Here is a 112,034-nt window from a genome sequence, read left to right as displayed (position 1 = left end):
CGACGAGCTCAGGCACGCGATCGATGAAGCGGCCGAGCATCTGTCGCTCTATCAATTGACGATCGAGGAAGGCACGCCGTTCTTCGGCCTGCACCAGGCCGGCAAGCTGAAGACGCCGGACGAAGCGGTCGCACGCGCGCTCTACGACGTCACGCAGGAGACCTGCGACAAGCTCGGCCTGCCCGCCTACGAGATCTCCAATCACGCCCGGCGCGGCGCCGAGTGCCGGCACAATCTGGTGTATTGGCGCGGCGAGGAATATGCCGGCATCGGCCCCGGCGCACATGGCCGCCTCGACATTGACGGGATCAGGCACGCCACCGCCACCGAGAAGCGTCCGGAGGCCTGGCTGATGCGGGTCGAGACCAACGGCGACGGCGTCGTCAGCGACGAGCTCCTCAACAGCGAGGAGCGCGCCGACGAATTCCTGCTGATGGGACTGCGTCTCGCCGAAGGCATCGATCCCGAGCGCTACAGGGCCCTCGCCGGCCGCCCGCTCGACCCCCGCCGCATCGCGCTCTTGCGCGAGGAAGGCGCGATCACCGTGGATGGCACGGGACGCCTGCGCGTGACCAGCAGCGGATTTCCGGTGCTGGATGCGGTGGTCGCGGATCTGGCGGCGTAAGGAGCTCTCGGTAGTGTAGGGTGGGTTAGCGAAGCGTAACCCACCATGCTCCCATTCGCCGGACGAAGTTGGTGGGTTACGCTTCGCTAACCCACCCTACCCGTCGTCCTACTACGCCCCAAAGCTCTTCGGCGATCCTGCCACCGCAGCACCGCCGCCTTGCGTCACCTTCATCACGGCAAGGCCCCGTTCATTCGTGCCATCCGCGCGGAAGCGGAACAGGCCGTCGATGCCGGCAAAGCCGGAGGGGTTGGTGAGCACGTCGGAGGAGAAGCGCTGGCCGCCTTGCGTGCGCGCCAGCGCGGCGACGAGTGCGACCGCATCATAGGCGAGCGTTGCGGTGCGGATCGGCTCCGCGCCGTATTTGGTGCGGTAGCGACCGGAGAAGGCGCGGAAGCCGGCCGGGTCGGGCGCGGCGTAAAGGCCGCCCTGCAGCGCGGCGCTGGCATAGACGCGCGGATTGTCCCACAGGCCGGTACCGAGCAGCTGGATGTTGCGCAGGTTCGCGCCCGCGGCGGTCATCGCATCCGCCACTGACACGACCGCATCGCCGTCATCGGCAATGAACAGCGCGTCCGCGCTGCCGAGCTGCTGCGCCACCGTGCGCGCGGGCGTGGCGCGATCGGCGCCATATTTCTCGAACGTGACGATGCGCCCGCCCCGCCGCGGCACCGCCGCCTTCACCGCGGCCTCGACGACATTGCCATAGGCGTTGTCGGGTACCAGCACGGCGAAGGAGCGCTTTCCGATGCCGGCGGAATATTCGACGATGCGGTTGACGTCGGACTCCGGCAGGAACGACAACAGATAGACGCCGCGGCCGGCGATGCTGGAATCCGTCGAGAACGCGATCACCGGGATGCCGCGCGTGCGCGCGACCTGCGCCACCGCCGGCACCGATTGCGCAAACAGCGGCCCGAGGATGATCTCGGCGCCCTCGTCGACCGCCTGCTGCGCGCCGGCTTGCGCGCCTTGCGGGCTGCCATTGTCGTCCTTGATCAGGAGCTGGATGTTCGGGTTCTGGAACTCGGCCAGCGCCATCTCGGAGGCATTGCGCATCGATTGCGCGGCGAGCCCGGCGTTACCGGCAGCGGAGAGCGGCAGGATCAGACCGACCTTCACGCCGCCGGTGCCGGCGGTCGTCGCCTGCTGCTGGGGACCTGCCGGCTGGGCCGGCGGTGCGGAGCTCGAGAACGGGTTGGAGAATTGGCTGAGACTTTGCTGCACGCCGGCGCAGGCCGACAGCACGGGCGCGCCGAGCAACAGGCCGAGCGCAGTCCGCCGGGTCGCCCCTGGCGATCGGGACCCCGGAACGGGAGACTTTGGATGACGCGGGCCCAGCATGGCAGCTTCTCTTCTGACCGGCCGTGCGCCAGCCGATCACGACATTGCTTTCCGCGACACAGGCCGCGGATTCAGGCAGTGTGTCGGCAAATAGTTAACCAAAACAAAAGGATAACAACCGCTTAACGCGGCCGCCGTCCCGTCCCGGCAGCTCTTTACCGTCACTCATTCACTCATCAAGGCGGCGTTTCCGTCGCGAATATGGCGCGAGGGCCTTCACTCCCTCCCGACGTGATCTTCGACCGATCACATTCCCGTCCGTTCCTCGCCCCTCGCCTCGGCACGATCTTTTTCGGCGAGCCGGTTCCCAGCCCTGCAGATCGTGCCTAAGTTGACTTCATTATGCGCGCAAAGCCGGCCCCGATAAATACGCCTGAAGCTCAAGACGCCGCCTCGCGCGGTTTCTCCATCGATGCCCATCGGCTCGCGGCGCCGAAGGCGGCGCCAGGCCTCCATCTGGTCGCGACCCCGATCGGCAATCTCGGCGACATCACCGTGCGGGCGCTGCAAACGCTCGCCGGCGTCGACGTCATCGCCTGCGAGGACACCCGCATCACGCGCCGCCTGACCGAGCGCTATGCGATCACGGCACAGCTCAAGCCCTATCACGAGCACAATGCGGAGGCCGCGCGTCCAAAAATCCTCGAAGCCCTCGGACAGGGCAGCTCGGTCGCGCTGGTGTCGGACGCCGGCACGCCGCTGATCTCCGACCCCGGCTTCAAGCTGGTGCGCGAGGTCTGCGCCGCCGGCCATGCGGTGTATGCGCTGCCCGGCCCGTCCTCGGTACTAGCGGCGTTGTCGGTCGCAGCCCTGCCGACCGATCGGTTCTTCTTCGAAGGCTTTTTGCCGGCGAAATCCGCGGCGCGAAAGTCGCGCCTCGCCGAGCTCGCCCGCATCGACGCGACGCTGGTGATGTTCGAATCCGGCAACCGCGTGCAGGACACGCTCGCCGATCTCGCCGAGATCATGGGGGCGCGCGAGGCCGCGATCTGCCGCGAGCTGACCAAGCTGCACGAGGAGATTTCGCGCGCACCATTGAGCGAACTGGCGCGCGAGGCCGATACGCTGGAGACGCGCGGCGAATTCGTGCTGGTGATCGCGCCGCCCGCGGCCGACGCCGAGGTTCTGACATTGGACGCACTCGACGGTCTGTTGCGCGAGCAGCTTGCCGCGCACAGCGTTAAAGATGCCGTGGCGCATGCGGTCGCGCTCTCGGGCCGGCCGCGCCGCGAGGTCTATGCCCGCGCGCTCGAGCTCGCAAAGGATTCGCGGGGCGGCGATGGCGAAGACTGAGACTCCTGCGGAGCCAAAGGTCGCCTCGCCGGAGCGCGTGGCGGCGTTCCAGACCGGGATTTCCGCGGAGAGCCGCGCCGCGGCCTATCTGATGGCCAAGGGCTACCGCATTCTCGCCAAACGTTACCGCACGCCGCATGGCGAGATCGACATCGTGGCGCGGCGCCGCAACCTGATCGCCTTCGTCGAGGTCAAGGCACGCGCCACGCTGGACGATGCCGCTTTCGCCGTGACGCCGCGCCAGCAGCAGCGCATCATCGACGCCGCCCAAGGCTGGCTCGCAGCGCATCCCGAGCATGCCGAATTCGAATTGCGATTCGACGCCATGCTGATTGCGCCGCGCTCGCTTCCGCGCCATGTGTTGGCGGCATTCGACGCCTCGACCTGAAAGGCAGCCCATGAAACTGAACGTCGCCGTCCAGATGGACCCCATCGCCCGCATCAACATCAAGGGCGATTCCACCTTCGCGCTGCTCTTGGAGGCGCAGAAGCGCGGCCATGGCCTGTCCTATTACACGCCCGACAAGCTCTCGATGGTCGGCGAGGAGCTGGTCGCACCGGTTCAGCTCCTGACCGTGCGCGACGAGCCCGGCGACCATTTCACCCTCGGCGAGCCAAAGCGCGAGGCTCTGAACGGCTTCGACGTGGTGCTGCTCCGCCAGGACCCGCCGTTCGACCTCGCCTACATCACCTCGACGCATTTCCTCGAGCGCATCCATCCGAAGACGCTGGTGGTCAACGATCCCGCCTCGGTGCGCAACGCGCCGGAAAAGCTGTTCGTGATGAATTTTCCGCAGCTGATGCCGCCGACGTTGATCTCGCGCGACCTCGATGAGATCAACGCGTTCCGCGACAAGCACGGCGCCGTCGTCATGAAGCCGCTGCACGGCCATGGCGGCGCGGCGGTGTTCCGCGTGATGCCGCAGGACATGAATTTCGGCTCGCTGTTCGACATGTTCTCGGTGACGTTCAGGGAGCCCTGGGTGATCCAGCAATTCATCCCCGAGGTGAAGCACGGCGACAAGCGCATCATCCTGGTCGACGGCGAGTTCGCCGGCGCGGTGAACCGTGTGCCGGCGGCCGACGACCTCCGCTCCAACATGGTGCGCGGCGGCGCGGCGCAGGAGACCGAGCTCACGCCGCGCGAGCGCGAGATCTGCGCCACCGTCGGCCCGGCGCTGCGCGAGCGCGGCCTGTTGTTCGTCGGCATCGACGTCATCAACGGCAATCTCACCGAGATCAACGTGACCTCGCCGACCGGCATCCGCGCCATCGCTCGGCTCGGCGGCCCCGATGTCGCGGCGAAGATCTGGGACGTGATCGAAGCGAAGCGGAAGAAGTAGAGCTCTGCGCGTAGCCCGGATAGAGCGTTAGCGAAACCCGGGAGGCCCACCACTCGCACCGGCCCCGGATTACGCTTGCGCTCCATCCAGGCTACGGACGATGCTCGCGGCCACCTCGCGCGCTAACGACGTATTCACCATGACGCCCCCGCGCCTCGCGCAAACGCGTGCTCCGACATGCGTGAAACTACGGGGCCGTTGGCCGGCTCAATAACGCCGCGTTCACCATCTGCCGAAAACCAGCATCGCGGCCAGCGATCACGTTCGGCCTCGCAACACCCCTTATACTTTTGCTGCCTACTCATCGACGCGGGGGAACACGCCAGGTGCGGTTCGAGTGCCCCGCGTAAGAGTAGAAGCGTATGAATACCGCACGCATTGTCGTTCTCGTCATCGCTCTCGGCGCCGGCGGCGTCGCTGCATATCTGGCGAGCGGCTATCAGAATCCGCCCGCGGCCACCCTGCCCGTCGCCGAGAAGCTGCCGACGGTCGAGGTCCTCATCGCCAAGAACGACATCCAGCTCGGCCAGGCCGTGAAGCCCGAGGACCTGCAATGGCAGGCCTGGCCCGCGGCGACCGCCAGCAGCGCCTTCATCCGCCGCGACAGCAGGCCGGAGGCCCGGACCCAGATCGCAGGCTCGATCGCGCGCGTGCCGCTGATGCAGGGCGAGCCGATCCGCGAGCAGAAGCTGGTCAAGGCCGAAGGCTCCGGCTTCATGGCCGCGATCCTGCCGTCCGGGATGCGCGCCGTCTCCACCGAGATTTCAGCCGAAACCGGCGCCGGCGGCTTCATCCTGCCGAATGACCGCGTCGACATCGTCTTGACCCGCCGGCTGAAGAATCCGGACGGCGGCAACAGCAACGGCCCGACCGGCGGCAACGACCTCATCCTGTCGGAGGTCATTCTCACCAACATCCGCGTGCTCGCGATCGACCAGGCTCCGAAGGAAAAGGAGGGCCAGAACGCGGTCGTCGGCAAGACGGTCACGCTCGAGCTCCGGCCCGACCAGATCGCCACGCTTTCAGCCGCACGGCAGGGCGGCACTCTGACACTCGCACTGCGCAGCATCGTCGATGCCAACGCAGTCGACGGCACGCCCGAGGACCAGGCGATCAAGCGCCCGGGCGGCGTGAACGTGATCCGTTACGGCGTCCAGGCACGGCAACTGACGTCGCAGAAGTGATGGGGACAGCATGAACTACGGGGGTGATCGGACGGGCCTGCGCATTCGGGGAAAGCGCGCGCGCTCGGTCCTGGCGGGGACGATCTTGATGCTGGGGCTGCTCGCGGCTCACGGCGTCGTCAGTGCCGCGGAGGCGCCAATCGGCGACCAGGCGCCGATGCAGGCGTCGGATCTCAGCGTATCGTCGGTCGGGACGGTCGCACCGGCGCGGTCGCGCTTTCTGTCGCTCGGCATCGGCAAGTCCGTCGTCATCGACCTGCCGCGCGAGGTCAAGGACGTGCTGGTGGCCGATCCCAAGATCGCCAATGCGGTGATCCGCTCGGCCCAGCGCGCCTATATCATCGGCGGCCAGGTCGGCCAGACCAACGTCGTGTTCTTCGCCGCCGACGGCCAGCAGGTCGCCTCCTATGACATCGCGGTGAAGCGCGACCTCAACGGCATGCGCGCAGCGCTGCGGCAGTCCCTGCCCGGCGTCCAGATCGAAGGCGTCGGCGACAGCGTGATGCTGACCGGCTCGGTGTCGAGCCCGGTCGAGGCCCAGCAGGCCGGCGACGTCGCCGCAAAGCTCGTCGGCGGTTCGGACAAGGTCGTCAACAACATCGTCGTCCGCGGCCGCGATCAGGTCATGCTCAAGGTCGTGGTCGGCGAAGTCCGCCGCGACATCGTCAAGCAGCTCGGTGTCGATCTCAGCGCCAGCCTGAACGCCGGCACCGCCGTGGTGAATTTCAACAATTCCAACCCGTTCTCGGTCTCCGGCGGGCCGATCGTCGGCAGCAATGGGCTCGGCGTCACCGGGCTCGCCAAGGGCGTCGCCACCGTCAACGCGACGATGCGGGCGATGGAGAGCGCCGGTGTCATGCGCACGCTGGCCGAGCCGAGCCTGACCGCGATCTCGGGCGAATCCGCCACTTTCGTCGCCGGCGGTGAATTTCCGATTCCCGGAGGCTATGCCTGCGATCCGGTCACACACGTCTGCACCACCCAGGTCACCTACAAGAAGTTCGGCATCTCCCTGAACTTCACCCCGGTCGTGCTCAGCGAAGGCCGCATCAGCCTGCGCGTGATGACCGAGGTCTCGGAGCTGTCGAACACCAACTCGATCACGTTGACGCAGGCCGTGTCCGGGAACTCGACCAACTCGATCACCATTCCTTCGGTGCAAACCCGCCGCGCCGAAACGACGCTGGAAATTCCGTCGGGCGGCTCGATGGCGATGGCCGGCCTGATCCAGCAGCAGACCAAGCAGGCGATCAACGGGCTGCCTGGTGTCGACCAGGTACCGATCATCGGCGCGCTGTTCCGCAGCCAGGACTTCGTCAACAACGAGACCGAGCTGATGGTGATCGTGACGCCCTATGTGGTGCGCGCGGTCGCTCAGAAGGAATTGTCGCGGCCCGACGACGGCTTCGCGCCGGCCTCGGACGCACAGAGGGCGCTGCTCGGCCGGGTCAACCGCCTCTACGGCGTCGCGAGCCGCGTCGATCCGGTCGCCGGCACGCCCGGTGATTTCGGCTTCATCATCGACTGAGACGAACGGTTTGGGGACCGGGCAAGACACGGGGCAAGAGGGGATCAGGCGATGACGAAGACGAGAGCCGATCGACGTCGCAGCGTAAGCATCGCGCTGGCACTGACGGGGTTGTCCGTCATGCTGGGCGCCTGCAACACCACCGAGATCGTCACCCAGACGGTGCCGACCGATTATCGCCAGCGCCACCCGATTGCGGTGCAGGAAGGCAAGAAGTCGATCGTGATCTTCGTCGGCAAGAGCAGAGGCGGCCTCTCGGCTGCGCAGCATGCGGACGTCGCGGGCATCGCGCGGGACTGGGTGCGCGAAGGCAGCAGCTCCGTCGTCGTCGACGTCCCGGTCGACACCGCCAATTCGCGCGCGGCTGCCGCGAGCTATCAGGAGATCCGCTCGGTGCTCACGTCCGGCGGCGTGCCGTCGCGCGCCATCGTCCAGCGTCCCTATCGTCCTGATGATCCCGGGCTGCTGCCCACCATCCGCCTCAGCTATTCGAAGATCACCGCGGTCGCCGGCCCCTGCGGGCTGTGGCCGGAAGACGTCGGGCCCAACATCCTCGATCCCGGCTACAACGAGAATCGGCCCTATTTCAATCTGGGCTGCGCCAGCCAGCGCAATCTCGCGGCGATGATCGACAACCCGGCCGACCTCGAGCAACCGCGCGCCGAGACGCCTGCATACACCGCACGGCGCGACATCGCGTTCGAGCGCTATCGCAAGGGCACGACGACGACAACCACCTATCCCGAATCCGACAAGGCCAAACTCAGCGACACCGGCAGATGACAGCCATCCACGACGAAGACGCGGACGATCCGCAGCATCCCGAGGAACATATCGCGCCGGTTCCTCGCATTTCGGTGCAAGCCTTTTGCGAGACCGAGCAGACGCTCAACGCGGTGACGGCGGCTGGCCAGGATCGCCGGCTCGCCAAGGCCCACCTCAGCGCCAAGGACGGCGGCCTTGCCGCGGCGATCGAAGCCTATGAATCGATGCCGACGCCGAACGTGATCGTCATCGAGTCCGACGGCACGCGCGACATCCTCGAGGGACTGGACGATCTCGCCGGCGTCTGCGATCCCGGCACCCGCGTCGTCGTGATCGGCAGCCCCAGCGACACCGCGCCCTATCGCGAGCTGGTGCGCCGCGGCGTCAACGACTACGTGGTCGGACCGGTCGAGACGCTCGACGTGGTCCGCTCGATCTGCAGCCTGTTCTCGGCCTCCGAGGCCATCATCACCGGCCGCGTCATCGCGGTGGTCGGCGCCAAGGGCGGCGTCGGCGCGTCCACGGTCGCGCATAATCTGGCCTGGACCATCGCCCGCGACCTCTCGCTCGATTCCGTCGTGATCGATCTCGACCTCGCCTTCGGCACCGCGGGCCTCGACTACAACCAGGATCCGGTGCAAGGCATCGCCAATGCGGTGCTGTCGCAGGACCGGCCGGACACGGCGCTGATGGAGCGCCTGCTCGCCAAATGCACCGATCGCCTCAGCCTGTTGGCGGCGCCCGCCACGCTCGACCGCGTCTACGATTTCGGTGCCGAAGCTTTTGACGCGGTGTTCGACACGCTGCGCATGACGACGCCCTGCATCGTGCTCGACGTTCCCCATCAATGGTCCGGCTGGACCCGCCGCGCGCTGGTGAACGCCGACGACATCGTGATCGTGGCCGAGCCCGATCTCGCCAACCTGCGCAACACCAAGAACATGCTGAGCGTCCTGAAGGCGGCGCGACCGAACGACCGGCCGCCGCTGTATTGCATCAATCAGGTCGGCATGCCCAAGCGCGCGGAGATCGAGGTCAAGGCCTTCGCCAAGACCATGGAGAGCCAGCCGATCGCGGTGATCCCATTCGATTCGAAACTGTTCTCGACCGCGGCCAATAATGGCCAGATGATCGCGGAGGTCTCCAGGAGCCACCGCACCACCGTTCTGTTCCAGAACATGGCGAACCGCCTCGCCGGCCGCGGCGAGGTGAAGAAGCCGAAGCGCTCGCTGCTCGAACCGCTGCTGAAGAAGCTGAAGGGCAAGTCGGGACGGAGCTCGGCCCCGCATCGCAAGGTCTCGTAGGCGCCACGGCAGAAGGGGCGGATTACCTGTCCGCCCGCTGCTGCTTCTTCGCCAGCAGCTGCTTCAGCGCCGCGACCTTGGCCGCGGCCTGGTCCGGCGGCAAATCTGCCTTCACGAGGATTTCGGCCTCGGCCTCGCGACCCTGCAATCCCAGCACGAGCGCCAGATTGGCGCGGACCCGCGCATCGTTCTGATTGCGCTGATAGGCGCGGCCGAGCACCTGTTCGGCCTTCGACAGGTTGTTTTGCAACATATAGGACAGGCCGAGATTGGACAGCACGGTCGGCTCGTTCGGCACGATCTTCAACGCCGCGGCGTAATATTGCTGCGCTTCCTCGTTGCGGCCGAGCTGATCGAGCACAGCGCCCTGCGCCGACAGGATGCGCCAATCGGGATCCTCAGGGCTATGCGCCCGGCCGAGGACGTCGAAGGCCTGCTGGAAATTGCCGTTGTCGGCGAGTGCGCGGCCATAGCCGGCGAGCAGCGCCTTGTTGCCGGGATGGGCAAGCACGGCCTGCTCGAGCACCGCGACCGCCTGCGCACGCTGGCCGCTGTCGCGCAGCGCCTTGCCGTATTCGATGGCCATTGCGGGATCGCCGGGCTTGGCGCGATAGCGCTCGCGAAGTGCGTCCATCTCCGGCCTGGCGTCGGCCCTGGTGTCAGACTTGGCGCCGTCCTTGGCGGCGGACTCCTTCTTGCCGCCGAGCGCGCCGGTGACGTCCTCGATGCCGGTGGTCTGACAGCCGCCGAGGGCAAGGATCAGGACGGCAGAACACAGATATCTCGCCGGGGGAAAAGCGAGGGACGAACGCTTGGACATACTCTGATCACTCGGCAACTGATCAGAGATGCTTACCGATTAACGCTAAAGTCCCGTTAAGGAGGCAGGCCTGTCGAGGTTCAGTCGACGAATTCGGCACCGAATTCGCAACCGATGCGCCAGCGCAGGCGGCATTGGCGGGAATAATCGGGCGCGAAGATGATGGTGAATTGCGGCGGCACTTCCAAAAATTCCGCCACCACTTTCACGCCGCCATCCGAAATGTCCGTGATCGTGCAATCCCGCGGCAGCGAGCCCGCGCCAAAATGGATTTTGGCGAGGCGGCTGCACACCCGACGTTCGCTTCTCCGGCGATTTGCAAGCATTTGAACTGTTCACCCGTTAGACCACGGCCCATCCCGCAGGCCTAGGAGTAGCGGACATTCGTTGGGATGTGCTGAGGACAGCGACTCGCATTCGAGACGTAGTTTCCGCGGCGCGTTTACGCCCGGTTAGGATTTGACCGGGCGCCAGCGGATTGTTCTCGTATTGTTCTTGCGGAGACGGCCGTGCTCTGCTACCCCTAATTGCAGGACAGGGCAGGCTGGTTCGACATGGTTCAGCGGGTTTCCACCGTCGCCTTTGAGGGGATCGAGGCCCGCGCGGTCGACGTGCAGGTGCAGGTCGCGCCCGGCCTGCCGGCCTTCGCCATCGTCGGCCTGCCGGACAAGGCGGTGTCGGAGGCGCGCGAGCGGGTGCGCTCGGCGCTGATCGCCTCGGGGCTGGCGCTGCCGGCACGGCGGATCATCGTCAATCTGGCCCCGGCCGACCTGCCCAAGGAGGGCAGCCATTACGACCTCCCGATCGCGCTCGGGCTGATGGCGGCGATCGGTGCGATCCCGCCGGACGCGCTGACCGGATTCACCGTGCTCGGCGAGCTCGGCCTCGACGGCTCGATCGCGCCCGTGGCCGGCGTCCTCCCCGCCGCGTTCGGCGCCAATATGCGCGAGGAGGGGCTGATCTGCCCGGCGTCCTGCGGCTCCGAAGCGGCGTGGGCGAGCCCGGACATCCAGATCGTTGCGGCGAGCTCGCTGATCCAGATCGCCAACCATTTCAAGGGCACGCAGGTGCTGTCGCGGCCGACGCCGAAAGTGCACGAGGCCGCCGCCTCGACGCTCGACCTGCGCGACATCAAGGGCCAGGAAAGCGCCAAGCGCGCGCTGGAGATCGCGGCCGCCGGCGGACATCATCTGCTCATGATCGGCGCGCCGGGCGCGGGCAAATCGATGCTGGCGGCGCGCCTGCCCTCGATCCTGCCGCCGCTGTCGCCAGGCGAGCTGCTCGAGGTCTCGATGATCGCCTCCGTTGCCGGCGAGATCGAAGGCGGCGCGCTGACGGCACGGCGCCCGTTCCGCTCGCCGCATCATTCCGCCAGCATGGCCGCCCTCACCGGCGGCGGCGCGCGCGCCAAGCCCGGCGAGATCTCGCTGGCGCATCAAGGCGTGCTGTTCCTCGACGAATTGCCGGAGTTCGATCCGCGCGTGCTGGATTCGCTGCGCCAGCCGCTGGAGAACGGCGAGGTCGCGGTGTCGCGGGCCAATCACCGCGTCACCTACCCTGCCCGCTTCATGCTGGTCGCGGCGATGAATCCCTGCCGCTGCGGCAATGCGTTCGAGCCCGGCTATGCCTGCAAGCGCGGCCGCATCGACCGCTGCTCCGCCGATTACCAGGCGCGCATCTCCGGTCCCCTGATGGACCGCATCGATCTGCGCATCGAAGTGCCGGCGGTGACCGCCGCCGACCTGATCCTGCCGCCGCCGGCGGAAGGATCGGCCGAGGTCGCCGCCCGCGTGGCGGCGGCGCGCGACATCCAGCTGGCGCGCTATGCGAACGCAGGCCTGCCCCATGTCCGCACCAATGCCGAGGCCCCCGCCTCCGTGCTGGAGGAGATCGCAAAGCCCGATGCACAGGGTCAGAAGCTGCTGCGCGACGCCGCCGAGACGATGCGCCTGTCGGCGCGCGGCTATCACCGCGTGCTGCGCGTGGCGCGCACGCTGGCCGACCTCGATCATGCCGACAAGATCGGCCGGCTGCACCTTGCCGAGGCGCTGTCCTACCGCGCACTCGCGGAGGATGTGCGCCAATTGGCGTAAGCGCCTCGCGCGTCAACCCGGCGGTAACGACTTTCCTTTACGCTCTGCAAACCATAAGGCCCGACGCGTTTCGACTGTGAGTTCCCTGGGCCCGGCGAGTAGAGCGTCATGTTGCGTTTCAAGTTCCTGGCCTCGGCTGTTCCCCTGTTGGCGGCTGCGGTCTTCGCCCGCGCCGAAATCGGTTCGGTGTCGCATCCCTGCATCGCGCTGGGCGACACATCGGTCGAGCTCACCTCGCTGTTCTGGACCGCCGGCGTGCATGTCGCCTTCACCGACGATCCCGCGCGGGCCACGGTGCGGGTCCAGATCACCGACGATGCCGACGCGGCGGATTTTGCCGTGGTCGACGACGGCCTCGGCTCCGAGCCGGACTCCTGCCAGGCTAGTCCCTCGACGCGCCTCGTCTCGATCGCAGCGCAGCCGGTCGACGGCGGCCAGGTGGTCTATCTCTCCAGCGAAGGACCGGCGGATTACCGCATCTTTGTGCGCTCGAAGACGTTCTCGCCGCGCGAGGCGGCAGCGCTGATCGTCGGCGCGCGCGGCGGCCATGGCCGCTTCCAGGCGGCTTCGCTTTAAACCGTTAACACCTCGTCAACCCTGTTCGGAGGCATCGCCACAGCCGCAAGCTGTTCGCAAGGTCGGCGGGCCATCGTCGCACGCGGCGGCGGGGTTTCAGGCAAGGGTCGGTTGCCAAGGGTCGGTTGTGATGGGTCGGACGTTCCGGATCAAGGTGCGCATGCGTCGCTTCAGGCGGCAGCATCCGAGGCTCTCCTTCGCGATCCGCTCCTTCATGATCTTCTCGGCGACGTTCGGCGGCGCCTATGGCTTCGTGTCCGGCAGCCGGTCCGAGAATTCCGGCTACGATCCCCACACCTTTGCGATCGGCGCCAGCTTCCTGTTCGCGCTCGCCTGTCTCGGCCTTGCAACGCTGAGCATGCGCCTGCGCTTCGTCAATAAGCGGCTGCGGACGCTCGCCGCCCACAACGAAGCGTTGATCGACCGCAATTGGGAGCTGAAGGAGGCGGAAGAACGCGCCCGCAGCCTGTTCGAGCAGCAGGGCGACCTCATCGTGCTGCGCGACACGAGCGGCCGCATCACCTTTGCCAACGAGGCCTATTGCACGCTCGCAGGACAGGCGCGCAGCGCGCTGGTCGGCACGCGGTTCGATTTCGACGTGCTGGAGCAGGGCGACAGCGCCCGCGAGAGCAACGGCACGCGCATCCACGACCAGAAGATCGCAACGCCCCTCGGTGCGCGCTGGATCGCCTGGCGCGAGGGCTATGTCCGCCTCGATGCCGGCCAGCCCGCCGAATTGCAGAGCGTGGGACGTGACGTCACCGACCGCACCGAGACCGAGCGTGCATTGTCCGATGCGCGCGACCAGGCCGACGCCGCCAACCGCGCCAAGTCGCGCTTCCTGGCGATGGCCTCGCACGAAATCCGCACGCCCCTGAACGGCATCATCGGCATGGGCGGCCTGTTGCTCGACACAAATCTGACGCCGGAGCAGGTGACTTATGCCAGGGCGGTGAAGACCTCGGGCGAAGCCTTGATGGCGCTGATCGAGGAGCTGCTCGACTATTCCAAGATCGAGGCCGGCAAGCTCGACCTCGATCAACGTCCCTTCGCGCTCTCGACCCTGGTCGAGGAGATCACCGAGCTGCTCGCGCCGCGCGCGCAGGCCAAGTCGCTCGAGATCGCCGCCTATGTCGACGAGCGCCTGCCGCTGGAAGTGGTCGGCGACGCCGCGCGGCTGCGCCAGGTGCTGCTGAACCTCGCCGGCAACGCCATCAAGTTCACGAGCAGCGGCGGTGTGGCGCTGATCGTCGAGCCCGGCATCTGGCCGAACGAGATCAGCTTCCTGGTCCGCGACACCGGCATCGGCATCGCAGCCGAAGCCCAGCAGCGCATCTTCCGCGAATTCGAGCAGGCCGACGAGCGCGTCGCCCGTACCTATGGCGGCACCGGGCTCGGCCTTGCCATCAGCGAGCGCATCGTCAAGCGCATGGGCGGCCGGATCACGCTCACGAGCGAGCCGGGCAAAGGCTCGACCTTCGAGGTCGCAGCGCCGCTTCCGCCCTCGCAAGGCGGCGCGGGACAGACCGCATTTCCGAGCCCCGACCTCACCGGCAAGTCGATGCTGCTCGTCGCCGACGGCATCGAAGCTTCGCTCATCGCGCGGCGCCTCGAGCGCTGGGGCGGCCAGACCTGCCTGGTTGCGGATGCGGCGGTCGCCGAAGCGCTGCTGCCGGAACGTTTCTGGCACGCGGTGCTGATCGATCGTGCGCTCGGTCCTGCCGTGGCCGACCACCTCGGTGAAGCCGCCCGCGCGCATGCCTTGCAGCGCCTCGTGCTGCTGACGTCCAGCTCGCGGCACGAGAAGCTGTCGCCGGCCTTCACCGGCTTTCTGGTGAAGCCGCTGCGCGCAGCCTCGCTCGCCGCGCGTCTAGCTCTGACCCCGGAGGTCGCCTCGCCGGATCTCGCGCCGGAGCCGCCGGCGGCAACCGCCGGCCCCGCGCCGGCGAAAGGCCTGTCGATCCTCGTCGCCGAGGACAACGAGATCAACGCCTTGCTGATGCGCTCGCTGCTGGCCAAGCTCGGCCACCGCGTCGTCATCGCCGTCCATGGCGAGGCCGCGCTGGAATCCTGGCTCGCGGCCTCATCCGCCGGCACTCCCTACGATCTCGTGCTGATGGACATCCAGATGCCGCAGCTCGACGGCATCGAGGCGACAAAGCGCATCCGCGCGCATGAGGCCGCTCTTGGCGCTCAGCACACGCCGATCCTGGCGCTCACCGCCAACACGCTGGTGGAGGATCGTTATGCCTGCTTCGAGGCGGGCATGAACGGATTTCTGATCAAGCCGCTCGACCGCGAGAAGCTCGAGGAGGCGCTCGCGGGCCTCGCCGCGGCCCGGCACCTGACAGTTCCGGATCTCACGGGAACCTGATCTCGTCCGGCGATCGTAATTGAAATCGCGCGCGTTGCGCGTCACGATCCTCAAGGGGGCATTTTGCAACTGAGGATTTTGCGCATGAACGTGCTTTGCCGCCTCGCCCTCATTGTCCTCCTCGCCGGAAGCGTTCAGCACGCTGCCGCCGATACACCTGATGTCATCTCGTCGCTCAAGCAGGGCGGTTACGTCCTGATCTTCCGGCACACCGCGACCGACGACAGCCAGAAGGACGTCTATCCCTTCAAGTTCGACGACATGAGTGCCCAACGTCAGCTCAGCGAGAAGGGCAGGGAGGCGGCGCGCCAGATCGGGATGGCGATCAGGGACCTCGCGATCCCGATCGGCGATATCTACACCAGCCGGCTGAACCGCGCGGTCGAGGCCGGCAAGCTGATCTCGGGCCTCGAGGTCAAGCCGGTCGATGCCCTGACCGACAGCAGCAACGCCAGCGCATCGGGAATGGCAAACCCGACCGGCGCCAATGCCAAGGCCGGGCAGGCCGTGCGTCAGCTCGTCGATGCGCCGCCGAAGGCGGGCACCAACACGGTCCTAATCACCCACAAGACCAACATCGCCGACGCCTTCGGCAAGGAGGCCGGCGACGTCCAGGAAGGCGAGGCCTTCGTCTACAAGGCCGGCAGCTCGGGCCCCGCCACCTTAGCCGGGCGCATCAAGCTTGCGGATTGGATCGCGAAAGCGGGCAGGTGAGGGACCGGGAAGCGGCCTGGACTGCCGCTCCACCACGATGTCGTGCTACGGACGTCGTGTGGCGAACGAGTGAAGAGCTGGCGAACACGTGAGAACATCGGAAGACCGTTCATTCCTCATCCTGCTCGGCGCGATCTCCGTTGCGTTCGCCTGGGTGCTCTGGCCGTTCTCCGGTGCCGTGTTGTGGGCCACGCTGCTGGCCATCATCTTCGCCCCGTTCTATCGACGGGTCCTGAAGTCCTTGCCCGGGAAGCACAGCCTTGCCGCACTCATCACCGTCGTCGTGGTGGTCGTCATGGTCCTCATCCCCGTAGCGATCGTCATCGCTTCGCTCATCGACCAGGGCGGAGAGCTGTATCAGCGCATTCAGAGCGGGGAGATCAGCCTCGCTCATCCCCTGCAGCAGCTGAAATCCGCGCTTCCCAACTGGGCTGCGTCCCTGTTGGATCGCCTGGCCGGCATCGATTTTTCATCCCTGAGGGAACGCCTGTCGGGTCTGGTCGTCCCTGCCGGGCAACAACTGGCCGGACATGCGATCAACATCGGTCAGGTGACGCTGGAGTTCGTCGCAAGCCTGCTCGTGATGCTGTATTTGCTGTTCTTCCTGCTGCGCGACGGTGACGAGCTCAATGCCCGCATTCGCGACGCGCTGCCGCTACGCCCGAGCCACACCGCCGAAATCCTCGATGCCTTCACCCTGGCGGTTCGTGGAACCATCAAAGGAATCGTTCTCGTCGCTCTGATCCAGGGAGCACTTGGCGGGCTCATCTTCTGGCTGCTCGGCCTGACGGCGCCGCTGCTCGCCGGCGCGCTCATGGCGCTGGTCTCGCTGCTGCCCGTGCTCGGCTCCGCCCTGGTCTGGGTTCCGGCTGCACTCTACCTACTCGTGGCAGGCGCAGTCACGAAGGGGCTCATCCTGCTCGCTTTCGGCACCTTCGTGATCGGGCTTGCGGACAATTTTCTTCGCCCGATCCTGGTCGGCCAGTCGATCCAGATGCCAAGCTATGTCGTGCTGCTTGCCACCCTGGGCGGGCTCGCCTCGTTCGGTGCGAACGGCTTCGTCATCGGCCCGCTCGTCGCTGCGATGTTTCTGACGACGTGGCACATCTTCGTCGTCGCGAAGGTGCAACAGGGAGCCCGGAAATGACCGTCATATCGGGCCTGGCGCGGGCGATCCGGCCGACGCGGAATGTCAAGCAGCCGAGGCAGTGAAGCGCGGCGCCGAGAGCTTGTCGGGTGTCGTCTGGCCTCCGCGGAAGACGGTATTTGCCTGCGCCGCGCGCTTGCAGTGCGGGCATACGAAGAGATGCGCGATAACCGGGGTCGGCTCGTCCGCGAGCAGTTCCGAGCGGAACCACTTCATCTCCACATGGCAATCCGGGCAGATCGGAGCTTCCAGCTGCTCCGCAGCGCTCCTGAGACGATCAACCATGGTGTGCCCCCGCCGTTTTCCAAGGAATAGCGGAATACCCATTATTGGTCTGCAACAAAAGACACCATGCTCGAACGGGCATGGCAGCGCACCGGGGGCGATTACAGACGCCTGAGCGCCACGCTCTCCACCGTGTGGTCGGCGCCCTTCTTGAGGATCAGCGTCGCACGCGGCCGGGTCGGCAGGATGTTGTCCTCGAGATTGGCGAGGTTGGTGCGCTCCCAGATCGCGATCGCGGTGGCAGTGGCTTCCTCGTCCGACAATAGCGCGTAGCGGTTGAAATAGGACTTGGGATTGGTGAATGCGGTATCGCGCAGCGCCAGGAAGCGCTTGATGTACCATTGCCGCAGGGCCGCTTCGTCGGCGTCGATATAGACCGAGAAATCGAAGAAGTCGGAGACGACAGGCACGGCCTTGCCGTCGCGCGGCAGCTTGCCGGTCTGCAGCACGTTGACGCCTTCGACGATCAGGATGTCGGGCTGGTCGATCTCGGCCCATTGGTTCGGCACGATGTCGTAGGTCAGATGCGAATAGACCGGCGCGCGCACGTGGCCGCGGCCGGACTTGATGTCGGAGAGGAAGCTGAGCAGCAGCGGCAGGTCGTAGCTCTCCGGGAAACCCTTCTTCTGCATGATGCCCTGACGCTCGAGCACCGCGTTGGGGTAGAGAAATCCGTCCGTGGTGATCAGCTCGACCTTCGGCCGCGGCGACCAGCGTGCCAAGAGCGCCTGGAGCACGCGTGCCGTGGTGGATTTACCGACCGCCACCGAGCCGGCGACGCCGATGATGTAGGGCACCTTGCGATCCCGGATGTTGAGGAACTGGCGCTCGGCGTAATACAGGCGCTGCATCGCGTCGACGTAGATCGACAACAGGCGCGACAGCGGCAGATAAATGTCCTCGACCTCCTGCAGGTCGAGGCGGTCGTGCAGCGAGCGCAGCCGGTCGAACTCGCCCGGCTCCAGCGTCATCGGCGTATCGTCGCGCAGCCGCGCCCATTGCTCGCGCGTATAGACGCGGTAGGGATTGTACTGCTGTTCGGGTGCGCGGATATCCATGACGCCGCCTTTCCGTTGCGATCTCTTCGCCTTGCCTAGCCGCCCTTGCGCGACGCCTTTTCTTCTAGCCCCGACATCGAGGTCCGCTTGTCCAGCGCCGCCTCGACCTCTTCCAGCTTTATGCCGCGTGCCTTCAGCAGCACAAGGAAATGATAGAGCAGGTCGGCACTTTCAGCGATCAGATGCGCGCGATCGTTTTCGACTGCAGCGATTACGGTTTCGACTGCTTCCTCGCCGAACTTCTTGGCGCAATGCTCGGGACCTTTGTCGAGCAGCTTGCGGGTATAGGACGCTTCGCCGCCGGACGCCGCGCGGGCGTCGATGGTTTCGGCCAGATCATGGATCGTGAAACGCGGCATCGGACTCACTCAAAAACACGCTTGGCAACAGATCTGGCCACGGCGGCCATCGCCATCCGCCAATGTAGCATCGTTACGAACCGGAGTCGTCAGGCATCCAGGCGCATCGGCAGCCCACGCCGCGCCATGTGCTCCTTGGCTTCGCGAATGGTGAATTCCCCGAAATGGAAGATCGAGGCGGCCAGCACGGCCGTGGCGTGCCCGTCGCGGATACCGTCGACGAGATGGTCGAGATTGCCGACGCCGCCCGAGGCGATCACGGGAACGGGAACGCTGTCGGCGATCGCGCGGGTCAGCGGAATGTCGAATCCCTGCCGGGTGCCGTCGCGGTCCATCGAGGTGAGAAGGATTTCACCGGCGCCGAGCGAAACCACTTCCTGGGCATATTCGATAGCGTCGATGCCGGTCGAGTTGCGTCCGCCATGGGTGAAGATCTCCCAGCGGTCGCCGCCCGGACGCTTGACGCGCTTGGCGTCGATCGCGACAACCACGCACTGCTCGCCGAATTTCTCGGCAGCTTCCTTGACGAATTCGCGCCGCGACACCGCGGCGCTATTGATCGAGACCTTGTCGGCGCCGGCGCGCAGCAGCGTCTTGATGTCGTTGACCTCGCGCACGCCCCCGCCGACGGTGACAGGCATGAAGCAGGCCTCCGCCGTGCGCCGGACCACGTCCAGCATGATGCCGCGGTTCTCGTGGGTCGCGGTGATGTCGAGGAAAGTGAGCTCGTCGGCGCCGGCGGCGTCATAGGCGATCGCGGCTTCGACGGGATCGCCGGCATCGCGCAGATCGACGAAGTTGACGCCCTTGACGACGCGGCCGTCCTTGACGTCGAGGCAGGGGATCACGCGCACCTTGAACATGGGTCAGCTCCTGCGCGCGTCGCGGATCAAGGTGAGGGCCGCAGCCGGATCGAGCCGGCCGTCGTAGAGCGCACGGCCCGCGATCGCGCCCGCGAGCTTTTTCGCGCGCGGCGTCAGCATCGCCTTCACGTCCTCGATCGAGGCGAGGCCGCCGGAGGCGATTACGGGAATCGAGATGGCATCGGCGAGCGCAATCGTCGCCTCTAAATTCAAGCCCTTGAGCAGGCCGTCGCGCGCGATGTCGGTGAAGATGATGGCGGCAACGCCGGCATCCTCGAAACGCTTGGCGATCTCGAGCACGGTGACCTGTGACGTCTCGGCCCAGCCCTCGACCGCGACCTTGCCGTCGCGCGCATCGAGCCCGACCGCGACGCGGCCGGGGAATGTCTTCGCAGCGGATTTCACCAGCTCCGGATCGCGCACCGCGGCGGTGCCGATGATGACGCGGGCGATGCCCTTGTCGAGCCAGGCTTCGACGGTCTTGAGATCGCGAATGCCGCCGCCGAGCTGCACCGGAATCTTGATCGTCTTCAGCATCGCCTCGACGGCGTCAGCATTCACCGGCTTGCCGGCGAAGGCGCCGTCGAGGTCGACGACGTGGAGATATTCAAAGCCCTGCGCGGCAAAGCTCTGCGCCTGCGCGGCGGGATTGAGGTTGAACACGGTCGCGCGCGCCATGTCGCCTTGCTCGAGGCGCACGCACTGGCCGTTCTTGAGGTCGATCGCGGGAAAGAGAATCATGTCGCACCTGCTCTCGTCCCCATCATGGGAACGGATCTGCCAGCTAACCACTCCGTCATTGCGAGCGCAGCGAAGCAATCCAGACTGCCGCCGCGGAAAGACGCTGGATTGCTTCGCTGCGCTCGCAATGACGAGGTGAAAGCCGTGCAATCCATCACGGTTTCCATCGCAAAAAGTTCGAGATCAGAGCCAGGCCAAAACGCTGGCTCTTCTCGGGGTGAAACTGCGTGCCGATGGCGGTGTCCTTCGCGACGATCGCGGTGACGGGCCCGCCGTAATCGGCGCGCGCGAGCACGTCCGCCTCGCTGGCCGGGTTGAGGTGGTAGGAGTGCACGAAATAAGCGTGCTGGCCCTTCGGGCCGAGCGGCAGCTTGTCCAGCACCGGATGCTCCCTGAGCACCTCGAGCGTATTCCAGCCCATGTGCGGGATCTTCAGGTTTTCATCGCGCGGCGTGATCTTCTCGACGTCGCCGCCGATCCAGTTCAGGCCTTCGGTGACGACGTGTTCCTTGCCGCGGCTCGCCATCAGCTGCATGCCGACGCAGATGCCGAAGAACGGCCTCGCCTTGACGCGCACCGCTTCGGTGATCGCCTCGACCATGCCGTTGACGGCGTCGAGCCCACGCCGGCAATCGGCGAAGGCGCCGACGCCGGGCAGCACCAGGCGGTCAGCTTCGTAAGCCTGGTCGGGATCGCTGGTGACGAAGACCTTTTGCGGGCTCTCCAGGCTGCGCGCGGCGCGCTCGAAGGCTTTCGCGGCGGAATGCAGATTGCCGGAACCGTAATCGATGATGGCGACGCTCATCTTGACCCTCCCGGTTCTGGAAACAACCCAATGATGCCGCCGGCCGGAATCGGCGGCGGGTTCGAGAATGGCTGACCCGGCACATTCCGGGTCGGCGGCGGGCCGCCGCGATCGATGGTCCATTGATCGCCAGCGATGCCGTTCTTCTCGCTCCAGCGCTCGAAGAAGCGGCGCTCCGCGGTATCGCCGTCGTCGCCGACCACGATGTCGAGCTGCCGCCACTTGCCGCGCGACAAGGTCCAGCGGCGCAGGCTCGAGGCCTCAAAGCCCATCAGTACCGCGACGATGAGATCGGCGAAGAAGATCGAAGAGCGCCCGACGCCGAGGCTCGACAGCCCCGCGTTGAACGCGGCCACGAAGATCAGATAGCCGATCAGCGCCAACCACAGCCGATTCCACAACAGCCAGAACGGACCGAAGATCATCGCCCAGAAATGGAAGCCGTCGCGCACGAACACGAACCTGTCGGTCGCGCGCAGATCGGCTCCGGCGGGTGAGGGAGCGTGAACTGTGTAGACAGGCATGGTGATGCCCCGTTCTCGAAATTCAGTGATGCCGCCAGCAGCGTTCGCCGCAAGACGGAGATGTCAGCCGCCGAGCGAGCCCTTGGTGGAGGGGATTTCGCCCGCCGCCTTCGGATCGATCGCCACGGCGGTGCGCAGCGCCCGCGCCAGACCCTTGAAGCAGGACTCGGCGATATGATGGCTGTTATCGCCATATAGGGTTTCGACGTGGAGAGTCACGCCGGCGTTGATGGCAAAAGCCTGGAACCACTCGCGCACCAGCTCGGTGTCGAACTCGCCGATCTTGGCGCGGGGGAAGTCGGCCTTGAACACCAGGAACGGGCGGCCCGAGATGTCGATGACCACGCGCGTCAGCGTCTCGTCCATGGGCATGTGCACGCCGGCATAGCGGGTGATGCCCGCCATGTTGCCGAGCGCCTGCTTGACCGCCTGGCCAAGCGCGATGCCGGTGTCTTCGGTGGTATGGTGATAATCAATGTGCAGATCGCCCACCGCCTTGACCGTGAGGTCGATGCGGGAATGGCGGGCGAGGAGATCGAGCATATGGTCGAAAAAGCCGATGCCGGTCGCGATATTGGCCACGCCGGTGCCATCGAGGTTCACGGAGACCTCGATGTCGGTTTCCTTGGTCTTGCGCTTGATCGTCGCGGTGCGCATTGAAGTGCGGTTTCCATTCTAGCTTGGGAGCCGAAAACGCCAGTCTATTAACAGCCAAACGACGCCTTCGCTACTGCGGGAACGCTCAAGCATGGCACCACTTCCGCCTATGGTGAGCAGAATCTAGGGCCGGAACGGCCCGTTGTGCCCCAGCCCCTGACCGCCTAAATCAGGCCGGACAACGAGGTATTTCATGCAGGACTCCCAGAACAGCTCGCCGGGCTGGCACGGCACCACGATTCTAACGGTCCGCAAGGGCGGCAAGGTGGTGGTCGGCGGCGACGGCCAGGTCTCGATCGGCCAGACCGTGATCAAGTCCAACGCCAAGAAGGTCCGCAAGCTCGGCAAGGGCGACGTGATCGGCGGCTTTGCCGGCGCCACGGCCGACGCCTTCACCCTGTTCGAGCGGCTCGAATCCAAGCTCGAGCAATATCCGGGGCAGCTGACCCGGGCGGCCGTGGAGCTCGCCAAGGACTGGCGCACCGACCGCTATTTGCGGCGGCTGGAAGCCATGATGATCGTGGCCGACAAGGACGTCTCCCTGGTGCTGACAGGCACCGGCGACGTGCTCGAACCCGAGGCCGGCGTGATGGCGATCGGCTCCGGCGGCAATTACGCGCTGGCGGCCGCCCGAGCCCTGCTCGACACCGACAAGGACGCCGAGACCATCGTCCGCCGCTCGCTCGACATCGCCGCGGACATCTGTGTCTACACCAACCGGAATCTGACCATTGAGAGCCTGGCGAGCGGCTAGGCGATGGCGTCCACCTACGCCTTCCGCCCGATGACCGTGGCCGACCTGCCCCTGATCCGGCGATGGCTGGGCGAGGCGCATGTGAGGGAGTGGTGGGGCGATCCGGACGAGCAGTTTTCGCTGGTCAGCGGCGATCTCGACGAGCCGGCGATGGACCAGTTCATCGTGTTGGCCGGCGACAGGCCCTTCGGCTATCTTCAGTGCTACCGCCTGACCGCCTGGAATACGGGCTTCGGGCCGCAACCGGAGGGCACGCGTGGCATCGACCAGTTCATCGGCGAAACCGACATGATCGCCCGCGGCCATGGTTCGGCGTTGACGCGCCAATTCGTCGACGAACGGTTTCGGCAGGGCCTGCCGCGCATGGTCACCGATCCGGACCCGCTCAACGCGCGCGCGATACGCGCTTACGAGAAAGCGGGATTCGTCCGCGATCGCATGGTCGAGACGCCGGACGGTCCGTCATTGCTGATGGTGCGCGAACCGTGACGCTGGTGCAGGCCCGCGAGAGCAAGGTCGCTGTCCCGCCGCTCGCCTGGGTCGGCATCGCGCTGTTGCTGCTCGCGCTGCAGGCCGCGATCCTGCTTGCGATGGGGCGGGTGCCGATCTGCACCTGCGGCACCATCAAGCTGTGGCACGGCGTGGTGAGCAGCTCGGAGAATTCCCAGCAGATCGCGGACTGGTACACGTTCTCACACGTCCTGCACGGCTTCCTGTTCTACGGCCTGACCTGGCTGCTGTTCGCACGATTGCCGTTTCTGCGTCTCTCCTGGCCGGCACGGCTGATCATCGCGATACTGATCGAAGGCGCCTGGGAGATCGTCGAGAACTCGCCCTTCATCATCGAGCGATACCGTGCCGGCACCATCTCGCTGGATTATTACGGCGACAGCATCCTCAATTCGGTCTCGGACAATCTGGCCATGATCCTCGGGTTCCTGGCCGCGCGCGCGCTGCCTGTCACCGCGACCGTGCTGCTGGGGCTGGCCTTCGAGATCGTGCTGGCGCTCCACATTCGCGACAATCTGACGCTCAATATCCTGATGCTGATCCATCCGATCGAGGCCGTGAAGCAATGGCAATCCGGCCCGCCGATCATCTGACCCAAAATGCGGCTTGTCCTTGGCCGCCTCCCGCCCTAGCTAATCAGACATGACAGACTTCTCCCCCCGCGAAATCGTTTCCGAACTCGACCGTTTCATCGTCGGCCAGGGCGACGCCAAGCGCGCCGTCTCGATCGCGCTGCGCAATCGCTGGCGCCGGCAACAGCTGACCGGCTCCCTGCGCGAGGAGGTGCTGCCGAAGAACATCTTGATGATCGGCCCCACCGGCGTCGGCAAGACGGAAATCGCGCGGCGCCTCGCCAAGCTCGCGAATGCGCCGTTCCTGAAGGTGGAAGCGACCAAGTTCACCGAGGTCGGCTATGTCGGCCGCGACGTCGAGCAGATCATCCGCGATCTCGTCGAGGTCGCCATCGCGCAGGTGCGCGAGAGGAAGCGCAAGGACGTGCAGGCGCGGGCCCAGCTCGCCGCCGAGGAGCGTGTGCTCGACGCGCTGGTCGGCGCCAATTCGAGCTCGGCGACGCGGGAATCCTTCCGCAAGAAGCTGCGCGCCGGCGAATTGAACGACAAGGAAATCGAGATCGAGACGCAATCGTCCGGCAGCGGCATGCCGATGTTCGAGATCCCGGGCATGCCGGGCGCCCAGATGGGCGCGATCTCGATCGGCGACATCTTCGGCAAGCTGGGCGGCCGCAGCAAGACGCGGCGGCTCACGGTGGAAGGCTCGCACGAAATTCTCGTCAACGAGGAATCCGACAAGCTCCTGGACACCGAGCAGCTGACGCTGGAGGCGATCAGCGCGGTCGAGAACAACGGCATCGTGTTCCTCGACGAGATCGACAAGATCTGCGCCCGCGATGGCCGCGTCGGCGGCGACGTCTCCCGCGAGGGCGTGCAGCGCGACTTGCTGCCGCTGATCGAAGGCACCACGGTCTCGACCAAGCACGGCGCGGTCAAGACCGACCACATCCTGTTCATCGCCTCCGGCGCCTTCCACGTCGCCAAGCCGTCCGACCTGCTGCCGGAATTGCAGGGCCGCCTGCCGATCCGCGTCGAATTGCAGGCGCTGACCCGCGACGACATGCGCCGCATCCTGACCGAGCCCGAGGCCTCGCTGATCAAGCAATATGTCGCCCTGATGCAGACCGAGGGCGTGACGCTCGACATCGCCGACAGCGCCATCGATGCGCTGGCCGACATTGCGGTTGCGGTCAATTCAACGGTCGAGAACATCGGCGCCCGGCGGCTGCAGACCGTGATGGAGCGGGTGCTGGACGAGATCTCCTTCACCGCCCCCGACCGCAACGGCGAGACCGTCCGGCTCGATGCGGATTACGTGCAAAAGCACATCGGCGACCTCGCCAAGAACGCGGATCTGAGCCGGTTCATTTTGTAATTTGGAGCGGTCACGCTATTGATGCGGCGTGACCGTACGCATCCTGCAAAATCCCTGGCGGCTCCTGCTCGCGATCAACGCGGCGGTCATCGTCGGCGTGCTCATTCACAAGATCCAGCTGCCGCCTTATGTCCCCTACATCCATCTCCTGGTCGATTATCATTTCGGCTTCATCAAGCGCGCGCTGATCGGGGCGATCGTCGCGCTGTTCACGGCGAAAGTGCCGGTTTGGCTGGTGTTCGCGCTCGGCGGGACGACGTGGCTTGCAACGCTGGGCCTCTATGCCAGGCTGTTCCAGAACACGTTTGGCTTCTCCGCGAGAACGCTGCCGCTGTTCGTCTTCACCGCGGGCTCGCCGTTCTTCCTGAAGAATTTCATGCACACGCTCGGCCATTTCGACATCTATGGCTGCGCGCTGGCGATCATCCTGCTGCTGATGCCGGCGGGCTCGCTGCTCTTCGTGGCGACGGCTGCTTTGTTCTCGATTATTCTCGTGCTGATCCATCACATTCATCTCTTGATGTATGTGCCGACGATCATCACCATCGTCGTGATCCGGCACTACCTCGCTTGCGGCTGTGATCGCAGCAATGTCGTCTTCGGTGTGATCGCCCTTGCCGCCGTCTCGGCGCTGTTCTTCGCCGCGCAGTTTATGGGAACGATGCCGATCCCCGAGGCGGACTTCGTCGCCTATCTGAAGAGCCGGATGGCCGATCCGGCGCGCACCGACCTCTTGCAATTCGCCTACATTTGGTACCAGCCGCTGGCGAAAGAGGTTGCCGACACCTGGAGCCGTCTGCCGCACAACATCCTCGGCGTGCCCGTGTTCGCGCTTCTGATCTGGCTGCACACGCCGCTATGGCGTTTCTTCGCGAGCCTGATCGGCACGCTTGCGAACGAGCGGCACAAGGGGCTCGTCATCGCAGCACTGGTCGGCGTCAGCGTCGCCTATCTCGTGATGTTCGCGATGGTGTTCGACTATTCGCGCTGGATCTCGAACTGGGCGGTCTGCATGTTCCTGATCCTGCATGCCGTGACGATGCTGCCGGCCAAGCAGGAAGCGCCGCTGATTCCGGCCGAGGATCAGAAGACCAACATCTTCGGTTTGATACTCACGCTGATCCCGCGCGTCGGAATCGTCCGGCCGTTTTAGGGCTTTGCAATGTGGCCGCACGGGCGGTGCGCTCCCTCCCCCGCTTGCGGGGGAGGGTTGGGGAGAGGGTGTCTCCGCAGAGGGATTCCCCAAGAGGAAAGAGCCCCCACCCGCCGCGCTTGCGCGCGCCGACCTCTCCCGCAAGCGGGAGAGGTTGCACCGAACTCGCCGCTGCCAGAACTCTCTACCCTCGCGCCCGCCTGATCCGCACATACAGCGCGCCCTCGCCGCCATGGCCGATCGCGGCTTCCTCGAAGCCGACGACGAAGGCGCGGAATTCGGGCAGGCTGAGCCATTCCGGTACCTGGCGGCGGAGCACACCGCTTTCGCCGCCGCTGCGTCCCTTGCCGGTGATGACGAGCACGAAAGTGAGGCCGTCCTGATGCGCGCGGTGCAGGAAGCCGGCCAGCGCGCGATGGGCACGCATCTGGGTCATGCCGTGCAGGTCGAGCCGCGCGTCGATCTCGCTGCGGCCGCGCGACAGCTTTATCCGCTCGCGCTTGCCGAGCGGCGCAAGCGGCGGAATCGACGGCTTTGCGGCGCGCGGCGCCGGTGCAGCGGCAACCGGCCTTGCCGGTAGCGAAGTCCTGGTCACCTGGGTCCCGGGCGAAGGCTCGGCGCGCGGGGCATGCGCCTTGGCGGCGCGATGCTTCCGCAGCGGCTTGACATGCTTTGCAACGAGATCCCACAGCTCGCGCTCTTCCTCGCTCAGCGCGCGACGGCGCGGCGAGGGGCGAGGCTCCAGCACGGGCGGACGGGACGGTCGTTTCATTGCGGGCGATGAGGACGATTCTTCGCCGGACGACGCGGCTCAGGGGCAGGCTCGATCGCGGGACGCGGCACCGGCAGCGGAACGGGGCCGGCGACGGCGACCGTTTCGCTCTTGCCTTGCGCCGCCGCGGCGACAGGCGTGCCGGTCTTTGCCGGATCGGTCTGCGGAAACAGCTTTGCGATCTTCTCCGAGGGCCTGGGGTCCGGGATCGGCAGCTTCGCGGCTCGCGGGGCGGGATCGAGGCTCTTCGGCACCAGCATCACGAAATGCATGGGGTGGCGCAGCCGGCCGGAGACGCGGCCAGCATCTGCGCCGGCGCCGAAAAACAGATCGGCGCGCGCGGGACCGATGATGGCCGAGCCGGTGTCCTGCGCGATCATCAGCCGGTGGAACGGCGTCTTGGCGCGCTCGGACTCGATCGGCAGCTCACCCTCGATGAAGAACGGCGTGCCGTATACATGAAGCGATTTGTCGACCGCGATCGAGCGCCCCGCCGTCAAGGGAATGCCTTGCGCGCCGACGGCCTCCTCCTTGTCGGAGAGGTTGACCTCGCGGAAGAAGATGTAGGCGCGGTTCGCGCGGCGCAGCTCCTTGGCGCCTTCAGGATTCTGCGTCATCCATTCCCTGATCTTCTGCATCGACATCTCTTCCCTCGGAATGATGCCGCGCTCGATCAGGATGCGACCGACCGCCGTGTAGGGATAGCCGTTATAGGCGTCGTAATTGAGCCGAACCGAGCTGCCGTCCTCGAACTTGATCCGCGCCGAGCCTTGGATCTGGGCGAACAACAGATCGGTCGGATCCTTCAGCCAGGCGATCTCGAGCCCGCGGCCGGCGATCTTGCCATCCTCGATCTCGCCGCGGTCGTAATAGGGCACCAGCTTGCGGCGGCCGATCTTGCGATAGACCGGGCCCTTGTTGGGCAGGCTGACCGAGTCCTGCTTGTAGCCGCGCACGAACAGGTTCGAGGGGCGGCGATAGACCGGCACGTTGTAGACATCGGTCTGTGTCCGCGATCCCTCCAGCACCGGCTCGTAATAGCCGGTCACGAAGCCGTCGGGCTCGCCGAGCCGCGAGATCCGCAGCGGCGCAAAATTCTCCTCGAAGAAGGTCTTCGCTTTGCCGTCGTCGGTGAGATCGAGCGTCTTGGCGGCTCGGCAGGGCTCACCCAGCGAAGCACCCAAAGCCTTCGGTTCAGCCTTGGGCTCGGCCGCGCCGTTCTGCGCATTGATCGGTTTGCAGCTGGCGCGGAAGGTCTTGTACGCCGCGAGATGATTGTCGTCGCCCCAACCCTTCACGTCTGCCCAGGCCAGCGGCAGATATTGCGCGCCGGGAATTTCGAACGGCAGGGAGAGCTGTGGATAGGGCAAGGCCCGCGGCGGAGCGGCAGGCGTTCGCGGCAGATGATGGTAGTGACTGCGGTGATGACGCCGCGCCGCCTCGGCACCGAGCGAAAACGACGACAGCACGACGGCGCCTGCGCAAAGCGCCGTCGCGCTGTTCTTCAGGAAAGTCTTAATTCGCGCTTCCGGTGCCAACCAGCTTCCAGTTCGGATCGCGAGAGGAGGTGTCGCGGGCGAAGGTCCAGATATCGGTGATGTCGGCGACCGTCTCGGCGCTGCCATCGACGATGTTGCCGGTCTTGTCGCGGGTGACCGAGATCATCTGCGAGACGAAGCGCACGGTCAGCTGCGCGTTGCGGTCGCGCAGCTCGGCGCCGACGAGCTCGGCCTTGTCGATTGAGACGAAGCGCGTCTCGGTCTTCTGCTCGTTCCTCTCGCGTTCCTTGATCGCGGCGTCGAAGCTGTCATAGACGTCCGACGACAACAGATCGCGCAGCGCGCGGCGGTCGCCATTGGCGAAAGCCAGCACGATCATCTCGTAGGCGCCGCGCGCGCCCGAGAGGAAATGGCGCGGGTCGAAGCTGGAGTCTTTCTCGACGATGGAATCGAGACCCTGCGCCAGCGCAGTGCCCGGCTCGGCCAGCCCCTTCCAGCGATCGGCCGGTGCGGTCGGCTCGGCCGTCGGCGCCAGCGGCGCCTGGTCGATCACCTTGCCCGGCACGGTCACGACGTTGTTGTCCTGGGCACCTCCCAGCGCATTGCGGGCGGCGGTGCGATCGAACGGCGGCCGCTCATTGCCCGTGCGCTGCCCCAGCACGCTACGCAGCCGCAAGAAGATGAAGACGGCCAGCGCCAGGAATATGATGGTGTAGATGTCCACGTCGTATCCGCTTTCTGGTCTTTTCAGGGCTCGTTGCCGGGAAAATCAATCCGGCCAGTAGACCGTTCCTTTCGGAAACGGCAAGTCTACATCACCATATTAGGTCCGCGTCAGGTCCGTGGGATGTAGGCACGAAATCTTGCCCGGCCAATGGCGCCTTTTGGCACAGCGCCAAGTGTAGCGCGTTTTATGCTTAAGGGGAAACCCGATCCTGGCCGGAAATCGCGCATCTTCAATCGTTTAAGGCGAAATTTCGCGGAAAAGGCAGGATGAGCGCCCAAGGCGCGAGCGCGGGCCGAATTCCCGGTCCGGGACCGTTCGTCCTTGTGGAACGAGCCGGCCCTATGTTAGCCAACCGCCGCGAAATTCAGCCCCAATCGGGTAAGGAGACACTTTCATGACCAACGGTAACGGCACCCCTCCCGAGGCGGCCCAGGCTCCCCAGCTCAACGTGCTGGCGCAATATACCAAGGACCTCTCGTTCGAAAATCCCAACGCGCCCGGCTCGCTCCAGCAGCAGAGCCAGCCGCCGCAGATCAACATCCAGATCAACGTCAGCGCCAACAATCTCAGCGAACAGGAATTCGAGGTGACGTTGTCGGTCGAGGGCAAGGCCGAGACCGCAGGTAAAGTGATGTTCTCGTTCGAGCTCGCCTATGCCGGCGTGTTCCGGATCGTCAACGTGCCCAAGGAGAACCTGCATCCGCTGGTCATGATCGAGTGCCCGCGCCTCTTGTTCCCGTTCGCACGCGAGATCATCGCCACCGCGGTGCGCGACGGCGGGTTCCCACCGCTGATGCTGGATCCGGTCGACTTCGTCGGTCTGTACCGCCAGAACATGGAGCGACAAATGGCCGCTCAGGGTCAAGCCGGTCAGGCCTGAGCGGCGACCGCCACGGCTGGAGCGGGCAGGTACTCGTTCCAGATCGCCTTGTCGCCCATGGTCGCGATAAAGGCCCGATGGGCCTCGCGCTCGGCTTCAGAAATCCGCGGCGCGAGCGGCACCAGACGTTGCCGCCGCGGCACATCGCCGGCGCTGTTGACCCTGATCTCCTCGGTGTCCGAGGCCAGCAGCAGCTGCGACTGCCGCGCTCCAACCAGGTCGACATAGACCTCGGCGAGCAGCTCGGCGTCCAGCAGCGCGCCGTGCTTGGTGCGGTGTGAATTGTCGATCGAATAGCGCGAGCAGAGATCGTCGAGCCGGTTGGACACGCCGGGATGCTTGCGACGCGCCAGCAGCAGCGTATCGACCAGGCGCTCGCGCGGGATCGCAGCGCGCTCGATGCGGTCGAGCTCGGCATTGATGAAGCCGATATCGAACGAGGCGTTGTGGATCACCAGCGGGGCGTCGCCAATGAACGCGAGAAAGTCGTCGACGACCTCGTGGAACAACGGCTTCGTCGCCAGGAATTCGGACGACAATCCGTGCACCGCAAACGCTTCCGCCGGCATGTCCCGCTCAGGGTTGATATAGACGTGGTACGTCTGTCCGGTCGGCATGCGGTTGAAGATCTCGACGCAGCCGATCTCGACCAGTCGATCGCCGCGCAGCGGATCGAGGCCGGTGGTTTCAGTGTCGAGGACGATTTCGCGCATGTCTTTAAGAAGCCGTGTGAGGTGGCGAATCAGATCCGCCGCTGCGGCATCTTAACGACCTCGGCCAGGATGTGCGCGATTTGGGCGCGCACCGGGTCAAGGCCGTGTGAGGTATCCACCACGAAATCGGCCCGCTTGCGCTTCTCGGCATCCGGCATCTGCTTGGCGATGATGGCATCGAGCTTGGGCTCGTCCATCGTGCCGCGCGCCAGCACCCGCTGGCGCTGAAGTTCCGGCGAGGTCGAGACCACGACCACGGCATCGACCCGCTTCTCGCCGCCGGTCTCGAACAGCAGCGGGATGTCCAGCACGACGACCGGCACCTTGGCTGCCTCGGCATCGGCAAAGAATTTCTGCCGGGAAGCGCCGAGCATGGGATGAACGATCTGCTCGAGCTGCTTGATGGCGGCGGGATCGTGCACGACGCGCGCCGACAGCTTTTGCCGGTCGACCTTGCCATTCGCGGTGGTGCCGGGGAAGGCGGCCTCGATTGCGGGGGCAGCCTCACCCTCATAGAGCTGATGCACGGCGGCATCGGGCGTCGTAGACGGGAACGCCGGCCTCCGCGAACAATTTCGCGGTGGTGGATTTGCCCATCCCGATCGAGCCAGTCAGTCCGAGAATCCGCATCAGCACCCAGCCTTCTGTCGCATCTACACCGCAATTAGCTTCTCGCTCCGCAGATACGCAAGCAGCGGCAGCAGCGGTAGGCCGAGAATGGTGAAATGGTCGCCCTCGATGCGCTCGAACAGATGGATGCCGAGGCCCTCGAGCTGATAGGCACCGACGCTTCTGGTCACCGCCTCGCCGGCGGCGTCGAGATAGGCCGAAAGCTCGGCTTCGCTCATGGGCCGCATGGTCATGCGCGCCACGGAAACGTCCTCGAACACGATCCTGCCATCCTGCGCCACGGCGACGGCTGAATTCAGCTCGTGCGTCTGACCGGCGAGATCGCGCAATTGCGCCAGCGCCTGGGCGCGGCCGGCCGGTTTGTTGAAGAGACGGTTCCCGAGGGCCAGCGTCTGGTCGGCGCCGATCACAAAGTGTCCGGGATGACCGGCAGAGACCGCCTTGGCCTTCTCGCGCGCCAGCAACAGGCCGATCTCGCGCGGATCCGAAAGTTTTGACGCGGCCTGAATGCCGCGCTCGTCGATATCAGCGGTGACAGCTACGAAATCGAGCCCGGCATTGGCCAGCAGCATTTTGCGCGCGCTGCTTTGCGAGGCCAGGATCAACGGACTTTTGCCGCGCCACAAACTCATCGGCGACACTTACTCGGACGGCCGGTTGCGCTGGCGGTCGCTATACAGCTTCATGATCGCCGCCGCGGTTTCCTCGATGGAGCGGCGCGTGACGTCCAGCAGCGGCCAGTCGTGCTTGGCGCTCAGCTTGCGCGCGAACGCGACCTCCTCGGTGACCGACTGCTTGTCGGTGTAGGTATCGCTGCCGGACTCGGCGCCCATGGAAAGCAGGCGATTCTGACGGATCTGAATCAGGCGTTCCGGCGTCGCGTGCAGGCTGACGACCAGCGGCCGCGTCAGCGTCTCCAATTGCGAGGGCACGGGGATGCCCGGCACCAGCGGCACGTTGGCGGTGCGGATACCGCGATTGGCGAGATAGATCGAAGTCGGTGTCTTCGAGGTCCGGGACACGCCGACCAGGACCACATCGGCCTCGTCGAGACCTTCGACATGCTGACCGTCGTCATGGATCATCGTGTAGTTCAGTGCGTCGATGCGCTTGAAATATTCCGCGTTGAGCACGTGCTGGGCGCCGACACGGCCGGTGGTCGCAGCGCCCAGATAGGCTTCGAACAGCTGCATCACCGGCCCGATGATCGAGAGGCTCGGAACATTGATCTGCTTGCACTTGTCCTCGAGTCTGGCGACCAGATCCTTCTCGAGCAGCGTGAACAGCACGATCCCCGGTGCTTCCTCGATCTCGTCGAGCACGCGGTCGAGCTGCTTCTGGCTGCGCACCAGCGGATAGACGTGCTCGACCGGCGTCACGTTGGCGTATTGGGCCGCGACCGCGCGCGCCACGGTGATGAGCGTTTCACCCGTGGAGTCCGAGACCAGGTGGAGATGGAAATAATTGTTCGAGGTCGGCACAAAAACCCTTTGAATTTCGTTGGGGTGGTTTGTGGATTTCTGTGGAGCTTAACCTCTCGGAAAGGGATGCGCGACACCAGGGGCGGGACAAGCGGCGATTTTCTTCACACTGCTGCCGGTCAGGACAAGTCCGGCGCCCCACCGAGAGGGAAACGGGATTGCGCGGACAAGTCCCTTGATAAGCTGCCGATACAAACGCGCAAGCCTTTGAAGCCGACTGACTTATCGGAAGTCGACAAAGGCTGTCCGGAATATGTGGATGGATGTGAACAAGCGCGCGCGAACGCGCGGACGGAATTGCGTGAGTCCAATCCACGGTCACATAGACTCAAACCTTAAGAATCTAAGATTCTAGATTTGAGGAAGGCGCTACGGACGGATATGTGTGCGGGGTAAGACCTTAACGAGTTCTTACTATCCCCAGCGCTCCCGAGCTGGACAGCAACCCGGACCGTCGAAATGTTCGAAGACGTCTATCTCTGGATCAAGGCGCTGCACGTGATCGCCGTCATCTCCTGGATGGCCGGCATGCTCTATTTGCCGCGGCTGTTCGTCTATCACTGCGAGGCCGAAATCGGCTCGAAGCAGTCCGAGACGTTCAAGGTCATGGAACGCCGGCTGCTCAAGGCGATCATCAACCCCGCGATGATGGTCACCTGGCTCGCCGGGCTCTATCTCGCCTGGTCCGGACATTGGTTCTCGTTCGGCTGGCTGCACGTAAAACTGGCACTGGTCCTGGTGCTATCGGCGGTCCACGGCTTTTTTTCCCGCTGGGTCAAGGATTTTGCCGCTGATAAGCGTCCACGAAGCCAGAAATTCTATCGGATTATCAATGAGGTGCCGACCGTCCTGATGATTTTCATCGTCGTCATGGTGATCGTGAAGCCGTTCTAGGCAAACCGCGCGGCGATTAGCTCAGCGCTTCGGCTTGCGGAGCGTTGAGCGATTTTCTATATTAGCGATATCCCACCCAACGCAGGCGGATGTGGTTGTGTCCGAGCCTTCCAGAGGCCGGACACCGCATCAGGTTTGAAGCCTCACCGGCGCTTAACCTTGCCAGACCTGCGGACCTTACCTGCACCTGCTCGCGTCCGCATTTCAGAGCCACCTCGCACCCCCCTCTTTTTCAGGTTACCCCACAGGACCACCCCAATGCGGGAAATCAAACTCCAGGACCTCAAGTCGAAAACCCCGGCCGAGCTCGTCTCGTTCGCGGAAGAGAACGGGGTCGAAAACGCCAGCACCATGCGCAAGCAGGAGCTGCTGTTCGCCATCCTCAAGCAGCTCTCGCTGGCCGAGACCGATATCGTCGGCGAGGGCGTCGTCGAGGTGCTCTCCGACGGCTTCGGCTTCCTCCGCTCGCCCGATGCGAATTATCTGCCGGGTCCGGACGATATCTACGTTTCGCCCTCGCAGATCCGCCGTTTCGGCCTGCGCACCGGCGACACCATCGAAGGTCATATCCGCAGCCCGAAAGAGGGCGAGCGCTACTTCGCGCTGCTGAAGGTCAACACGCTCAATTTCGAGGACCCGGAAAAGGCCAAGCACAAGGTCAATTTCGATAACCTCACGCCGCTGTTTCCGAATCAGCGTTTCCGCATGGAGATCGACGATCCGACGCGGAAAGACCTGTCTGCACGCGTGATCGACATCGTTGCGCCCATCGGCAAGGGTCAGCGCGCATTGATCGTGGCGCCGCCGCGGACCGGTAAGACCGTGCTGATGCAGAACATCGCGCACTCGATCACCCACAATCATCCCGAATGCTATCTGATCGTGCTCTTGATCGACGAGCGTCCGGAAGAAGTCACGGACATGCAACGCTCGGTGAAGGGCGAAGTGGTGTCCTCGACCTTCGACGAGCCGGCGGTGCGCCACGTTCAGGTCGCCGAGATGGTGATCGAGAAGGCAAAACGCCTGGTCGAGCACGGCCGCGACGTCGTGATCCTGCTCGATTCGATCACGCGCCTCGGCCGCGCCTACAACACCGTGGTGCCGTCATCCGGCAAGGTGCTGACCGGCGGTGTCGACGCCAACGCGCTGCAGCGCCCGAAGCGCTTCTTCGGCGCGGCCCGCAACATCGAGGAGGGCGGCTCGCTGACCATCATCGCGACGGCGCTGGTCGATACCGGCAGCCGCATGGACGAAGTCATCTTCGAAGAGTTCAAGGGTACCGGTAACTCCGAGCTGATCCTGGACCGCAAGGTCTCGGACAAGCGCACCTTCCCGGCGATCGATATCTCGCGCTCCGGCACCCGCAAGGAGGAGCTCATCACCGATCCGCAGGTGCTCAAGAAGATGTACGTGCTCCGCCGCATCCTCAATCCGATGGGTACGATGGACGCGATCGACTTCCTGCTCGACAAGCTGCGCTCGACCAAGAGCAATTCGGAGTTCTTCGACTCCATGAACACCTGAGTTGCACTGCAGCAAGATCAGAGGGCGCCTTCGGGCGCCCTTTTTGTTGCGGCTTTGCTGCAGCATAGTGCAGCATGAATGGTATCAGCCACCGGAGCTCGGGCATCTTTTAATCTATTGATATCTTACAATAATACTTGAATTTCCGCCGGCCTGTCTCCTGCGCGGGGGCGCATTCTTGCAGCAAAAATGCTGCGAGACTATTGCAATGCAGCATAAGTTGTTGCGAGATCTGGTGCGGCAAAATCCAGCCGCTGGCCAGGCTAAAAACGGATGTTTGCCTTTTCACCGGCAGCCGCACAAATAGGCCATGCATCCGCGAGACCAGACCATCTTTGCGCTGTCATCCGGCCGGGCGCCCAGCGCGATCGCGGTGGTGCGCGTCTCCGGCTCGCAAGCAGGCCTGGTGCTGACGACGCTTGCGGGCCGGTTGCCGGCGCCGCGACAGGCGAGCCGGCGGCTGCTCCGGGACGGCGCAGGCCAGCCGATCGACGATGCGGTCGTGCTCTGGTTTCCGGGACCGGCCAGCGCGACGGGCGAGGACATTGCCGAATTTCACGTCCATGGCGGCCGGGCGGTGCTGGCGGCGCTCTTCGCCGCTTTTTCAGATATTCCGAATACGCGCGCGGCGGAGCCCGGCGAGTTCACCCGGCGCGCCTTCGAGAATGGCAAGCTCGACCTGACCGAGGCCGAGGGGCTCGACGACCTCATTCACGCCGACACCGACCGCCAGCGCCGCCAGGCGCTGCGCCAGCTGCAGGGCCTGCTCGGCGACCGCGCGCGCGACTGGCGCGAGCGCATCATCCAGGCCTCCGCGCTGATCGAGGCCGGCATCGATTTTTCCGATGAAGGCGACGTGCCCGCGGAGCTGAGGGCGCCGGCAGTGAAAGCGATCAAGGCGCTTCACGACGAAATCGCAAAAGTGCTTGCGGCACAGGGACATTCCGAACGGCTGCGCGATGGCCTGGTGGTTGCGATCGCGGGCGAGCCGAATGTCGGCAAGTCGACGCTGATCAACCAGCTGGCGCGCCGCGAGGTCGCGATCGTCTCGCCGCATGCCGGCACCACGCGCGACGTGATCGAGGTGCAGCTCGATCTCGATGGCTATCCTGTTACGGTCATCGACACCGCCGGCATCCGCGAGACCGATGATCCCGTGGAGCAGGAAGGCGTGCGCCGGGCCCGCGCGCGAGCCGAGGACGCCGATCTGGTGTTGTGGTTGGTGGAGGGCGGGCAAGCCCTCGATCTCGACACAATGCGCTCGCGCTGGACATCCGCGGACGGTGGTGCTTCGTCCAGCGGCTCGGTCTGGATCGTGCGCAACAAGATCGATCTCGGCGGGGGCGGTGGAGCGGGGCCAAGCGGCGAGTTCGGGATCTCGGCAAGCCGGGGCGACGGCATCCCCGAGCTGGTCGACGCGCTGGTGAGATTCGCTTCCGAGTTCTTCGGGACCACCGAGGGCGCCATGGTGACCCGGGCCCGCCAGCGAGACTTGTTGAGCCGGGCCTCAGACAGCTTGCGCCGAAGTCTGGACCTTGTAGAAGACGGCGAGGAGCTCGCGGCCGAAGAGCTGCGAGCAGCGGCCTATGCCTTGGGCCGGCTCTTGGGCCGCGTGGACGTTGAGGACGTCCTTGGCGCCATCTTTCAGAAATTCTGCATCGGAAAGTAGCGCTAGTACTTGATTCTAGAACTAGCCCTTGTTCCATTTCTTCTGTTTCACGTGAAACATGGGCGCTCCTCGCTTTGTTTACGTGAAACGCCGCTCTCTCCCCGTCATTGCGAGGAGCCCTTGCGACGAAGCAATCCAGACTGCCTCCCTCCACGAGATCCTGGATTGCTTCGCCGCGCTCGCCATGACGGAGTATGACGCGGTACGTGGCGCCCCCCGACCAGCAGCTACGGAGGCGCGGTGAGGGCACGAGACAAGGATGTCTGGTCGAGCATCGTTCGGCCCAGGAGCCCGTATTTGTTTCACGTGAAACACCAGATGGATCAATGCACCTCCTACTGTGCATGGGGTTGTTTTCGCGAAAATGGTTCCGACTTGGGGCTTGCGCCTGTTTCACGTGAAACGCCGCTCCCGAGTTTCCACTTCCGGCTTTCCCAGCTCTGAGCTAGAAGTCCGTCCATGCGAACAGAGCGAGAGAGTTTCGACGTCATCGTCATTGGCGGCGGCCACGCCGGCTGTGAAGCCGCGGCTGCCGCTGCCCGGATGGGTGCGGTGACCGCTCTGGTGACGCACCGTTTCTCCACGGTTGGCGCAATGTCCTGCAATCCCGCCATCGGTGGGCTCGGCAAGGGCCATCTGGTCCGCGAGGTCGATGCGCTCGACGGTTTGATGGGCCGTGTCGGCGATGCCGGCGGCATCCAGTTTCGCGTTCTCAATCGCCGTAAGGGCCCCGCCGTGCGTGGCCCCCGGGCTCAGGCAGACCGAAAGCTCTACGCGGCGGCGATGCAGGCGGCGATCCGGGAGACCGAAGGCCTCTTCGTCATCGAGGACGAAGCCGACGAGCTGATCGTGGTCGATAACCGGGTGAGCGGCCTGCGCCTAGCGGACGGCCAGGAGCTTCGGGCAGGGGCCGTTGTCGTCACCACCGGCACCTTTCTCCGTGGGCTGATTCATCTCGGTGAGAAGAACTGGCCTGCCGGCCGGGCAGGCGAGGCACCTGCGATGGGCCTTTCCAGCTCTTTCGAGCGCGCCGGCTTTACCCTCGGACGTCTCAAGACCGGCACTCCGCCGCGTCTCGACGGCACCACGATCGACTGGTCGGCGGTCGAGATGCAGCCCGGCGACGAGCCGCCGGAGCCGTTTTCGGTGATGACCGAGCGGATCACGACGCCGCAGATCCAGTGCGGGATCACCCGGACCACGCCGGCGACCCATGAGGTGATCCGGGCCAATGTCCATCGCTCCCCGATGTACTCCGGCCAGATCAAGAGCTCCGGGCCGCGTTATTGCCCCTCGATCGAGGACAAGATCGTCCGCTTCGGCGATCGCGACGGCCACCAGATCTTCCTGGAGCCGGAAGGGCTCGATGATAGCACCGTCTATCCCAACGGCATCTCGACCTCGCTGCCCGAAGAGGTCCAGCTCGCGATCCTTGCCAGCATTCCCGGCCTGGAGCGGGTGAAGATGGTCCGCCCCGGCTATGCCATCGAGTACGATCACATCGATGCCCGCGAGCTCGATCCGACCCTGCAGACCAAGCGTGTGCGCGGGCTGTTTCTGGCCGGGCAGATCAACGGCACCACCGGATATGAGGAAGCCGCCGGGCAGGGCATTGTTGCCGGCCTGAACGCGGCGCTTTCCGCCAGCGGGGCCGCGCTCACCGTGTTCGATCGTGCCGACGGCTATCTCGGTGTGATGATCGACGACCTCGTCACCCGCGGGATCAGCGAGCCCTATCGGATGTTCACCTCGCGCGCCGAGTACCGGCTGACCCTACGGGCCGACAATGCCGATCAGCGCCTGACGGAGAAGGGCATCGCGCTGGGATGCGTCGGCAGCGCCAGAACCCGGCATCATCGCGCCAAGATGGATGCGTTGAACGCCGCCAGGACGCTCTCGAAGTCCCTGACCATCACCCCGAACGAGGCGATCAAGCACGGGCTGTCGCTGAACCGGGATGGCCAGCGCCGTTCGGCTTTCGAGCTGATGGCCTATCCGGAGATCGGCTGGAGCCAGGTCCGCGCGATCTGGCCGGAGCTGTCGGCCGTCGATCCCGTCATCGCGACCCATCTCGAGATCGACGCCAAGTATGACGTCTATCTGGAGCGCCAGAGCGCCGACGTCGAAGCCTTCCGCCGCGACGAGGGCATGGTGCTGGCGGACGTCGATTACCAGCTCGTTCCCGGTCTCTCCAATGAAGTGCGTGCCAAGCTGGAGAAGGCACGACCCTTCACCGTCGGCCAGGCCGGCCGCATCGACGGTATGACGCCGGCGGCGCTCGGCATTCTCGCGGCCTATCTGCGCCGCGAGGCACGAAAGACTTCCAAAGCAATCGCATAAAGCCAATCGCATAGGCGTTTCACGTGAAACAGCGCGGATCGGGCGGGGATCGACCGCCAACGCGACGACCCGGAGCGGGCGAGGGCGCTGGGCGCCGAATGGAGGCGGGATCGGTCAGCCCAACGGCCAGCAAGGCCGTTGCCAACGACAAGGCGCTCGATTCCATCATCGCCGCCGACAAGACCGCGGCCCTCAAGCTCGCGCCCGTTTCACGTGAAGCCGAGGAGCGACTTGATCGCTACATCGCGCTGCTGCGGGAGTGGCAGGCCAAGACCAATCTCGTCGCGCCCTCGACCTTGCCGCAGCTCTGGACCCGGCACATCGCCGACTCGCTTCAGCTGGTCGATCTTGCGCCGGCCGCAAAACGCTGGGCCGATCTGGGCAGCGGTGGCGGATTTCCCGGGGTCGTGCTCGCCTGTGCCATGGCTGGCGCACCTGGCGCGAGCGTCCATCTCGTCGAGCGAATCGCCAAGAAGGCCGCCTTTTTACGCGAAGCGATCCGCGTCACCACATCTCCGGGAGTCGTACATCTCGCCGAGATCGGGGATAATGTGGATAGAATCACCGGCCCCGTCGATTGCGTCACCGCGCGTGCACTGGCTCCGCTACATCAACTCATCGGCTTTGCGGAGCCGCTGATGCGCCAAGGCGCAAAGGCGCTATTTCTCAAGGGTCAAGATGTAGAGGCTGAATTGACCGAAGCCGCTAAATATTGGAATATTCGGCCGCAGCTCCACCAAAGCCGCACGGGCGACGGGTGGATCGTGGAGCTCAATGCCGCCGAACGGCGCGGCTGAGGGGTGAGTGGGGAATCGCGATGAGCGTGATTGACGAACCGCAGCAAGAACAGACGGCCCAAAAGACCGATGAGGTCCCCCATGGCCATCCGCGCATTCTCGCGCTGGCGAATCAAAAAGGCGGTGTGGGAAAAACAACCACAGCGATCAACCTCGGCACGGCGCTCGCTGCGATTGGCGAGCGCGTCCTGATCGTCGATCTCGATCCGCAGGGCAACGCCTCGACCGGCCTCGGCATCGATCGCCGCAACCGCTCCTGCTCGACCTATGACGTGCTGATCGGTGAAGCGCCTCTGCGTGAAGCCGTGGTCTCGACCGCGGTGCCTCGGCTGCACATCGCACCCTCGACCATGGACCTCTCCGGCCTCGAGCTCGAGCTCGGCACCACGCCCGGCCGCGCCTTCAAGCTGCGCGACGCGATCGGCGCGCTCAACAACAACGTCTCGCCAGACGCCGACTATACCTATGTGCTGATCGACTGCCCGCCTTCGCTCAACCTGCTCACGGTCAACGCGATGGCCGCCTCCGATGCGATCCTGGTGCCGCTGCAATGCGAGTTCTTCGCGCTCGAAGGTCTGTCGCAACTCTTGCAGACCGTCGAGCAGGTGCGCTCGACGCTCAATCCGAACCTGTCGATCCACGGCATCGTGCTGACCATGTTCGACTCGCGCAACAACCTGTCGAACCAGGTCGTCGCCGACGTCCGCCAGTTCATGGGCGAGAAGGTCTACAAGACCATGATCCCGCGCAACGTGCGCATCTCGGAAGCGCCGTCCTACGGCAAGCCGGTGCTGGTCTATGATCTCAAATGCGTCGGCAGCGAAGCCTATTTGCGGCTTGCCACCGAAGTGATCCAGCGCGAGCGCGAGCTGCGCACGACGCATTGACGCCGCCGTAGGGTGGGCAAAGGCGTCTTCGCCGTGCCCACCGTCTTCCGCACACAATCGGTGGGCACGCTTCGCTTTGCCCACCCTACGATAATTCAGTTCTGGAGTGCTGCACCGTGAATCCAAGGGAGCTGGCGATGGCCGACGAAGCGCGTTCGCGACTGGGCCGGGGTCTTGCAAGTCTGATCGGTGACGTCGGCGGCGAGGCCCAGCATGTCGATCGTCCGCGCGCACAGCGCAAGGTGCCGATCGAATTCATCAAGGCCAATCCGCGCAACCCGCGCCGCACGTTTTCGGACACCGAGCTGAAGGAGCTCTCCGACTCCATCAAGCAGCATGGCGTGATCCAGCCGATCGTGGTGCGGCCCGTGAAGGGCGCGCAGGATCGCTACGAGATCATCGCCGGCGAACGACGCTGGCGCGCCTCGCAGATGGCCGGCCTGCACGAAGTGCCGATCGTGCCGGTCGACATCAGCGACAGCGACGCGCTGGAATTCGCGATCGTCGAGAACGTCCAGCGCGAGGACCTCAACCCGATGGAGGAGGCGCAGGGCTATCACGCGCTCGCCAACGAGTTCAAACGCAGCCAGGACGACATTGCCAAGGTCGTCGGCAAGAGCCGCAGCCACGTCGCCAACATGATGCGGCTGACCAAGCTGCCGGCGGAGGTGCAGGCCTTCATCGCGACCGGCGAGCTGACGGCCGGCCACGCCCGCGCGTTGATCGGCGTGCCCGATCCGCTCGCCGCCGCCAAGCGCATCGTCGAGGAAGGTCTCAACGTCCGCCAGGCCGAGGCGCTCGCGCACGAAGAGGGCGTGCCAGAGCGCAAGCCGCAGAAGGCGCGCGCCAGCGGGGGCAAGGAAAAGGACCCCGACACGATCGATCTGGAGAAGCGCGTCAGCGACGCGCTCGGCCTCAAGGTCACCGTCAACCACCGCGATCCCGGCGGCTCCGTGCAGATCAACTACCGCAACCTCGATCAGCTCGACGAGGTGATGAAGCGGCTGGCCAAGGGCGCGCTGTAGACCGAATCCTCGGGCGTCGTTCCCACGCTCGAGGACGTCAGGGCGTGCGTGGGCGCGCAACTATTTCCACATCGTCATTGCGAGCGCAGCGAAGCAATCCAGAATCTTTCCGCCGAGGGACTCTGGATTGCTTCGCTCCGCTCGCAATGACGGGTGGAGACAGCTGCGCTCGCAATGACGTGGCGAGAGAGCTGGGGCCTATCCCCGCCGTTTCGCGTTCGCGGCGATCGCCATCAGCGCGCGCTGGGCGATGGCGGCGGCGAGGGCGGACTGCTTGCGGGTGTCGAGCGCGGCGGTCGCGAGCTGCTCGATCACAGCGGCGAGCCGCGCCGGGCTGAAATTGCGCAGCGCGGTTTCGACTGCAGGCTTTCGAGAAAAATGCAGGCGCGGATAGCCGCCCTCGAGCACCGCGGAGGCAGGCTGGCCGTCGGCGATGGCGAGCGCGGATTTGTGCAGCCACGCGGCCTGGCGCTGGGCGGCCGAGATGATCACGCCGGGGTAGGTCCCGGCGATCATCGCCTTGGCAAACTCGGTCTCGACGATGTCGGGCCGCCCGGCGAAGGCGCCGTCGACGATCGGATCGAGCTTCAGCTCGGAGGCATCGGCGACCACGGCCATGACGTCATCCAGCGTGACCTCACCCTTGCCGTGGGCGTAGAGCGTCAGCTTGCGCAGCTCGTTGCGCGAGGCCTGGCGGTCGCCGCCGAGGAACGACATCAGCGCCGCGCGGGCGTCCTGCGCGATGCGCAAATTCGCGATGCGCAGCTCGTCGTCCATCAGCTTGGCAAGATCGCGCTCGGTGTCGGGATAACAGCCGATCGCGACCGCCGTCTTGGCTTTCTCGCAGGTCTTGCGCAGCGGCGATTCCGGGCGGAGCTCGCCGGCCTCGATCACGATGCGGCAATCCTTCACGTTCATCTCGGCCAGCGTCTCGATGCCGCTGGCAAAGCTGCGCGAGCCGGCGCGAACGCGGATGGCGCGGCGGCCGCCGAACAGCGGCACCGTCATCGCCTCGTCGACGAGGCGCGACGGCTCGGCGGAGAGCTCGTCGCCGTCGAGCTTGACCAGCGAGAACGGGTCGTTGGGATCGTCGACGCTGGACGCGATCAGCGCATCGGCGCGCTCGCGCACCAGACCGGCATCAGGACCGTAGAGCAGGATGATCGGACGGCCCGCATCAGGGCGGGCGAGGAAGGCGTCGATCTCTTTTCCACGCAGTGCGACCATTGGGGCTAACCGTCGTTCCGGGCGCGCGTGGCGCGAACTACGGTGCGCAATTGCGCACCAGAGAATCCAGAGGTTTGGGATCGAGATTCCGGGCTCACGCTTCGCGTGCCCCGGAACGACGGGAGCGAACTACGTGCCCGCAGTGAAGAACGAGGCGAGCCGGGTCGTGATGTTCTCGGCGATCTCGTTGGCGGCGCGATCCTCGGCATCGCGTACGGCGCGGGTGCGCGAGAAGCGCTGATAGGAGCCGGGCATGTCGTAGGACACGCGCGAGAACGTCGAGCCGTTCATCACCGACCGGCCGGTCGCGACGTCGATCAGATTGTACTGGGCGTCGATGCCGAGATTTTCGCTGGTCGGCAGTCCGGTCATGGAGCTGACGATCAGCGAGGAGCGGCTGGTGGTGAAGCGGATGTCGAGCCGGTGGGTCGGCGGCATGCCCGTCGCGGTGCCGTAAAGCTTGAAGGCCAGCGCGTTGCGGATCTCGACGCCGACGCGGGCCTCGCGGGAGGCATTGGACTTGTTGATCGGGGGCAGCTCGACCCCCATCAGCTTCTCGCGCAGGCCTGGGGTGCCGTCGCTGCGCTCGGCATACATCGGCTGGAAGCAGCCGGCCGTCAGCGCCGCCAGCGCGGCGACTGCCAGCAAGCGGGCTGCGATACGGATCCTAGCCGACAACATTCACGATCCTCTTGGGGACGATGATCACCTTGCGGACGGGCTTGCCGTCCAGGGCCAGCTTTACCGCATCGAGGGCCAAAACGGCAGCCTCGATTTCCGGATTTTGGGCCGCTGTTGCAACTGTGACCTCACCCCGCTTCTTGCCGTTGACCTGGACCACCAGGGTCACGCTGTCTTCAACCAGCAAATCGCGTTCGATTTGGGGCCAATCGGCCTCCGAAACCAGCCCCTTTCGGCCAAGACCATTCTTGAAAAGCACCTGCCAGCACTCCTCGGCCAGATGCGGCATCATCGGCGAGAACAGCTGGACCAGGATCTGGCTGGCCTCCTGGATCGCCCAGGCGAGATCAGGGGCGGGCTGGCCGGGGCGCTGGAGCACCTCCGAGAATGCATTGGTGAATTCGCGGATATGGGCCAGGCAAACGTTGAAATGCAACCGCTCGATGCCGGTGGTGACCTTGTCCAGCGCGCCGTGGGCGGCCTTGCGCAAAGCGGTGGCGTCCGGGCCGAAGCTGGCCGGCCGGGCCGCGGGCGCAGCCTTGCCGAGTTCGACGGCATCGTTCACCAGCCGCCACAGCCGCTGCACGAAGCGCGAGGCGCCCTGGACGCGCTCGTCGCTCCAGATCACGTCGCGGTCGGGCGGGGAGTCCGACAGCATGAACCAGCGGGCGACGTCGGCGCCATAGGTCTCGATGATGTCGTCGGGGTCGACCGTGTTCTTCTTCGACTTGGACATCTTCTCGATCGGGCCGATCGCGATGTCTTCGCCCGTCGTCAGCAGCGTGGCGCGCCGTCCGTTGCCGCCGATCTCGACCTTCACCTCGGCCGGCTGCACATAGGTGCCGTCGGCCTTCTGGTAGGTCTCGTGCACCACCATGCCTTGCGTGAACATGCCGGCGAACGGTTCGTCCAGCGCGATGTGCCCCGTCGCCTTCATCGCGCGGGTGAAGAAGCGGCTGTAGAGCAGATGCAGGATCGCGTGCTCGACGCCGCCGATATATTGGTCGACCGGCAGCATCCGGTTGGCGACATCAGGCGTCGTCGGCGAAGCCTCGTTCCAGGGATCGGTGAAGCGCGCGAAGTACCAGGACGAATCCACGAAGGTGTCCATGGTGTCGGTTTCGCGTTGGGCCTTGCCTCCGCATTGCGGGCAGGTGACGTGCTTCCAGGTCGGATGATGATCGAGCGCGTTGCCCGGTTTGTCGAAGGTCGCATCGTCGGGCAGCTTCACGGGCAGGTCGGCATCCGGCACCGGCACCACGTCGCACTTCGGACAGTGAATGATCGGAATCGGGCAGCCCCAATAGCGCTGGCGTGAAATGCCCCAGTCGCGCAGGCGGAAATTGACCTGACGCTCGCCGACCGGCGCGTTGCCGCGCAGCTCGGTCTCGAGCCGTTTCGCCACCTCTTCCTTGGCCTCGTCGATGGTCATGCCGTCGAGGAAGCGCGAATTGATCATGCGGCCGTCACCGTCATAGGCGGTGTCGGTGATGACGAAGCTCTTCGGGTCCTGACCTTCCGGGCATACGACGGGCGTGTTGCCGAGATTGTACTTGTTGACGAAGTCGAGGTCGCGCTGGTCGTGTGCGGGGCAGCCGAAGATGGCGCCGGTGCCGTATTCCATCAGCACGAAGTTGGCGACATAGACCGGCAGCTTCCAGGAGGGATCGAACGGGTGCACCGCGCGGATGCCGGTATCAAAACCCTGCTTTTCCGCGGTGTCGATGATCTCCTGCGCGGTGCCGATCTTCTTGATCTCGGCAATGAACTCGGCAAGCTTCGGGTTCTTGGCCGCTGCTGCCTGCGCCAGCGGATGATCCGCCGAGATCGCCATGAACTTGGCGCCGAACAACGTGTCCGGGCGCGTGGTGAAGATCTTCAGCTCGCTCTCGCCCGCTGGCGTCGTCGCCGCATCCAGCGCGAAGCGGATCAACAGGCCCTCGGAGCGGCCGATCCAGTTGCGCTGCATCAGCCGCACCTTGTCGGGCCAGCGGTCCAGCCCATCCAGCGCCGACAGCAGCTCCTGCGAGTACTTCGTGATCTTGAAGACCCACTGGTTCATCTCGCGCTGCTCGACCACGGCGCCGGAACGCCAGCCGCGGCCGTCGATCACCTGCTCGTTGGCGAGCACGGTCATGTCGACGGGATCCCAGTTCACCTTGCGCTTTTCGCGCTCGGCAAGCCCGGCGCGCAGGAAGTCCAGAAACATCTTCTGCTGGTGCTTGTAATAGGAGGGATCGCAGGTCGCGATCTCCCTGGACCAGTCCAGCGACAGCCCGATCGAGCGGAGCTGCTTCTTCATCGCGGCGATGTTGTCGTAGGTCCAGGCCTTCGGCGCCACCTTGCGCTCGATCGCGGCGTTCTCGGCCGGCAGGCCGAAAGCGTCCCAGCCCATCGGATGCAGCACGTTGAACCCCTTGGCGCGCATGAAGCGGGCCAGCACGTCGCCGAGCGTGTAATTCCGGACATGGCCGATATGGATGCGCCCGGACGGGTAGGGGAACATCTCGAGGACGTAGTATTTCGGCCGCGGATCGTCGTTCTTGGAGACGAAGATCGCCTGCTCGTCCCAGAGGCGTTGCCAGCGCGGTTCGGCATCGCGGGCGTTATAGCGTTCGGAGGTCATGGAATCGTTGGGTTTTCGTGGGTTCGGCCGTCAAGACGGCGGACTAGGCCATAGAAGACCTCGGGGGGTCAATGGGTTGCCGCGTTTTGGAACTTTGGCGACGCCTCCGCATAACTACGAGGGCCCGCGTTGGGGTGTGATTAAGGGGTCAATGCCAATTTGCGGCTCGACAAGGCCGCGTACCGCAAATGGATTCCAGCTTCGACGATCCCGATTACGACTATGCCGCGTCCATTGCTGGGCGGGCGATGCGGAGCATGGCCGAACAGCGGGTTGCGCCGACCCCGGCCAATTTTGCGGTCTGGTACCAATATTTCGCAGGTGGCCACGACGATCTGCGCAACGCAATCGATCTCCTGATCGATCACAATCGTCCGTTCGACGCCCAAACCAATCAGGATCTGTTCGAGACCTACGTCGCGCCCCAGGTGAGTGCCGTCGTGGTCGACACGTCCGAGCGGCTGCAGGCGCTGATGGGGACGGCGAAGGAGTTTCTGGCGACGGCGATCGCTGACAATCATTCGCAGATGCAGGTCATCAGCCAGGTGGCCGACCAGGGCAAGGCCGGCGTCGATCCAAAGCTGCTGGTCGCCCAGCTCATGAACGAGCTGGCGCGGGCCGCCACGCGGGCGACGCGGCTGGAGGCAGGCTTTGCGGAAAAGACCCGCGAGCTCGACGTGATCCGCGATTCGCTGTCGCGATCCGAGCAGCGCGCCCGGACCGACACGCTGACGGGGCTGGCGAACCGGCGGGCGCTCGATGAATTCCTGCGCAAGGCGCAGACGACGGCGGAATGGGGCGAGCCGCTCAGCGTGCTGCTGCTCGACATCGACCACTTCAAGTCCTTCAACGACAATTTCGGCCACGGTGTCGGCGACCAGGTGCTGCGCCTGATGGCCAAGGTGCTGCGCGAGAAGGTTCGCGCGCAGGATCTGCCGGCCCGCTATGGCGGCGAGGAGCTGATCGCGGTGCTGCCGGACGCCGATCTGGCCGCCTGCGCCGAGATCGCCGAACGCATCAGGCGCGCAATCGCCGAAGCCACCATCACGCGTCGTTCGACCGGCGAGACCCTGCCCGGCATCAGCGTGTCGATCGGCGTGGCGCAATACCGGGTCGGCGAGACGATCGCGGATCTGATCGAGCGTTGCGACCGCGCGCTCTATCTCGCCAAGGGCGGCGGTCGTAATCGTGTGGTGACGGAGATCGAGCTCGAGCGGGCCGGGGCTGCGGGCTAAAGCATGATCCGGAAAAGTGCGAAGCGGTTTTCCGGAAGGATCATGCCCAGACAACAACCCAAGGCGCGATGAATCCCGTCGTGCTTTTTAGGCGCTCGCCACCATCATCATGCCGGCCGCGCTGGTCTCGATGGCCTGCACGCCGTGCTCGACGACGTTGTTGCGGCCGCGGTGCTTGGCGGCGTAGAGCGCGGCGTCGGCGGCTTCGATCAGGTCGCCTGGGCGCAGGGTCTCGTTCGGCTTGGTCGCAGCGACGCCGATCGAGACGGTGACGATCATGTGGTGCGAGGTGATGTGCGGCAGACAGAGCCTCAGCACGGCCGAACGCACCTGCTCGCCGATCTCGACGGCGCGCGTCACGTCGGTGTTCGGCAGCAGCAGGCAGAACTCCTCGCCGCCGTAACGGGCCGCGAAGCCCATCGTGTCGGCGGCGATGCCGGACAGCGATTCGCCGAGTCGCGTCAGGCAGGAATCGCCTTCGAGATGGCCATAGGTGTCGTTGAACAGCTTGAAATGATCGACGTCGATCATCAGAAGCGCAAGCTCGCTGCCATACTGCTGCGCGCGCATCCATTCGAAATCCAGCCGGCTCTGGAAACCGCGGCGATTGGCGAGGCCGGACAGCATGTCGATCGAAGCCATCACCGTCAGGCGGTCGTTGCTTGCGATCAGCTCGCGCTCGCGCTGGCTCAGCTGCGCGGCCATCGCGTTGAACGCGCGGGCCAGCGGCACGAACTCGGCGGGCAGGCGATTGCGCGCGGCGCGGGCCGAGAGATCGCCCTCGCCGAGACGCTTGGCCATGTCGGCGAGCATCTCGATCGGCTTGATCACGAGCTTTTCGGCGGCGATCAGCGCGCCGAGCAGGACGAACATGAGCACGAAGGCGAGCTGCAGATAGGCGGTGCGGATGTCGCGGCTGACCGCTGCGGACACCTTGTCCTCGTCGATGCTGGCGATCAGACGGGCATTGGTGCCGGCGATGCGGATATAGCTGACGGCGCGGCGGGAGCCGTCGGCGGCGAGGAAGGACAGCGAACCCTCATCCTGATCGGAGCGCAGCGCCTTGTCGGCGATCGCGGACATCAGCGGCATGTGGTCGAGCGGACGGCCGACCGCGCTGTGCTGATCGGCCGGCGCCGCCAGCACGGTGCCCGCGCTGTCGACCAGCACCGCGGTGATGCCGGCGCGACCGCCCAGATTGTTCATGACCTTCGACATCCAGTCGAGATTGACGGTGGCGAGCACGACGGCATCGGCCACACCGCTGAAGGCGGACACCGGATAAACCGCCATCACCGTCGGCGAGGGCACCGGCCGCGACATGATGAAGTCGCTCAGCACGAAGCGGCCGGTTTCCTGGGCCTGCTGGAAGTACGGCCGGTCGCTGAGATCGAGGCCGACATACATGTTGTTGGTGGCGCATTGGATGCGGCCGTCCTGGCCGGCGATCAGAAGCGTGCGGATCCAGGGCAGGCTCGACGGCAGGCTCGCCCGCAGCACGTCGCAGCTCTTGGTGATTCCGCCGGCGGAGGCGCGGATGAAGGCCTCCGATTTCAGGATGGTCTCGACCGACGAGATCACCTCGCGCTGCGCATCAGCGCTGTGCCTTGCCACAATGGTGAATTCAGCCGCAGCCTGCGCGATCTGCCGCGCGCGCGTGTCTTCGAGGGACCGGATGCGCTCGATCATCAGGGGCGTCACGAGAATCACCGCGAGCAACGCAAGCCGCGCCCGGATTCCGAGAACCTGCTTGAGTTTCGCGCGCTTGCGGTTGAGACTGACGCTTGCCATTTTCGCTACCCACCCCGCGGGCTAAGGTAAAGCGAAGGGTTCAAAAACTGTTTCTTGAACTCGGTAAAATTGGACCTAACGCGGGTTCGGTCACAGCCAAGAGACGTCATGACAGAAGCCAACGCCGCGCCGGTAACCGGCGATTCACCAAATGCCCTCGCCACGGTCGAAGCCGAAATTGCACGCGCCTGCAGGGACGCGCAGCGTGACCGCGCCTCGGTCACGCTGATCGCCGTGTCCAAGACTTTCGCGGCGGACGCAATTACTCCGGTTATCGCCGCCGGACAGCGCGTATTTGGCGAGAATCGGGTGCAGGAAGCCAAAGCCAAGTGGCCGGCATTAACGTCTGCTTACCCCGGTATCGCGCTGCATCTGATCGGGCCGCTGCAATCCAACAAGGCGAAAGAGGCAGTCGCGCTGTTCGACGCCATCCATTCGGTCGACCGTCCGAGTATTTGCCAAGCGTTAGCCAAGGAAATCGAATCCCAGAACAAGCACCCGCAGCTGTTCGTCCAGATCAACACCGGCGAGGAGCCGCAGAAGGCCGGCGTTGCGCCTGGCGAGGCCGATGCCTTCATTGCGAGCTGCCGCGACACCTACGGGCTGACGATCTCCGGGTTGATGTGCATCCCGCCGGTCGACGAGCCCCCTGCCGCGCACTTTGCGCTCACCGCCAAGATCGCCGCGCGCAATGGCTTGACGAATCTCTCGATGGGCATGAGCGCCGATTTCGCGACCGCCATCATGTTGGGCGCCACCCATGTGCGCGTCGGGAGCGCGATCTTCGGGCATCGGTGATAGCCGTAAGCCGGGTCAGGGAGCCATACACGTCCTCGATTTCGTCATTGCGAGCGAAGCGACTTGTCCGCCGAAGCCTTGGCGAAGGCGGAAGCAATCCAGAGTCCCTCCGCAGAAAGATTCTGGATTGCTTCGTCGCAAGGGCTCCTCGCAATGACGGCGGCGTGCCTCACCCGATGATGATCTTTGTTCGCGGGCCCAGGCGCCGCAGCAATTGCAGCATCGCGGATTTCGTCATGGAGACGCAGCCGGCGGTCGGGCCGAAATTGTCGCGGGCGAGGTGCAGGAACACCGCGCTGCCGCGGCCGGCGATGCGGGGGCGCGTGTTGTGGTCGATCTCGATGATGAAGTCGTAGAGATGATCGGCGCGCTCGAGCCGGTCGCCGCCCTGCCCCTCGCCGAGCCGGATGCTCTGGTTGTAATGGCGGTCCCGCGGATCCTCGCACCAGGCGTCCTCGCCGGTGATGATCCGGGCCGGCAGGAATGTCCGGGGACGGCTGTGCCGGTCGCCCCGCCACCACAATTGCCTGGGCCGGAAGCTGCCTCTGGGGGTGCCGCCATCGCCCTCGCGCTTGTTGGCGAGGATGCCGCCTCGCCCCAGCGCAACCGGAATGGTCAGCGCTCCCATCGTCAGCCAGCCCCGCCGCGGATTACCGGCAGCAGGCTTAACGCGGATCGCCGACAGCGGCCCGGCACTTCGATTCCTGGTGTAACCGACTGAAGCTGCTTTATTTTTCATGTGAACGCGCAATGTCGAATTCATTACAGGACATTCATCAAAACGGCCTGCTATTCTGAGTTAGAGTGCTTCTGGCTTGTGAATCGGTAACAGCCCACTACTTCAACACGAACAACAATAATAACGGCGACCTTAAACTTCCCTCGCGGCTGGGTGCGGCATGGATGCGCGCCGAGCCGGACCCCAAAAGGATGACCCCCCATGGCCAATGCCCGCAAGATCCTGATCGTGGATGACGATACCGATCTGCGCGATACGTTGGTGGAGCAATTATCGCTACACGAAGAATTCGAGGCCTCCGCCGTCGATACCGGCGCCAAGGGCGCCAGCGCCGCGAAGGCCAACTCCCCCGATCTGGTCCTGATGGATGTCGGCCTGCCCGACACCGATGGCCGCGAGGTCGTCCGCTCCCTGCGCAAGGGCGGCTTCAAGGCCCCGATCATCATGCTGACCGGGCACGACACCGATTCCGACACGATCTTGGGCCTGGAATCCGGCGCCAACGACTATGTGGCAAAGCCCTTCCGCTTCGCCGTGCTGCTGGCCCGCATCCGCGCCCAGCTCCGCCAGCACGAAGCCAGCGAGGACGCGGTGTTCTCGGTTGGCCCCTACTCCTTCCGTCCCGGCTCGAAGATGCTGACCGCGGCCAATGCCCGCAAGGTGCGGCTCACCGAGAAGGAAACCGCCATCCTCCGCTTCCTCTACCGGGCCGGGCAGATGCCGGTGTCGCGCGAGACCCTGCTCCAGGAGGTCTGGGGCTACAATTCCGGCGTCACCACCCACACGCTGGAAACCCACATCTACCGCCTGCGCCAGAAGATCGAGAAGGACGCGGCCAACCCGGAGATCCTGGTCACGGAAGCCGGTGGCTACAAGCTGGTGCCGTGATACGCTTCGACGGCCTGCGAATCGTTTTAGATCGCATGCCTTCGAGCCTCGGACCTGAATGTCAATCGACGATGATGTAGCGCTTCTCGAGCGTGTCCCGACACTGCGCCTGTTGGGAGACGCCTCGTTGCGCATGCTGGCGATCGGCTCCGAGCAGCGCGACTTCGTACGCGGCGACGTGCTGTTCAATCTCGGCGACGACGCCGATGCAGGTTTCGTGGTCCAGCGCGGCGCCTTCCGGGTCGAGGACGGCGCCGGCGCCGAAATGATCGCCGGCCCCGGTGCGCTGATCGGCGAGCTCGCGCTGGTGGTGCCGATGAAGCGGCCGTCGAGCGCGATCGCGCTGGAGCATTCCTCCGTCATCCGCGTCGCACGCAGCCTGTTCCAGCGCGTGCTCGAAAGCGATCCCGCCGCGGCGGTGCGCCTGCGCGACGAATTCGCGGTGCGCTCCAGCCAGATCGCCAGCGATATCCTGATGGCGGGCGCGAAGCTGACGAGCTGAGCTCTCTCCGCTCGTCATTCCGGGGCGCGACGAAGTCGCGAGCCCGGAATCCATTCATCCACCGTCTGTGTTGCCCGATGGATTCCGGGCTCGCGTTGCGCGCGCCCCCGGAATGACAGGCGGGGCTAAACCTCCAGCGTCACCGTCACGGGGACATGGTCCGACGGACGCTCCCAGCTGCGGGCATCGCGCAGAATCCTGAAATCCTGCACCGCCTCCTTCAGCGCGCGCGAGACCCAGATATGGTCGAGCCTGCGGCCGCGATCGCCGACGGTCCAGTCGGCGGAGCGATAGCTCCACCACGTATAGACCTTCTCCGACATCGGAATGCGATCGCGCGCGACGTCGATCCATTCGCCGGCTTCGAGCGCCGCCTTCAGCTTCTCGGTTTCGACCGGCGTGTGCGACACGACTTTCAGCAGCTGCTTGTGCGACCACACGTCGTTCTCATGCGGGGCGACGTTGAGATCGCCGACCAGGATGTGGCGATCCTCACCGCGCGGATGCAGCGGCTCGCACGCCGTCATCTCGTCGAGGAAGCGGAGCTTGTGATCGAACTTCTCGTTCGCAACGGGATCGGGAATGTCGCCGCCCGCGGGCACGTAGAAATTATGCAGCACCAGCGGTCTTGCGATGCCCGCCTTGTCGCCGAACGACACCGAGATGTGGCGCGAATCCACCTTGTCGCAGAAGGTGCGGATGTCCTTTGATTCGAACGGGATCTTCGAGACGATGGCGACGCCGTGATAGCCCTTCTGCCCGTTCAGCGCGATGTGCTCGTAGCCGAGCCGCTTGAAGCGCTTCAGCGGAAAGGCGTCGTCGATGCACTTGGTCTCCTGCAGGCAGAGCACCTCCGGCCGCGCGCTCTTGAGAAACTTCGCGACCAGGTCGATGCGCAGCCGCACGGAATTGATGTTCCAGGTTGTCAGGGAAAGACGCATGGGGAATGCGTCTTAGCAAGCTCTCGTAGGGTGGGCAAAGGCGCAAAGCGCCGTGCCCACCGTCTTTTCAAGTCCGAGAATCGTGGGCACGCTTCGCTTTGCCCACCCTACGGCAGCGGAGCGCTCAACCCGGCGACGGCGTGCTGTAATTGGTGAAATCGATCTTGAACATGTTGGGGTCGAGCCTCTTGCTCGAATCCAGATTGTAGACCGCAATCGTGGTGTCGTAGCCCTGCGGATCGGTGACGGTCCACTGCTTGAGCTGGCCGTCCTTGGCGCCGAACATCAGCAGGAGGCGGCTGGTGCCGACCAGGGCCTGCTTCTCCTCGATGGTGACGCTGACGAAAACGTCGTCGGCCGAGACGTTGACGACGTTGGTGTCCTTCATCAGGTCGATGCGATCGGAGAGCAGGAAACGCAGCGGCGTCTGCGACAGCGGATAGACGTCCTGGGTCGCGAGCTTGCGGTCGCGCACCACGAGCGAAGATCCGTCGGCGACGATGTCGATCGGGCTCGGCGCGTCATATTCGAAGCGCACCTTGCCCGGTTTCTGGATGTAGAAATCGCCCTGCGTCTTGCTGCCGTCGGGGCCGACCTGGACGAAATTCCCGACCAATGTCTGCAGCGACGACAGATAGGCGCTGACCTTGGCCGCCTGCGCCTTCTGGTTGGCGTCGAACGTCTGGAAGATGCTGCTCGGCACGTTGCGCCGCGGATCCGGGATCACCGGATTGGGCGGCGCCTGCGTCGCGCCGGTGACGGCCGGCCCGCCGGCGGACGCGCCACCGTCACGCCCCTTCGGCGCGGGTTTCGGCACCGGCACGGTCTGCGCGAACGACGCGGCGGTCACCATCGCGGCGGTGACGAGAAGCACGCCGGCCATGCGCGCGCTTCGTGCGGCGATGGTGGCAGTGAATCGAATGTCCGGATGTCTGATCAACGCGTCGTCCTGTATGGCTGGGCGCCCTTTTACCGTGATTTCGGGCAAAAGCAGATATCGAATTTGCGTGAAATGATGTTCAGAGGCTCCTCGCCTCACATATGGCTGTCTTCTTCCTCGACCAGAATCTCGCGCTTGCCGGCATGGTTGGCGGGACCGACGATGCCCTCCAGTTCCATACGCTCCATCAACGATGCGGCGCGGTTATAGCCGATCTGCAGACGACGCTGGATGTAGCTGGTCGAGGCCTTGCGGTCGCGCTTGACGATCGCAACCGCCTGCTGGAAGAGATCGCCCCCGCCGTCGCCGCCCATGCCGGTGGCGTCGAACACGGCACCGTCCTCGTCCTCGGTCGGCTCTTCGGCGGTGACGGCTTCGAGATATTCCGGCTGTCCCTGCGTCTTGAGGTGACGCACCACCTTCTCGACCTCCTCGTCGGAGGCGAAAGGTCCGTGCACGCGGCTGATCCGGCCACCGCCCGCCATGTAGAGCATGTCGCCCTGGCCGAGCAGCTGCTCGGCGCCCATCTCGCCCAGAATGGTGCGGCTGTCGATCTTGGACGTGACCTGGAAGGCGATGCGGGTCGGGAAGTTCGCCTTGATGGTGCCGGTGATGACGTCGACCGACGGACGCTGCGTCGCCAGGATCACGTGCAGGCCTGCGGCGCGTGCCATCTGCGCGAGACGCTGCACCGCGCCTTCGATGTCCTTGCCGGCGACCATCATCAGGTCGGCCATTTCGTCGACGATGATGACGATGTAGGGCAGCGGGTCGAGCGAGAGCTTCTCTTCCTCGTAGATCGCCTTGCCGGTTTCCTTGTCGAAGCCGGTGTGCACGGTCCGCGTCGGCTCCTCGCCCTTGGCCTTCAATTCGAGCAGGCGCGTGTTGTAGCCGTCGATGTTGCGCACACCGAGCTTGGCCATGTTCTTGTAGCGCTCCTCCATCTCGCGCACGGCCCATTTCAGCGCGACCACCGCCTTCTTCGGGTCGGTCACGACAGGCGTGAGCAGATGGGGAATGCCGTCATAGACGGAGAGCTCGAGCATCTTCGGATCGACCATGATCAGGCGGCACTGATCGGGGCGCAGCCTGTAGACCAGGCTGAGGATCATGGTGTTGATCGCGACCGACTTGCCCGAACCGGTGGTGCCGGCGATCAGCATGTGCGGCGTGCGCGCGAGGTCGATGATGACAGGGTCGCCACCGATGGTCTTGCCGAGGCAGAGCGGCAGCTTTGCCACCGTATCGGTCGCCTCCTTCGCCACCAGCAATTCGCGCAGATAAACCTTTTCGCGATGCGCGTTCGGCAATTCGATGCCGATGGCGTTGCGGCCGGGCACGACCGCGACGCGCGCCGACAGCGCGCTCATCGAGCGGGCGATGTCGTCGGCAAGGCCGATCACGCGCGAGGACTTGATGCCGGGCGCCGGTTCCAGCTCGTACAGCGTGACAACAGGGCCGGGATTGGCCTTCACGATCTCGCCGCGCACGCCGAAATCCTGCAATACGCCTTCGAGCGAACGGGAATTGTTCTCCAGCTCGGCTTTGCTGAGCGGCTGGCGATCGCCGGCCTTCGGCGCGGCCAGCATGGAGACGGAGGGAAGATCGAACTTGTCGGAGGATTTCTTGGAAGCGGCCTTCGGCGCAGCCTTCTTCTTCGGGGCGCGCGCGGCGGGCTCCTCCTCTTCCTCCTCCTCGTCTTCCACGTCCTCTTCGTGCTCGTCCTCGTCGTCCTCGTCGTGAGACTGCGGCGAGATAGACGGCGCTGAGCGGCCGCCGCCGAGATTGGGCTCCTGGCGGCTGAAGGCGACAGCCTTGGTCTTCGGACCGCTCGAGACCAGCGAGCGGTAGGCAGCGCCTAGCAGCCAGATCAGCCGCGCCTTGGTGCTCATCAGCGCATGGAATAGCCAGCCCAGCGAGACCGAGCCGCGATCGCTCTCCTCGTCTTGGTCGAGCGGCTTGTCGTCTTCCTCGATCTCCGCGAGCTCGTCGTCATGCTCGCGTGCGCCGAGGCCGCAGGCGATCAGGAAAGTCGCGGTCATCGCGGCGAACAGGATCGTGCCCAGCACGATGCGATAGATCGTGCCGGCCGGCCCGAAGATCACCGCGGGCGCGCGCACCAGGGCATCGCCGACCACGCCGCCGAGGCCGGTCGGCAGCGGCCAGGCGCCGCCGTGCTGAAAGCAACTGACGAAGCCTGCCGCGATCACCGTGCAGAGAACCCAGGAGCCGAGCCGCAACGCCTCGCGATCGAACGGGCGATGCGTCATCATGCGCCAGCCCCAGACCGCAACGGTCAGCACCAGCATGATCGCGCCGAGCCCCAGGATCTGCATCGCGAGATCGGCGCCGATCGCACCGGCATAGCCGAGGATGTTGCGGATCGGCCGCGAGGTCGCGTGGCTGAGGCTGGGATCCTGCACCGACCACGTCATCAGCGCCGCGGCGGCGACGCCCGCCAGCGCGATCAGGCCGAGGCCGGTGAGCTCGCGCACGCGCCGCGCCAGCCCCTCGCGGATCGAGGGCGGCAGATGGCCGACCAGAGGAATGACACGTTCGATTGCCGACATGCTCACGGGCCCCGCCTAACCCAGAGTCTCGACCAGCCGGTGCAGCGCCTGCGCCGTGGTCTCGCCGTCCTGCACCAGCGCAAGGCGGATATAGCCTGCGCCGGGATTGAATCCGTCAGGCTGCCGTCGCGCCAGGAAGCTGCCGGGCACCACGCGCACGCCGGCTTCCCTGAACAGCTTGAGCGTCACCGACACGTCGTCGCCGATCTCGGAGGTGTTGAGCCAGACGCAGAAGCCGGCATCGGGCCGGCGATAGCCGTAACGATTGCCGATGATCTGGTCGGCGAGATCGAACTTGATCCGGTACAGCCGCCGGTTCTCCTCGACATGCGCCTCGTCGCCATAGGCGACAGTCGCGACATGCTGGAGCGGCACCGGCACTTGGGGTGCTGCGATGTTGCGCAGCTCGAGGAACATGCCGATCAATTTCTTGTCGCCGGCGGCGAAGCCGACGCGCAGGCCCGGCAGGTTGGAGCGCTTGGACAGCGACTGGAATGCAACCACGCGCGTGAAGTCGGGACCGGCGCATTCCAGCGCGCTGCCGGGAGCCTCGCGGGTGTAGATCTCGGAATAACACTCGTCGCTGAGGATCACGAAGCCGTAGCGGTCGGCGAGCTGCTTCAAGCGCTTGAAATAATCGGGCTTCGCGACCGAGCCCTGCGGATTGGCGGGCGAAGCCAGGTAGAACGCCACTGTGCGCGCCAGCGTCGCTTCGTCGATGGCGTCGAGATCGGGCAGGAAGCCGTTCTCGACGGTCGTCGGCAGATGGATCGGCTCGCAAGCGGCCGCAAGAGCGCCTGCGCCGTAGACCGGATAGAACGGGTTCGGCATCAGGATCGCGGGCTTGCCCGGACGCGGGCCGACATAGCGGGCGGCCGCGATCGCGGCGAGGAACAGCCCCTCGCGGCTGCCATTGAGGACGAGAATCTCGGTTTTGGGGTCGAGCGACCGCGGCAGCTTGAAGCGCGATGACAGCCAGGCGCCGGCGGCGTTGCGGAACGGCTCGGTGCCCTGGTTCATCGGGTAACGGCCGAAATCGGCGATGTGCTTGGCCAGCACCGGCCCGACGAAATCGGGCACGGGATGCTGGGGCTCGCCGACCGCAAGCGAAATCAAAGGCTTGCCCGGCTGATGCGGGGCCAAGAGCTCGTTCAGCCGGACGAAGGGCGAGCGTTCGGAATCGGAGCTTCCACTGGCCTGCGGCGCACGGGATGAAGCGGTCATGACCATTCTGGGCGCCAGTACTCTTGGAACGGCCGGTCGCACCAAGGCGCCGGCGGGAAGCGGTTCAGTTCACCATAGATAGGGCGAGGTTAAGACGCGATTAACCATCGGCCGCCGCCCGCGTCCAGAGCGGGAATAATCGGGCCGGACAACAACAGGATGGGAGCGACCGGGCGGGCTGGTTCCCCCACCTCTCCCGCTTGGCTTGCGGGAGAGGGAGCGCACCGTCATGGCGGCTTCAGCGCCCCGGCAGCTTCTCGAACGTCTTCATGCCCTCGGGGACCGTGTGGAATTCCTGCATGTCGCAGGTGTAGATCGCCATCTGCGGCTGGAACTGCGCCGGCTCGTCGAGCGTGCCGACCTTCAGGATCGCGGCGGGCAGGCCCGGAACCTTGGTCACGAGATGCGTGCCGCATTCGGCGCAGAATTCGCGCGTGACGGGGCGTTCGAGGTCCTTGCGCCGGAACTGCTTGGGTTGACCGGTGATGTAGGTGAAGCCGGCCGCCGGCATCGCGATGAAGGTGTTGGGCGCGCCGCCCGAGATGTATTGGCATTCGCGGCAATGACACTGCGCCTGCATCATCGCATCGCCCTCGGCCACGTAGCGCACCTCGCCGCAATAGCATCCGCCTTCCAAACGCATGACGACCTCCCGTTTGTTATCTTTGTGGTCGATATTTCTGCGCCGGCCGCGCGGAATGGCAATCCTTTTCTTCAACGCCCCGGTCAAAAGAAAGGGGCTCCAGCTTGCGCTGGAGCCCCTCAACGGTCAGGGCATTGCCGGGTATGTGCCCGAACCGTAGTTGTGGGCGCGGTCCCCGAGGAGACCGCGCCCGGGAGGAGAGGGTTACATGTTGTAGGCGCGCTCGGTGTGCTCGGTGATATCGAGGCCTTCACGCTCGCTCTCGACATTGGCGCGGAGGCCAACGATCACATCGACCACCTTGTAGAGGATCGCCGAACCGACGCCCGACCACACCAGCGTGGTGGCGACAGCCTTGAGCTGAGCGAGCACCTGAACCGCGAAGTCGTAGTCGGCGACCTTCGGCGGGATCGCGGTGTAGTCGACGATGCCTGCGCCGCCGAGGGCGGGGTTGACGAGAATGCCGGTGCCGATGGCGCCGACGATGCCGCCGATGCAGTGCACGCCGAACACGTCGAGCGAGTCATCGTAGCCGAGCGCGTTCTTCACGACGGTGCAGAAGAACAGGCAGACCACGCCGACCACGAGGCCGAGGACGATCGCGCCCATGACGCCGGCGAAGCCAGCGGCAGGCGTGACGGCCACGAGACCCGCGACGGCGCCGGAGATGACGCCCAGCACGGAGGGATGGCCCTTGATGATCCACTCCGCGAACATCCACGACAGCGCAGCGGCCGCGGTGGCGACGAAGGAGTTGGTCATGGCGAGCGCAGCGCCGCCGCTGGCTTCGAGGTTGGAGCCGGCGTTGAAGCCGAACCAGCCGACCCAGAGCAGCGAGGCGCCGATCATCGACATGGTCAGCGAGTGCGGAGCCATCAGCTCCTTGCCGTAGCCGACGCGCTTGCCGATCAGGAGAGCGCCGACGAGGCCTGCGATGCCGGCGTTGATGTGAACCACGGTGCCGCCCGCGAAGTCGATGGCGCCCATCTTGAAGATCCAGCCGGCGTCGGCGTTGATCTCGTCGAGCTTGGCCTGTGCCGCGGTCTTCGCCGCCGCATCACCCGCCGCAGCGAGCGCCTTGGCAGCGTCCTGGATCATGTCCGGGCCGGGCCAGTACCAGACCATGTGCGCGATCGGGAAGTAGATCAGCGTGACCCAGAGCGGAATGAAGAGCGCGATCGCCGAGAACTTCATGCGCTCGGCGAAGGCGCCGACGATGAGGGCGGGCGTGATCGCCGCGAAGGTCATCTGGAAGCACATGTAGATGAGCTCCGAGATGTTGGCGTCGACCGAGAAGGTCGCGGCCTTCGAATCGGTGGTGACGCCCATCATGAAGGCCTTGGAGAAGCCGCCGATGAAGTCGGAGCCGCCGGTGAAGGCGAGGCTGTAGCCGTACACGGCCCAGATCACGGTGACGACGCAGACGGTGTAGAACACCTGCATCAGGACCGAGAGCATGTTCTTGGAACGGACGAGACCGCCGTAGAACAGTGCGAGGCCGGGGATCGTCATCAACAGCACGAGCACTGTCGATGTCAGCATCCAGGCGTTGTCTCCCTTGTTGACCGTTGGCTCGGCGTAGGCTGCGGTCGCAGCGAACAGGCCGACTGCGAGAGCCGCCAATCCCGCGCCATGGGGACGCTTGAACGTCATATTGTATACTCCTGCTTGGATAAGGTTGAGCGCGAAATCAGAGGGCCGCGGCATCGGCCTCGCCGGTGCGGATGCGCACGGCGTGGTCGAGGTTGATGACGAAGATCTTGCCGTCGCCGATCTGTCCGGTTTTCGCGGCGGACGTGATGGCGTCGATGGTCTTATCGACCTGGTCGGAGGCGACAGCGACCTCGATCTTGATCTTGGGCAGGAAGCTCACGGCATATTCAGCGCCGCGATAGATTTCCGTATGGCCCTTCTGGCGGCCATACCCCTTGACTTCCGTCACCGTGAGACCGTGAACGCCGATGGCGGTCAGGGCGTCACGGACTTCTTCAAGCTTGAATGGCTTGATGATCGCCATAACAATTTTCATGGGTCCTATCCCCGCTTGGGCCCGGTCCGGACGTGGCCGGGCGTTCTCGACTGGTTCGCCACGAGGGAGAAGTTTCACTACGCGGGCACAGCCGGGACCCCTAGAATCAAATGCCGTGCCAGATCAGGCGTGTTGCCTAACGGACTATGAAGACGGGCGTTTTCGCGTTTGACGGGTGCTGCAATGCAGTGCGCTATTACGTCGCGCTTAAAAGGTGATCACACCTGCTCAAAATGAGGGCAGGACAGCCTCCCGACACAATGTTGCTCACGTGTCGGGCAGCAGGAAGGTAATTACGTAGCAGCAGGGCCTATTGCAGGGCTTCACCGTGCTGCGAAATATCCAGTCCCTCGAGCTCGTGCTCACGGGATACGCGCAACGGCACGAACAGGCCGACCAGCTTGAGCAGGATGAAGCTGACGCCCGCCGACCAGACGAAGGTCACGGCGACGCCGTAAAACTGGATCAGGAGCTGCTGCGGATGGCCCTCCAGCAGGCCAGCGGTGCCTCCGATGGCACTGGTGGCGAACACGCCGCCGAGCAGGGTCCCGGTCAGGCCGCCGATGCCGTGGACACCGAAGACGTCGAGCGAATCGTCGTAGTCGAAGCGGTGCTTCAGCCAGGTACAGGCCCAGTAGCAGACCGCACCGGCAATGATGCCGATGACGATGCCGTGCCATGGCGCGACGAAGCCGGAGGCCGGCGTGATGGTGCCGAGACCTGCGACCGCGCCGGAGATCATGCCGAGCACCGAGGGCTTGCGCCGCGTCGACCACTCGATCGCGCCCCAGGTCAGCGCGCCCGCGCAGGCGGCAAGATGGGTCGCGATGATCGCCATCACTGCGCGCGAATTGGCCGCGCCCGCCGAGCCGCCGTTGAAGCCGAACCAGCCGACCCACAACAGGCCGGTGCCCATCACCGCGAGCGACAGATCGAACGGCGAGAGATTCTCGGTGCCGTAGCCGTGACGGCGTCCCATCACCTTGGCCGCAACGAGGCCGCCGGTGCCGGCCGACAGATGCACGACGAGACCGCCGGCGAAATCGAGCACGCCCATGCTGTTGAGGAAGCCGCCGCCCCACACCCAGTGCGCCAGCGGAATGTAGACGAAGATGAACCAGGCGACGGAAAACAGGAGATACGCCGAGAACCGCATCCGGTCGGCGACCGAGCCTGCGACCAGCGCCACCGTGATGATGGCAAATGTCATCTGGTACAGCATGAACAGCGCTTCCGGGATCGTCTTGGCCGCAGGGTTGACGCTGTCCAAGGTCATGCCGGCGAGAAACCAGCGATCGAGCGTGCCGATCCAGGGGCCGTCGCCGACGAAGCACAGCGAATAGCCGAACGCCACCCAGAGAATGGAGATCAGCGTCACCGCGGCGAGGCTCTGCGCCATGGTGGCGAGCACGTTCTTCTTGCGCACCATGCCGGAATAGAACAGCGCGAGCCCGGGGATCGTCATCATCAGCACCAGCGCGGTCGCGACGATCATCCAGGCCGTGTCGGCGGTGTTGATCTCATTGGCCGCCGCGTGCGCCGGCGAAGCTACGACGGATACAAATCCGATTGGCGCAGCCATAGCAGCTGCGCGGCGCAACAATCCCGCCATGTCATTCCCCCCGGCATCAATTGGCGTCGCACGCTGTGGCGTCGTTGCCCGGTGCGATCGAAGCAGTCGTGTCAGAGCGTTTTCGAGCGAAGTGGATACCGGTTCGCGCGAAGAAAACGCGTCAAAACAAAAAGTCAGAGCGCGTCGCTGTCGGTCTCGCCGGTGCGGATGCGCAGCGCGTGGTCGATCGGCGTGACGAAGATCTTGCCGTCGCCGATCTGCCCGGTGCGCGCCGTCGCAGTGATCACGGCGACCGCCTTGTCGGCGACGTCGGAGGCGACCGCGATCTCGATGCGCAGCTTCGGCAGGAAGTTCACGACATATTCGGCGCCGCGATAGATCTCGGTGTGGCCCTTCTGCCGGCCATAGCCCTTCACTTCGGTCACGGTCATGCCGTGCACGCCGATTGCCGTCAGGGCCTGGCGGACCTCATCGAGCTTGAAGGGTTTGATGATCGCGACGACGAGTTTCATGGTCTGGCCTATTCCCCGGGATGCGCCGCGCCGCATGTCCCCGGCGCTGCGTCAATCTGGCATCTTTCCGGGCAAATGGCACAAAAAAGTTGCAGATTGAAGCGGAAAAACGTTTGGCCAAGGGTGGCCATGTGAACGGCCGCCTCTGTACAGGGCAGCTGTTCATCCTTCACAATGCATTTTTGGCATGGATGCGGTGAACCCAAGCGTGAACCAAAGCGTCCCGGCCGGTACATACGTAAGTTCGAGGGGGACGTTCCATGGCGAGTTGGTTCTACGCATCCGAGGGCAAGCAGCAGGGGCCCTTTCCGGAAGGGCAATTCCGCGATCTCGTCGCCCAGGGCGTGGTGCGCCCGGACACGCTGGTGTGGACCGAGGGGATGGCCGGCTGGCAGAAGGCCGCCGAAATTCCCGGCCTGATTGGCGGCGGCGCGCCACCGATGGTCCCAGGCGGCGGGCCCCCGGTGATGGGTGGCGGTGGTTATGGCGGCGCAGTGCGCGGCGGATCACTCGCCGTCGATTTCGGCATCTGGGACTTCACCTGGCGCACGCTCGTGCTCGCGATCGGCTCGTGCTTCATCATCCCGGTGCCGTGGCTGTTCGTCTGGTACACGAAATGGATCGTGCCCTGCATCAAGGTCCCCGGGCGCCCCAATCTCAGCTTCACCGGCAGCGCGATGACGCTGGTGCCCTGGTTTTTCGGCTTCATCGTCCTGGCGATCGCGCTCGGCTTCGTCGGCAGCCAATTGCTGAGCAATCTGCTGTTCATCGTCCAGATCGTGCTCTACTGGCTGCTGATCAAATGGATGATCGCGAACCTCGCCTCCAACGGGGAGCCGCTGGGCTTGAGCTTCACCGGTTCGGTCTGGGCCTATGTCGGCTGGAATCTGCTGTTCGCGATTTCCATCATCACCATCATCGGCTGGGCCTGGGTGGCCGCGGCCCAGATGCGCTGGTTCTGCCGCAGCATCGAGGGCACGCGGCGCGAGATCGTTTTCAAGGGCTCGGGTCTCGACATTCTCTGGCGCGGCATCGTGGCTGCGCTCCTGTGCAGCCTCATCATCCCGATCCCGTGGGTGTATCGCTGGATCATGAACTGGTTCGCCTCGCAGACCGAGCTCGCGCCGCGCGGCTCGCAGGCAGCCATGTGACGCCGCTGGCTTTCGCTAGCGAGCAGACGAGATGTCGAATCGCATCTGGTTTCACGCATCCGGCGGCAAGCAGAATGGTCCGTTTCCGGAGGCGCAATTTCGCGACCTCATAGCCCAGGGCGCAGTGACCGCCGATACGCTGGTCTGGGCTGAAGGGATGGCGGGCTGGCAGAAGGCCGGCGAGGTGCCGGGGCTCATTCCCGGCGCCGCGCCGTCGTCCTTGCCGGTCGATGGCGGTTCGGGCGGTGCCAGCGGTGGTCCGCTATCGGTGGACCTTCCCGTCTGGTCGTTCCTGGGATGGTGGATTCTGCTGATCCTAGGTAGTCTCCTTGTGATCCCGTCGCCCTGGACCGGGACAGGCTATTATCGCTGGCTCTTCCCGCGCATGCACGTTCCGCGGCGGCCGAACCTTGCCTTTACCGGTCAGGTTGGAGACCTCTGGTACGTCTTCATCGGGATGGCGCTGGCGGCCTATTTGGGCCATATCGACAGCACCCTTCAGATCCTGACGCTGCCGATTCAGGCGATCTTGTCCTGGGTGCTCATACGCTGGGTGGTCGCCAATATCAGCTCGAACGGTCAGATGCTGCCGATGACGTTCACCGGCAGCGTCTGGAGTTTCCTTGGCTGGCAGATCCTCATGATCCTCGCCGTGTTCACGATCGTCGGCTGGGCCTGGGTCATGGCCGCGTGGACGCGATGGATTTGCCGTCACGTCAGCGGAACGCGCCGCGAGATGGTCTTCACCGCCACCGGTTTTCAACTGCTTTGGCGCACCGTCGCTTTTTTCCTCGGATGCCTTTTCATCATTCCGATTCCGTGGCTGCTACGCTGGTATTTCGCCTGGGGCATGACACAGTTCGTACTCGTCGAGCGCACGAGGGCAACGATCTAAGACTTCCGCTCGCGCACCGAGCCTTCCTGCGCGACGGAGGCGACCAGCGTGCCGTCCGGCTTGAAGATCGAGCCGCGGGTCAGGCCGCGGCCGGATTGCGCGCTCGGCGAATCCTGCGCATAGAGCAGCCATTCGTCGGCACGGAACGGGCGGTGAAACCACATCGCGTGGTCGAGGCTCGCCGGCATCATGCGCTTGTCGAACAGCGTGCGGCCATAGCGCGCCATGATCGCGTCGAGCAGCGAGAAGTCCGAGGCATAGGCGAGCGCGCACATGTGCAGCGCCGGGTCGTCAGGCAGCTTCGCGGCGGTCCTGATCCAGACGTGGATGCGGCCGTCGTCGATCTTCTGGCCGAAATAGCGGCCGAGCTCGACCGGACGAAGCTCGATCGGCCGATCGGATTCGTAGTAGCGGCGGATGAAGTCCGGCATCTCCTTGAACATCGGCTGCTTCGCCACCTCCTCCGCCGTCAGCTTTTCCGGCGGCGGCACATCAGGCATCTTGTCCTGGTGGTCGAACGCAGTCTCTTCCTCGGCATGGAACGACACCATGATCGAGAAGATTGCGTTGCCGTGCTGGATCGCGGTGACGCGGCGGGTCGAATAGCTCTTGCCGTCGCGCAGACGCTCGACCTGGTAGATGATCGGGATCTGCGGATCGCCCGGCAGGATGAAATAACAATGCAGCGAATGCGGCAGCCGGCCCTCGACGGTGCGGCAGGCCGCGACCATTGCCTGCCCGATCACCTGGCCACCGAACACCCGCTGCCAGCTCGTCTTCGGGCTGTTGCCGCGGAACAGGTTCACCTCGAGCTGCTCGAGGTCGAGGATCGCGATCAGGTCGATCAGGCCTTTGGACATGAACACAGCTCTCTGAAGTCGTCATTCCGGGCTCGCGACTTCGTCGCGCCCCGGAATGACACAATGGGGCTAGCTGCCCTCGTTTCACCGCACTGTTTCGCCCAGCTCAAGTCTGCTAGCAAGACCGAGAATTGACCGGGAAGCTTGGTATGTCGGTACAGGGTAGCATTGTCATTGGTGGCGGCGCGTTTGCCGGCCTCGCGCTGGCCTTGGCGCTGCGCCAGGGGCTGGGGCCCGAGATCCCCGTCGTCGTCGCCGATCCCGCGCTCGGCACGCGGCCGAGCCGCGACCCACGCGCCACTGCGATCGTCGCCGCCTGCCGCCGCCTGTTCGAGACGATCGGGGCCTGGGACGACGTGCGGGGCGAGGCCCAGCCGATCCTCGACATGGTCGTCACCGATTCCAAGCTGGAGGACGCCACCCGTCCGGTGTTCCTGAACTTTGCCGGCGACGTCGCGCCGGGCGAGCCCTTCGCGCATATGGTCGAGAACCGTCGGCTGATCGATGCGCTGGTGGTGCGTGCGGAGGCCGAAGGCATCGATCTCAGCGCCACCCCGGTCGCGTCTTACGATGCGCGCTCCGACGGCATCGACGTGACGCTCGGCGACGGCAGCGTGATCGCGGCGAGCCTCTTGGTCGCCGCCGATGGTGCGCGCTCGAAATTGCGCGAGCGCGCCGGCATCGCCACCCATGGCTGGGAGTACGACCAATCCGGCATCGTCGTCACCGTCGGCCATGAGCGCGATCATGAGGGCCGCGCCGAAGAACACTTTCTGCCGGCCGGTCCCTTCGCGATCCTGCCGCTCACCGGCAAACGCTCCTCGCTGGTGTGGACCGAGCGCCGCACGGAGGCCGCGCGCATCATCGCCCTCAGCGACGAGGAATTCCATGCGGAGCTCGAGCAGCGCTTCGGCCTGCATCTCGGCGAGGTCAAGGTGCTCGACAAGCCGCGGGCCTTTCCGCTGTCTTATTTCGTCGCGCGCTCCTTCATCGCCGAGCGCCTTGCGCTGGTCGGCGATGCCGCCCATGTCATCCATCCGATCGCGGGTCAGGGCCTCAACATGGGCCTGAAGGACGTCGCCGCGCTGGCCGAAGTGGTGGTCGATGCCGCGCGGCTCGGCATGGATATCGGCGGGGCGGACGTGCTCGAACGCTACCAGCGCTGGCGCCGCTTCGACACGATGGCGATGGGCGTCGCCACCAACTCGCTGAATTTCCTGTTCTCCAACCAGTCGACGCTGTTGCGCACGGTGCGCGACATCGGCCTCGGCCTCGTCGACCGCGCCCCGCCGCTGAAGAACCTCTTCATCCGCCAGGCCGCCGGCCTCACCGGCGAGGTGCCGCGGCTGTTGAAGGGCGAGGCGTTGTAGCCGCACCTCTCCTGTCATCCCGGGGCGCGCGTAGCGCGAGCCCGGGATCCATAGCCACAGGATGTAGTTTGGCGAAGACCCGGAGTTACCAGCTCGCGTCATAACCACTCCCTGTGGTTATGGGTCCCGGGCTCGCTTCGCGCCCCGGGACGACAGCGATAGTGTTGCATGGCCGTCGTGCGATACGGCCATCCCCTCAATCGATCTTGCGCGCCTCTTCCGGCAGCATGATCGGGATGCCGTCCCGGATCGGATAAGCGAGCTTGGCGCTGCGCGAGATCAGCTCCTGCTTTGCGGAATCGAATTCCAGCGGGCCCTTGGTCAGCGGGCAGACCAGGATCTCCAGCAGTTTTGGATCGACGCTGGGTTCGGGACGTTCGGTGGGCGCGTTCATGGGAGTCTCCGGCACTCGCCTGCCTTTACCATAGAAATTCGCACCCGCCATCACGGCCTCAGGTTGTTGTTTACGCATGATCTTTCCGGAAAACCGCTTCGCACTTTTCCGGATCATGCTTTAGGCGCAGACCATCGCCAGGAGCTCGTCGAGCATGGCCTGCAGCCGCGCGGCCGTGATTGACGGGCTCGACAGGGCGAAACCGAGAAATGTCCAGTACAGGATCTGCGCGCGGGCCACCGCCGTTGCCGGGGCCTGCCCACGCTTTTGCAGCAGCTCTTCGATGTAGTCGAGCCTGCGGCGGTCGATTGCGCGCACCGCCCCTTGCGCGCTCGCATCGAACGCCGCCCAATTGCGCACGGCGCGCTCGAGGTCGAGCCGCGCGCCGAAGGATCTCCGCAGCAGCATCCTGAGCGGCTCGTCGCTGGCCGCTTCGACGTCGGCGATGATCTGCTCGGCCGCGATCTCGCGCCAGCGCTTCAGCACCGCGGCGTGAAACGCGGCCAGATCGGCGAAATGCCAATAGAAGCTGCCGCGCGACACCCCCATGGCCTTGGCGAGCGGATCGGCCTTCAGCGCCGTGAAGCCGCTTCTGGCCAGTGCCTTGAGGCCCTGGCTGGTCCAGTCGTCGGCGGAGAGCTGTTGGTTCATGTCACTTCCCGGAATCGTACCATACACTAGTGTATTGACAGGCGACTGGCCAGGCGCTATCGATCCATACATCAGTGTATGGAGGCGTTGATGCGTGATCTGCTGCTCCAGTGCGCCGGCGTCGTGACCATCGCCTCGGCCCTCATCCACGGCTACCTCGGCGAGGCCAAGGTCTTCGCCCGCGTGCGCATCGAGCCGGAGCGGCTCCGCACCCTGATCCGGCTGGTGTGGCAGACCTCGACCGTAGCCTGGATCGGCGGTGGCATGCTGCTGATTGCGGTGCCGTGGATGCAATCGGAGCCGGCTCGCCACTGGATCGTCGCCACCATGGCCTGTGTGCTCGGCCTTTCCGCCCTCGCCAACGCCTGGGCGACGCGCGGCCGGCATTTCGGGTGGATGGCGCTCAGTGCGGTCGTCGTGATGTCGGTTGCCGGGTACTAGCTGCGCTTCCACCGATGAGGCGTAAGGCCGCAGCGGTGGCGCAAGATCCGCATTCTCCGCAGGAAGCCCTCACATTGTGGCTCATGTTAGAACCAGTCTAAACTCTACAATAGAACTTATCTAAAGCGGACCAAGCCCCTCATTGTTGACTTCACCCCCCTCTTTGCTTCCTTCGGTGTGCTCCGCGGCTCCGCGCAGCGCCCACGACAGAGAGGAGAAGTTCGTGAAGGTCATTCGAGTTGTTGCCATTGCACTGACGATCGGGATTGGCGCGGGATCGACGGCCATGGCCGACGGTTTCAAGAATTGCACCAAGCTCGACAAGGCGTCGTGGAAGCCGGCCAGCGAAGCCGAAGCCAAGGCCAAGGCACTTGGCTATGAGGTGCGGCGCTCCAAGGTCGAAGGCTCCTGCTACGAGGTCTACGGCGTCAAGGAAGGCAAGCTCTACGAGCTGTTCTACAGCCCCGAAGATCTCAGCCTGAAGCACACGATCGCCAAGTAGGTTGCTATAGGTCGGCTGCGCGACGCGTTCTGCGCAAAGCAGGGCTCGAGGATGGTCTTTGCTTGATTGAAGAAGCGATGCCAGAAGCTCGCGGGGTGTCCGACCGGACACCCGCCGAGCGAGCCGCGCCGCGGACGATCGCTGTCTGGGACCTGCCGCTGCGCCTCTGGCACTGGGCTCTCGCGGCCGGCGTTCTGGCCGCCTGGTTCACGCCGACCGTCTATGACGGCCTTCACCGCATGGTCGGCTATACCGTGCTGGGGCTTCTCGCGTTTCGCCTGGTCTGGGGCGTCTGGGGAAGCCGCTATTCGCGCTTCCGCATGGTCGGCGTCCGGCTGCGCGCCTCGCCCCGCTATCTCTGGAATCTGCGCCGCGGCATCACCGGCCGCTACATCGGGCTCAATCCCGCCGGCACGCTGATGCTGGTCGCGCTGCTGGCCTCGCTCGCCGTTTCGACCATCACGGGAGCGATGTCGGTCACCGTCACGTTCTTCGGCGTGTGGTGGGTCGAAGACGCTCACCATTATTCATCGGATGCCGTCATCGTTCTGGTCGTGCTCCACGTCGTTGGCGTGGTGCTGATGGGAATCCTACAGCGCGAGAACCTGATCCGCGCAATGATCACCGGACGCAAGCGCATCCGCGGCCACCTTTAGAGCATGAGCCGGAAACGCGCATAGCGGTTTCCCCGCGCGACAAGCGCGAAGCGCGTTAGCCCGACAGATCAAATTTTACGGACGACGTTAGCATGCCGCTAAGCGTGCAATCAGGCGCGGCACAAAATTAACGCGAATGGCGATTAGCCGGTCCAGCATCGACAATATCGACGATGAGGCGAGACTGGATGTTCCGCGTTTTCTCCTGCCTTACGACCGAGCACGATTGGCGGCTCGTCGTACTCGCTGCCCTGGTCTGCTTCGTTGCCAGCATCGTCGCGGTCAGCATCTTTCACCGCGCGATCGCGACGCGCGCGAGAACCCGGTGGATCTGGATCGCCATTGCCGGCGCGGCCATCGGATACGGCATCTGGGCCACGCATTTCGTCGCGATGCTCGCCTACGAGCCCGGCGTCACGACGGGCTACGGCATCGTGTTGACCGCGTCCTCTCTCGCAGCGGCAATGCTGCTGACCTCGGTCGGCTTCGGCGTCGCGGTCGTCACGTCCGGCCGCTGGCGCGCGGCGGCTGGCGGCATCATCATCGGCGGCGGCATTGCCAGCATGCACTATATCGGGATGTGGGCTCTTGAAGTGCCGGGCCGAGTCTCCTGGTCCGTCGACCTCGTCCTCCTCTCCATCGTTCTGGGCATGTGCCTCGGCTACGCTGCGCTGGCGGTCGCGCTCACCCGCCAGGGTTATCGGGGCACGCTCGCCGCGGCCGTCCTGCTGACGCTCGCCATCGTCTCGCATCACTTCACGGCCATGGGCGCCGTGCAGATCACACCGGATCCGGCGCTCGCGACCGATACGCTTTCGCTTTCTCCGGCCTTCCTCGCGCTCGCCATCGCCGGTGTCGCATTGTCCGTGCTGGGGATGAGCCTGATCGGCGTGCTGGCCGATCGTCGTCTGGCGACCAGAACCGCCAGGTTCGAGGAGATCATCAGCCAGCTTTCCATCGCACGGCAGCAGCTCGAAGGGTCGCAGAACGACCTCAAGGAACAGAAGCTGAGGCTGGATACGGCCATCAACCACATGGTCGAGGGCCTTTGCATGTTCGACGCCGAGAAGCGGCTCGTCATCTGCAACGAGCGTTACGCCCGGCTGTACCGGCTGCCGTCGGAATTGCTGCGCGCGGGAACTCCGCACCGCGATATCATCAGACATCGCGTCACCAGCGGCATACTCGAAGGCGAGGCCAGCGATTTCGCCGCCGAACGGCAGATCGCCAAGCTCGATGCACTGCCGATCCATGCCGTGTCGAGCCGCATCGACGCGTTCGCCGATGGCCGGCTGATCTGCGTGACGCGGCAGCCGATGGCCGGCGGCGGCTGGGTGGCCACGCACCTGGATGTCACCGAGCAACGCCGGTCCGAAGCGAAGATCACCTACATGGCGCAACATGATGCGCTGACGGAGCTGCCGAACCGCGTGCTGCTCAAGGCGCGTCTGGAGCCCGCTCTTGCCGATACGCGTGGCGGAAACCTCCATTTGGCGGTTCTCTTGCTCGATCTCGACCGCTTCAAGGAGGTCAACGACACGCTCGGACATCCGGCGGGTGATCTGCTGTTGCGTTCGGTCGCCGCGCGCCTGCTGGATTGCGTCAGGGAGACGACGTTCGTCGCCCGATTGGGCGGCGACGAATTCGCAATCGTCGATTACGTAAGCAATCCGGCCGCGGACGCGGCCTCTCTCGCCGAGGCGATCCACGGCGCGCTCAGCGCGCCGTTCGATCTCGGCGATCATCAGGTCATCGTGGGCACCAGCATCGGCATCGCCCTTGCACCCCAGGACGGCGCCGATTCCGACACGATCCTCAGGAGCGCGGATCTGGCCCTCTACTCGGCGAAGAGCGCCGGACGTGGCGCATTCCGCTTCTTCGAGCCGGAGCTGGACCAGCTCCTGCGTGCGCGCCGCAACCTGGAGCGGGATCTGCGGAAGGCGCTTGCGAGAAGCGAATTCGAGCTCCACTACCAGCCGTTCGTCAATTTGAACAGCGGCGAGACCTGCGGCTTCGAGGCGTTGCTGCGTTGGCATCACCCCGAGCGCGGTCTTGTCTCGCCAGGCGAATTCATTCCGGTCGCGGAGGAAACCGGCTTGATCCTGCCACTGGGGGAATGGGTCTTGAGAACCGCCTGCGCCGAAGCGGCAAAATGGCGTTCCGACCTGAAGATCGCGGTCAACCTGTCTCCAGCGCAATTCAGGAGCAGGGAGCTCGTGTCGACGATCGTGGGCGCATTGGCGGCTTCGGGGATTGCGTCAGACCGGCTCGAGCTCGAGGTCACCGAAACCGTCATCATGCACGACAGCGGGACCGTATTCGCAGCACTCAGCCAGCTGCGCGAGCTCGGGGTGCGGATTGCCCTCGACGATTTCGGCACCGGCTATTCGTCGCTCAGCTTTCTGCAGAAGTTTCCGTTCGACAAGATCAAGATCGATCGCAGCTTCGTCAGCGAGCTGTCCAGTCCGATGGAGGAGCCTCATCGGATCGCGCGGGCCGTGGTCCAATTCGCCACCAGCCTCGGCAAGACGTCCACCGCCGAAGGTGTCGAGACCGCCGAGCAGCTGGACATCCTGCGCCAGGAGGGCTGCGTCGAGGCGCAGGGTTTCTACCTCAGCCCGCCGATGCGGGCCTCGACGATCGCACGGTTGGCGGATCGAAAGGCCGAGGCGGACGAGTTTGCCGCTTAGAGCATGATCCGGACCCGAAGGGCCGCGTCAGCGCAAAGTGCGTAGCGGTTTTCCGAAAAGATCATGCTCATACAAAAACCCAAAGCGCGATGAGGATTCATCCTGATCGCTTCGCGCTTTAGGTCGCGCGGGACCTTCACTGCAGCGGCGGATCGCCGCTGGTGCGCTTCTTGGCGAGGTCCATCTCGGTGACGGCGATCAGGATCTCGGCGCGGGTCTTCAGGTCGGGCGCCTCCAGCATCGCCTGCTTCTCCGCGGGGCCATAGGGCGACATCATCGCCAGCGCATTGACCAGCGCCTCGTTGGGCGCGCTCTCGACGCCTTCCCAGTCGACCTTGAGATTGTTGGCCTTCAGGAAGTCCGCCAGCACCGCCAGCAGCGCCTCGCGGTCGACCTCCTCCTCCCCCATGCGCGCGGTGAAGTCGTCGACGAAGGCGAAGAAGTCCACCTTGCACTGCCGATAGGGGGTGAGCACCTCGAGCTCCTCGACCACCTTGAAGCGCGAAACGCCGGTGAGCTCGAGGATGTAGCGGCCGTCGCCGGATTCGGCGAGCTGGGTGATGCGGCCGACGCAGCCGACGCGGAACAGCGCCGGCTTGTCGGAATCCTTCCGTGAATGCGCGACGTCGGGCTGGATCATGCCGATCAGGCGATGCCCGTCGCGGAAGGAATCGTCGACCATCGCGAGGTAGCGCGGCTCGAAGATGTTGAGCGGCATCTGGCCGCGGGGCAGCAGCAGCGCGCCCGGCAGCGGAAAGACCGGGATGATCTCCGGGAGGTCGGCGGGCCCGCGATATTCGATGTTGATCGGCATCTGCCCGGTCCCACTGGCGTTGCTAGCGCATGATCCGGAAAAGTGTGGAGCGGTTTTCCGAACAGATCATGCTCAAAAAAGGCCGTTACGAAAACAGGATCGTCGACAAACGTTTGCGGCCTTCGACGGTTGCATCATCCGTGCCGCCCCAGGCCTCGAAGAACTGCACCAGCTGCTTGCGGGCGCCGTCGTCGTTCCATTTGCGGTCGCGCTTGACGATCTCGAGCAGCTGCTCGGTCGCCGCCGCGCGGTTGCCTTGGGCGTTGAGCGCGGTGGCAAGGTCGAAACGGGCCTGATGATCGAGCGGATTTGCGGCGACTTTCTGTTCCAGCTCGGCGACCGGCCCGAGCGATTTCGCCTGCTCGGCGAGATCGATCGCGGTCTGCACGGCCTTCACGGCCGGGTCGTTGCGCTTGGATTCCGGCACCATGGCCAGCGTCTGCTTGGCCTGCTCCATCGCGCCGGAGACGGCGTAGCACTTCGCGAGGCCCGCAAGCGCCGCGATGTTGGTCGAATCATGCTGCAGCGCCTCGGCATAGATCTGCGCGGCCGCCGCCGCGTCGCCCTCGGCGAGCACCGCGTCGGCCTCCTGCACGATCTCGGCGACGTTGACCTCGCCCGGCGCGGTGACGCCCTTGGTCAGCCGCTCGATGAAGGCGTTGACCTGGCTCTCCGGCACCGCGCCCATGAAGCCGTCGGCCGGCTGGCCGTTGACGAAGGCGATCACGGCCGGGATCGACTGGATGCCCATCTGGCCCGGGATCGCCGGATGGTGGTCGATGTTCATCTTGACCAGCTTGACCTTGCCCTTGGCCGCCTTCACCGCCTTCTCCAGGACGGGGGTGAGCTGCTTGCAGGGGCCGCACCATTCCGCCCAGAAATCGATCAGCACGGGCTGGCGCTTCGATTCCTCGATGACGTCCTTCACGAAGGTCTGGGTGGTGGTGTCCTTGATCAGGTCGGCCGCAGCCGGGCCCGCCGCTCCGTTACCCTGGTCGATGATCGTCACGGGATTCCCTCGTCATGTCTGGAATGGCGGCTCTTTAGCACGCCGCCGCGTCATATGCTTGTGGTCGGCTCCTAAATTGGGCCGAATGGGCCGAATTTCAATCCAGGCCGCCCGATTCGCCGGTTCCGGGGCGTTTCCGGTCGATTCGGCCAGCTTCGGGGGTCCATATGGGGCCCTCAAATGCGAATTGATGCCGCCGGTAGCTGTTGCATTCCCCTCCCGCTTTTGGCATACGACAGCCGTTGCCGGCGCGTCACGCGACCGACACAGGATGCGGGTGTAGCTCAGTGGTAGAGCACGACCTTGCCAAGGTCGGGGTCGAGGGTTCGAGCCCCTTCGCCCGCTCCAATTTTCTCCAAAGCATCGTCATCCAGTTACTCACTCCCTTCGGGGAACGTCACCGCGTTCGTTTTCGCCCCGAGGTAAAGCCGGGGCGCGGAGACCATCGACGCCATACAAAGGCTGAACGGCGCCTCCCACGGCTGCCGGAGGGCGTGGGCCTTGTCAACGACCGGTGACCGGGTCGCGGCTCGGGCATGGTAAACTGCGCCATGTCCGACAGGAGATTCGAGCATGCTCAAGCTTCGCGACTACCCCGGCGGGCGGCCCGCCGCTGATAACGAGTCCAACCTCGAATACCGGCCCGAACACTTCGGCTATCCGGTCTTCGTGGTGTGGCTCGCCGACGATGCGCAGGGCAACCCGGTGAAGGTGTCGGTCGGCTTCTCCTTCATCGCCTCCTCGCGCATCAACTCGGCGCTGCTGGACAGCCGCGCCGAGTTAGAAGCCGCCGCCAGCGCGGAATACACGCCCGGAGCGACCGAAGTGGTGATCATCGCCCAACACGGCGGAAGTGGTCATGACCGCCTTTTTGATTCTCTGTCACCAGCGTAATCGCGCCCGGGGGCTCCGATATCGCTCCATGCCCCCGGCCGAATTCGAAAATTTAGGGGAGGCATTTTCGCCCTCACCTCGATGATACTGTTGGGTCGTACGCCTGAGTTCTGAAAGGAATTGATGATTGTTTCGTGAGACTTCCGCGCCTCCCGAGGTCCGGGCGTATTCGCCTTCCGGGGAGAGACATTAATGTCTCCCCACTTCGCTTGTGCGCTCCGCGTTTCTAGCCCTATGGTTGTCGCCGAGGTCGAAACGCGATGAAGAAGGCAACGAAACGGAAGAGCGAGGCTGCAAAGGCTGAGGCGCCTAAGCGGCCGAGACGCAGTCCCGAAGATAAGTGGACAAAGAATCTCATCGGACTGGGTTTTTGTACAGTCCCTTCCATCATGATTTGGGCGCAGGGAAGGCTCGGGCTATCTGCTGAACAATTTACGATCCTAATGCACCTCGCAGATTTTTGGTGGGACGCAGGCGAACCACCATTTCCGACAAAGCAACTACTGGCCACGAGGATTGGAATGGGAGCCAGACAGGTGCAGCGGCACCTGACAACACTAGAAGATGGTGGGTTCATTAGACGCATTGAGCGATTCCGCGGTCCAAAGAACCAACTAGCTAACGGATACGAAATGCGCGGGCTCGTGCGAAAGCTCACAATTCTTGAACCTGAGTTTCGCAAGATGATCGAGTCTAAAAAGGTTCGGCGGCGGAAGATCGAATCGCCAGCCGCGTGAATGCGCTCGCCATGTGGGTTCTACTGCATGGCAACCGGTGTACGTCGGACAACAGCCCCGACTAGGGGAGAAGTTTCCACCGCGCGCGCAGCGGACGGCCCCAGACGAACGTCTGTGGGCCGTTTCGCTGCATGTCAAACGAGGCGTTCGCCCAACGTGATGTAGCCTTTGAAAGCTAGGTGCCCCTCTAGATCAATTTGAACAAGATAAGTGCCATTGGCCAAATCGATTTGTACGCGCCAACGCGTATTCGTACTTGGTGCTGGAGGGCGTGCAGCAATGTCCGCATTGTAGAAGTTCTTCATCAGCGTGCCGTTGCTATCCCAAGCGAATACGCTGATGGAAATGTTTTTTAGATCGGCGCGCGGGCTGAGTTGGAAATTGATTCCGTTCGAAGTCAGAAAAACAGATTCAACAAAGACAAAACGACGCTCAAAGAGCAGCAGGTCGTCCGATATAAGAACGCGCGGCGCCCACTCGGCGCTTTTGTCACCAAGCAAGTAGAGCAGCGTGTCTCGCTCGGCGGCTGTGCGGCAGTAAACCCACTGAAGATTGTTAGCAAGCGGAAGCGGCGACTCAGCCAATACCTCTGCGCAACGGTGTTCGATGATGGTCCTATCGCCGCCAGTGCCACCTTCGTGAAAGACCTTGTCGAAAGGGATTTTTGAAAAATATTCTTCCGAGTCACCCGGCTCGGCGTTTCCAAGCTGCATATTGCGATCGCAGAATTTGATGCCGGGCAATGCGAGTATGTTGCTTGCATCGAAAACCATCATAACCAGCACAGGCGCATGCGTGTCATCGCCGTACTGGCACTCGCCCTTTTTGCGAATGCCTTCGATGTGATACTGCGTAGGTGTCCGTGGCCGGAAATAAAGACGGGCCGAGCCGTGAGCATGAGTTCGTCCGTCAATTACCCCCGGTGCGGCCACGTCTTTCGCTTTTTTGTTAGCGGGGTCGTCGCGCGAACGAAGGTTTCCGTCCTGAAGAATCTTGACAGCGTTCTCTATCGGAGCGTGATGAAAAAGACGGCTAGGCCACTTGCTACGATAAGGACGATACGGACTCGTTAGAGCCGTCTCCCACTTGAGTATGTGCGCTTGAATTGACCCAGTCGTCAGCGCCATAGGCAAGTTCAAGTTGGGATTTGGAGGAAGGCGCTACGTCACTCCCGCGTTCGCCCGGACGATATTCAAGCGCAACTTCTGCGTCTCGCTTGATGCCCTGAATTTGAACCGGGCGAACGTGCGGCAGAACGCTCAGTACTGACAACAAAGGCTCACCGGCGCCTTTCTGAGTCCACTCAGCCTTGTCCTGCGTCAGCAATCCCTTCTGAAGGCCAACCCAGACGCCCCAAAGATCTTCTGCTTCCAGGTTCCATTCCGCATTATTCGCTTGAAGTTTCAATATCTGGTCGTCACCGATAGACGCTTGCACAGGTTGATGATTATCGAATTGGACGAACTTCTCCTCGCTCAACTCGACAGCACGCCGAATAGCTCCGATGAACGAGTCGAAAGACGACGAATCTACGGCCTCGTCTTTTAATTGGCTCGCTACAGATTCCATGTGCTCGGGTAAGCCGATATCGACCGTGTAGTCGTGGATGAAGACCTGAATTGGTAAGTCTTTGAGATAACGCTCCATCACGGGGCGCACATCGTCCCACCTGAGCCCGCCATTCCCGCAGCCGAGGCGCGGGAATGAAATCTCCGTTATGCCCAAGCTCTCATAGTGTCCGACAAACTTTTGCAAGCCCGCTTCGATCCACTGAATCTTGGAAGGATAACGCCAGTGCTGCTTAGTTGGGAAGTTGAGCACCCAAGAGGTCGCGCCCTTCCAAAGCCACAGCTTCCCGGGCGAGAGAAGCTTTTGATCGCAGATGCGCTTGTAAGCCGCGAACATCTGAGGCTCGCGTTCCCTGAAGTCCTTAGCGATGCCCTTTCCCATGACGCCAACGCAGTTGACAGTATTGACGAGGGTTTGGGCCGTGGACTCGAGGAGACTAGTGCGGCGATAAATGAGCATAGGCTTCCCGGTGAAATCGCAAACGGCTGAGGATTCTGAGGTAACAGCGATCATCGGACGAATCGATGCAATCGAACCAGAATTTCACGAGTTTGTAAAGAACAAAATCGGAACATCATGTTGCGGTGCAAACCCGAGGGTCAGATGAGCTATCAAGGAAGTCACGGGTCTGCCAATCCCGGCGGAACGTGCGCGCTTCGGCGGCTCTTCTGGAATGCGCTGGACCTGGCATGACCATCCTCGTAGTCGGCAGTGCGGGCCACCTCGGTGAAGCCATTCTCCGGACGCTCCAGGCGCGCGGCTCATCCGCCCGCGGGCTCGATCTCAAGCCCTCCCCCTTCACCGACGCCGTCGGCTCGATCGTCGATCCCGCCTTCGTACGGGAGCAGATGAACGGCGTCACCGCCGTGATCCACACCGCGACGCTGCACAAGCCGCATGTGGCGACCCATTCCAAGCAGGACTTTGTCGACACCAACGTGTCAGGCACGCTGAACCTGCTCGAAGCGGCAGTCGCGGCCGGCGTGAAGAGTTTTGTCTTCACCAGCACCACCAGCGCGTTCGGCTCGCAGCTGCAGCCCGAGGCGGGACAGGCCGCGGTGTGGGTCACCGAGGAGCTGCCCTCGGTGCCGAAGAACATCTACGGCACGACCAAGCTGATGGCCGAGAACCTCTGCGAGTTGTTCTTTCGCGAGCGCGCCCTGCCCGTCGTTACCTTGCGGACCTCGCGCTTCTTTCCGGAGGACGACGACGATCCGGCGATGCGGTCGGCCTACGCGCTGGAGAACGCGCAGGCCAACGAGCTGCTCTATCGCCGGCTGGATATCGCGGACGCGGTGAGCGCGCATCTGCTCGCCGTCGAGCGCGCGCCCGGCATTGGCTTCGCCCGCTACATCGTCTCGGCGACGAGCCCGTTCGAGCAACGTCATCTCGGATCGCTGGCGCGCGATGCCGCCGCTGTCGTGCGCGAGCTCTATCCGGAGTGTGCGCAGCTCTATGCAGCGCGCGGCTGGCGACTCTTCCCCGCGATCGACCGGGTCTATGTCAACGAGCGCGCGCGGCGGGAGCTCGGCTGGCGGCCCGAATTCGACTTCGCGCATGTGCTGCGCAGCCTGCGCGATGGTCGCGATGTCCGCAGCACGCTGGCACGCGAGGTCGGATCGAAAGGCTATCACGACACGCTGTTTGACGACGGACCCTACCCCGTCGCCTCGTAAGCGCCGCAATTGCTATTTTGCTCGACGCTTCAAATGACTGTCCGGCGTCACCGGGTGCGGATCAACTTGCGTCGTTCTACGGTGCATGGGGTTGTTTTCGCGCTTTTGTATGCCCACTCCGGCGGAGCGCCTGACGACGATGCGCGTGCGCGCTTGATTCCGCGTTGCAGCGGGAACGCGGTCGTCGCAGCGTTCATCCGTTCATTCACATTCCGTCTCAAATTTTGATGAGCGCAGCCGCGCTGCATCCGGCGCGCTTCTCACGATGGGCAGATGTGCTAACCTTTTTGCGTCTGTCGTCCCGACGGGCTCAAAACTTCGCCTCTCGACTAGCAAAACAAAATAACGCGCAGCCCTCACGGCTGCCTTAGGGGAGTGATGCGATGATATCGATGTTCCATCGATCCGTGTTGGCGCTTGCGGCCGTGGCCCTTCTCGCGGGGACCGGTGCCGGCAACGCGCAACAACAGGACAAGAACAAGCCGCTGAAGAAATACGAATCCGGCACCAAGGAATTCTGGACCCATCCGCCGGACGATTGGTTCCTCGGCGACGAGACCGAGGCGCAGAAGGGACTCGCGCCGCCCTCGGGCCCGCCGACCGGCGCCTCCGACGCCGAGCTCGCCAACATCGTCAAGAAGATCAAGCTGCCGTCGGGCTTCAAGATCGAGGTCTACGCCTCGGGCGTGCTGGCCGCGCGGCAGATGGCCTGGGGTGACAAGGGCACGTTGTTCGTCGGCTCGTTCGGCCTCGGCAACGTCTATGCCATCAAGGACAACAACGGAAAGAAGGAGGTCAAGACCGTCCTCAAGGGCCTGAACATGCCCACCGGTCTCGCCTTCAAGGATGGCGCGCTTTATGTCATCGCGGTCGACAAGCTGATCCGCTACGACGATGCCGAAAACAAGCTCGACAATCTCGGCGAAGGCAAGGTCGTCTATGACGACATGCCCTCCTATGCCGCGCATGGCTGGAAATACATCGCGGTCGACAAGGAAGGCTGGTTCTTCCTGCCGTTCGGACCGCCCTTCAACATCGGCATTCCGCCGACCAGCGTGTCGCAGATCCGGCGCGTCGATCCCAAGACCGGCAACGCCGAAATCTGGGCGCTCGGCGTCCGCAACTCGGTCGGCGCCGACGTCGACCCGCGCACCGGCAAGCTCTGGTTCACCGAGAATGCCCGCGACTGGATCAGCGATGATCTGCCCTCGGACAAGCTGAACATGATCAACAGGATCGGCGAGCATTTCGGCTATCCCTATTGCCATCAGGGCAATCTTCCCGACGACAAGTTCGCGACGGGCCACAAATGCTCCGAGTTCACGCCGCCCGTGCTGAATCTCGGTGCCCATGTCGCGCCGCTCGGCATGAAGTTCTACACCGGCGACCAATTCCCCGCCGACTACAAGAACAACATCCTGATCGCCGAGCACGGCTCCTGGAATCGCCACAAGTACCAGGGCGCGCGCATCGTGCGCGTGATCGTCGGGCCCGACGGCAAAAACCCGAAGCAGGAGATCTTCGCTTCTGGCTGGCTCGAGGGCGACCAGGGCTATCTCGGCCGTCCCAACGACATCATCCTCGCCAAGGACGGATCGATCCTCGTTGCCGACGATTGGGCCGGCGCGATCTATCGCATCAGCTACAGCAAGAAGTAGCGCGACCTGACGGAGGAGGCTGCGACCGGGTGAGGGCCGCAGCCTCTTTCATTTTGAAGCCTCACGCTGTCGTTCCGGACTACGCGCCACTTGCGCGCAAGTCCGGAACCCATAACCACGAACGCGGATTATGGATTCGGGCACGCGCCAAGTGACGCGCCCTGGAATGACGCAGTACAGAACGGATCTCCAATCATGCGCCGTCAGCTCTCTTGGTCCGCAATCGGCGCGCTATCGCTCGCATTGATCGCCTTCATCCCAGCCGAGGCCGCCGACAATGCCGCGATCAAGGAGAAGGCCGCCGCCTGCGCCGGCTGCCACGGTGAGAACGGCATTTCGCAGACCGAGAACATCCCCTCGCTCGCCGGCCAGCCCGATCAATTCCTGCAATGGCAGCTCGTGTTCTTTCGCGCCGGCTCGCGCAAGAACGACCAGATGCAGCCGATCGTCGAAGAGATTACCAACGAGGACATCCGCAATTTCGGTGCCTACTTCGCCACGCTGACGCCGCCGAAGGGAGCCGAGGACGGGGATCCCGACTTGTCGAAAAAGGGCGCGCAGGTTGCCGCCGGCCGCCGCTGCGCTTCATGCCATACGGACAGCTATGCCGGCACCAAGGCGGTGGCGCGGCTCGCCGGCCAGCGCGAGGAATATCTCGTCAAGGCGCTGCATGACTACAAAGCCGGCCAGCGTGTCGGCGGCGGCGTCGCCGCGATGGCCGACGTCGCCTATCACATGAGCGACGAGGAGATCACCGCCGTCTCGCACTATCTCGCGCATTTGCAGTAGCGCGGAGCTGTCGCGTAGCGCGAGCCCCGGGACGACGGCGGTGTATGACGCCCTACCCCGCCCGCTGCCTCTCATACGCCTTCAGATGCGTATACGCGATGCGCAGCTTCGGCACCGGCACCTTGGCGGCGTCGGCGCGCGCGATGAGGTCGCCGATGACGTGATCGGCTTCGACAGGCAGGCCCGCCTTGATGTCGCGGAACATCGACGCCGTCAGCGGGGAGCCCTCGGTGGTGAGATTGCCTTTGACGCGCTCGAAGAACGGCCCGCCCGGCGGGTAGCCCGATGCAGCAGCGACCGAGCTGGTCTCATCCAGCATGCCGAGCAGGAAATCCCGGCCGCCGGGCGCGGCGAGGATATTGCCGACGGACGTCCGCATCAGGCTGGTGCTTGCCGCGAGCGAAGACAGGAACACCCACTTCTCCCACATGTCCTGCATGATGTTCTGGCTGGCGCTGGCGCCATTGATGCCGCTCCTGAAGGCCTCGTCGATCGCCTTCACCCGGTCCGACATCGCGCCGTCGCGCTCGCCGTAAGTGATCGACTGCATCGGCTGGAGCTGCACCACCTCGCGCTTTTCGTTCAGCGTCGCCGCGATGGCACAGAGGCCGCCGAGCACGCGCTCCTTGCCGAACCTGGCATCCAGCGTGTCGAGATGCTTCATGCCGTTGAGCATCGGGATGATCGCGGTGTTGGGCCCCACCGCCGGGGCGAACGACTTGATGGCATCGTCGAGGTCGAACGCCTTGCAGCTGAGCAGCACGACGTCGAACTTGTCCTTGATCGCGTCGGCCTGAACGGTCGGCGGGTTCTTCAGGGTCACATCGCCGTTCGGGCTCTTGATGACAAGGCCGGCGCTCGCGAGCTCGCCGGCGCGGCGCGGCCGGACCAGGAAGGTGACGTCGCGGCCGGCCTGCAACAGTCTGCCACCAAAATAGCCGCCGATGGCGCCGGCGCCGACCACGAGGATACGCATGAGACAAGCTCCGTTATTGTTGTTCTTCGGACAATGGCGAATGACGAATAGGGACTAGCGAATAGGATAGCAGATGACGAAACGCGAGTAACGTTTCCACTACTCGCCATTCCCTACTCGCCCTTCACCATCTCCTCGACCTCGCGCAGCTGCTCCTTGCCGAAGAACATTTCATTGCCGACGAAGAAGGTCGGCGAGCCGAAGGCGCCGCGGGCGACCGCCTCCTCGGTATTCTTGATCAGTCTGCCCTTGACCTCGGGTTCCTGGCTGCGGGCAAACAACTTTTGCGCATCGAGGCCCGATGAGGTCAGCGCCTTCGCCGCGATCTCGGGATCGTCCATCTTCTTCGGCTCGCGCCACATGTGGTGGAAGGCGGCCTCGACATATTTTTCGAAGACTCCCTCGAGCTGCGCCGCGATCGCCGCGCGCATCAAATTCAGCGTGTTGACGGGAAAGTGCGGATTCCAGACATAGGGCTGGACATGGAAGCGCTTGATGAAGCGCTCGGTCTCGATCTGCTGGAACTCGCGCTTGTTCTTGATGCCGGCGAGCGTCTCGGCCGGCGACTTGTTGTTGGTCGACTTGAAGATGCCGCCGAGCAGGATCGGCACATATCCGAACTTGACGCCGATCCGCTGTTCGATGGCCGGTATCGCCAGATGGCTGAGATAGGCGTTGGGGCTACCGAAATCGAACAGGAATTGCGGGGCGGTGCGGGTCAAGATCATTCTCCCTGGCCTGGCTTTTTGAGTTGGCTTTTCCTCATTGTGGCGCAGGGCGCGCCACAGGTCCATCGTTTAATGACGGTCATAATACTTTGACGGTCAGATCAGGCGCGGAATCGCCCGCTTGCGCCACACCAGGTGGTAATAGCCCATCTGCAGAATCAACATGGCGCAGAACACGATGGGATAGGCAGCCCACACGCCGGTCAGGCCGACGGCATGGCTGAGGATGATTGCGGCCGGCAGCTCGATTGCGGCAATCGCGAAGATCGACAGCAGCATCGGCGTCAACGCGACGCCGGCGCCGCGCATCGCGCCCGAGAACACGGTGGCGAGCCCGAACGGCACCGAGCTCCACAAGGCGATGTTGAGCAATCCCTTCGCCAGGTCCAGCACGGCGCCGTCGGTGATGAAGATGCCGAGCACCGCGCGCGGCGCGAGGTAGATCAGCGCCACCAGCCCGCCGGTCAGGACGATGTTGAACGCAAGGCCCATCCGCACGATGCCGTCGACCCGGGCCCGGTCGCCGCCGCCGACGGCCTGGGCGCCGAGGATCGAGACCGCGATCGAGATCGACATCGCCGTGAACTGCGCATAGCCCATCACCTGGTTGACGGCGCCATAGGCCGCGGTGGCATTCGAGCCGAAGCCGTTGACGAGGCCGAGCAGCACAAGCTCGGCGATCGCCATCACCACCATGCCGATCGCGCTCGGCAGGCCGATGCCGAGAATTTTGCCGAACACGGCGCCGTTCAGCCGCAGGTGACGCAGCAGCGTCGCGTCCGGCGCGAGCGCGTGCTTTTTCCGCAGCAGATAGACGGCGAGTACGATCAGCGTCAGCGCGTTGGCGGTCGTAGCCGCCCAGGCAGGACTGGTGATGCCGACCGGCGGCAATCCGAACGTGCCGTGGATCAGCATCGGCGTCAGGATCAAGCCGATCGCCGTCGACAAGGCCAGCGCCAGCAGCGGCGTCAGTCCGTCGCCGACGCCGCGGATCATCGCCGTCATCAGCAGGAAGACGAAGCCGAGCGGCATGGTCAACAGCATGATGCGCGCATAGGCGCTGGCCTCATCGAGAATGTCCGCGGGCGTCGCGAGCATCACCATCAAGTGCCGGCTGAAGAGCCCGCCGACGAGTGCGATCGCAATCGAGAGCAGCAGGCCGGCGGCGAGCGTGGTGCCGACGATGATCTTGATCTGGCCATGCTCGCCGGCGCCGAAGGCCTGGCCGATCAGCACGGTGGCGCCGGTGCTCAGGCCCATGACGAAGGCGAACAGGAAGAACATCACCGGAAAGAACGCCGAGACGGCGGCGAGCGCGTCGACGCCGATCATCTGGCCGAGATAGACGTTGCTGACGGTGCCGAACAGCGATTGCAAGGCGTTGCCCAGCATCAGGGGGACGAGGAAGCGGAGAAATGTGGTCCAGAGCGGTTTTGCGGCAGACATGGCATTGGCCTTTCATCAGGGCGTGCGAAGCCGTTGCCGCGCAATGCGCGGCTCGGCCGTCGATGGGGTTGTGAAGAGCGATGCGCGGTTTAAGCGCGGTCGCTGTAGGCGAGCTTGACGATGTGGTCGCGGATATCGGCCGGCCAGTCGGCGATCAGCCCGGTGAAGCGCCGCCGGTCATCTGCGAACAGCGCGCGCGAAGCTTCCTCGAACTGCGGCAGGTCGCCGGCCATGGTCGACATGAAGTGGTAGGCCGCATCGCGCGCCTGACGCTCGCGGTCCTTGTCGCCGCTGGCGCGCCTCGCCTCGTCGACGAGCTTGCGTAGAGCGACCGAAGCACCGCCGGCCTGCGCGTTGAGCCACTCCCAGTGCCGCGGCAGCAAGGTCACCTCGCGCGCGACCACGCCGAGCTTCGGCCGGCCGCGTCCGCGCGGCTCTGCGGGCGCTTCCGTCGCCTCAGCCGACGGCGGGGCAAGCTTCGCAAGCCGGGCCAGCACCTCGCGGTCGTCACCGCGCAGGTCGAAATCGATCGACCGGCCCGTGCCGTCGTCGAAGATGATGATCGGCTGGTCCAGCGGCTGCGTGGCACGCTTGACGGCAAGCGCGACATCGCCCGCCGTGCCGGACGCCAGCCGGCGCTGGCCGGCGAAAGCTGTGTAGGTCCCTTGCATTGGAATCATTACCATATTGATCGCGTTGCCGGCTTAATACCCGGGTAAATTCCCCGGGTCAATATACCCGGGTGAAAATATCCGCAGCGACGGCTCGACAATGTGTTCCCGGGCTGGCACCAACGGCGCGGGACCACGCCCAAGTCCAAGTTTAAGCCTAAGTCCAAGCCTTGAGGACCCCGCGATGCTGACCGTTCACCACCTCAACAACTCCCGCTCGCAGCGCGTGCTGTGGCTGCTCGAGGAGCTGGGCGTGCCTTACGAGATCGTGCGCTATCAGCGCCAGCCGGACATGCGTGCGCCGAAGGAGCTGCGCGCCATCCACCCGCTCGGCAAATCGCCCGTCATCACCGACAACGGCAACACCATCGCCGAGTCCGGCGCGATCATCGAATATCTCATCGCCACCTATGGCAACGGACGGCTGACCCCCCCGGCGAACACGCCGGAGCGGCTGCGCTACACCTATTGGCTGCACTATGCGGAAGGATCCGCGATGCAGCCGCTGCTGTTGAAGCTGCTGTTCACGCTGATGCCGAAGCGCGCGCCGGCGCTGCTGCGCCCGCTGGTGCGCAAGGTCTGCAACCAGGCGCTGACCGCGCTGGTCAATCCGCAGATCAAGCAGCACATGGATTATTGGGAAGGCGAGCTTGCGAAGAGCGAGTGGTTCGCCGGCAGCGAGTTCACCGCGGCCGACATCCAGATGAGCTTTCCGCTCGAAGCCGCCCAAGCCCGCGGCGGGCTCGAGCAGGGCCATCCCAAGGCGATGGCGTTCCTGGAGCGCATCCACGCCCGGCCTGCGTACAACCGCGCGCTTGAGAAGGGCGGGCCCTATCAGGTCGGGCGGTAAAGTCCCTCACCCCGTCATTCCGGAAGCAGTTACTGCCCCGCCGCCTCCGCGCCGCGCGTGCGCGGATCGGCTGCGCCGAGTGGCCCGTTCGGCGTCACCAGAATCGAGTTGGCCGATGTCTGCCCCATCGGCTCGACGACAAGGTGCCCCATCGCCTTCAGCTCGAGCAGCACGCCCTCGGGAAAGCCGCGCTCGAGGCGCACTTCATCCGGCAGCCATTGATGGTGCAGCCGCGGCGTTGCCACGGCGGCCGCAACATCCATCTTGTAGTCGAGCACGTTCACGATCACCTGGAGCACGGTCGAGATGATGCGGCTGCCGCCGGGCGAGCCCGTCACCAGCACCGGCTTGCCGTCCCTCAGCACGATGGTCGGCGACATCGACGACAGCGGCCGCTTACCGGGTCCGGGCAGATTCGCTTCGAAGCCGACGAGGCCATAGGCGTTGGAGGCGCCGACCGCCGCGGTGAAATCGTCGAGCTCGTTGTTGAGCAGCACGCCGGTGCCGTCGGCGACGAGGCCGACGCCGTAGCTGAAGTTCAGCGTGTAAGTGTTGCTGACGGCGTTGCCGCGGGCATCGACGACGGAAAAATGCGTGGTGTTGCTGCCCTCACGCGGCGTGGCAGAAGCGGCCACGAGCTCCTTCGAGGGCGTAGCGCGTTCGGGGGAAATGCCCGCGCGCAGCTTGGCGGCGTAGTCCTTCGCAATGAGGGTCTCGATCGGCGCATTGACGAAGGCGGGATCGCCGAGATAGCGGGCGCGGTCGGCATAGGCGCGCTTCATGGCTTCGATCAAGAGATGCAGTGACGCCGCCGACCCCTGCTTCAAATCGGCCAGAGGAAAGCCTTCGAGGATGTTGAGCGTCTCCATCAGCACGACGCCGCCGGACGAAGGCAGCGGCATCGAGACGATGTCATAGCCGCGGTAGCTGCCGCGCACCGGCGTGCGGACGACCGGCTGATAGGCCTTGAGGTCGGCCGGCGTCATGATGCCGCCGGCATCGGTCACCGCCTTGGCGAGTTTATCGGCGACCGGCCCCTCGTAGAATCCGCGCGGCCCCTGCGCGGCGACGGCTGCCAGCGTTTCGGCGAGATCGCCCTGCACCAGCCGATCGCCTTCGCCCAGCGGCGTGCCATCCGGACGCGAGAATAGCTTGGCCGAGGAAGGCCAGCGTGCCAGCCGCCGGTGCCAGCTCGGCAGCGTATCGGCCATGTCGTCGCTGACGATGAAGCCGTCGCGTGCGAGCGCGATCGCGGGCGCCAGCAGTTGCGCCAGCGTGAACTGACCCGAGCCGTATTTGTCGAGCGCGAGCGCGAGGCCCGCGACGGTGCCGGGCACGCCGATGCCGAGCGCGGAATCCCGTGACTTCGTCGTGTCAGGCTTGCCGTCGGCGCCGAGGAATATCTGCGGCGTGGTCGCGGCCGGCGCGGTCTCGCGATAGTCGATCGTGATGTCTTCATTGCGGTCGGCGGAATGGATCACCATGAAGCCGCCGCCGCCGATATTGCCGGCACGCGGATAGGTCACCGCCATCGCAAAGCCGGTCGCGACTGCGGCGTCGATCGCATTGCCGCCGCGCCGCAGGATGTCGGCGCCGATCTGCGCGGAGATCTTCTCCTGCGCCACCACCATGCCGTGCTCGGCGGCGACGGCCCGCACCGCATCGCGTGCCGGCGGGACATAGCCCGACCGCGCGTCCTGAGCGGCCGCCGGCGTGAGAGCGAACGCCAGACTGGCGACGATCGCGAAAAAGGTTCGCCGTGTTGTATATGACGACTTCATCGAAATTACCGTCGCACGCTCGACCCGGTTCACAGCTGTCTCGGTAATGCTATACGGTTTGCGCCGAGAGAGACAAAACTGTTCGTGATGAGGACTGCGTGATGACGACGATCGCCCCGGATCTGCGTATGGCTGGCGCGCCGCGGTCCTACCCGCCGCGCGCTGCCGTCGTCAGCTGGATCTTCTTCGACTGGGCTGCGCAGCCCTATTTCACGCTGATCACGACCTTCGTGTTCGCGCCCTATTTCGCGACCAGCGTGGCACCAAATCCCGCCACCGGGCAGTCGCTGTGGGGCTTTGCGATGGCTGCGGCGGGCCTTGCGATCGCGCTGCTGTCGCCGGTGCTGGGAGCGATCGCCGACGCCGCCGGCCGCAGGAAACCGTGGATCGCGGGGTTCGGTGCGGTTCTGGTGCTGGCGTCCTGCACGCTGTGGATCGGCAAGCCGGGCGATGCCGCCGTCATTCCCCCGCTGCTCACTGCGGTGGCGCTCGCCAGCATCGGCGCGGAATTCGCCACCGTCTTCAACAATGCGATGATGCCGACCCTGGTGCCACCGGAGCGGATCGGCCGGCTCTCCGGCACCGGCTGGGCCACGGGCTACATCGGCGGCATCGTCAGCCTGATCATCGTGCTCGGCTTCCTCGCTGCCAATCCCGAGACCGGCCGCACGCTGCTCGGCTTCACGCCGTTGTTCGGGCTCGATCCCGTCACGCATCAGGGCGACCGTGCCGCCGGCCCGCTGACCGCGCTGTGGTTCATCATCTTCGTGACGCCGATGTTCCTGTTCACGCCGGATTACCCGGCGAAGCGGCCGTTGCGCGAGGCGCTACGCGAGGGTTTGTCGGAGCTGAAGCAGTCGATCGAGAGTCTGCCGAGGCAGAAATCGCTCGCGGCATTCCTGCTCGCCAACATGATCTACACCGATGGTCTGGTGTCGCTGTTCGCCTTCGGCGGCATCTATGCCGCCGGCACCTTCGGCTGGCATACGATCCAGATCGGGACGTTCGGCATCATGCTCGCGATTGCCGGTGCGCTCGGCGCCTGGCTCGGCGGCAAGCTGGATGATCGTCTCGGGCCCAAGCGCGTCATCGCCGGCAGCCTGCTGGTCCTGCTGCTGTCGGTGGCCGCGATCCTCCTGGTCGACAAGGACAGTGTGCTGTTCGTCAAGACGGCGCCGCCGCAAGCAGGCGCTCCCCTGTTCTCGAGTGCGGCCGAGCGCGCCTATCTCGTGCTGGGCTGCCTGATCGGTGCAGCCGGCGGCCCGCTCCAGGCCGCTTCCCGCACGTTGCTGATCCACCTCGCACCGAAGGACCGCATCGCGCAGTATTTCGGCCTGTTCGCGCTGACCGGGAAGGTGACGTCCTTCATCGGCCCGCTCCTGATTGGCATGGTCACCGCGCTGACCGCCAGCCAGAAGGCCGGCATGGCCGTGCTGGTCGTGTTCTTCGTCGCGGGGCTGGGGTTACTGATGCGGGTGCGAGACTAGCTACACTGCGTGATCTCACCCCGTCATTGCGAGGAGCGAAGCGACGAAGCAATCCAGACTTCCTCTGCGGAAAGATTCTGGATTGCTTCGCTGCGCTCGCAATGACGAGGTCGACAGGATCGTCGTAGCTCTTGCAGCCCGCTACGCAGATCGTGTCAATGCCTGAAGTGCCGCGTGCCCGTGAACACCATGGCGATGCCGTGCTCGTCGGCGGCCTTGATCACCTCGTCGTCGCGCATGGAGCCGCCAGGCTGCACCACGGCGGTGGCGCCGGCTTCGATGCAGGCGAGCATGCCGTCGGCGAACGGGAAGAACGCGTCCGAGGCCACCACCGAACCCTTGGTGAGCGGCTCGGCGAGCTTCAGCTCGCTAGCAGCATCCTGCGCCTTGCGCGCCGCGATCCGCGCGGAATCCACCCGGCTCATCTGGCCCGCGCCGATACCGACAGTGGCGAGATCCTTGGCATAGATGATGGTGTTGGACTTGACGTGCTTTGCGACCCGGAACGCGAATTTCAGGTCGCGCATCTCTGCGTCGGTCGGCGCGCGCTTGGTCACGACCTTGAACGTCATGTCGTCGACGACCGCGTTGTCACGGCTCTGCACCAGCAGACCGCCGGCCACCGTCTTGGCCGTCAGGCCCTGCGCCCGCGGATCGGGCAGGCTGCCGGCAAGCAGCAGGCGGAGGTTCTTCTTGCCGCCGATGATGGCGATCGCTTCGTCGCTGGCATCGGGCGCGATGATCACCTCGGTGAAGATCTTGGTGATCTCGCGCGCGGTGTCGGCATCGAGCGGACGGTTCATCGCGATGATGCCGCCGAACGCGGACGTCGAATCGCAGGCCAGCGCCCGGCGATAGGCCTCGACGAGGTTCGGTCCTTCGGCGACGCCACAGGGATTGGCGTGCTTGACGATGACGCAGGCCGCGGTGCGCTTGGCGTCGAACTCGCCGATGCATTCATAGGCCGCATCGGTGTCGTTGATGTTGTTGTAGGAGAGCTCCTTGCCCTGGAGCTGCCGCGCGGTGGAGACGCCGGGGCGCCTGTCCGGGGTCGCATAGAATGCGGCACTCTGGTGCGGATTCTCGCCGTAGCGCAGCGACTGGATCAGCCGGCCGCCGAAAGCGCGGAAGTCGGGCGCGTCGATCTCGAGCTGACGGTTGAACCAGTTGGAGATTGCGGCGTCATAGGCCGCGGTGCGCGCATAGGCCTTTGCGGCCAGCCGACGGCGCAAGCCCAGCGTGGTCGCACCCTTGTTGGCGGCGAGCTCGTCGAGCACGGCCTGATAGTCCTGCGCCTCGACCACGACGGCGACGTCGTTATGGTTCTTCGCAGCGGCGCGGATCATCGCGGGGCCGCCGATGTCGATGTTCTCGATGCAATCTTCGAAGCCCGCGCCTTTGTCGACGGTCGCTTCGAACGGATAGAGATTGACGACGAGCAGGTCGATCGGCGCGATGCCGTGCGCCTTCATCGCCTCCGCATGGTCCTTGTTGTCGCGGATCGCGAGCAGGCCGCCATGCACCTTCGGATGCAGCGTCTTGACGCGGCCGTCCATCATCTCGGGGAAGCCGGTCAGCTCGGAGACGTCCTTCACCTTGAGGCCGGCCGCGGCGATCGCTTTAGCGGTGCCGCCGGTCGAGACCAGCTCGACATCGTGCGCGGCAAGCGCCTTGGCGAACTCGATCAGGCCGGTCTTGTCGGAGACGGAAAGGAGAGCGCGGGTGACGCGGCGGGGATGATCAGTCATGAGCAAGATCCTCTGTTCAGGGAGTGTCTATGCCCAGGCGCGCGGCGGATACGTCCCGCGCTTCCCGATGGTGCTCCATCCAAGGTCGCCAGTCGCGCGAGCGAGCGCTCGATAGCAGCTTTTGGCGTCGCTCTCAACGGGTAGACGGGGCCGGATCGCGCCTGTTTACAACGGAAGTTCCGGCTCGCGCCGGGCGTTGCGGCGGGCATTGGTCACCGCGGGCGAGGCGGTGGAGCGGACAAAGCTCCAGCGGATCGAGGGGGCCTGGCGGGCGTTCTGACGGATCACGATCTGGGCGGTGCGGCGCGGGCCGTCATTGCCGGCCAGGAATACGCTGTCCTCGAGATCGACCTTGTCGTCCAATGCCTCGAAGGTCCAGACGTCGCGGTTCGGCAGCACCAGCATGACGCCGCGCGCATCCGACAGCCGGCTCGCCTTCACCGCCGGATGCAGATGGAAGCGCACCGCGAAATCGGCATCGGCGCCTTTGAAGCGTCCGCCCTGCGGCGGCGACAGCGTGTCCTCGCCGTCGATGCGCGCCCCGTCATTGGCGATCATCAGCACGCGGCGGTGGATCGCGCCGAACTTGCCGAGATAGCCGTCATGCGAGGTCGTGAGCAGCGTGCCGTTCTGCACGACCTCGCGATAGCTCTCGACCTCGACCGGGCCGCTGGTGACGGGCGCGCCGTGCAGGAGCCGCTTCATCGCCGACATCTCGACGAACTGGCATGACGACGTCTCGTGATAGGTCAGCGTCGAATGCGCCGCCGTGCTGCGCGCGAAGGGCCGCCAATTGTCGCGGCCCGTGGTCGGCATGCCGCAATTGGTGACGATGCGGCTGATGCCGGAGGACAGCTCGAACGACAGACAGCCGGCATGGGCGTCGTGGCTGACGCCCGCCGGCGGCGGCGGGCCGGTGTCGATGATGACGGTGGTCTGGCCGGCATCGAGGCGCTGAAAGCCGGTATGCGGCATGTTCGCCATCGGCGCGCCGTGGGTGTCGTCATAGGCGAGCAGCGTCGCGAGCAGGTCCGAAGACGTCGCGCTCATGCCGTTGAACAGGGCGAAATTGCCGTCGCCGTGCCGGAAAAAGCGCAGCATCGGCATCATGCGGTCGATCGCATTGAGCAGCGCCGGCGGCGGCGCGATGTTGCGCGCAGCAAAAGTCTGCCGCAGCGGCAAGAGGTCGATCAGGAGTTCGATCAGCGCGCCCGGATTACGCGAGATGTGGCCGCCATCGGGAAGGATCTGCCGCTGCAATTCGTCGGACAGCTTCTTCGAGGCGGTGCGGATATGACGTGTCTGGTTGGCGAGGCACAGGGACGCATAGCACAGCGCGATCAGCACCTGCAGCTTCGGCACCCCGTCCGGAATGTCGACCATGGTGTAGCGCAGGAAGCGGATCTCGCGCGCGAGGGCGCGCAAGTAGCGGCGGTAGAACTTGTTGTCGGTCTCGTTCAGCACCAGCGGCGCCTGCGACAGCAGCGAGATCACGCGCCGCGCCAGCACATCGGCGCGGCGTGCGACGGGACGGCGCTTGTTGGCGGGGTTGCCGATCCAGTCCTCGATGAGTGCGCGCGCATTCGCCCGCGTCAGCGCCGTGTCGGCGGCGCGCAAATGCCGCAGCCAGCCGAAGCCGAGCAGCGCAACCTCCCAATCCTCGGACGGCGGCTCGAGATCGAAGATCGAGCGGCCGTGGCAATTGACGATCTTGCCGGCGAAGACGAAGCGGCCGGCATAGATCTCGGCGGCTCGGGTCGCGTCCGCGGTGCGCAGGTCATGCGGAGCGATGATCAGCCGGTCGGTGCGGCCGGGCCAGACCCGCGACAGCGCAACGGAACCGCCGCTCGCGCGCGCGAGCATGTTCCGCGCGAAGCGGTTCATGACCAGCGTCGAGATACGTCTGCGTTGAGCGACCGACACGCCTTGCCTTGATGGGGGAGAGGATCAGTGACGAATCCTTATTAATCCCAAAATCGGACGTCTGACACCACCTTGAACGGCGCGAATCAGCGTCGTGGTCGCAAAATCCAGTGCAAAATCAGGATTTAACGAGCCGGGCCGCGAAAAATCCGTCGAGCCCGCCGAGCCTGGGATCGGCGTTCGGGAGATGGCAGGGCAGGGTGCGCAGATCGCCGTCGCGGTTGAGGATTTCGCCGAGGTCCGCAACCTCCGACGCCATGATTGGGGCGCGGCGAAGCGCGGGCTCGGCGGCGAGCAGCGCCGCCACCGCCTGCTCGCCCTCCTCGGGTTCCAGCGAACAGGTGCAATAGACCAGTGTCCCCCCCGGCTTGAGCAACGAAACGGATTTCTTCAGCAGCCGCTGCTGGAGCGCGGCCAGGGGGGCGATGTCGGATTCCTGCCGCAGCCATGCGACGTCGGGATGCCGGCGGATCGTGCCGGTGGAGGTGCAGGGCGCATCGATCAGAATACCGTCGAATGCCTCGGCCGGGCCGGCCCATTCGACGGCGTCAGCGACGACGGTCTCGGCCTGCAGCGACAGCCGCGTCAGGTTTTCGCGTAAACGCGCCACCCGCGCGGGCGAGCGGTCGATCGCCGTCACATGCGCGCCTGATAGCGCCAGCTGCGCGGTCTTGCCGCCGGGGGCGGCGCAGAGATCGGCAATGGACTTGCCCTTGACGTCGCCGAACAGCCGGGCGGGCAACGCGGCGGCGGCGTCCTGCACCCACCATTGTCCTTCGGCGAAGCCGGGCAGCATGGTCACCGCACCGTGCAGCAGCATCCGCACCGTTCCCGTCGGCAGCGTCTCACCATGCAGGCGGCTCGCCCATTGCGCGGGATCCGATTTCACCGTGAGATCGAGCGAAGGCTCGTGGCCGAGCGCCGATGCCATGTCTCGTGCGGTCGCCTCGCCATAATGCGCGCTCCAGCGCGCGAGCAGCCATGGCGGCAGATCCAGCGATTGCGTCGCGACCTCCTCGACCAGCGCCTTGCCCTCGCGCGCGCAGCGGCGCAGCACGGCATTGACGAGGCCGGCATAGCGCGCGGCGCGGCGGTCGGATTGCACGAGGCGGACGGAGAGATCGACCGCGGCGTGATCCGGAACGTCCATCCAAAGGATTTGCGCGGCTCCGATCAGAAGTGCGCTCTGCGCCCGCGGCGCTTCGGAGGGGATGCCCTTGTCAAGCAGGCGGGACAGCACATGGCCGAGCGTGCCGAGCCGGCGCAGCACGGTGGCGACCAGGCGCCGCATCAGCGCGCGGTCGCGGTCGGCCAGCGTCTTCAGTCCGGGATGGGCACCGCCGCCGTCGAGCTGGTCGTCGAGCGTGCGGTGCTTGTGCAGCACGCCGTCGACGATGTCGGCGGCAATCCGTCGCGCCGCAAGGCCGGGCACTTCGGACGGAGGGACGAAACGTTGAGATGGCATGCGGAAGCAAGGTTCTGAACGAGCGGCAGTTCCGCCGCAATGGGCGCATGCCTTGAGAACTCGATCTCTGACACGCGAATATGCCAAATGTAAGAATCGCTTGCGGGTTTTTCAGCGCTCCGAGCCGATTTCAGGAATGCGTTATTGGGCATCGCGTTACGCCCGGTCCTGCGCTAGAACGCGCGGCGATGAGTGACCCCGTTCCCGATCGCAAGCCGCTGTCGCCGGCCGCCCAGCGTGCGCTGGCCGAGGCCGAGGCGCGCCGGCAGGCTGCGGCCGCCCAGGCCAAGAACGAGGCCGAGGTCAAGGCGAAGGAGTTGCAGGGTCCGCAGGGGCCCGAGCCCACCCGCTACGGCGATTGGGAGCGCAAGGGCATCGCTTCCGACTTCTGAACTTGCGGCCGGATAACGCCGGCATGGCTCGTCCCGGTCGTCACAGGTAATTGTGCTCTCGCAAGTAGCGGATGATGCGTTCGCAGGCCGCCTCGCTCGACAGCTCCGAGGTGTCGAGGGTGATGTCCGGTGCCAGCGGCGCTTCGTAGGGATGATCGATGCCGGTGAATGCGGGCAGCTCGCCCGCCCGGGCCTTGCGATAGAGCCCCTTGGGATCGCGGCGCTCGCATTCGGCAAGCGGCGTCGCGACGTGGATCTCGATGAACTCACCCGCTTCGAGCCGCTGGCGGGCCAGCTCGCGCTCACTGCGAAACGGCGAGATCAGCGCCACCAGCGCGATCAAGCCGGCATTGACGAACAGTGCCGCGATCTCCGCGACGCGCCTGACGTTCTCCGTTCTCTCCGCATTGGAAAAGCCGAGGTCGCTGTTGATGCCGTGACGAAGATTGTCGCCATCGAGCAACGCGGCATGGCGCCCGAGCTCGGCAAGCCGGCTGTCGACGAGATTGGCGATGGTCGATTTGCCGGCGCCGCTCAGCCCCGTGAACCAGAGCACGCAGGGCCGTTGCTGCTTCAGCCGGGCTCGCACGGATTTGTCGACCGCAAGCCGCTGCCAATGAACGTTGGTGGCGCGGCGGAGCGACATGTCGATCATTCCCGCCGCGGCGGTGCGATGGCTGATCGGGTCGATCAGGATGAAGCTGCCCATGTCGCGGTTGTCGCGATAGGCCTCGAACACCAGCGGCCGGTCGAGACCGAGATGGACATAGCCGATCTCGTTGACGTCGAGCGTGGTGGCGCCTTCCCGCACCCTGGTGTCGATGGCGATCCGGTGCTTGAGCGTCGTGATCACCGCGCCGCTCGAGGCGGCGCCGCACCGGAGCAGATAGCGCCGGCCGGCGACCATGGCTTCGTCATCGAACCAGACGAGATGGGCCGCGAGCTGGTCCGACACCGGCGCGGCAGATCCGGCGGTCAGCACGTCGCCGCGACTGACGTCGATCTCGTCGGCGAGCGTGAGGGTGATGGACTCGCCCGGCCCTGCGTGATTGCGTTCGCCGGCGGGCGTGAGAATGCGTGCGATGCGGGTCTGGTGTCCCGACGGCTGCGCGCGGACTGCATCGCCCACCGCGATCGTCCCGCTCGCGATCCGTCCGCAGAAGCCGCGAAAATCCGCATGCGGCCGGCTCACCCATTGCACCGGCAGCCGGAACGGCTGCTGCGAGGCGTCCCCGGCCGCGTCCACAGATTCCAGATAGGCCGTAATGGTCGGCCCCGTGTACCAGGGCATGCGCGTGCTCGCGGCGACGATGTTGTCGCCGTCGGGCGCCACGACCGGGATGCACTGGACCTGGGAGATCCCGAGCTGGCCGGCCAAAGTCAGGTATTCGGCGGTGATGGAAGCGAAGCGATCACCGTCGAATCCGATCAGGTCCATCTTGTTCACGGCGAGCACGACGTGGCGGATGCCGAGCAGCGACAGGATGTGGCTGTGGCGCCGCGTCTGCGTGATCACGCCCTTGCGCGCGTCGACCAGCACCACGGCGAGGTCGGCATTGGAGGCACCGGTCGCCATGTTGCGGGTATATTGCGCATGTCCCGGCGTGTCGGCGACGATGAAGCGGCGCAGCTTCGTGGCGAAGAAGCGGTAGGCCACGTCGATGGTGATGCCCTGCTCGCGCTCGGCCTGCAACCCGTCGACCAGCAGCGCGAAGTCGAGGTCGCCGCCGGTGGTTCCGGCGGTCTTGCTCTCCGAGGCGAGCGCGTCGAGCTGGTCGTCGAGCAGCGTCTTCGAATCGTAGAGCAGCCGGCCGACCAGCGTGCTCTTGCCGTCGTCGACGCTGCCGCAGGTGACGAAACGCAGCGTCGGCCGATCGTCATGCTCGAGCCGCGGCGCATCGGACGCGGCGATCGTCGGTGCCTCGTGATAGGACATCAGAAATAACCTTCCGCCTTCTTGCGCTCCATCGATGCGGGACTGTCCCGGTCGATCATGCGTCCCTGTCGTTCGGAGGTGCGCGATGCCATCATCTCCTGCACGATCTCGGGCAGCGTTGCCGCCGTTGAGCTCGTTGCGCCGGTGAGGGGATAGCAGCCGAGGGTGCGAAACCTGACGGAGCGCCATTGCGGCTCTTCGCCAGGCTGGAGCGGCATCCGGTCGTCGTCCACCATGAGCAACGCGCCGTCGCGCTCGACCACGGGGCGCGAAGCTGCGAGATAGAGCGGAACGATCGGGATGTCCTCGAGCAGGATGTAGTCCCACACGTCGATCTCGGTCCAGTTCGACAGTGGAAACACCCGCATGCTCTCGCCGGGCGCGAGCCTCGTGTTGTACAGGCCCCACAGCTCCGGCCGCTGGTTCTTCGGATCCCAGCGATGCGCAGCGCTGCGGTGCGAGAACACGCGCTCCTTGGCGCGCGACTTCTCCTCGTCGCGCCGCGCGCCTCCGATCGCGGCGTCGAAGCCGTGGAGGTCCAGCGCCTGTCGCAGCGCTTGCGTCTTCATGACGTCGGTGTAGCGGGCCGAGCCGTGGGTGAAAGGGTCGATGCCCTGGCTCAATCCGTCAGCGTTGGTATGGACGATCAGGTCGAGGCCGAGCTCGCGCGCGCGTCGGTCCCGAAACGCGATCATCTCGCGAAACTTCCACGTCGTATCGACATGCAGCAGCGGAAACGGCGGCTTGCCGGGATCAAAGGCCTTCATCGCCAGATGCAGCAGCACCGACGAATCCTTCCCGATCGAATACAGCATGACCGGCTTGCGGAACTCGGCCGCCGTCTCTCGCAGGATGTGGATGCTTTCCGCCTCCAGCCGTCGGAGATGGCTTGTGACGTGAAGCTGCTTGCCGCCGGCCCTTTCAGGGAGGGCGGATCTGGCGGTCGTGGAGATGTCCAGCATGCTCATCAAGCGGCCGCAGCAAACCAATCGCCGAACAGTCGCGCCGACATCGCCGTATTCAGGCCGAGATCGCGAACGCAGGCCGCAACGGAGGTGCGATAGGATTCATTGACCCCACAGCGCTCGAGAGTTTCGAGCTGAGCTTCGCTGAGAGAGGCCGTCGCGCGGCGCTGGTAGCGATAGGCGCTGTCGGAGGTGTGAAGATTGGGCACCTTGTAGATCGCCGCTTCGCTCGGGAAGATGACGCGCGCGTTGTTCGCCTCCATTTGTCCGGGCTCCCGCCACGACGTCACGGCATTCTCGGTAAAGCTGCCGGACAGTCCGAGGCGGTCGAACAAGACGCGTACGGACGACAAAGCCTCCTTGCTCACCTCGTAGACGTAGTGAGTGACGGGAACGCCCTGCCGCTCGGCGTAGCTAGAGACCCGAGCCGCGCTGAGCGCTGCGACCACATAGTGCCGCAGCAACACGTCTGCTGGCGCGCGCGAGATCAGCTTGTCGAGCCACGACGCCAGCGAACTCGCCGGCTCCCGATCAAGCATGATGAGATGGAGCCGGTGCCGCGGATAGCCCGCTTCGATCAAGAGCTGCAACGGATTGAACAGGCTCTCGGCAAGCACGTAGGGCCCGGTCGTTTCCTTGCTGAAGATGTGCGGCTCGTCGGTGGCCGATGGAACGATCCAGGGCGTCAGCGGGCGGCCGACGAGCGCGTCGCGCAAGATCGCCTTCAGCGGCTGGTAATATGACGGCATCCCCGTCATGCCGAACAGATTGCTCAGAGCCGTCGAGCCGACACGAGCCTTGCCGCATGCAAAATAAAGTATCGGGAAGTCTTGCGCCGGGCGATGCCGGAAATTCTCCGCAAGGCACCCGGTGACCTCGCGCATCAAGCTCTCAAGCGTGACGGTCCTGGTCTGGAATTCGCCGACCGACGAAAGCGGCAAAGTATCGAGGGAGCCGTGCTGTTGCCGAATCAGATCGGCGATTCGTTGGAGCGAATCGGGGAAAGTCCCGTCGATGTTCATATGGGGGAGCTCACTCTAGTGGTTCCGCAAACGAGGTTGCTTGCGGCATAACATGCAGGCTATAGTTGTGGGGTGGCTGTCGTCAAACCCGGAGAATCCCGGGGGGTGCCGCCCACGCCCGCGAGCACTGCGAATGCTCGCCGACGTTTTGCGGATCAGGCCGCGCGCACGGTCTTGAGGAACTTCTCGAGCTCTGTCTTCAAGAGGCTGCTTTCGCTCGACAGCGAGCGCGCCGATGCCAGCACCTGTCCCGATGCCGCGCCGGTGGCGCTGGCGCCTTGACTGACCTGCGCGATCTTGTTCGCAACTTCGACGGTGCCCTTGGCGGCTTCGCTGACGTTGCGCGCAATCTCGGCCGTCGCCGCGCCCTGCTCCTCGATGGTCGCAGCGATCGTCGTCGAGATGTCCGAGATGCGGGCGATGGTTGCGCCGATCTCCTTGATCGCGCCGACGGAATCCTCGGTCGCCGCCTGCATGCCGGCGATCTGTGCGCTGATCTCCTCGGTCGCACGCGCGGTTTGTGCTGCGAGCGCCTTGACCTCGCTGGCGACGACCGCGAAGCCGCGGCCGGATTCGCCCGCCCGCGCCGCCTCGATCGTTGCGTTTAGGGCCAGGAGATTGGTCTGTTCGGCTATCGCGGTGATCAGCTTGACGACGTCGCCAATGCGGCCCGCAGCCTTGAGCAGCTCATTGATCCTGACGTCGGTGCGCTCGGCCTGCTTGACCGCGTCGCTAGCGATGCGGCTGGAATCGTGCACTTGGCGGCCGATCTCGACGACCGACGTGCTCATTTCCTCGGCTGCGGACGCCACGGCTCCGACGTTGGTGGAGGCTTCTTCCGAAGCGGCGGCGACCATTCCCGAGAGCTGCTGGGTCTGTTCCGCCGTGCCGGACAGTGTGCCGGCGGCGGATTCGAGTTGGTGGGAGGCCGCCGACACGGAGTCGATGATACCGCCAACCGCAGTTTCGAATGCGCTCGCGAGCCGCGTCATCTCCTGCTTGCGCTGAGTGGCCGCGGCGATTTCCTGATTCTTCGTCTCGGCTTCCATCTGCTCGATACGGATCAGATTTTCCTTGAAGGTCTGGGCGGCGCGAGCGTTGTCGCCGACTTCATCGCCGCGGCCCGTGTAGGGAATCTCGATCGCCTTGTTGCCGCCCGCGAGTTGCAGCAGCACGTCGCCGATGCGACGGACCGGCCTGGCGATACTCATCACGGAAAACACCGCGGACCCGACCAACGTCAGAACGACGAATACGCCGACGATCAATGCGAAATTGGCGACCCGGTCCAGCTCGGTGAGCATCTCGCCCTTGCGGCGCGCGGCGAATTCGTTGGCGACGCCGACGAGGTCGTCGATGCGTTTACTGACTTCCAGAGCGGCCGGACGCATGTGCTCTGCGAGAATGCTTGCCTTCGCCGATTCCGCTGCAATCCTGGCACCACCGGCAGGAGCGGCAATGAGGGCCTTTTGCGCCCCCGCCAGCTCGATGCCACTGGTCAGATACGCTTCCACGAATTTTTTGGTCTCACGGTAGGCGTCCTGGGTGACCTTCCGGGTCGCCCGCTCGGTCGCGGCATCGATTTCCGACCCGGCCTCGCCCCCTCGGGTGCGGAGAAGCTCGAGGAGCCTGTCGACCTCTCCGGCTGTCGGCGCCGAGCCGAGTTCGAGAGCGGCGAGCTGCGCCCGTGCCATCGCCGTCTGCGCTGCCTGCGCATTGCCCTTGTTGAGGTAGTTGATCGTGACCAGGCGATTGGATTCGGCGATCGAACGGTTACCGAGCATCTGGTTGATCAGCATGCCGCCGACCAGCACGACACTTATGCCCGTCACGATGCCGAGCTTGGTTCCGATGCGAAACCTGAATGTCCCCACCTCTGCCTCCTTGGATCGTCACCCTTCGGCAATCGTATTCGCAACCAAAGATTGAAAATTGGGTAACATTCGATAGTGACCGTAGAAGTACGGCCGATGGACCCGTGCAACTACAGGGGGTCACCGCCGGAGAGCGCTTGGAACAGCGATAGCGACGCAGTCGGCATTGAAGTGCGTGGAAGGCACGCGCTTGCGAGGTTGCCCGACTCAGCTCTAGCGTGGAACGATGCGTTCCCCCGGTCGTATCAATCCTCATCGGTCGTCGTTCAGCGGTTCTCCGTTCCGCCGCCAATTCTCGGGCCTGCTGCCATGGATGTTCGTGGTCGGCGTGGCGGTGTCGATCGTGATCACCTTTCGTCACGGAACAAACTGGCCGCAGCCGCATGCGACTGACGACCAGGGGCAGAATGCCGAAATTATCCTGCAGCAGACCGGCAATGCCGACCTCCGTCCGGTCGAGGTCATCCGCACCGTCGATGGCGACACTTTTCTCGCGCGCCTGCGCCACCGTGACGGCCGCGGTCTCGTTGCGCGCGTTCGGCTGCGCGGCATCGATGCGCCTGAATTGAAGGCGTCCTGCCAGGAGGAGCTGGACAAGGCCGAAGCTGCGACCCGCGCATTGCGCGATCTGCTCGGCCAGGGCGGCGTCACGATCGGCAATCTCGGCGCCGACAAGTACGGGCGCGTCCTCGCCGATGTTGCGACCAGACGGACCGCCGACGTCGCGGCCGCGCTGCTCGCGGGCGGCTACGTGCGCAGCTACAATGGCGGCCATCGCGACGGCTGGTGCGCGCGGGGCTGGCGCTTCTGGTAGCAAAAAGCCGCGTCGAGCGACGCGGCTTTGACTGACTTCTGGCGATCTCCTCGATCAGCGCGTCACGACCACCGTCGTGCCGACGGAGACGCGGCCATAGAGATCGGTGATGTCGTCATTGAGCATGCGGATGCAGCCATAGGAGACGAAGCCGCCGATCGAGCCCGGCACGTTGGTGCCGTGGATCGCATATTCACCGCCGGCGAGCGTCATCGCCGCAACGCCCATCGGGTTGCGCGGCGAGCCGCCCGGAATGACGTCGGGCATGTTCGGCTTGTCGCGCTTCACCTCGGCGGGCGGCGCCCAGGCCGGATTGAGATATTTGCCGTCGATCCGCGTCGTGCCGGCCCACTGCTTGCCGGCCTTGCCGACGCCGACCGGATAGCGCACGGCCTGGCCGTTGCCGAGGATGAGATAAAGCCGCCGCTCGCTGGTTTTGACCACGATGGTGCCCGGCGAATAGTCGGCCAGGTGTGACCCCACCATTTCCGGCCGCGCCTGCGCCGCCGTCGATGTCAAGGCCCCTGCCGCGATGGTGGCGGCCAGCGCCACCGCAATCCTCATCGACATCGATGCTTCCCCTTAACCCCAAACGGATCGTCCAAAATGACGCAGAACCCGGCAATCGCCGCCGCACCAAGCCCTCGTCGATGCTCATTCTTAACCGCGCCCGTTAACCCAATGGTTTCCACGCGCGGCTGCCGAGGGCCGGCCAGCAGGGGGAACAAAGGAAATGTTCGAAATAAAGTAAATGACCTGAAAACAACACTCGGCGGGAAAGATGCCGGCGCACCACCGCGCCCGCTGACAAGAGCGTGAGGGTGTGAATGGCTGTTGTCTTTTGGGGGCTGACGCGAAAACTAGTCTCGTGTCCCGAACGCGCTGCAGCGTGAAACGCTGCTGCGCAGAGCCGGGACCCGGCAAGCCACACGCTTTGTCGTTAGATGGGCCCCGGCTCAGCAGCTCAACGCTGAAGAAGCGCTGCGCTGCGTCCGGGCCACGAGCTTGCCTTACGCTGACTTCTTGTTCTGCCGGTTCTTGACGAGATCGTCGACGACGGCGGGATCGGCGAGTGTCGAGGTGTCGCCGAGGCTCCCCGGCTCGTCCTCGGCGATCTTGCGCAGGATGCGGCGCATGATCTTGCCGGAGCGGGTTTTTGGCAGGCCCGGGGCGAACTGGATCTGGTCGGGCGAGGCGATCGGACCGATCTCCTTGCGCACCCAGGTCACGAGCTCCTTGCGCAGCTCGTCGGTCGGCTGCACGCCGGCCATCAGGGTGACATAGGCGTAGATGCCCTGACCCTTGATGTCGTGCGGGAAGCCGACGACGGCCGCTTCCGACACCTTCTCATGCGCCACCAGCGCGCTTTCGACTTCGGCGGTGCCCATGCGGTGGCCGGAGACGTTGATGACGTCGTCGACGCGGCCGGTGATCCAGTAATAGCCGTCGGCGTCGCGCCGGCAGCCGTCGCCCGTAAAATACTTGCCCTTGTAGGTCGAGAAATAGGTCTGCTCGAAGCGAGCGTGATCGCCATAGACCGTGCGCATCTGGCCCGGCCAGGACCGCGTCAGGCAGAGGTTGCCGGTGGTCTCGCCTTCCAGCACCTTGCCGTCGGCATCGACGATTTCGGGCATCACGCCGAAGAATGGCTGCGTTGCCGAGCCCGGCTTCAGCTTGGTGGCGCCCGGCAGCGGAGTGATCAGGATGCCGCCGGTCTCGGTCTGCCACCACGTATCGACGATCGGGCAGCGGTCGTCGCCGACGACGCGGTGATACCATTCCCAGGCTTCGGGATTGATGGGCTCGCCGACCGAGCCGAGCAGGCGGAGCGAGGCGCGCGAGGTCTTCTTCACCGGCTCGTCGCCGCTCTGCATCAGCGCGCGGATCGCGGTCGGCGCGGTGTAGAAGATGTTGACCTTGTGCTTGTCGATGACGTTCCAGAACCGCGAATTATCCGGATAATTCGGCACGCCCTCGAACATCAGCGTCGTCGCCCCGTTCGCCAGCGGTCCGTAGAGAATGTAGCTGTGGCCGGTGACCCAGCCGACGTCGGCGGTGCACCAGTAGATGTCGCCGTCGTGATAGTCGAAGACGTATTGATGCGTCATCGAGGCAAACACGAGATAGCCGCCGGAGGTGTGCAGCACGCCCTTGGGCTGCCCGGTCGAGCCCGACGTGTAGAGGATGAACAGCGGGTCCTCGGCGTGCATGTGCTCGACCGGGCATTCCGTGGTCACCATCGCCGCGGCCTCGTGGTACCAGAGGTCGCGCGTCGGGTTCATGTCCACCTTGGCGCCGGTGCGCTTGACCACGACGACCCAGTCGACGCCGTCGGCTTTACTGAGCGCGGCATCGACATTGGCCTTCAGCGGCACCTTCTTGCCGCCGCGCAGGCCTTCGTCCGCGGTGATGACGACCTTGGACTGGCAATCGTTGATGCGCTGAGCAAGGCTGTCGGGCGAGAAGCCCGCGAACACCACGGAGTGGATCGCGCCGATCCGCGCGCAGGCCAACATCGCATAGGCGGCCTCGGGGATCATCGGCAGGTAGATGGTGACGCGGTCGCCCTTCTTGACGTTGCGGGTGCGCAGGATGTTGGCCATCCGGCAGACCTCGTCGTGCAGCTCCTTGTACGTGATGTGGCGGGACTGCGAGGGATCGTCGCCTTCCCAGATGATCGCGGTCTGGTGGGCGCGCGTGTGGAGATGCCGGTCGATGCAGTTATGGGCGACGTTGAGGATTCCGTCCTCGAACCATTTGATCGAGATGTTGCCGGGCGCGAAGGAGACGTTCTCGATCTTCGTCGGCGCCTTCATCCAGTCGATGCGCTTGGCCTGCTCCGCCCAGAAGCCGTTCGGGTCCGAGATCGAGCGGGCGTACATCTCCTTGTACTTGGCCTGGTCGACCCAGGCGCGCTTCGCCCACTCCGCGGGGACGTCGTAGATCTTCTCGGACATGCTTCCCTCCACATGCGGCAAGCTCAGGCAATGCCGACAGCATCGTTTGACGGATTATGCGTCGGGCTAACCGGACCCGACAAGGAGCACAAGCTGGACCTTCGGCGGGCAGCCGGCCATGCGGAGGATCAAGGTCCGGAAGGCCCGCTGTCGCAATTCTGAAACAGGCCGATAGGCGCCTTTCGGCTCTTGACCCAGGCCGTCAGAAGGGACGCCGCAGAGCCCCTATGCGTCAGTCGGAGGTATTTAGGAACCGTTCCCCACTGATTCGGGACTCGCAATAGCGTTCGGAACACCCTAAATGGCCAACCCGGGTCCAGAGAGACCCTTCGGAACAAAAATCAGAACAGCGGCATTGATCGATAACAGACAGGGCTAAGGCATAAGACTATGATGGATCAGCAGAATCTCGGGACGATGCGGCCCGCTTCAGCCGATCCTGCAGCCATTGCCCTGGCCAAGGCCCTCGGACAATGGCCGAAACCGACCGGTTTCAGGCGCCCGAGCCCGAAGAAGACCTACGACACGGCGCCTGCGGCGACGGTCGAGGCCCTCGCCAAGGAGCTGGGCTTGCGGCTCGGCGACCAGAACGAGCTGACCATCCGCCGTATCAAGCGCGGCAAGGGCTATTCCTTCGTCCGTCCCAACGGCGCGCATATCCGCGACGCCCGCACCATCCGCCGGCTGCACGCCATGGCGGTGCCGCCGGCCTATCGCGAGGTGCGCTACTCCGCCGATCCCAACTCGCACCTTCAGGCGGTGGGCCGCGATGCCGCGGGCCGGCTGCAATATCGCTATCACGCCGATTGGGAGAAGGTCCGCGAGCAGCGCAAGGCGCATCGCCTGGCAAAGCTCGTCGGCGCGCTGCCGAAAATCCGGCGCAAGGTCTCGGCGTTCCTGTCCGGTGACGAGCCAACACGCGAGTTCGCGCTCTCGGCCGTGATCGAGCTGATCGCGCGTACCGCGATCCGTCCCGGCAATGAATCCTACGCCCGCCTCAACGGCACCCGCGGCGCGACCACGCTGCTGAAGTCCAACGTCACGCTGGAAGACGATTGCTTCGTGCTGACCTTCAAGGCCAAGGGCGGCAAGGCGGTGCGCAAGGAGTGCGACGCCGCCAAGCTGGTGCGCGCCATCGGCATTTTGCAGAGCGTTCCCGGCAAGCGCATGTTCCAGTATCGCGATGCCTACGGCATCGTGCGCGCGGTCAACACCACCCAGGTGAACGCGTTTCTGCGCGAGATCGCCGGCATCAAGATTTCGCTGAAGGATTTCCGTACGCTGATGGCGTCCGCCGTCGTGGTGGAATCGCTGTCGCGGATCACGCCGGCGAGCAGCCAGCGCGGCCGCAAGAAGCAGGTGCTGGATGCGATCCGCGCCGCCGCCGACCAGCTCTCCAACACGCCGGCGATCTGCCGCAAGAGCTACGTCCACGATACCATCGTCACCGCCTTCGAGGAGGGCATCCTCGAGCGCTTCGCCGCGACCATGAAGGGCCAGCGCTCGCAGGCGAGGCGCGAGCAGCTGCTGGCGCAGGTGGTGGCGACCGCCGCGGTGTAACGGCGCGCCGCACTCTCGTAGGGTGGGCAAAGCGAAGCGTGCCCACCATTTGCTCATGGTGAAAGGTGGTGGGCACGGCGCGAAGGGCGCGCCTTTGCCCACCCTACCGAGCGCTACTTCCTTTCTGACACACCCTTGTCCGGACCGGGATCGCCGCCCGCGGCTGCGATCGTGAGCCGCTCCAGATAGTGCGCCCATCCCGTCGCATGAGCGGCGGCCTGCGCTTCGTTCGGCAGGCCGCTATGGGTCATGCGCAGCAGCGTGCCGCCGTCCTGCTCGATCAGGTCGATCTCGATCAGGCTCGAGCCGGGCGGCACTTCCTGGCCACCCTCCCAGCCGAACGTGTAGGCCAGACGATGCACCGGCACGACCTCGCGGAAGACACCGCGGGCGACACCGCCGCGCGGGCTGACGCCCTTGAGCAAATAGAGCCCGCCGGGATACGGCTCGGTGGTCGCATCCGAGCCCATCCAGCTCAGGATCTTTTCGGGGTCGGTGAGATAGGCGAAGACGGTGGCGCGCGGGGCCGCGATCTGGGTCTCGCGTCGCACTATGAACGGCTCGGGCATCGGCGATCATCCCTGGTCTGACGATGGGACATGGCGGCGGCCCGGCGCTCCGTCAAGGTTTGCCCGTGACAAAGACGGCCCGGCTTCGTCATCATCGGGCCATGCACCTCTCTTCAACCCTCGCCTGGCTCCTCGATGCCGCCTCGGATTGTCCCGGGGCCGACCGCCTGCTCGCGGAACTCGGCGCGCATCTGGTCGCCGACGGCGTGCCGCTCGCGGCAGGCGCCTTGACGCTGGCGGTGCCGCATCCGCTGATCGCGAAACGGACCTGGCTGTGGCGTGCCGATAGCGGCCAGGTGATCGAAGCGCTCGGCTTCGCGCCGGGCGGCCTCGCGCCCGATCCACCCAACGACGCCGGCCGTCGCTGGCTGCGCGACAGCGCGCGCGGGCAGGTGCATGAAGATGTCGCCGGACGGTCCGATGGGCCGCTGCTCGGCTGGATCGGGCCGCGTCCGTTCACGGCGGATGAGATCGAGCAACTACGTCAGGCCGCGCGTTTCGCCGCGACGCCGCTTGCCGTGCTCGCCGCGCGCGCCACCTTGCGGGCGACGCTCGATGCTTACCTCGGCACGCGCAGCGCGGAGCGGGTGCTCGCGGCGCCTCTGCGCCGCGATCTCGGCGAGACCATCCAGGCCGCGCTGCTCTATGCGGATTTGCGCAATTTCACGAGCCTGTCGGAGACCACACCGCCGGCCGACGTCATCGCGGCGCTCGACGCCTGGTTCGATCGCATCGCCGGCGCGGTTCACGCCTTCGGCGGCGAGGTGCTGAAATTCATCGGCGACGGCGTGCTGGCGATCTTTCCGGTGCTCGAGGCGTCGCCGCGCCGCGCCTGTGACGCTGCTCTGCGTGCTGCAGGCGCAGCCGAGGCCGGGATGGCGTACCTCAACAAGGAGCGCCGCGCGCAAGGATTGCCGCCGCTGTCGTTTGGCGCCGCGCTCCATCTCGGCGAGATGCTCTGGGGCAATATCGGCGCCGCCAACCGGCTCGACTTCACCGCGATCGGCCCCGCGGTCAATCTCGCCAGCCGCCTGGAGGGATTGTGCAAGCCGCTGGGCCGGACCGTGCTGGTCTCGGGCGCACTCGCCGCCGAAACGGAGATGCCGCTCGTTGCGCTCGGGACGCATGCGCTGCGCGGCATTGCCGCGCCGTGCGAGGTGTTTGCGTTACCGGATCTGTAGGGTGGGCAAAGGCGCGCTCTACGCGCGCCTTGCCCACCATTCCACCGCGAGCTTTCATCCTGAATGGTGGGCACGCTGCGCTTTGCCCATCCTACAGATCCAGGGCAAGATGCGACTAAATCCCACCCATCTTGCAGACGAGCTTCCACTCCTCTGCCGTCACCGGCTGCACCGAGAGGCGCGAATACTTCACCAGCGCCATGTCCGCGAGCTTCTTGTCGGCCTTGATTGCGGCCATCGTCACCGGCGTCTTCAGGGGCTTGTCGGCCTTGATGTCGACGCAGACGAATTTGCCGGTCTTGTCGGTCGGATCGGGATAGGCCTCCTTGATGATCTCGGCGATGCCGACGATCTCCTTGCCCTCGTTGGAATGATAGAAGAACGCCTTGTCGCCCTTCTTCATGTTCACGAGGTTCTGGCGTGCGGTGAAATTGCGCACGCCGGTCCAGGCTTCGCCTTTGGCGCCCTTTGCAACCTGCTGGTCCCAGGACCACACCGACGGTTCGGATTTCACGAGCCAGTACGCCATGCTTATTCCTCTGCCTTGAAGGGGCGCGTCATCAGCCCCGAGATCGCGGCATCGATCGTGCTCCGGCCGCTCAGGATCGATGCGACCGCCTCCGATACCGGCAACTCGATGTTTTGCGAAGCGGCGAGCTCGATCAGCACAGGGGCGGTGAACTCGCCCTCGGCGAGCTTGCCGGCGGGAGGCTGCTCGCCGCGCCCGAGCGCGAGGCCGAGGGCGAAGTTGCGCGATTGCGGGCTCGAGCAGGTCAGAATGAGATCACCGAGGCCAGAGAGGCCGGTGAGCGTCTCCCTGCGTGCGCCGAGCGCGCGGCCGAGGCGCGTCAGCTCGGCAAAGCCGCGGGTCGTGAGCGCCGCCTGCGCGGAGGCGCCGAGCTTGCGTCCGACCGCGATGCCGACCGCGATCGCCAGGACGTTCTTGGCGGCGCCGCCGATCTCGACGCCGCGGATGTCGGTGGAGTGATAGGGGCGGAATGTCGGCGAGCCCAGCGCCTGCACCAGGCTGCTGGCCAGCGCCTCATCGCTTGCCGCCAGGGTCACTGCCGTCGGCAGGCCACGTGCGACGTCGTCGGCAAAGCTCGGCCCCGACAGGATCGCGGGCTGCGCGTGCGGCGCGGCCTCGGCGATCACCTCGGTCATGAACTTGTGGGTGCCGTGCTCGATGCCCTTGGCGCAGGCGACGATCGGCATTGGCTTCGTGATGTGCGAGGCCAGCATGTTCACCACGCCGCGCAAATGTTGCGCCGGTGTTGCGATCAGCAGCATGTCCGCACGCGTGGCAAGCGACAGATCGCTCGTGACGACGATCTCAGGCACGAGCTGGACGCCAGGCAGCCTTGGATTGTCACGCGTCGATGCGATCCGCGCGGCATGCTCGGCATTGCGTGCCCACAGCGTCACGTTTCGCCCGGCTCGCGCCGCCACCGTCGCCAGCGCCGTGCCCCAGGCGCCCGCGCCGATTACTGCGACGGATTGCGGCGCGGTCATCGCTAATATCCCGCCCGCGTCTTGCCGTAACCCGCGGGCGCCGTCGCGTTGGCGTCGAGCAGCCAGCGTGCGCGCGGCTGCGCGTCCATCGTGTCGGTCAGGCCGAGCGCGAGGCGCTCGGCGCCGGCCCAGCCGATCATGGCGCCGTTGTCGGTGCAAAGCGCGGGCGGCGGCATGATCAGCTGCGTCCCGGCCTGCCTTGCGACATCATCAAGGGCGCCGCGGATCGCCTGATTGGCGGCGACGCCGCCGGCGGCGACCAGCGCGCGCGGTGCGCCGAACTGCTCGCGGAAAAGCCTGAGGCCGACGCTCAGCCGGTCGGCCGTCGAATCCAGCACGGCGGCCTGGAAGCTCGCGCAGAGATCGCTGATGTCCTGCGGCGTGAGCTCGGTCAGCCGGCTCGCTTCGGTGCGCACCGCCGTCTTCAGTCCCGACAGCGAGAAATTGGCATCGGGGCGTCCCTGCATCGGCCGCGGAAACGCAAAGCGCGTGGCATCGCCGCCTGCGGCCGCGCGCTCGACCTGCGGGCCGCCGGGATAGGGCAGGCCCAGCATCTTCGCGACCTTGTCGAAGGCCTCGCCGATGGCGTCGTCGACCGTGGTGCCGAGCCGCACATATTGGCCGACGCCGGTGACTGCGACGATCTGGGTATGGCCGCCGGAGGCGAGGAAGAGGCAATAGGGAAATTCGATACCGTCGGTGAGGCGCGGCGTCAGCGCATGCGCTTCGAGATGGTTCACGGCAACCAGCGGCGTGTCGTGCACCATCGCGATCGCCTTCGCGGTGGTGAGCCCGACGATGACGCCACCGATCAGCCCTGGCCCCGCGGCCGCCGCGACGCCGTCGAGCTGGGCATAATCGATGCCGGCCTCGTCCATGGCACGGTCGATGATCCCGTCGAGCACGTCGACATGCGCGCGCGCGGCGATCTCCGGCACCACGCCGCCGAAACGGGCATGCTCCTCGATCTGCGACCGCACGATGTTGGACAGGATCTTGCCGCTGCCGTCGGCCGCGCGTTCGATCACGGCCGCAGCGGTCTCGTCGCAGGTGGTTTCGATGCCCAGCACCAGCATTGGCGAATTGTTATCCAATTTGCGCCCTTGCGCTCATCCGTAAAGCAGAGTTCTGGTACGTCCGGTAGCATCCCGGGGTCGTCTTGCGCAATCGTCACGCGCAGCCGTTCTGGTCAATGCGTCACCGCCAAATGGTCCGGGAACACCAGCGATGTCCATTCTCGTCACACGGCCGCATCCCGACAACGAGGCGACGGCGGACAATCTGCGCGCGCGCGGGCATGCGGTGCTGCTTGCGCCGGCGCTCAAGCTCGAGCCGGTCGCCTTCCAAGGCGAGAGTGACGTTTCCTATGATGCCGTTCTCGTCACCTCGGCCAACGCGATCCGCGCCCTGGTGCTGCAATTGCCGGACCTCGGTCTGTTGCAGCTGCCTTTGTTCGCGGTCGGCGAGCATACGGCTGCTGCGGCGCGCGAGGCCGGTTTTGCCGAGGTGATCGTCGCCGGCGGCGATGCCGCGTCCTTGCGCGACAAGGTGAGGCAGAGCGCGCGCGACAAGGTGCTGAAGAAAAAGAGCACGCTGCTGTATCTCGCCGGCGGGGATCTGTCGCGCGACCTCGGCGGCGAGCTCGGTGCGGAAGGTTTCCGCGTGGTGACGCGGACGACCTATCGCATGGCGCCGGTGAAGCATTTGCCGCGCGAGGTCTGCGAAGGCTTTGCCGCCCATGGGATCGAGGCGGTGCTGCACTACTCCCGGCGTAGCGCGCGTGCGTTCCTCGATGCGGCGCGGGACGAAGGTGTCGAAATTTCGGCGCTGGCGATTCCGCATTGCTGCCTGTCCGAGACCGTTGCGGGTGTGCTGCGCGAGGCCGGCGCGTCGCAGGT

Annotated in this window: 105 protein-coding genes, 1 tRNA gene, 1 pseudogene and 1 riboswitch (2 of these 108 only partly in view); of the genes and pseudogenes, 50 read left to right on the top strand and 57 right to left on the bottom strand. The window is 65.0% G+C overall.

Annotated features, from left to right (window positions below):
- Positions 1–625 carry the 3' portion of a radical SAM family heme chaperone HemW gene (gene hemW, locus AB7M16_RS19180; RefSeq protein WP_453947227.1) on the top strand. The gene continues 560 nt to the left of window position 1, outside the view, so the window shows 625 of its 1,185 coding nt (coding positions 561–1,185); its start codon lies off the left edge, out of view; it ends in the stop codon at positions 623–625.
- A 111-nt stretch (positions 626–736) separates the two neighbouring features.
- Here the strand turns inward: hemW and AB7M16_RS19175 are convergent, their stop codons facing one another.
- Positions 737–1,969 (bottom strand): penicillin-binding protein activator, encoded by a 1,233-nt coding sequence (locus tag AB7M16_RS19175; protein ID WP_453944874.1) that lies wholly within the window; start codon positions 1,967–1,969, stop codon positions 737–739.
- A gap of 342 nt (positions 1,970–2,311) precedes the next feature.
- Between AB7M16_RS19175 and rsmI the strand changes: the two genes are divergently transcribed.
- The 7 genes from rsmI to AB7M16_RS19140 all read left to right on the top strand — a co-directional run bounded on the left by rsmI (position 2,312) and on the right by AB7M16_RS19140 (position 9,386).
- Positions 2,312–3,262: a 16S rRNA (cytidine(1402)-2'-O)-methyltransferase gene (rsmI, locus tag AB7M16_RS19170; protein WP_453944872.1), complete on the top strand. Its 951-nt coding sequence runs from the start codon at positions 2,312–2,314 to the stop codon at positions 3,260–3,262.
- Positions 3,249–3,650, top strand: coding sequence for a YraN family protein (locus AB7M16_RS19165; RefSeq protein ID WP_172787796.1), 402 nt, complete (start codon positions 3,249–3,251; stop codon positions 3,648–3,650). Before rsmI ends, AB7M16_RS19165 begins: the two co-directional genes overlap by 14 nt.
- 10 nt (positions 3,651–3,660) lie before the next feature.
- Positions 3,661–4,605, top strand: a complete 945-nt coding sequence (gene gshB, locus AB7M16_RS19160; protein WP_197962545.1) for a glutathione synthase — start codon at positions 3,661–3,663, stop codon at positions 4,603–4,605.
- 362 nt (positions 4,606–4,967) lie between these two features.
- Positions 4,968–5,789 carry a Flp pilus assembly protein CpaB gene (gene cpaB / locus AB7M16_RS19155; RefSeq protein WP_172787798.1) on the top strand — a complete coding sequence of 274 codons (822 nt, stop codon included), beginning with the start codon at positions 4,968–4,970 and terminating at the stop codon, positions 5,787–5,789.
- Between the two features lie 10 nt (positions 5,790–5,799).
- Positions 5,800–7,317 (top strand): type II and III secretion system protein family protein, encoded by a 1,518-nt coding sequence (locus AB7M16_RS19150; protein ID WP_453944869.1) that lies wholly within the window; start codon positions 5,800–5,802, stop codon positions 7,315–7,317.
- Positions 7,318–7,368: 51 nt separating this feature from the next.
- Positions 7,369–8,100 (top strand): CpaD family pilus assembly protein, encoded by a 732-nt coding sequence (locus AB7M16_RS19145; RefSeq protein WP_453944867.1) that lies wholly within the window; start codon positions 7,369–7,371, stop codon positions 8,098–8,100.
- Positions 8,097–9,386, top strand: a complete 1,290-nt coding sequence (locus tag AB7M16_RS19140; RefSeq protein ID WP_453944865.1) for an AAA family ATPase — start codon at positions 8,097–8,099, stop codon at positions 9,384–9,386. The genes AB7M16_RS19145 and AB7M16_RS19140 overlap by 4 nt, the downstream gene beginning before the upstream one ends.
- Positions 9,387–9,408: 22 nt before the next feature.
- Here the strand turns inward: AB7M16_RS19140 and AB7M16_RS19135 are convergent, their stop codons facing one another.
- On the bottom strand, positions 9,409–10,206 hold the full coding sequence (locus tag AB7M16_RS19135) for a tetratricopeptide repeat protein (protein ID WP_453944863.1): 798 nt from the start codon (positions 10,204–10,206) through the stop codon (positions 9,409–9,411).
- An 80-nt stretch (positions 10,207–10,286) separates the two neighbouring features.
- Entirely contained in the window at positions 10,287–10,532 is a 246-nt protein-coding gene (locus AB7M16_RS19130; RefSeq protein ID WP_018644993.1) for a PilZ domain-containing protein, read from the bottom strand.
- 228 nt (positions 10,533–10,760) lie between these two features.
- Here AB7M16_RS19130 and AB7M16_RS19125 point away from each other — a divergent pair, with 228 nt between their 5' ends.
- The 5 genes from AB7M16_RS19125 (at position 10,761) to AB7M16_RS19105 (ending at position 17,110) form a co-directional block, all read left to right on the top strand.
- Positions 10,761–12,299, top strand: a complete 1,539-nt coding sequence (locus AB7M16_RS19125; protein ID WP_453944861.1) for a YifB family Mg chelatase-like AAA ATPase — start codon at positions 10,761–10,763, stop codon at positions 12,297–12,299.
- Between the two features lie 108 nt (positions 12,300–12,407).
- Complete coding sequence (locus AB7M16_RS19120; protein WP_212257832.1) at positions 12,408–12,875, top strand: hypothetical protein; 468 nt, start codon at positions 12,408–12,410, stop codon at positions 12,873–12,875.
- 130 nt (positions 12,876–13,005) lie between these two features.
- Positions 13,006–15,249, top strand: a complete 2,244-nt coding sequence (locus AB7M16_RS19115; RefSeq protein WP_453944859.1) for an ATP-binding protein — start codon at positions 13,006–13,008, stop codon at positions 15,247–15,249.
- Between the two features lie 84 nt (positions 15,250–15,333).
- Positions 15,334–15,963 (top strand): histidine phosphatase family protein, encoded by a 630-nt coding sequence (locus AB7M16_RS19110; RefSeq protein ID WP_453944857.1) that lies wholly within the window; start codon positions 15,334–15,336, stop codon positions 15,961–15,963.
- 154 nt (positions 15,964–16,117) lie between these two features.
- On the top strand, positions 16,118–17,110 hold the full coding sequence (locus tag AB7M16_RS19105) for an AI-2E family transporter (protein WP_349628414.1): 993 nt from the start codon (positions 16,118–16,120) through the stop codon (positions 17,108–17,110).
- 45 nt (positions 17,111–17,155) lie between these two features.
- Here the strand turns inward: AB7M16_RS19105 and AB7M16_RS19100 are convergent, their stop codons facing one another.
- The 8 genes from AB7M16_RS19100 to hisB all read right to left on the bottom strand — a co-directional run bounded on the left by AB7M16_RS19100 (position 17,156) and on the right by hisB (position 22,402).
- On the bottom strand, positions 17,156–17,395 hold the full coding sequence (locus AB7M16_RS19100) for a hypothetical protein (protein ID WP_172787808.1): 240 nt from the start codon (positions 17,393–17,395) through the stop codon (positions 17,156–17,158).
- Between the two features lie 101 nt (positions 17,396–17,496).
- On the bottom strand, positions 17,497–18,453 hold the full coding sequence (gene coaA / locus AB7M16_RS19095; RefSeq protein ID WP_172787809.1) for a type I pantothenate kinase: 957 nt from the start codon (positions 18,451–18,453) through the stop codon (positions 17,497–17,499).
- Between the two features lie 35 nt (positions 18,454–18,488).
- Positions 18,489–18,812, bottom strand: a complete 324-nt coding sequence (locus tag AB7M16_RS19090) for a phosphoribosyl-ATP diphosphatase (RefSeq protein ID WP_036044993.1) — start codon at positions 18,810–18,812, stop codon at positions 18,489–18,491.
- 89 nt (positions 18,813–18,901) lie between these two features.
- Positions 18,902–19,675 carry an imidazole glycerol phosphate synthase subunit HisF gene (hisF, locus tag AB7M16_RS19085; RefSeq protein WP_018646048.1) on the bottom strand — a complete coding sequence of 258 codons (774 nt, stop codon included), beginning with the start codon at positions 19,673–19,675 and terminating at the stop codon, positions 18,902–18,904.
- Positions 19,676–19,678: 3 nt separating this feature from the next.
- Positions 19,679–20,416: a 1-(5-phosphoribosyl)-5-[(5-phosphoribosylamino)methylideneamino]imidazole-4-carboxamide isomerase gene (gene hisA, locus AB7M16_RS19080; RefSeq protein WP_453944854.1), complete on the bottom strand. Its 738-nt coding sequence runs from the start codon at positions 20,414–20,416 to the stop codon at positions 19,679–19,681.
- 154 nt (positions 20,417–20,570) lie between these two features.
- Positions 20,571–21,221, bottom strand: a complete 651-nt coding sequence (gene hisH, locus AB7M16_RS19075) for an imidazole glycerol phosphate synthase subunit HisH (RefSeq protein WP_172787811.1) — start codon at positions 21,219–21,221, stop codon at positions 20,571–20,573.
- A complete protein-coding gene (locus AB7M16_RS19070) occupies positions 21,218–21,745 on the bottom strand; it encodes a DUF2628 domain-containing protein (protein WP_212257840.1) in 528 nt (175 codons plus the stop codon). Before AB7M16_RS19070 ends, hisH begins: the two co-directional genes overlap by 4 nt.
- Positions 21,746–21,808: 63 nt before the next feature.
- Positions 21,809–22,402, bottom strand: coding sequence for an imidazoleglycerol-phosphate dehydratase HisB (hisB, locus tag AB7M16_RS19065; RefSeq protein ID WP_212257841.1), 594 nt, complete (start codon positions 22,400–22,402; stop codon positions 21,809–21,811).
- Between the two features lie 193 nt (positions 22,403–22,595).
- On the opposite strand from hisB, the gene hslV reads away from it, so the two are divergent.
- Genes hslV through AB7M16_RS19040 form a run of 5 tightly spaced genes read left to right on the top strand, consistent with a single transcriptional unit; the run spans position 22,596 to position 26,766 of the window.
- The gene (hslV, locus tag AB7M16_RS19060) at positions 22,596–23,156 is read left to right on the top strand and encodes an ATP-dependent protease subunit HslV (RefSeq protein WP_018646043.1); all 561 of its coding nucleotides are present in this window, start codon (positions 22,596–22,598) and stop codon (positions 23,154–23,156) included.
- A gap of 3 nt (positions 23,157–23,159) precedes the next feature.
- Positions 23,160–23,645, top strand: coding sequence for a GNAT family N-acetyltransferase (locus tag AB7M16_RS19055; protein ID WP_453944851.1), 486 nt, complete (start codon positions 23,160–23,162; stop codon positions 23,643–23,645).
- A 2-nt stretch (positions 23,646–23,647) separates the two neighbouring features.
- A complete protein-coding gene (locus tag AB7M16_RS19050; protein ID WP_453947226.1) occupies positions 23,648–24,259 on the top strand; it encodes a DUF2585 domain-containing protein in 612 nt (203 codons plus the stop codon).
- Positions 24,260–24,308: 49 nt separating this feature from the next.
- Positions 24,309–25,613 (top strand): ATP-dependent protease ATPase subunit HslU, encoded by a 1,305-nt coding sequence (gene hslU / locus AB7M16_RS19045; RefSeq protein ID WP_453944849.1) that lies wholly within the window; start codon positions 24,309–24,311, stop codon positions 25,611–25,613.
- 28 nt (positions 25,614–25,641) lie between these two features.
- Positions 25,642–26,766 carry a hypothetical protein gene (locus AB7M16_RS19040; RefSeq protein WP_453944847.1) on the top strand — a complete coding sequence of 375 codons (1,125 nt, stop codon included), beginning with the start codon at positions 25,642–25,644 and terminating at the stop codon, positions 26,764–26,766.
- Positions 26,767–26,950: 184 nt separating this feature from the next.
- Here the strand turns inward: AB7M16_RS19040 and AB7M16_RS19035 are convergent, their stop codons facing one another.
- From AB7M16_RS19035 to AB7M16_RS19025, 3 genes are read right to left on the bottom strand one after another with little or no spacing between them, the layout of a single operon-like run.
- On the bottom strand, positions 26,951–27,538 hold the full coding sequence (locus AB7M16_RS19035) for a Smr/MutS family protein (RefSeq protein WP_453944845.1): 588 nt from the start codon (positions 27,536–27,538) through the stop codon (positions 26,951–26,953).
- Complete coding sequence (locus AB7M16_RS19030) at positions 27,535–29,076, bottom strand: MltA domain-containing protein (RefSeq protein ID WP_453944843.1); 1,542 nt, start codon at positions 29,074–29,076, stop codon at positions 27,535–27,537. Before AB7M16_RS19030 ends, AB7M16_RS19035 begins: the two co-directional genes overlap by 4 nt.
- The gene (locus AB7M16_RS19025; RefSeq protein WP_212257849.1) at positions 29,054–29,761 is read right to left on the bottom strand and encodes a Tim44/TimA family putative adaptor protein; all 708 of its coding nucleotides are present in this window, start codon (positions 29,759–29,761) and stop codon (positions 29,054–29,056) included. The genes AB7M16_RS19030 and AB7M16_RS19025 overlap by 23 nt, the downstream gene beginning before the upstream one ends.
- A gap of 397 nt (positions 29,762–30,158) precedes the next feature.
- Here AB7M16_RS19025 and secB point away from each other — a divergent pair, with 397 nt between their 5' ends.
- A complete protein-coding gene (gene secB / locus AB7M16_RS19020) occupies positions 30,159–30,644 on the top strand; it encodes a protein-export chaperone SecB (RefSeq protein WP_172787821.1) in 486 nt (161 codons plus the stop codon).
- On the opposite strand, the gene dnaQ is transcribed toward secB, so the two are convergent.
- The 4 genes and pseudogenes from dnaQ to AB7M16_RS19000 all read right to left on the bottom strand — a co-directional run bounded on the left by dnaQ (position 30,635) and on the right by AB7M16_RS19000 (position 33,468).
- On the bottom strand, positions 30,635–31,387 hold the full coding sequence (dnaQ, locus tag AB7M16_RS19015; RefSeq protein WP_453947224.1) for a DNA polymerase III subunit epsilon: 753 nt from the start codon (positions 31,385–31,387) through the stop codon (positions 30,635–30,637). The two genes, secB and dnaQ, sit on opposite strands and share 10 nt — an antisense overlap.
- Positions 31,387–31,987, bottom strand: a pseudogene (gene coaE / locus AB7M16_RS19010) (dephospho-CoA kinase). Before coaE ends, dnaQ begins: the two are co-directional and overlap by 1 nt.
- A gap of 23 nt (positions 31,988–32,010) precedes the next feature.
- Positions 32,011–32,619, bottom strand: a complete 609-nt coding sequence (locus tag AB7M16_RS19005) for a Maf family protein (protein WP_453944841.1) — start codon at positions 32,617–32,619, stop codon at positions 32,011–32,013.
- 9 nt (positions 32,620–32,628) lie between these two features.
- Positions 32,629–33,468, bottom strand: coding sequence for a pyruvate, water dikinase regulatory protein (locus AB7M16_RS19000; protein WP_100233242.1), 840 nt, complete (start codon positions 33,466–33,468; stop codon positions 32,629–32,631).
- A 459-nt stretch (positions 33,469–33,927) separates the two neighbouring features.
- Here AB7M16_RS19000 and hemJ point away from each other — a divergent pair, with 459 nt between their 5' ends.
- The 7 genes from hemJ (at position 33,928) to AB7M16_RS18965 (ending at position 42,604) form a co-directional block, all read left to right on the top strand.
- Complete coding sequence (gene hemJ, locus AB7M16_RS18995; protein WP_172787825.1) at positions 33,928–34,362, top strand: protoporphyrinogen oxidase HemJ; 435 nt, start codon at positions 33,928–33,930, stop codon at positions 34,360–34,362.
- A 258-nt stretch (positions 34,363–34,620) separates the two neighbouring features.
- Positions 34,621–35,886, top strand: coding sequence for a transcription termination factor Rho (gene rho, locus AB7M16_RS18990; RefSeq protein WP_011083462.1), 1,266 nt, complete (start codon positions 34,621–34,623; stop codon positions 35,884–35,886).
- A gap of 310 nt (positions 35,887–36,196) precedes the next feature.
- Positions 36,197–37,555: a tRNA uridine-5-carboxymethylaminomethyl(34) synthesis GTPase MnmE gene (gene mnmE / locus AB7M16_RS18985; RefSeq protein ID WP_453944838.1), complete on the top strand. Its 1,359-nt coding sequence runs from the start codon at positions 36,197–36,199 to the stop codon at positions 37,553–37,555.
- Between the two features lie 459 nt (positions 37,556–38,014).
- Positions 38,015–39,895 carry a tRNA uridine-5-carboxymethylaminomethyl(34) synthesis enzyme MnmG gene (gene mnmG, locus AB7M16_RS18980; RefSeq protein ID WP_453944836.1) on the top strand — a complete coding sequence of 627 codons (1,881 nt, stop codon included), beginning with the start codon at positions 38,015–38,017 and terminating at the stop codon, positions 39,893–39,895.
- 98 nt (positions 39,896–39,993) lie between these two features.
- On the top strand, positions 39,994–40,692 hold the full coding sequence (rsmG, locus tag AB7M16_RS18975; RefSeq protein WP_453944834.1) for a 16S rRNA (guanine(527)-N(7))-methyltransferase RsmG: 699 nt from the start codon (positions 39,994–39,996) through the stop codon (positions 40,690–40,692).
- A 20-nt stretch (positions 40,693–40,712) separates the two neighbouring features.
- The gene (locus AB7M16_RS18970) at positions 40,713–41,579 is read left to right on the top strand and encodes a ParA family protein (protein WP_260381464.1); all 867 of its coding nucleotides are present in this window, start codon (positions 40,713–40,715) and stop codon (positions 41,577–41,579) included.
- A gap of 137 nt (positions 41,580–41,716) precedes the next feature.
- Entirely contained in the window at positions 41,717–42,604 is an 888-nt protein-coding gene (locus AB7M16_RS18965) for a ParB/RepB/Spo0J family partition protein (protein WP_212257855.1), read from the top strand.
- Between the two features lie 198 nt (positions 42,605–42,802).
- Here AB7M16_RS18965 and holA read toward each other — a convergent pair whose 3' ends face one another.
- The 3 genes from holA to leuS all read right to left on the bottom strand — a co-directional run bounded on the left by holA (position 42,803) and on the right by leuS (position 47,138).
- Entirely contained in the window at positions 42,803–43,831 is a 1,029-nt protein-coding gene (gene holA, locus AB7M16_RS18960; protein ID WP_439365076.1) for a DNA polymerase III subunit delta, read from the bottom strand.
- Positions 43,832–43,960: 129 nt separating this feature from the next.
- Positions 43,961–44,512: an LPS assembly lipoprotein LptE gene (gene lptE, locus AB7M16_RS18955; protein ID WP_172787832.1), complete on the bottom strand. Its 552-nt coding sequence runs from the start codon at positions 44,510–44,512 to the stop codon at positions 43,961–43,963.
- Entirely contained in the window at positions 44,499–47,138 is a 2,640-nt protein-coding gene (gene leuS, locus AB7M16_RS18950) for a leucine--tRNA ligase (protein WP_453944830.1), read from the bottom strand. The genes lptE and leuS overlap by 14 nt, the downstream gene beginning before the upstream one ends.
- Positions 47,139–47,326: 188 nt before the next feature.
- On the opposite strand from leuS, the gene AB7M16_RS18945 reads away from it, so the two are divergent.
- Positions 47,327–48,373 (top strand): GGDEF domain-containing protein, encoded by a 1,047-nt coding sequence (locus AB7M16_RS18945; RefSeq protein WP_453944828.1) that lies wholly within the window; start codon positions 47,327–47,329, stop codon positions 48,371–48,373.
- 87 nt (positions 48,374–48,460) lie between these two features.
- On the opposite strand, the gene AB7M16_RS18940 is transcribed toward AB7M16_RS18945, so the two are convergent.
- A complete protein-coding gene (locus AB7M16_RS18940) occupies positions 48,461–50,164 on the bottom strand; it encodes a diguanylate cyclase domain-containing protein (RefSeq protein ID WP_212257858.1) in 1,704 nt (567 codons plus the stop codon).
- 108 nt (positions 50,165–50,272) lie between these two features.
- Here AB7M16_RS18940 and AB7M16_RS18935 point away from each other — a divergent pair, with 108 nt between their 5' ends.
- The gene (locus AB7M16_RS18935) at positions 50,273–50,962 is read left to right on the top strand and encodes a YggS family pyridoxal phosphate-dependent enzyme (RefSeq protein WP_212257859.1); all 690 of its coding nucleotides are present in this window, start codon (positions 50,273–50,275) and stop codon (positions 50,960–50,962) included.
- A gap of 169 nt (positions 50,963–51,131) precedes the next feature.
- Here AB7M16_RS18935 and AB7M16_RS18930 read toward each other — a convergent pair whose 3' ends face one another.
- Complete coding sequence (locus AB7M16_RS18930) at positions 51,132–51,701, bottom strand: L,D-transpeptidase family protein (RefSeq protein ID WP_453944826.1); 570 nt, start codon at positions 51,699–51,701, stop codon at positions 51,132–51,134.
- A gap of 201 nt (positions 51,702–51,902) precedes the next feature.
- Between AB7M16_RS18930 and AB7M16_RS18925 the strand changes: the two genes are divergently transcribed.
- Together AB7M16_RS18925 and AB7M16_RS18920 are read left to right on the top strand one after the other, a co-directional pair.
- Positions 51,903–52,589 carry a response regulator transcription factor gene (locus AB7M16_RS18925; protein WP_008142830.1) on the top strand — a complete coding sequence of 229 codons (687 nt, stop codon included), beginning with the start codon at positions 51,903–51,905 and terminating at the stop codon, positions 52,587–52,589.
- A 58-nt stretch (positions 52,590–52,647) separates the two neighbouring features.
- A complete protein-coding gene (locus AB7M16_RS18920; protein ID WP_018646009.1) occupies positions 52,648–53,091 on the top strand; it encodes a cyclic nucleotide-binding domain-containing protein in 444 nt (147 codons plus the stop codon).
- A 125-nt stretch (positions 53,092–53,216) separates the two neighbouring features.
- Here AB7M16_RS18920 and xth read toward each other — a convergent pair whose 3' ends face one another.
- The 9 genes from xth to AB7M16_RS18875 form a co-directional block, all read right to left on the bottom strand.
- The gene (xth, locus tag AB7M16_RS18915; protein WP_453944823.1) at positions 53,217–54,032 is read right to left on the bottom strand and encodes an exodeoxyribonuclease III; all 816 of its coding nucleotides are present in this window, start codon (positions 54,030–54,032) and stop codon (positions 53,217–53,219) included.
- A 124-nt stretch (positions 54,033–54,156) separates the two neighbouring features.
- Entirely contained in the window at positions 54,157–54,915 is a 759-nt protein-coding gene (locus AB7M16_RS18910; RefSeq protein WP_172787899.1) for an outer membrane lipoprotein carrier protein LolA, read from the bottom strand.
- Positions 54,916–55,067: 152 nt separating this feature from the next.
- Positions 55,068–57,548: a DNA translocase FtsK gene (locus AB7M16_RS18905; protein ID WP_212257862.1), complete on the bottom strand. Its 2,481-nt coding sequence runs from the start codon at positions 57,546–57,548 to the stop codon at positions 55,068–55,070.
- Between the two features lie 9 nt (positions 57,549–57,557).
- Complete coding sequence (locus AB7M16_RS18900) at positions 57,558–58,772, bottom strand: aminotransferase class I/II-fold pyridoxal phosphate-dependent enzyme (protein ID WP_172787840.1); 1,215 nt, start codon at positions 58,770–58,772, stop codon at positions 57,558–57,560.
- 232 nt (positions 58,773–59,004) lie between these two features.
- Entirely contained in the window at positions 59,005–59,409 is a 405-nt protein-coding gene (locus AB7M16_RS18895; protein ID WP_439401845.1) for a GFA family protein, read from the bottom strand.
- A gap of 204 nt (positions 59,410–59,613) precedes the next feature.
- Positions 59,614–61,062 (bottom strand): ammonium transporter, encoded by a 1,449-nt coding sequence (locus tag AB7M16_RS18890; protein ID WP_172787842.1) that lies wholly within the window; start codon positions 61,060–61,062, stop codon positions 59,614–59,616.
- Positions 61,063–61,099: 37 nt separating this feature from the next.
- Positions 61,100–61,438: a P-II family nitrogen regulator gene (locus AB7M16_RS18885; protein WP_008142813.1), complete on the bottom strand. Its 339-nt coding sequence runs from the start codon at positions 61,436–61,438 to the stop codon at positions 61,100–61,102.
- Between the two features lie 310 nt (positions 61,439–61,748).
- Positions 61,749–63,050: an ammonium transporter gene (locus tag AB7M16_RS18880; protein ID WP_172787843.1), complete on the bottom strand. Its 1,302-nt coding sequence runs from the start codon at positions 63,048–63,050 to the stop codon at positions 61,749–61,751.
- A 134-nt stretch (positions 63,051–63,184) separates the two neighbouring features.
- Positions 63,185–63,523, bottom strand: a complete 339-nt coding sequence (locus AB7M16_RS18875) for a P-II family nitrogen regulator (RefSeq protein ID WP_008142802.1) — start codon at positions 63,521–63,523, stop codon at positions 63,185–63,187.
- Positions 63,524–63,783: 260 nt separating this feature from the next.
- Here AB7M16_RS18875 and AB7M16_RS18870 point away from each other — a divergent pair, with 260 nt between their 5' ends.
- Both AB7M16_RS18870 and AB7M16_RS18865 read left to right on the top strand, forming a co-directional pair.
- Positions 63,784–64,674 (top strand): DUF4339 domain-containing protein, encoded by an 891-nt coding sequence (locus AB7M16_RS18870; protein ID WP_453944820.1) that lies wholly within the window; start codon positions 63,784–63,786, stop codon positions 64,672–64,674.
- A 31-nt stretch (positions 64,675–64,705) separates the two neighbouring features.
- Positions 64,706–65,569: a DUF4339 domain-containing protein gene (locus tag AB7M16_RS18865; protein WP_439401844.1), complete on the top strand. Its 864-nt coding sequence runs from the start codon at positions 64,706–64,708 to the stop codon at positions 65,567–65,569.
- Here the strand turns inward: AB7M16_RS18865 and tesB are convergent.
- Complete coding sequence (tesB, locus tag AB7M16_RS18860; protein WP_439365067.1) at positions 65,566–66,429, bottom strand: acyl-CoA thioesterase II; 864 nt, start codon at positions 66,427–66,429, stop codon at positions 65,566–65,568. The genes AB7M16_RS18865 and tesB overlap by 4 nt on opposite strands.
- A gap of 149 nt (positions 66,430–66,578) precedes the next feature.
- Between tesB and AB7M16_RS18855 the strand changes: the two genes are divergently transcribed.
- Positions 66,579–67,799: a ubiquinone biosynthesis hydroxylase gene (locus AB7M16_RS18855; protein WP_439401843.1), complete on the top strand. Its 1,221-nt coding sequence runs from the start codon at positions 66,579–66,581 to the stop codon at positions 67,797–67,799.
- Between the two features lie 196 nt (positions 67,800–67,995).
- Here AB7M16_RS18855 and AB7M16_RS18850 read toward each other — a convergent pair whose 3' ends face one another.
- Both AB7M16_RS18850 and AB7M16_RS18845 read right to left on the bottom strand, forming a co-directional pair.
- Positions 67,996–68,193 (bottom strand): Trm112 family protein, encoded by a 198-nt coding sequence (locus AB7M16_RS18850; RefSeq protein ID WP_027535355.1) that lies wholly within the window; start codon positions 68,191–68,193, stop codon positions 67,996–67,998.
- A 120-nt stretch (positions 68,194–68,313) separates the two neighbouring features.
- Positions 68,314–68,844 carry a TetR/AcrR family transcriptional regulator gene (locus AB7M16_RS18845; RefSeq protein ID WP_453944817.1) on the bottom strand — a complete coding sequence of 177 codons (531 nt, stop codon included), beginning with the start codon at positions 68,842–68,844 and terminating at the stop codon, positions 68,314–68,316.
- Between the two features lie 90 nt (positions 68,845–68,934).
- Between AB7M16_RS18845 and AB7M16_RS18840 the strand changes: the two genes are divergently transcribed.
- From AB7M16_RS18840 to AB7M16_RS18825, 4 genes are all read left to right on the top strand, one after another.
- A complete protein-coding gene (locus AB7M16_RS18840) occupies positions 68,935–69,285 on the top strand; it encodes a hypothetical protein (protein WP_172787848.1) in 351 nt (116 codons plus the stop codon).
- Between the two features lie 223 nt (positions 69,286–69,508).
- On the top strand, positions 69,509–69,787 hold the full coding sequence (locus AB7M16_RS18835; protein ID WP_025033089.1) for a PepSY domain-containing protein: 279 nt from the start codon (positions 69,509–69,511) through the stop codon (positions 69,785–69,787).
- A 62-nt stretch (positions 69,788–69,849) separates the two neighbouring features.
- Positions 69,850–70,443 (top strand): cytochrome b/b6 domain-containing protein, encoded by a 594-nt coding sequence (locus AB7M16_RS18830; RefSeq protein ID WP_453944815.1) that lies wholly within the window; start codon positions 69,850–69,852, stop codon positions 70,441–70,443.
- A 188-nt stretch (positions 70,444–70,631) separates the two neighbouring features.
- Entirely contained in the window at positions 70,632–73,133 is a 2,502-nt protein-coding gene (locus tag AB7M16_RS18825) for an EAL domain-containing protein (protein WP_453944814.1), read from the top strand.
- A gap of 136 nt (positions 73,134–73,269) precedes the next feature.
- Here the strand turns inward: AB7M16_RS18825 and AB7M16_RS18820 are convergent, their stop codons facing one another.
- Together AB7M16_RS18820 and trxA are read right to left on the bottom strand one after the other, a co-directional pair.
- Positions 73,270–73,947, bottom strand: coding sequence for an LON peptidase substrate-binding domain-containing protein (locus tag AB7M16_RS18820; protein ID WP_172787851.1), 678 nt, complete (start codon positions 73,945–73,947; stop codon positions 73,270–73,272).
- Positions 73,948–74,032: 85 nt separating this feature from the next.
- Positions 74,033–74,956 (bottom strand): thioredoxin, encoded by a 924-nt coding sequence (gene trxA, locus AB7M16_RS18815; protein ID WP_172787852.1) that lies wholly within the window; start codon positions 74,954–74,956, stop codon positions 74,033–74,035.
- A gap of 273 nt (positions 74,957–75,229) precedes the next feature.
- On the opposite strand from trxA, the gene AB7M16_RS18810 reads away from it, so the two are divergent.
- The 3 genes from AB7M16_RS18810 (at position 75,230) to AB7M16_RS18800 (ending at position 76,587) form a co-directional block, all read left to right on the top strand.
- A tRNA-Gly gene (locus AB7M16_RS18810) sits at positions 75,230–75,304 on the top strand.
- A 225-nt stretch (positions 75,305–75,529) separates the two neighbouring features.
- The gene (locus AB7M16_RS18805; RefSeq protein ID WP_453944811.1) at positions 75,530–75,850 is read left to right on the top strand and encodes a hypothetical protein; all 321 of its coding nucleotides are present in this window, start codon (positions 75,530–75,532) and stop codon (positions 75,848–75,850) included.
- Positions 75,851–76,110: 260 nt separating this feature from the next.
- Positions 76,111–76,587 (top strand): helix-turn-helix domain-containing protein, encoded by a 477-nt coding sequence (locus tag AB7M16_RS18800; RefSeq protein WP_453944809.1) that lies wholly within the window; start codon positions 76,111–76,113, stop codon positions 76,585–76,587.
- A 134-nt stretch (positions 76,588–76,721) separates the two neighbouring features.
- Here the strand turns inward: AB7M16_RS18800 and AB7M16_RS18795 are convergent, their stop codons facing one another.
- Together AB7M16_RS18795 and AB7M16_RS18790 are read right to left on the bottom strand one after the other, a co-directional pair.
- On the bottom strand, positions 76,722–77,714 hold the full coding sequence (locus AB7M16_RS18795) for a DarT ssDNA thymidine ADP-ribosyltransferase family protein (RefSeq protein ID WP_453944807.1): 993 nt from the start codon (positions 77,712–77,714) through the stop codon (positions 76,722–76,724).
- On the bottom strand, positions 77,632–78,669 hold the full coding sequence (locus AB7M16_RS18790; RefSeq protein ID WP_453944805.1) for a macro domain-containing protein: 1,038 nt from the start codon (positions 78,667–78,669) through the stop codon (positions 77,632–77,634). The genes AB7M16_RS18795 and AB7M16_RS18790 overlap by 83 nt, the downstream gene beginning before the upstream one ends.
- 176 nt (positions 78,670–78,845) lie before the next feature.
- Between AB7M16_RS18790 and AB7M16_RS18785 the strand changes: the two genes are divergently transcribed.
- The 3 genes from AB7M16_RS18785 to AB7M16_RS18775 all read left to right on the top strand — a co-directional run bounded on the left by AB7M16_RS18785 (position 78,846) and on the right by AB7M16_RS18775 (position 82,279).
- On the top strand, positions 78,846–79,832 hold the full coding sequence (locus tag AB7M16_RS18785) for an NAD-dependent epimerase/dehydratase family protein (RefSeq protein WP_453944803.1): 987 nt from the start codon (positions 78,846–78,848) through the stop codon (positions 79,830–79,832).
- Positions 79,833–80,215: 383 nt separating this feature from the next.
- Entirely contained in the window at positions 80,216–81,490 is a 1,275-nt protein-coding gene (locus AB7M16_RS18780; RefSeq protein ID WP_453944801.1) for a PQQ-dependent sugar dehydrogenase, read from the top strand.
- Positions 81,491–81,685: 195 nt separating this feature from the next.
- The gene (locus tag AB7M16_RS18775; protein WP_439401835.1) at positions 81,686–82,279 is read left to right on the top strand and encodes a c-type cytochrome; all 594 of its coding nucleotides are present in this window, start codon (positions 81,686–81,688) and stop codon (positions 82,277–82,279) included.
- A gap of 52 nt (positions 82,280–82,331) precedes the next feature.
- Here the strand turns inward: AB7M16_RS18775 and panE are convergent, their stop codons facing one another.
- The 4 genes from panE to AB7M16_RS18755 all read right to left on the bottom strand — a co-directional run bounded on the left by panE (position 82,332) and on the right by AB7M16_RS18755 (position 86,100).
- Positions 82,332–83,255, bottom strand: a complete 924-nt coding sequence (gene panE / locus AB7M16_RS18770) for a 2-dehydropantoate 2-reductase (protein WP_453944799.1) — start codon at positions 83,253–83,255, stop codon at positions 82,332–82,334.
- Positions 83,256–83,368: 113 nt separating this feature from the next.
- Positions 83,369–83,977 (bottom strand): 2-hydroxychromene-2-carboxylate isomerase, encoded by a 609-nt coding sequence (locus tag AB7M16_RS18765; RefSeq protein WP_453944797.1) that lies wholly within the window; start codon positions 83,975–83,977, stop codon positions 83,369–83,371.
- 102 nt (positions 83,978–84,079) lie between these two features.
- Positions 84,080–85,429, bottom strand: a complete 1,350-nt coding sequence (locus AB7M16_RS18760) for an MATE family efflux transporter (RefSeq protein ID WP_453944796.1) — start codon at positions 85,427–85,429, stop codon at positions 84,080–84,082.
- An 89-nt stretch (positions 85,430–85,518) separates the two neighbouring features.
- A complete protein-coding gene (locus AB7M16_RS18755) occupies positions 85,519–86,100 on the bottom strand; it encodes a DUF2239 family protein (RefSeq protein WP_453944794.1) in 582 nt (193 codons plus the stop codon).
- A 184-nt stretch (positions 86,101–86,284) separates the two neighbouring features.
- Here AB7M16_RS18755 and AB7M16_RS18750 point away from each other — a divergent pair, with 184 nt between their 5' ends.
- Positions 86,285–86,950 carry a glutathione S-transferase family protein gene (locus AB7M16_RS18750; protein WP_453944792.1) on the top strand — a complete coding sequence of 222 codons (666 nt, stop codon included), beginning with the start codon at positions 86,285–86,287 and terminating at the stop codon, positions 86,948–86,950.
- Between the two features lie 29 nt (positions 86,951–86,979).
- Here the strand turns inward: AB7M16_RS18750 and ggt are convergent, their stop codons facing one another.
- Positions 86,980–88,731, bottom strand: a complete 1,752-nt coding sequence (gene ggt, locus AB7M16_RS18745; protein WP_453944790.1) for a gamma-glutamyltransferase — start codon at positions 88,729–88,731, stop codon at positions 86,980–86,982.
- Positions 88,732–88,832: 101 nt separating this feature from the next.
- Between ggt and AB7M16_RS18740 the strand changes: the two genes are divergently transcribed.
- Positions 88,833–90,218, top strand: a complete 1,386-nt coding sequence (locus AB7M16_RS18740) for an MFS transporter (protein ID WP_439365057.1) — start codon at positions 88,833–88,835, stop codon at positions 90,216–90,218.
- 155 nt (positions 90,219–90,373) lie between these two features.
- On the opposite strand, the gene purH is transcribed toward AB7M16_RS18740, so the two are convergent.
- The 3 genes from purH to AB7M16_RS18725 form a co-directional block, all read right to left on the bottom strand.
- A complete protein-coding gene (gene purH, locus AB7M16_RS18735) occupies positions 90,374–91,966 on the bottom strand; it encodes a bifunctional phosphoribosylaminoimidazolecarboxamide formyltransferase/IMP cyclohydrolase (protein ID WP_453944788.1) in 1,593 nt (530 codons plus the stop codon).
- Positions 91,967–91,990: 24 nt separating this feature from the next.
- Positions 91,991–92,072: riboswitch (ZMP/ZTP riboswitch) on the bottom strand.
- Positions 92,073–92,131: 59 nt separating this feature from the next.
- Complete coding sequence (locus AB7M16_RS18730; protein WP_453944786.1) at positions 92,132–93,850, bottom strand: heparinase II/III family protein; 1,719 nt, start codon at positions 93,848–93,850, stop codon at positions 92,132–92,134.
- 157 nt (positions 93,851–94,007) lie between these two features.
- Positions 94,008–95,354, bottom strand: a complete 1,347-nt coding sequence (locus AB7M16_RS18725) for a transcription antitermination factor NusB (RefSeq protein WP_439365055.1) — start codon at positions 95,352–95,354, stop codon at positions 94,008–94,010.
- Positions 95,355–95,542: 188 nt separating this feature from the next.
- Here AB7M16_RS18725 and AB7M16_RS18720 point away from each other — a divergent pair, with 188 nt between their 5' ends.
- The gene (locus AB7M16_RS18720; RefSeq protein WP_172787866.1) at positions 95,543–95,746 is read left to right on the top strand and encodes a DUF1674 domain-containing protein; all 204 of its coding nucleotides are present in this window, start codon (positions 95,543–95,545) and stop codon (positions 95,744–95,746) included.
- A gap of 40 nt (positions 95,747–95,786) precedes the next feature.
- On the opposite strand, the gene cysN is transcribed toward AB7M16_RS18720, so the two are convergent.
- The 4 genes from cysN to AB7M16_RS18700 form a co-directional block, all read right to left on the bottom strand.
- Positions 95,787–97,682, bottom strand: a complete 1,896-nt coding sequence (gene cysN / locus AB7M16_RS18715) for a sulfate adenylyltransferase subunit CysN (protein ID WP_453944784.1) — start codon at positions 97,680–97,682, stop codon at positions 95,787–95,789.
- Entirely contained in the window at positions 97,682–98,644 is a 963-nt protein-coding gene (cysD, locus tag AB7M16_RS18710) for a sulfate adenylyltransferase subunit CysD (RefSeq protein WP_453947222.1), read from the bottom strand. Before cysD ends, cysN begins: the two co-directional genes overlap by 1 nt.
- Positions 98,645–98,649: 5 nt before the next feature.
- Entirely contained in the window at positions 98,650–99,669 is a 1,020-nt protein-coding gene (locus AB7M16_RS18705; RefSeq protein WP_453944782.1) for a sulfotransferase family protein, read from the bottom strand.
- A gap of 155 nt (positions 99,670–99,824) precedes the next feature.
- Complete coding sequence (locus AB7M16_RS18700) at positions 99,825–101,543, bottom strand: methyl-accepting chemotaxis protein (RefSeq protein WP_453944780.1); 1,719 nt, start codon at positions 101,541–101,543, stop codon at positions 99,825–99,827.
- 226 nt (positions 101,544–101,769) lie between these two features.
- On the opposite strand from AB7M16_RS18700, the gene AB7M16_RS18695 reads away from it, so the two are divergent.
- On the top strand, positions 101,770–102,357 hold the full coding sequence (locus AB7M16_RS18695; protein WP_453944778.1) for a thermonuclease family protein: 588 nt from the start codon (positions 101,770–101,772) through the stop codon (positions 102,355–102,357).
- A gap of 54 nt (positions 102,358–102,411) precedes the next feature.
- On the opposite strand, the gene AB7M16_RS18690 is transcribed toward AB7M16_RS18695, so the two are convergent.
- Both AB7M16_RS18690 and acs read right to left on the bottom strand, forming a co-directional pair.
- A complete protein-coding gene (locus AB7M16_RS18690) occupies positions 102,412–102,927 on the bottom strand; it encodes a L,D-transpeptidase (protein WP_172787872.1) in 516 nt (171 codons plus the stop codon).
- 440 nt (positions 102,928–103,367) lie between these two features.
- A complete protein-coding gene (gene acs, locus AB7M16_RS18685; RefSeq protein WP_453944775.1) occupies positions 103,368–105,314 on the bottom strand; it encodes an acetate--CoA ligase in 1,947 nt (648 codons plus the stop codon).
- Positions 105,315–105,704: 390 nt separating this feature from the next.
- Between acs and AB7M16_RS18680 the strand changes: the two genes are divergently transcribed.
- A complete protein-coding gene (locus AB7M16_RS18680) occupies positions 105,705–106,874 on the top strand; it encodes a DNA topoisomerase IB (protein WP_172787874.1) in 1,170 nt (389 codons plus the stop codon).
- Positions 106,875–106,987: 113 nt separating this feature from the next.
- Here the strand turns inward: AB7M16_RS18680 and AB7M16_RS18675 are convergent, their stop codons facing one another.
- Positions 106,988–107,443 carry an SRPBCC family protein gene (locus AB7M16_RS18675; protein ID WP_453944773.1) on the bottom strand — a complete coding sequence of 152 codons (456 nt, stop codon included), beginning with the start codon at positions 107,441–107,443 and terminating at the stop codon, positions 106,988–106,990.
- A gap of 101 nt (positions 107,444–107,544) precedes the next feature.
- On the opposite strand from AB7M16_RS18675, the gene AB7M16_RS18670 reads away from it, so the two are divergent.
- The gene (locus AB7M16_RS18670) at positions 107,545–108,624 is read left to right on the top strand and encodes an adenylate/guanylate cyclase domain-containing protein (protein ID WP_453944771.1); all 1,080 of its coding nucleotides are present in this window, start codon (positions 107,545–107,547) and stop codon (positions 108,622–108,624) included.
- 115 nt (positions 108,625–108,739) lie between these two features.
- Here AB7M16_RS18670 and AB7M16_RS18665 read toward each other — a convergent pair whose 3' ends face one another.
- The 3 genes from AB7M16_RS18665 to tsaD are packed head-to-tail and all read right to left on the bottom strand — an operon-like array spanning position 108,740 to position 111,212.
- Positions 108,740–109,153 carry an EVE domain-containing protein gene (locus AB7M16_RS18665; protein WP_260381434.1) on the bottom strand — a complete coding sequence of 138 codons (414 nt, stop codon included), beginning with the start codon at positions 109,151–109,153 and terminating at the stop codon, positions 108,740–108,742.
- A gap of 2 nt (positions 109,154–109,155) precedes the next feature.
- Complete coding sequence (locus tag AB7M16_RS18660) at positions 109,156–110,136, bottom strand: NAD(P)H-dependent glycerol-3-phosphate dehydrogenase (protein WP_453944770.1); 981 nt, start codon at positions 110,134–110,136, stop codon at positions 109,156–109,158.
- A gap of 2 nt (positions 110,137–110,138) precedes the next feature.
- Positions 110,139–111,212, bottom strand: a complete 1,074-nt coding sequence (tsaD, locus tag AB7M16_RS18655) for a tRNA (adenosine(37)-N6)-threonylcarbamoyltransferase complex transferase subunit TsaD (RefSeq protein WP_453944768.1) — start codon at positions 111,210–111,212, stop codon at positions 110,139–110,141.
- A gap of 151 nt (positions 111,213–111,363) precedes the next feature.
- Here tsaD and AB7M16_RS18650 point away from each other — a divergent pair, with 151 nt between their 5' ends.
- Positions 111,364–112,034 carry the 5' portion of a uroporphyrinogen-III synthase gene (locus tag AB7M16_RS18650; protein ID WP_453944766.1) on the top strand. It continues 76 nt past the right edge of the window, so the window shows 671 of its 747 coding nt (coding positions 1–671); its start codon is at positions 111,364–111,366; its stop codon lies beyond the right edge, outside the window.

The sequence above is a fragment of the Bradyrhizobium sp. USDA 372 genome (assembly GCF_053629095.1).
This window is presented reverse-complemented; position numbering and strand designations above follow the sequence as displayed.

Bases quoted from the DNA above. Each gene is read 5' to 3' on its own strand.
- AB7M16_RS18750 (WP_453944792.1), top strand. From the start codon at position 86,285: ATGCTGACCGTTCACCACCTCAACAACTCCCGCTCGCAGCGCGTGCTG.
- AB7M16_RS19110 (WP_453944857.1), top strand. From the start codon at position 15,334: ATGAACGTGCTTTGCCGCCTCGCCCTCATTGTCCTCCTCGCCGGAAGC.
- cysD (WP_453947222.1), bottom strand. From the start codon at position 98,644: ATGCTGGACATCTCCACGACCGCCAGATCCGCCCTCCCTGAAAGGGCC.
- cpaB (WP_172787798.1), top strand. From the start codon at position 4,968: ATGAATACCGCACGCATTGTCGTTCTCGTCATCGCTCTCGGCGCCGGC.
- AB7M16_RS18910 (WP_172787899.1), bottom strand. From the start codon at position 54,915: ATGGCCGGCGTGCTTCTCGTCACCGCCGCGATGGTGACCGCCGCGTCG.
- AB7M16_RS19165 (WP_172787796.1), top strand. From the start codon at position 3,249: ATGGCGAAGACTGAGACTCCTGCGGAGCCAAAGGTCGCCTCGCCGGAG.
- AB7M16_RS19150 (WP_453944869.1), top strand. From the start codon at position 5,800: ATGAACTACGGGGGTGATCGGACGGGCCTGCGCATTCGGGGAAAGCGC.
- AB7M16_RS18780 (WP_453944801.1), top strand. From the start codon at position 80,216: ATGATATCGATGTTCCATCGATCCGTGTTGGCGCTTGCGGCCGTGGCC.
- AB7M16_RS18850 (WP_027535355.1), bottom strand. From the start codon at position 68,193: ATGAACGCGCCCACCGAACGTCCCGAACCCAGCGTCGATCCAAAACTG.
- AB7M16_RS19100 (WP_172787808.1), bottom strand. From the start codon at position 17,395: ATGGTTGATCGTCTCAGGAGCGCTGCGGAGCAGCTGGAAGCTCCGATC.
- AB7M16_RS18805 (WP_453944811.1), top strand. From the start codon at position 75,530: ATGCTCAAGCTTCGCGACTACCCCGGCGGGCGGCCCGCCGCTGATAAC.
- AB7M16_RS19115 (WP_453944859.1), top strand. From the start codon at position 13,006: ATGGGTCGGACGTTCCGGATCAAGGTGCGCATGCGTCGCTTCAGGCGG.
- AB7M16_RS18790 (WP_453944805.1), bottom strand. From the start codon at position 78,669: ATGATCGCTGTTACCTCAGAATCCTCAGCCGTTTGCGATTTCACCGGG.
- hslV (WP_018646043.1), top strand. From the start codon at position 22,596: ATGCAGGACTCCCAGAACAGCTCGCCGGGCTGGCACGGCACCACGATT.
- AB7M16_RS19120 (WP_212257832.1), top strand. From the start codon at position 12,408: ATGTTGCGTTTCAAGTTCCTGGCCTCGGCTGTTCCCCTGTTGGCGGCT.
- AB7M16_RS18865 (WP_439401844.1), top strand. From the start codon at position 64,706: ATGTCGAATCGCATCTGGTTTCACGCATCCGGCGGCAAGCAGAATGGT.
- AB7M16_RS18760 (WP_453944796.1), bottom strand. From the start codon at position 85,429: ATGTCTGCCGCAAAACCGCTCTGGACCACATTTCTCCGCTTCCTCGTC.
- AB7M16_RS19140 (WP_453944865.1), top strand. From the start codon at position 8,097: ATGACAGCCATCCACGACGAAGACGCGGACGATCCGCAGCATCCCGAG.
- AB7M16_RS18870 (WP_453944820.1), top strand. From the start codon at position 63,784: ATGGCGAGTTGGTTCTACGCATCCGAGGGCAAGCAGCAGGGGCCCTTT.
- AB7M16_RS18800 (WP_453944809.1), top strand. From the start codon at position 76,111: ATGAAGAAGGCAACGAAACGGAAGAGCGAGGCTGCAAAGGCTGAGGCG.
- coaA (WP_172787809.1), bottom strand. From the start codon at position 18,453: ATGGATATCCGCGCACCCGAACAGCAGTACAATCCCTACCGCGTCTAT.
- hisA (WP_453944854.1), bottom strand. From the start codon at position 20,416: ATGATTCTCTTTCCCGCGATCGACCTCAAGAACGGCCAGTGCGTGCGC.
- AB7M16_RS18695 (WP_453944778.1), top strand. From the start codon at position 101,770: ATGCGTTCCCCCGGTCGTATCAATCCTCATCGGTCGTCGTTCAGCGGT.
- hisF (WP_018646048.1), bottom strand. From the start codon at position 19,675: ATGTTCAAGGTGCGCGTGATCCCCTGCCTCGACGTCAAGGACGGCCGC.
- AB7M16_RS18895 (WP_439401845.1), bottom strand. From the start codon at position 59,409: ATGCGTTTGGAAGGCGGATGCTATTGCGGCGAGGTGCGCTACGTGGCC.
- AB7M16_RS18825 (WP_453944814.1), top strand. From the start codon at position 70,632: ATGTTCCGCGTTTTCTCCTGCCTTACGACCGAGCACGATTGGCGGCTC.
- AB7M16_RS18725 (WP_439365055.1), bottom strand. From the start codon at position 95,354: ATGCCATCTCAACGTTTCGTCCCTCCGTCCGAAGTGCCCGGCCTTGCG.
- lptE (WP_172787832.1), bottom strand. From the start codon at position 44,512: ATGTTGTCGGCTAGGATCCGTATCGCAGCCCGCTTGCTGGCAGTCGCC.
- AB7M16_RS18930 (WP_453944826.1), bottom strand. From the start codon at position 51,701: ATGAAAAATAAAGCAGCTTCAGTCGGTTACACCAGGAATCGAAGTGCC.
- AB7M16_RS19145 (WP_453944867.1), top strand. From the start codon at position 7,369: ATGACGAAGACGAGAGCCGATCGACGTCGCAGCGTAAGCATCGCGCTG.
- AB7M16_RS18970 (WP_260381464.1), top strand. From the start codon at position 40,713: ATGAGCGTGATTGACGAACCGCAGCAAGAACAGACGGCCCAAAAGACC.
- AB7M16_RS18890 (WP_172787842.1), bottom strand. From the start codon at position 61,062: ATGACGTTCAAGCGTCCCCATGGCGCGGGATTGGCGGCTCTCGCAGTC.
- gshB (WP_197962545.1), top strand. From the start codon at position 3,661: ATGAAACTGAACGTCGCCGTCCAGATGGACCCCATCGCCCGCATCAAC.
- AB7M16_RS18840 (WP_172787848.1), top strand. From the start codon at position 68,935: ATGCGTGATCTGCTGCTCCAGTGCGCCGGCGTCGTGACCATCGCCTCG.
- AB7M16_RS18880 (WP_172787843.1), bottom strand. From the start codon at position 63,050: ATGGCGGGATTGTTGCGCCGCGCAGCTGCTATGGCTGCGCCAATCGGA.
- AB7M16_RS19090 (WP_036044993.1), bottom strand. From the start codon at position 18,812: ATGCCGCGTTTCACGATCCATGATCTGGCCGAAACCATCGACGCCCGC.
- AB7M16_RS18940 (WP_212257858.1), bottom strand. From the start codon at position 50,164: ATGGCAAGCGTCAGTCTCAACCGCAAGCGCGCGAAACTCAAGCAGGTT.
- ggt (WP_453944790.1), bottom strand. From the start codon at position 88,731: ATGAAGTCGTCATATACAACACGGCGAACCTTTTTCGCGATCGTCGCC.
- AB7M16_RS18885 (WP_008142813.1), bottom strand. From the start codon at position 61,438: ATGAAAATTGTTATGGCGATCATCAAGCCATTCAAGCTTGAAGAAGTC.
- AB7M16_RS19055 (WP_453944851.1), top strand. From the start codon at position 23,160: ATGGCGTCCACCTACGCCTTCCGCCCGATGACCGTGGCCGACCTGCCC.
- AB7M16_RS18795 (WP_453944807.1), bottom strand. From the start codon at position 77,714: ATGGCGCTGACGACTGGGTCAATTCAAGCGCACATACTCAAGTGGGAG.
- rho (WP_011083462.1), top strand. From the start codon at position 34,621: ATGCGGGAAATCAAACTCCAGGACCTCAAGTCGAAAACCCCGGCCGAG.
- AB7M16_RS19125 (WP_453944861.1), top strand. From the start codon at position 10,761: ATGGTTCAGCGGGTTTCCACCGTCGCCTTTGAGGGGATCGAGGCCCGC.
- AB7M16_RS18935 (WP_212257859.1), top strand. From the start codon at position 50,273: ATGACAGAAGCCAACGCCGCGCCGGTAACCGGCGATTCACCAAATGCC.
- hemJ (WP_172787825.1), top strand. From the start codon at position 33,928: ATGTTCGAAGACGTCTATCTCTGGATCAAGGCGCTGCACGTGATCGCC.
- AB7M16_RS18675 (WP_453944773.1), bottom strand. From the start codon at position 107,443: ATGCCCGAGCCGTTCATAGTGCGACGCGAGACCCAGATCGCGGCCCCG.
- AB7M16_RS19070 (WP_212257840.1), bottom strand. From the start codon at position 21,745: ATGCCTGTCTACACAGTTCACGCTCCCTCACCCGCCGGAGCCGATCTG.
- cysN (WP_453944784.1), bottom strand. From the start codon at position 97,682: ATGTCCTATCACGAGGCACCGACGATCGCCGCGTCCGATGCGCCGCGG.
- AB7M16_RS18900 (WP_172787840.1), bottom strand. From the start codon at position 58,772: ATGGTCATGACCGCTTCATCCCGTGCGCCGCAGGCCAGTGGAAGCTCC.
- hisH (WP_172787811.1), bottom strand. From the start codon at position 21,221: ATGAGCGTCGCCATCATCGATTACGGTTCCGGCAATCTGCATTCCGCC.
- mnmG (WP_453944836.1), top strand. From the start codon at position 38,015: ATGCGAACAGAGCGAGAGAGTTTCGACGTCATCGTCATTGGCGGCGGC.
- AB7M16_RS18720 (WP_172787866.1), top strand. From the start codon at position 95,543: ATGAGTGACCCCGTTCCCGATCGCAAGCCGCTGTCGCCGGCCGCCCAG.
- purH (WP_453944788.1), bottom strand. From the start codon at position 91,966: ATGACTGATCATCCCCGCCGCGTCACCCGCGCTCTCCTTTCCGTCTCC.
- AB7M16_RS18730 (WP_453944786.1), bottom strand. From the start codon at position 93,850: ATGAACCGCTTCGCGCGGAACATGCTCGCGCGCGCGAGCGGCGGTTCC.
- xth (WP_453944823.1), bottom strand. From the start codon at position 54,032: ATGCGTCTTTCCCTGACAACCTGGAACATCAATTCCGTGCGGCTGCGC.
- AB7M16_RS18755 (WP_453944794.1), bottom strand. From the start codon at position 86,100: ATGCAAGGGACCTACACAGCTTTCGCCGGCCAGCGCCGGCTGGCGTCC.
- acs (WP_453944775.1), bottom strand. From the start codon at position 105,314: ATGTCCGAGAAGATCTACGACGTCCCCGCGGAGTGGGCGAAGCGCGCC.
- AB7M16_RS18670 (WP_453944771.1), top strand. From the start codon at position 107,545: ATGCACCTCTCTTCAACCCTCGCCTGGCTCCTCGATGCCGCCTCGGAT.
- AB7M16_RS18680 (WP_172787874.1), top strand. From the start codon at position 105,705: ATGATGGATCAGCAGAATCTCGGGACGATGCGGCCCGCTTCAGCCGAT.
- AB7M16_RS18740 (WP_439365057.1), top strand. From the start codon at position 88,833: ATGACGACGATCGCCCCGGATCTGCGTATGGCTGGCGCGCCGCGGTCC.
- rsmI (WP_453944872.1), top strand. From the start codon at position 2,312: ATGCGCGCAAAGCCGGCCCCGATAAATACGCCTGAAGCTCAAGACGCC.
- AB7M16_RS18945 (WP_453944828.1), top strand. From the start codon at position 47,327: ATGGATTCCAGCTTCGACGATCCCGATTACGACTATGCCGCGTCCATT.
- AB7M16_RS18660 (WP_453944770.1), bottom strand. From the start codon at position 110,136: ATGACCGCGCCGCAATCCGTCGCAGTAATCGGCGCGGGCGCCTGGGGC.
- AB7M16_RS18785 (WP_453944803.1), top strand. From the start codon at position 78,846: ATGACCATCCTCGTAGTCGGCAGTGCGGGCCACCTCGGTGAAGCCATT.
- secB (WP_172787821.1), top strand. From the start codon at position 30,159: ATGACCAACGGTAACGGCACCCCTCCCGAGGCGGCCCAGGCTCCCCAG.
- mnmE (WP_453944838.1), top strand. From the start codon at position 36,197: ATGCATCCGCGAGACCAGACCATCTTTGCGCTGTCATCCGGCCGGGCG.
- AB7M16_RS18845 (WP_453944817.1), bottom strand. From the start codon at position 68,844: ATGAACCAACAGCTCTCCGCCGACGACTGGACCAGCCAGGGCCTCAAG.
- holA (WP_439365076.1), bottom strand. From the start codon at position 43,831: ATGGTCGCACTGCGTGGAAAAGAGATCGACGCCTTCCTCGCCCGCCCT.
- AB7M16_RS18875 (WP_008142802.1), bottom strand. From the start codon at position 63,523: ATGAAACTCGTCGTCGCGATCATCAAACCCTTCAAGCTCGATGAGGTC.
- AB7M16_RS18775 (WP_439401835.1), top strand. From the start codon at position 81,686: ATGCGCCGTCAGCTCTCTTGGTCCGCAATCGGCGCGCTATCGCTCGCA.
- AB7M16_RS18920 (WP_018646009.1), top strand. From the start codon at position 52,648: ATGTCAATCGACGATGATGTAGCGCTTCTCGAGCGTGTCCCGACACTG.
- hslU (WP_453944849.1), top strand. From the start codon at position 24,309: ATGACAGACTTCTCCCCCCGCGAAATCGTTTCCGAACTCGACCGTTTC.
- AB7M16_RS18665 (WP_260381434.1), bottom strand. From the start codon at position 109,153: ATGGCGTACTGGCTCGTGAAATCCGAACCGTCGGTGTGGTCCTGGGAC.
- AB7M16_RS19035 (WP_453944845.1), bottom strand. From the start codon at position 27,538: ATGAAACGACCGTCCCGTCCGCCCGTGCTGGAGCCTCGCCCCTCGCCG.
- tsaD (WP_453944768.1), bottom strand. From the start codon at position 111,212: ATGCTGGTGCTGGGCATCGAAACCACCTGCGACGAGACCGCTGCGGCC.
- AB7M16_RS18820 (WP_172787851.1), bottom strand. From the start codon at position 73,947: ATGCCGATCAACATCGAATATCGCGGGCCCGCCGACCTCCCGGAGATC.
- hisB (WP_212257841.1), bottom strand. From the start codon at position 22,402: ATGCGCACCGCGACGATCAAGCGCAAGACCAAGGAAACCGACATCGAG.
- AB7M16_RS19005 (WP_453944841.1), bottom strand. From the start codon at position 32,619: ATGAGTTTGTGGCGCGGCAAAAGTCCGTTGATCCTGGCCTCGCAAAGC.
- AB7M16_RS18925 (WP_008142830.1), top strand. From the start codon at position 51,903: ATGGCCAATGCCCGCAAGATCCTGATCGTGGATGACGATACCGATCTG.
- leuS (WP_453944830.1), bottom strand. From the start codon at position 47,138: ATGACCTCCGAACGCTATAACGCCCGCGATGCCGAACCGCGCTGGCAA.
- AB7M16_RS18705 (WP_453944782.1), bottom strand. From the start codon at position 99,669: ATGAACATCGACGGGACTTTCCCCGATTCGCTCCAACGAATCGCCGAT.
- tesB (WP_439365067.1), bottom strand. From the start codon at position 66,429: ATGTCCAAAGGCCTGATCGACCTGATCGCGATCCTCGACCTCGAGCAG.
- rsmG (WP_453944834.1), top strand. From the start codon at position 39,994: ATGGAGGCGGGATCGGTCAGCCCAACGGCCAGCAAGGCCGTTGCCAAC.
- AB7M16_RS19175 (WP_453944874.1), bottom strand. From the start codon at position 1,969: ATGCTGGGCCCGCGTCATCCAAAGTCTCCCGTTCCGGGGTCCCGATCG.
- AB7M16_RS18965 (WP_212257855.1), top strand. From the start codon at position 41,717: ATGGCCGACGAAGCGCGTTCGCGACTGGGCCGGGGTCTTGCAAGTCTG.
- AB7M16_RS19135 (WP_453944863.1), bottom strand. From the start codon at position 10,206: ATGTCCAAGCGTTCGTCCCTCGCTTTTCCCCCGGCGAGATATCTGTGT.
- AB7M16_RS18855 (WP_439401843.1), top strand. From the start codon at position 66,579: ATGTCGGTACAGGGTAGCATTGTCATTGGTGGCGGCGCGTTTGCCGGC.
- panE (WP_453944799.1), bottom strand. From the start codon at position 83,255: ATGCGTATCCTCGTGGTCGGCGCCGGCGCCATCGGCGGCTATTTTGGT.
- AB7M16_RS18690 (WP_172787872.1), bottom strand. From the start codon at position 102,927: ATGTCGATGAGGATTGCGGTGGCGCTGGCCGCCACCATCGCGGCAGGG.
- AB7M16_RS19130 (WP_018644993.1), bottom strand. From the start codon at position 10,532: ATGCTTGCAAATCGCCGGAGAAGCGAACGTCGGGTGTGCAGCCGCCTC.